Origin of the sequence: Streptomyces sp. NPDC088915 (assembly GCF_044749825.1) — a bacterium.
GTDB lineage: Bacteria > Actinomycetota > Actinomycetes > Streptomycetales > Streptomycetaceae > Streptomyces.
Window position 1 is genome coordinate 55,114 of record NZ_JBIVIR010000011.1, and the last position, 112,269, is coordinate 167,382.

The 112,269-nt window shown below is 73.0% G+C and carries 96 protein-coding genes, 11 pseudogenes and 1 CRISPR repeat array (2 of these 108 cut by a window edge); of the genes and pseudogenes, 66 read left to right on the forward strand and 41 right to left on the reverse strand.

Features of this window, described 5'->3' with window-relative positions; translation table 11 throughout:
* A protein-coding gene (locus ACIP5O_RS20880) for an NAD(P)H-dependent oxidoreductase (protein ID WP_401295356.1) crosses the window boundary here: on the reverse strand, window positions 1-517 show its 5' portion. 182 nt of this gene lie to the left of the window's left edge; the window shows 517 of its 699 coding nt (coding positions 1-517); it begins with the start codon at window positions 515-517; its stop codon lies beyond the left edge, outside the window.
* Between the two features lie 89 nt (window positions 518-606).
* Between ACIP5O_RS20880 and ACIP5O_RS20885 the strand changes: the two genes are divergently transcribed.
* The 5 genes from ACIP5O_RS20885 to ACIP5O_RS20905 all read left to right on the forward strand — a co-directional run bounded on the left by ACIP5O_RS20885 (window position 607) and on the right by ACIP5O_RS20905 (window position 5,373).
* On the forward strand, window positions 607-1,062 hold the full coding sequence (locus tag ACIP5O_RS20885) for a MarR family winged helix-turn-helix transcriptional regulator (RefSeq protein ID WP_401295358.1): 456 nt from the start codon (window positions 607-609) through the stop codon (window positions 1,060-1,062).
* Between the two features lie 49 nt (window positions 1,063-1,111).
* Window positions 1,112-1,453 (forward strand): GNAT family N-acetyltransferase, encoded by a 342-nt coding sequence (locus ACIP5O_RS20890; protein WP_401295360.1) that lies wholly within the window; start codon window positions 1,112-1,114, stop codon window positions 1,451-1,453.
* Window positions 1,454-1,700: 247 nt separating this feature from the next.
* Window positions 1,701-3,110 (forward strand): family 2B encapsulin nanocompartment shell protein, encoded by a 1,410-nt coding sequence (locus tag ACIP5O_RS20895; protein ID WP_401295362.1) that lies wholly within the window; start codon window positions 1,701-1,703, stop codon window positions 3,108-3,110.
* Window positions 3,111-3,216: 106 nt separating this feature from the next.
* Window positions 3,217-4,482 (forward strand): family 2 encapsulin nanocompartment cargo protein terpene cyclase, encoded by a 1,266-nt coding sequence (locus tag ACIP5O_RS20900; RefSeq protein ID WP_401295364.1) that lies wholly within the window; start codon window positions 3,217-3,219, stop codon window positions 4,480-4,482.
* A gap of 15 nt (window positions 4,483-4,497) precedes the next feature.
* Window positions 4,498-5,373 (forward strand): geranyl diphosphate 2-C-methyltransferase, encoded by an 876-nt coding sequence (locus ACIP5O_RS20905; RefSeq protein WP_401295366.1) that lies wholly within the window; start codon window positions 4,498-4,500, stop codon window positions 5,371-5,373.
* A 58-nt stretch (window positions 5,374-5,431) separates the two neighbouring features.
* Here the strand turns inward: ACIP5O_RS20905 and meaB are convergent, their stop codons facing one another.
* From meaB to ACIP5O_RS20920, 3 genes are read right to left on the reverse strand one after another with little or no spacing between them, the layout of a single operon-like run.
* Window positions 5,432-6,448 carry a methylmalonyl Co-A mutase-associated GTPase MeaB gene (gene meaB, locus ACIP5O_RS20910; protein WP_401295368.1) on the reverse strand — a complete coding sequence of 339 codons (1,017 nt, stop codon included), beginning with the start codon at window positions 6,446-6,448 and terminating at the stop codon, window positions 5,432-5,434.
* Entirely contained in the window at window positions 6,445-8,619 is a 2,175-nt protein-coding gene (gene scpA, locus ACIP5O_RS20915) for a methylmalonyl-CoA mutase (protein WP_401295370.1), read from the reverse strand. Before scpA ends, meaB begins: the two co-directional genes overlap by 4 nt.
* On the reverse strand, window positions 8,616-10,430 hold the full coding sequence (locus ACIP5O_RS20920; RefSeq protein ID WP_401295372.1) for a methylmalonyl-CoA mutase family protein: 1,815 nt from the start codon (window positions 10,428-10,430) through the stop codon (window positions 8,616-8,618). The genes scpA and ACIP5O_RS20920 overlap by 4 nt, the downstream gene beginning before the upstream one ends.
* Window positions 10,431-10,571: 141 nt before the next feature.
* Between ACIP5O_RS20920 and ACIP5O_RS20925 the strand changes: the two genes are divergently transcribed.
* From ACIP5O_RS20925 to ACIP5O_RS20935, 3 genes and pseudogenes are all read left to right on the forward strand, one after another.
* Window positions 10,572-11,276, forward strand: coding sequence for a DUF2470 domain-containing protein (locus ACIP5O_RS20925; RefSeq protein WP_401295374.1), 705 nt, complete (start codon window positions 10,572-10,574; stop codon window positions 11,274-11,276).
* Between the two features lie 246 nt (window positions 11,277-11,522).
* Window positions 11,523-11,912, forward strand: a pseudogene (locus ACIP5O_RS20930) (MMPL family transporter); the annotation flags it as partial.
* A 140-nt stretch (window positions 11,913-12,052) separates the two neighbouring features.
* On the forward strand, window positions 12,053-12,301 hold the full coding sequence (locus ACIP5O_RS20935) for an MMPL family transporter (RefSeq protein ID WP_401295375.1): 249 nt from the start codon (window positions 12,053-12,055) through the stop codon (window positions 12,299-12,301).
* A 79-nt stretch (window positions 12,302-12,380) separates the two neighbouring features.
* Here the strand turns inward: ACIP5O_RS20935 and ACIP5O_RS20940 are convergent, their stop codons facing one another.
* Window positions 12,381-13,307: a TIGR03564 family F420-dependent LLM class oxidoreductase gene (locus tag ACIP5O_RS20940; protein ID WP_401295377.1), complete on the reverse strand. Its 927-nt coding sequence runs from the start codon at window positions 13,305-13,307 to the stop codon at window positions 12,381-12,383.
* Window positions 13,308-13,422: 115 nt separating this feature from the next.
* Here ACIP5O_RS20940 and ACIP5O_RS20945 point away from each other — a divergent pair, with 115 nt between their 5' ends.
* From ACIP5O_RS20945 to ACIP5O_RS20955, 3 genes are all read left to right on the forward strand, one after another.
* Complete coding sequence (locus ACIP5O_RS20945) at window positions 13,423-13,950, forward strand: HD domain-containing protein (RefSeq protein WP_401295379.1); 528 nt, start codon at window positions 13,423-13,425, stop codon at window positions 13,948-13,950.
* Between the two features lie 65 nt (window positions 13,951-14,015).
* Complete coding sequence (locus tag ACIP5O_RS20950) at window positions 14,016-14,678, forward strand: RNA polymerase sigma factor (protein ID WP_401295381.1); 663 nt, start codon at window positions 14,016-14,018, stop codon at window positions 14,676-14,678.
* Window positions 14,675-15,766, forward strand: coding sequence for a CU044_5270 family protein (locus ACIP5O_RS20955; protein WP_401295383.1), 1,092 nt, complete (start codon window positions 14,675-14,677; stop codon window positions 15,764-15,766). Before ACIP5O_RS20950 ends, ACIP5O_RS20955 begins: the two co-directional genes overlap by 4 nt.
* Here ACIP5O_RS20955 and ACIP5O_RS20960 read toward each other — a convergent pair.
* A complete protein-coding gene (locus ACIP5O_RS20960; RefSeq protein WP_401295385.1) occupies window positions 15,763-16,728 on the reverse strand; it encodes a glycerophosphodiester phosphodiesterase in 966 nt (321 codons plus the stop codon). The genes ACIP5O_RS20955 and ACIP5O_RS20960 overlap by 4 nt on opposite strands.
* A 164-nt stretch (window positions 16,729-16,892) precedes the next feature.
* On the opposite strand from ACIP5O_RS20960, the gene ACIP5O_RS20965 reads away from it, so the two are divergent.
* Window positions 16,893-17,630, forward strand: coding sequence for an IclR family transcriptional regulator (locus ACIP5O_RS20965; protein ID WP_401295387.1), 738 nt, complete (start codon window positions 16,893-16,895; stop codon window positions 17,628-17,630).
* Between the two features lie 168 nt (window positions 17,631-17,798).
* Window positions 17,799-18,269: a hypothetical protein gene (locus ACIP5O_RS20970; RefSeq protein WP_356547973.1), complete on the forward strand. Its 471-nt coding sequence runs from the start codon at window positions 17,799-17,801 to the stop codon at window positions 18,267-18,269.
* Between the two features lie 64 nt (window positions 18,270-18,333).
* Here the strand turns inward: ACIP5O_RS20970 and ACIP5O_RS20975 are convergent, their stop codons facing one another.
* The 4 genes from ACIP5O_RS20975 to ACIP5O_RS20990 all read right to left on the reverse strand — a co-directional run bounded on the left by ACIP5O_RS20975 (window position 18,334) and on the right by ACIP5O_RS20990 (window position 23,187).
* Window positions 18,334-19,782, reverse strand: a complete 1,449-nt coding sequence (locus ACIP5O_RS20975; protein ID WP_401295390.1) for a GH1 family beta-glucosidase — start codon at window positions 19,780-19,782, stop codon at window positions 18,334-18,336.
* A gap of 58 nt (window positions 19,783-19,840) precedes the next feature.
* Window positions 19,841-20,752 (reverse strand): carbohydrate ABC transporter permease, encoded by a 912-nt coding sequence (locus tag ACIP5O_RS20980; RefSeq protein WP_401295392.1) that lies wholly within the window; start codon window positions 20,750-20,752, stop codon window positions 19,841-19,843.
* Between the two features lie 4 nt (window positions 20,753-20,756).
* Entirely contained in the window at window positions 20,757-21,761 is a 1,005-nt protein-coding gene (locus ACIP5O_RS20985) for a carbohydrate ABC transporter permease (RefSeq protein ID WP_401295394.1), read from the reverse strand.
* Between the two features lie 91 nt (window positions 21,762-21,852).
* Window positions 21,853-23,187: an ABC transporter substrate-binding protein gene (locus tag ACIP5O_RS20990; protein ID WP_401295396.1), complete on the reverse strand. Its 1,335-nt coding sequence runs from the start codon at window positions 23,185-23,187 to the stop codon at window positions 21,853-21,855.
* Between the two features lie 371 nt (window positions 23,188-23,558).
* Between ACIP5O_RS20990 and ACIP5O_RS20995 the strand changes: the two genes are divergently transcribed.
* Window positions 23,559-24,611 (forward strand): LacI family DNA-binding transcriptional regulator, encoded by a 1,053-nt coding sequence (locus tag ACIP5O_RS20995; protein WP_401295398.1) that lies wholly within the window; start codon window positions 23,559-23,561, stop codon window positions 24,609-24,611.
* 472 nt (window positions 24,612-25,083) lie between these two features.
* Window positions 25,084-25,518: a secondary thiamine-phosphate synthase enzyme YjbQ gene (locus ACIP5O_RS21000; RefSeq protein ID WP_401295400.1), complete on the forward strand. Its 435-nt coding sequence runs from the start codon at window positions 25,084-25,086 to the stop codon at window positions 25,516-25,518.
* Between the two features lie 510 nt (window positions 25,519-26,028).
* Here the strand turns inward: ACIP5O_RS21000 and ACIP5O_RS21005 are convergent.
* A pseudogene (locus ACIP5O_RS21005) lies at window positions 26,029-26,396 on the reverse strand (transposase); the annotation flags it as partial.
* Window positions 26,397-26,486: 90 nt separating this feature from the next.
* Here ACIP5O_RS21005 and ACIP5O_RS21010 point away from each other — a divergent pair.
* Genes ACIP5O_RS21010 through ACIP5O_RS21040 form a run of 7 tightly spaced genes read left to right on the forward strand, consistent with a single transcriptional unit; the run spans window position 26,487 to window position 32,807 of the window.
* Window positions 26,487-26,747: an acyl carrier protein gene (locus tag ACIP5O_RS21010; RefSeq protein ID WP_401295402.1), complete on the forward strand. Its 261-nt coding sequence runs from the start codon at window positions 26,487-26,489 to the stop codon at window positions 26,745-26,747.
* Entirely contained in the window at window positions 26,656-28,881 is a 2,226-nt protein-coding gene (locus tag ACIP5O_RS21015) for a beta-ketoacyl synthase N-terminal-like domain-containing protein (protein WP_401295404.1), read from the forward strand. Before ACIP5O_RS21010 ends, ACIP5O_RS21015 begins: the two co-directional genes overlap by 92 nt.
* Entirely contained in the window at window positions 28,874-30,307 is a 1,434-nt protein-coding gene (locus ACIP5O_RS21020) for a class I adenylate-forming enzyme family protein (RefSeq protein WP_401295406.1), read from the forward strand. Before ACIP5O_RS21015 ends, ACIP5O_RS21020 begins: the two co-directional genes overlap by 8 nt.
* Before the next feature lie 5 nt (window positions 30,308-30,312).
* On the forward strand, window positions 30,313-30,864 hold the full coding sequence (locus ACIP5O_RS21025; RefSeq protein ID WP_401295408.1) for a phosphoribosyltransferase family protein: 552 nt from the start codon (window positions 30,313-30,315) through the stop codon (window positions 30,862-30,864).
* Between the two features lie 3 nt (window positions 30,865-30,867).
* Window positions 30,868-31,563: a dTMP kinase gene (locus tag ACIP5O_RS21030; protein ID WP_401295410.1), complete on the forward strand. Its 696-nt coding sequence runs from the start codon at window positions 30,868-30,870 to the stop codon at window positions 31,561-31,563.
* The gene (locus tag ACIP5O_RS21035; protein WP_401295412.1) at window positions 31,560-32,120 is read left to right on the forward strand and encodes a hypothetical protein; all 561 of its coding nucleotides are present in this window, start codon (window positions 31,560-31,562) and stop codon (window positions 32,118-32,120) included. Before ACIP5O_RS21030 ends, ACIP5O_RS21035 begins: the two co-directional genes overlap by 4 nt.
* Before the next feature lie 3 nt (window positions 32,121-32,123).
* Window positions 32,124-32,807, forward strand: coding sequence for an IMP cyclohydrolase (locus ACIP5O_RS21040; RefSeq protein WP_401295414.1), 684 nt, complete (start codon window positions 32,124-32,126; stop codon window positions 32,805-32,807).
* A 244-nt stretch (window positions 32,808-33,051) separates the two neighbouring features.
* On the opposite strand, the gene ACIP5O_RS21045 is transcribed toward ACIP5O_RS21040, so the two are convergent.
* From ACIP5O_RS21045 to ACIP5O_RS21060, 4 genes and pseudogenes are all read right to left on the reverse strand, one after another.
* Complete coding sequence (locus tag ACIP5O_RS21045; RefSeq protein WP_401295416.1) at window positions 33,052-33,534, reverse strand: hypothetical protein; 483 nt, start codon at window positions 33,532-33,534, stop codon at window positions 33,052-33,054.
* A gap of 193 nt (window positions 33,535-33,727) precedes the next feature.
* Window positions 33,728-33,910: pseudogene (locus ACIP5O_RS21050) on the reverse strand (transposase family protein); the annotation flags it as partial.
* A pseudogene (locus tag ACIP5O_RS21055) lies at window positions 33,902-34,364 on the reverse strand (transposase); the annotation flags it as partial. The pseudogenes ACIP5O_RS21055 and ACIP5O_RS21050, both read right to left, overlap by 9 nt.
* Window positions 34,365-34,648: 284 nt before the next feature.
* Window positions 34,649-35,806: pseudogene (locus ACIP5O_RS21060) on the reverse strand (MMPL family transporter); the annotation flags it as partial.
* Between the two features lie 352 nt (window positions 35,807-36,158).
* Between ACIP5O_RS21060 and ACIP5O_RS21065 the strand changes: the two are divergent.
* Window positions 36,159-36,548, forward strand: a pseudogene (locus ACIP5O_RS21065) (response regulator transcription factor); the annotation flags it as partial.
* 440 nt (window positions 36,549-36,988) lie between these two features.
* Here the strand turns inward: ACIP5O_RS21065 and ACIP5O_RS21070 are convergent.
* Window positions 36,989-37,675, reverse strand: coding sequence for a 4'-phosphopantetheinyl transferase (locus tag ACIP5O_RS21070; RefSeq protein WP_401295418.1), 687 nt, complete (start codon window positions 37,673-37,675; stop codon window positions 36,989-36,991).
* 432 nt (window positions 37,676-38,107) lie between these two features.
* Here ACIP5O_RS21070 and ACIP5O_RS21075 point away from each other — a divergent pair.
* Together ACIP5O_RS21075 and ACIP5O_RS21080 are read left to right on the forward strand one after the other, a co-directional pair.
* A pseudogene (locus ACIP5O_RS21075) lies at window positions 38,108-38,353 on the forward strand (pyridoxamine 5'-phosphate oxidase family protein); the annotation flags it as partial.
* An 87-nt stretch (window positions 38,354-38,440) separates the two neighbouring features.
* Window positions 38,441-38,922 (forward strand): annotated as a pseudogene (locus ACIP5O_RS21080) (SARP family transcriptional regulator); the annotation flags it as partial.
* Between the two features lie 199 nt (window positions 38,923-39,121).
* Here the strand turns inward: ACIP5O_RS21080 and ACIP5O_RS21085 are convergent.
* The 4 genes and pseudogenes from ACIP5O_RS21085 to ACIP5O_RS21100 all read right to left on the reverse strand — a co-directional run.
* Window positions 39,122-39,481: an STAS domain-containing protein gene (locus tag ACIP5O_RS21085; RefSeq protein WP_401295420.1), complete on the reverse strand. Its 360-nt coding sequence runs from the start codon at window positions 39,479-39,481 to the stop codon at window positions 39,122-39,124.
* On the reverse strand, window positions 39,478-40,752 hold the full coding sequence (locus ACIP5O_RS21090; RefSeq protein WP_401295422.1) for a PP2C family protein-serine/threonine phosphatase: 1,275 nt from the start codon (window positions 40,750-40,752) through the stop codon (window positions 39,478-39,480). The genes ACIP5O_RS21085 and ACIP5O_RS21090 overlap by 4 nt, the downstream gene beginning before the upstream one ends.
* Window positions 40,749-41,558 carry an alpha/beta fold hydrolase gene (locus tag ACIP5O_RS21095; RefSeq protein ID WP_401295424.1) on the reverse strand — a complete coding sequence of 270 codons (810 nt, stop codon included), beginning with the start codon at window positions 41,556-41,558 and terminating at the stop codon, window positions 40,749-40,751. The genes ACIP5O_RS21090 and ACIP5O_RS21095 overlap by 4 nt, the downstream gene beginning before the upstream one ends.
* Before the next feature lie 445 nt (window positions 41,559-42,003).
* A pseudogene (locus ACIP5O_RS21100) lies at window positions 42,004-42,879 on the reverse strand (DUF3626 domain-containing protein); the annotation flags it as partial.
* Window positions 42,880-43,068: 189 nt separating this feature from the next.
* Here ACIP5O_RS21100 and ACIP5O_RS21105 point away from each other — a divergent pair.
* Complete coding sequence (locus tag ACIP5O_RS21105; protein ID WP_401295775.1) at window positions 43,069-43,728, forward strand: MSMEG_1061 family FMN-dependent PPOX-type flavoprotein; 660 nt, start codon at window positions 43,069-43,071, stop codon at window positions 43,726-43,728.
* An 81-nt stretch (window positions 43,729-43,809) separates the two neighbouring features.
* Here ACIP5O_RS21105 and ACIP5O_RS21110 read toward each other — a convergent pair whose 3' ends face one another.
* Window positions 43,810-45,069 (reverse strand): molybdopterin molybdotransferase MoeA, encoded by a 1,260-nt coding sequence (locus ACIP5O_RS21110; protein WP_401295426.1) that lies wholly within the window; start codon window positions 45,067-45,069, stop codon window positions 43,810-43,812.
* Window positions 45,070-45,499: 430 nt separating this feature from the next.
* Here ACIP5O_RS21110 and ACIP5O_RS21115 point away from each other — a divergent pair, with 430 nt between their 5' ends.
* Window positions 45,500-46,252 (forward strand): class I SAM-dependent methyltransferase, encoded by a 753-nt coding sequence (locus ACIP5O_RS21115; protein WP_401295428.1) that lies wholly within the window; start codon window positions 45,500-45,502, stop codon window positions 46,250-46,252.
* Between the two features lie 78 nt (window positions 46,253-46,330).
* Window positions 46,331-46,657: pseudogene (locus ACIP5O_RS21120) on the forward strand (GNAT family N-acetyltransferase); the annotation flags it as partial.
* 52 nt (window positions 46,658-46,709) lie between these two features.
* On the opposite strand, the gene ACIP5O_RS21125 reads toward ACIP5O_RS21120, so the two are convergent.
* Window positions 46,710-47,744, reverse strand: coding sequence for a phytase (locus ACIP5O_RS21125; RefSeq protein WP_401295430.1), 1,035 nt, complete (start codon window positions 47,742-47,744; stop codon window positions 46,710-46,712).
* A gap of 416 nt (window positions 47,745-48,160) precedes the next feature.
* Between ACIP5O_RS21125 and ACIP5O_RS21130 the strand changes: the two genes are divergently transcribed.
* A complete protein-coding gene (locus ACIP5O_RS21130; RefSeq protein WP_401295432.1) occupies window positions 48,161-49,105 on the forward strand; it encodes a hypothetical protein in 945 nt (314 codons plus the stop codon).
* A 37-nt stretch (window positions 49,106-49,142) separates the two neighbouring features.
* Here ACIP5O_RS21130 and ACIP5O_RS21135 read toward each other — a convergent pair whose 3' ends face one another.
* Window positions 49,143-50,300, reverse strand: a complete 1,158-nt coding sequence (locus ACIP5O_RS21135) for a metallophosphoesterase (RefSeq protein WP_401295778.1) — start codon at window positions 50,298-50,300, stop codon at window positions 49,143-49,145.
* Between the two features lie 399 nt (window positions 50,301-50,699).
* Here ACIP5O_RS21135 and ACIP5O_RS21140 point away from each other — a divergent pair, with 399 nt between their 5' ends.
* Window positions 50,700-51,233 (forward strand): DoxX family membrane protein, encoded by a 534-nt coding sequence (locus ACIP5O_RS21140; protein WP_401295434.1) that lies wholly within the window; start codon window positions 50,700-50,702, stop codon window positions 51,231-51,233.
* Window positions 51,234-51,295: 62 nt separating this feature from the next.
* Here ACIP5O_RS21140 and ACIP5O_RS21145 read toward each other — a convergent pair whose 3' ends face one another.
* Together ACIP5O_RS21145 and ACIP5O_RS21150 are read right to left on the reverse strand one after the other, a co-directional pair.
* Window positions 51,296-51,997 carry a sigma-70 family RNA polymerase sigma factor gene (locus ACIP5O_RS21145; protein WP_401295436.1) on the reverse strand — a complete coding sequence of 234 codons (702 nt, stop codon included), beginning with the start codon at window positions 51,995-51,997 and terminating at the stop codon, window positions 51,296-51,298.
* A gap of 143 nt (window positions 51,998-52,140) precedes the next feature.
* A complete protein-coding gene (locus ACIP5O_RS21150) occupies window positions 52,141-53,043 on the reverse strand; it encodes a hypothetical protein (protein WP_401295438.1) in 903 nt (300 codons plus the stop codon).
* A 275-nt stretch (window positions 53,044-53,318) separates the two neighbouring features.
* Here ACIP5O_RS21150 and ACIP5O_RS21155 point away from each other — a divergent pair, with 275 nt between their 5' ends.
* Entirely contained in the window at window positions 53,319-54,569 is a 1,251-nt protein-coding gene (locus tag ACIP5O_RS21155; RefSeq protein ID WP_401295440.1) for an MFS transporter, read from the forward strand.
* A gap of 28 nt (window positions 54,570-54,597) precedes the next feature.
* Window positions 54,598-55,281 (forward strand): hypothetical protein, encoded by a 684-nt coding sequence (locus ACIP5O_RS21160; RefSeq protein ID WP_401295442.1) that lies wholly within the window; start codon window positions 54,598-54,600, stop codon window positions 55,279-55,281.
* Here ACIP5O_RS21160 and ACIP5O_RS21165 read toward each other — a convergent pair.
* A pseudogene (locus ACIP5O_RS21165) lies at window positions 55,267-55,564 on the reverse strand (transposase); the annotation flags it as partial. The gene ACIP5O_RS21160 and the pseudogene ACIP5O_RS21165 sit on opposite strands and share 15 nt — an antisense overlap.
* Window positions 55,565-56,096: 532 nt before the next feature.
* On the opposite strand from ACIP5O_RS21165, the gene cas3 reads away from it, so the two are divergent.
* The 13 genes from cas3 to ACIP5O_RS21230 all read left to right on the forward strand — a co-directional run bounded on the left by cas3 (window position 56,097) and on the right by ACIP5O_RS21230 (window position 72,171).
* Window positions 56,097-59,042 (forward strand): CRISPR-associated helicase Cas3', encoded by a 2,946-nt coding sequence (gene cas3, locus ACIP5O_RS21170; protein WP_401295444.1) that lies wholly within the window; start codon window positions 56,097-56,099, stop codon window positions 59,040-59,042.
* Window positions 59,043-59,370: 328 nt separating this feature from the next.
* Window positions 59,371-61,065: a type I-E CRISPR-associated protein Cse1/CasA gene (gene casA / locus ACIP5O_RS21175; protein WP_401295446.1), complete on the forward strand. Its 1,695-nt coding sequence runs from the start codon at window positions 59,371-59,373 to the stop codon at window positions 61,063-61,065.
* Window positions 61,062-62,234 carry a type I-E CRISPR-associated protein Cse2/CasB gene (gene casB / locus ACIP5O_RS21180; RefSeq protein ID WP_401295448.1) on the forward strand — a complete coding sequence of 391 codons (1,173 nt, stop codon included), beginning with the start codon at window positions 61,062-61,064 and terminating at the stop codon, window positions 62,232-62,234. Before casA ends, casB begins: the two co-directional genes overlap by 4 nt.
* A gap of 170 nt (window positions 62,235-62,404) precedes the next feature.
* Complete coding sequence (gene cas7e, locus ACIP5O_RS21185) at window positions 62,405-63,580, forward strand: type I-E CRISPR-associated protein Cas7/Cse4/CasC (RefSeq protein WP_401295450.1); 1,176 nt, start codon at window positions 62,405-62,407, stop codon at window positions 63,578-63,580.
* Entirely contained in the window at window positions 63,577-64,365 is a 789-nt protein-coding gene (gene cas5e, locus ACIP5O_RS21190) for a type I-E CRISPR-associated protein Cas5/CasD (protein WP_401295452.1), read from the forward strand. The genes cas7e and cas5e overlap by 4 nt, the downstream gene beginning before the upstream one ends.
* A 5-nt stretch (window positions 64,366-64,370) precedes the next feature.
* Window positions 64,371-65,174: a type I-E CRISPR-associated protein Cas6/Cse3/CasE gene (gene cas6e, locus ACIP5O_RS21195; RefSeq protein WP_401295781.1), complete on the forward strand. Its 804-nt coding sequence runs from the start codon at window positions 64,371-64,373 to the stop codon at window positions 65,172-65,174.
* The gene (cas1e, locus tag ACIP5O_RS21200) at window positions 65,167-66,177 is read left to right on the forward strand and encodes a type I-E CRISPR-associated endonuclease Cas1e (RefSeq protein ID WP_401295454.1); all 1,011 of its coding nucleotides are present in this window, start codon (window positions 65,167-65,169) and stop codon (window positions 66,175-66,177) included. The genes cas6e and cas1e overlap by 8 nt, the downstream gene beginning before the upstream one ends.
* Window positions 66,174-66,494 carry a type I-E CRISPR-associated endoribonuclease Cas2e gene (gene cas2e / locus ACIP5O_RS21205; protein ID WP_401295456.1) on the forward strand — a complete coding sequence of 107 codons (321 nt, stop codon included), beginning with the start codon at window positions 66,174-66,176 and terminating at the stop codon, window positions 66,492-66,494. The genes cas1e and cas2e overlap by 4 nt, the downstream gene beginning before the upstream one ends.
* 44 nt (window positions 66,495-66,538) lie before the next feature.
* A CRISPR array of direct repeats spans window positions 66,539-66,807; the repeat unit is 24 nt; unit sequence GTCGTCCCCGCGCCCGCGGGGGTT.
* Between the two features lie 1,134 nt (window positions 66,808-67,941).
* The gene (locus ACIP5O_RS21210; RefSeq protein ID WP_401295458.1) at window positions 67,942-68,529 is read left to right on the forward strand and encodes a hypothetical protein; all 588 of its coding nucleotides are present in this window, start codon (window positions 67,942-67,944) and stop codon (window positions 68,527-68,529) included.
* A 448-nt stretch (window positions 68,530-68,977) separates the two neighbouring features.
* Window positions 68,978-70,021, forward strand: coding sequence for an acyl-CoA dehydrogenase (locus ACIP5O_RS21215; protein ID WP_401295460.1), 1,044 nt, complete (start codon window positions 68,978-68,980; stop codon window positions 70,019-70,021).
* The gene (locus ACIP5O_RS21220; protein ID WP_401295462.1) at window positions 70,014-70,823 is read left to right on the forward strand and encodes a PIG-L deacetylase family protein; all 810 of its coding nucleotides are present in this window, start codon (window positions 70,014-70,016) and stop codon (window positions 70,821-70,823) included. Before ACIP5O_RS21215 ends, ACIP5O_RS21220 begins: the two co-directional genes overlap by 8 nt.
* Complete coding sequence (locus ACIP5O_RS21225) at window positions 70,820-71,473, forward strand: class I SAM-dependent DNA methyltransferase (RefSeq protein WP_401295464.1); 654 nt, start codon at window positions 70,820-70,822, stop codon at window positions 71,471-71,473. The genes ACIP5O_RS21220 and ACIP5O_RS21225 overlap by 4 nt, the downstream gene beginning before the upstream one ends.
* Window positions 71,470-72,171, forward strand: coding sequence for a glycosyltransferase (locus ACIP5O_RS21230; protein WP_401295466.1), 702 nt, complete (start codon window positions 71,470-71,472; stop codon window positions 72,169-72,171). Before ACIP5O_RS21225 ends, ACIP5O_RS21230 begins: the two co-directional genes overlap by 4 nt.
* A 152-nt stretch (window positions 72,172-72,323) precedes the next feature.
* On the opposite strand, the gene ACIP5O_RS21235 is transcribed toward ACIP5O_RS21230, so the two are convergent.
* Window positions 72,324-73,001, reverse strand: coding sequence for a TetR/AcrR family transcriptional regulator (locus tag ACIP5O_RS21235; protein WP_401295468.1), 678 nt, complete (start codon window positions 72,999-73,001; stop codon window positions 72,324-72,326).
* Window positions 73,002-73,086: 85 nt separating this feature from the next.
* Here ACIP5O_RS21235 and ACIP5O_RS21240 point away from each other — a divergent pair, with 85 nt between their 5' ends.
* The 4 genes from ACIP5O_RS21240 to ACIP5O_RS21255 all read left to right on the forward strand — a co-directional run bounded on the left by ACIP5O_RS21240 (window position 73,087) and on the right by ACIP5O_RS21255 (window position 78,436).
* Window positions 73,087-74,241 carry an FAD-dependent oxidoreductase gene (locus tag ACIP5O_RS21240; protein ID WP_401295470.1) on the forward strand — a complete coding sequence of 385 codons (1,155 nt, stop codon included), beginning with the start codon at window positions 73,087-73,089 and terminating at the stop codon, window positions 74,239-74,241.
* 312 nt (window positions 74,242-74,553) lie between these two features.
* The gene (locus ACIP5O_RS21245) at window positions 74,554-75,036 is read left to right on the forward strand and encodes a DedA family protein (RefSeq protein WP_401295472.1); all 483 of its coding nucleotides are present in this window, start codon (window positions 74,554-74,556) and stop codon (window positions 75,034-75,036) included.
* Window positions 75,037-75,255: 219 nt separating this feature from the next.
* A complete protein-coding gene (locus tag ACIP5O_RS21250; RefSeq protein WP_401295474.1) occupies window positions 75,256-76,395 on the forward strand; it encodes a ferritin-like protein in 1,140 nt (379 codons plus the stop codon).
* 79 nt (window positions 76,396-76,474) lie between these two features.
* A complete protein-coding gene (locus tag ACIP5O_RS21255) occupies window positions 76,475-78,436 on the forward strand; it encodes an acyl-CoA dehydrogenase (RefSeq protein WP_401295476.1) in 1,962 nt (653 codons plus the stop codon).
* A 137-nt stretch (window positions 78,437-78,573) separates the two neighbouring features.
* Here ACIP5O_RS21255 and ACIP5O_RS21260 read toward each other — a convergent pair whose 3' ends face one another.
* From ACIP5O_RS21260 to xylA, 5 genes are all read right to left on the reverse strand, one after another.
* The gene (locus tag ACIP5O_RS21260) at window positions 78,574-78,831 is read right to left on the reverse strand and encodes a hypothetical protein (RefSeq protein WP_401295478.1); all 258 of its coding nucleotides are present in this window, start codon (window positions 78,829-78,831) and stop codon (window positions 78,574-78,576) included.
* Between the two features lie 134 nt (window positions 78,832-78,965).
* Complete coding sequence (locus ACIP5O_RS21265) at window positions 78,966-79,601, reverse strand: lactate utilization protein C (protein WP_401295480.1); 636 nt, start codon at window positions 79,599-79,601, stop codon at window positions 78,966-78,968.
* Window positions 79,598-81,049, reverse strand: a complete 1,452-nt coding sequence (locus ACIP5O_RS21270; protein WP_401295482.1) for a lactate utilization protein B — start codon at window positions 81,047-81,049, stop codon at window positions 79,598-79,600. Before ACIP5O_RS21270 ends, ACIP5O_RS21265 begins: the two co-directional genes overlap by 4 nt.
* Window positions 81,046-81,771 carry a (Fe-S)-binding protein gene (locus ACIP5O_RS21275; RefSeq protein WP_401295484.1) on the reverse strand — a complete coding sequence of 242 codons (726 nt, stop codon included), beginning with the start codon at window positions 81,769-81,771 and terminating at the stop codon, window positions 81,046-81,048. The genes ACIP5O_RS21270 and ACIP5O_RS21275 overlap by 4 nt, the downstream gene beginning before the upstream one ends.
* A 162-nt stretch (window positions 81,772-81,933) precedes the next feature.
* Window positions 81,934-83,106: a xylose isomerase gene (gene xylA / locus ACIP5O_RS21280; protein WP_401295486.1), complete on the reverse strand. Its 1,173-nt coding sequence runs from the start codon at window positions 83,104-83,106 to the stop codon at window positions 81,934-81,936.
* A 157-nt stretch (window positions 83,107-83,263) separates the two neighbouring features.
* Here xylA and xylB point away from each other — a divergent pair, with 157 nt between their 5' ends.
* Window positions 83,264-84,748 (forward strand): xylulokinase, encoded by a 1,485-nt coding sequence (gene xylB, locus ACIP5O_RS21285; protein ID WP_401295488.1) that lies wholly within the window; start codon window positions 83,264-83,266, stop codon window positions 84,746-84,748.
* Window positions 84,749-84,864: 116 nt separating this feature from the next.
* Window positions 84,865-85,098: a hypothetical protein gene (locus ACIP5O_RS21290; protein WP_401295490.1), complete on the forward strand. Its 234-nt coding sequence runs from the start codon at window positions 84,865-84,867 to the stop codon at window positions 85,096-85,098.
* Window positions 85,099-85,299: 201 nt separating this feature from the next.
* Here the strand turns inward: ACIP5O_RS21290 and ACIP5O_RS21295 are convergent, their stop codons facing one another.
* Both ACIP5O_RS21295 and ACIP5O_RS21300 read right to left on the reverse strand, forming a co-directional pair.
* Entirely contained in the window at window positions 85,300-86,238 is a 939-nt protein-coding gene (locus ACIP5O_RS21295; RefSeq protein WP_401295492.1) for a ketopantoate reductase family protein, read from the reverse strand.
* On the reverse strand, window positions 86,235-86,804 hold the full coding sequence (locus ACIP5O_RS21300) for a winged helix-turn-helix transcriptional regulator (RefSeq protein ID WP_401295494.1): 570 nt from the start codon (window positions 86,802-86,804) through the stop codon (window positions 86,235-86,237). The genes ACIP5O_RS21295 and ACIP5O_RS21300 overlap by 4 nt, the downstream gene beginning before the upstream one ends.
* A gap of 185 nt (window positions 86,805-86,989) precedes the next feature.
* Between ACIP5O_RS21300 and ACIP5O_RS21305 the strand changes: the two genes are divergently transcribed.
* From ACIP5O_RS21305 to ACIP5O_RS21315, 3 genes are read left to right on the forward strand one after another with little or no spacing between them, the layout of a single operon-like run.
* Window positions 86,990-88,210, forward strand: coding sequence for an ROK family protein (locus ACIP5O_RS21305; RefSeq protein ID WP_401295496.1), 1,221 nt, complete (start codon window positions 86,990-86,992; stop codon window positions 88,208-88,210).
* 57 nt (window positions 88,211-88,267) lie between these two features.
* Entirely contained in the window at window positions 88,268-89,701 is a 1,434-nt protein-coding gene (locus ACIP5O_RS21310) for a WGR domain-containing protein (protein WP_401295498.1), read from the forward strand.
* On the forward strand, window positions 89,698-90,207 hold the full coding sequence (locus ACIP5O_RS21315) for a hypothetical protein (RefSeq protein ID WP_401295500.1): 510 nt from the start codon (window positions 89,698-89,700) through the stop codon (window positions 90,205-90,207). Before ACIP5O_RS21310 ends, ACIP5O_RS21315 begins: the two co-directional genes overlap by 4 nt.
* 22 nt (window positions 90,208-90,229) lie before the next feature.
* Here the strand turns inward: ACIP5O_RS21315 and ACIP5O_RS21320 are convergent, their stop codons facing one another.
* Together ACIP5O_RS21320 and ACIP5O_RS21325 are read right to left on the reverse strand one after the other, a co-directional pair.
* Window positions 90,230-90,652 carry a DUF350 domain-containing protein gene (locus ACIP5O_RS21320; RefSeq protein WP_383435150.1) on the reverse strand — a complete coding sequence of 141 codons (423 nt, stop codon included), beginning with the start codon at window positions 90,650-90,652 and terminating at the stop codon, window positions 90,230-90,232.
* Window positions 90,653-90,797: 145 nt separating this feature from the next.
* The gene (locus tag ACIP5O_RS21325) at window positions 90,798-91,412 is read right to left on the reverse strand and encodes an HdeD family acid-resistance protein (RefSeq protein ID WP_401295502.1); all 615 of its coding nucleotides are present in this window, start codon (window positions 91,410-91,412) and stop codon (window positions 90,798-90,800) included.
* A 273-nt stretch (window positions 91,413-91,685) separates the two neighbouring features.
* Between ACIP5O_RS21325 and ACIP5O_RS21330 the strand changes: the two genes are divergently transcribed.
* Together ACIP5O_RS21330 and opcA are read left to right on the forward strand one after the other, a co-directional pair.
* Complete coding sequence (locus tag ACIP5O_RS21330; protein ID WP_401295504.1) at window positions 91,686-92,231, forward strand: DoxX family protein; 546 nt, start codon at window positions 91,686-91,688, stop codon at window positions 92,229-92,231.
* Window positions 92,232-92,311: 80 nt separating this feature from the next.
* Complete coding sequence (opcA, locus tag ACIP5O_RS21335) at window positions 92,312-93,223, forward strand: glucose-6-phosphate dehydrogenase assembly protein OpcA (protein ID WP_401295505.1); 912 nt, start codon at window positions 92,312-92,314, stop codon at window positions 93,221-93,223.
* A gap of 33 nt (window positions 93,224-93,256) precedes the next feature.
* Here the strand turns inward: opcA and ACIP5O_RS21340 are convergent, their stop codons facing one another.
* Window positions 93,257-93,688 carry a hypothetical protein gene (locus ACIP5O_RS21340; protein ID WP_401295507.1) on the reverse strand — a complete coding sequence of 144 codons (432 nt, stop codon included), beginning with the start codon at window positions 93,686-93,688 and terminating at the stop codon, window positions 93,257-93,259.
* A gap of 190 nt (window positions 93,689-93,878) precedes the next feature.
* Between ACIP5O_RS21340 and ACIP5O_RS21345 the strand changes: the two genes are divergently transcribed.
* The 5 genes from ACIP5O_RS21345 to ACIP5O_RS21365 all read left to right on the forward strand — a co-directional run bounded on the left by ACIP5O_RS21345 (window position 93,879) and on the right by ACIP5O_RS21365 (window position 101,814).
* Window positions 93,879-94,265, forward strand: coding sequence for a hypothetical protein (locus ACIP5O_RS21345; protein WP_401295509.1), 387 nt, complete (start codon window positions 93,879-93,881; stop codon window positions 94,263-94,265).
* Between the two features lie 190 nt (window positions 94,266-94,455).
* The gene (locus tag ACIP5O_RS21350) at window positions 94,456-98,694 is read left to right on the forward strand and encodes a SpoIIE family protein phosphatase (RefSeq protein ID WP_401295511.1); all 4,239 of its coding nucleotides are present in this window, start codon (window positions 94,456-94,458) and stop codon (window positions 98,692-98,694) included.
* The gene (locus ACIP5O_RS21355; protein WP_401295513.1) at window positions 98,694-98,975 is read left to right on the forward strand and encodes an STAS domain-containing protein; all 282 of its coding nucleotides are present in this window, start codon (window positions 98,694-98,696) and stop codon (window positions 98,973-98,975) included. Before ACIP5O_RS21350 ends, ACIP5O_RS21355 begins: the two co-directional genes overlap by 1 nt.
* 191 nt (window positions 98,976-99,166) lie before the next feature.
* Entirely contained in the window at window positions 99,167-99,595 is a 429-nt protein-coding gene (locus ACIP5O_RS21360; protein ID WP_401295515.1) for an STAS domain-containing protein, read from the forward strand.
* Between the two features lie 38 nt (window positions 99,596-99,633).
* Entirely contained in the window at window positions 99,634-101,814 is a 2,181-nt protein-coding gene (locus tag ACIP5O_RS21365; protein ID WP_401295517.1) for a SpoIIE family protein phosphatase, read from the forward strand.
* A 256-nt stretch (window positions 101,815-102,070) separates the two neighbouring features.
* Here ACIP5O_RS21365 and ACIP5O_RS21370 read toward each other — a convergent pair whose 3' ends face one another.
* From ACIP5O_RS21370 to ACIP5O_RS21385, 4 genes are all read right to left on the reverse strand, one after another.
* Window positions 102,071-103,381, reverse strand: coding sequence for a GTP-binding protein (locus ACIP5O_RS21370; protein ID WP_401295519.1), 1,311 nt, complete (start codon window positions 103,379-103,381; stop codon window positions 102,071-102,073).
* A gap of 131 nt (window positions 103,382-103,512) precedes the next feature.
* Window positions 103,513-104,277, reverse strand: a complete 765-nt coding sequence (locus ACIP5O_RS21375) for a TIGR03943 family putative permease subunit (RefSeq protein ID WP_401295521.1) — start codon at window positions 104,275-104,277, stop codon at window positions 103,513-103,515.
* Window positions 104,274-105,323, reverse strand: coding sequence for a permease (locus tag ACIP5O_RS21380; RefSeq protein ID WP_401295522.1), 1,050 nt, complete (start codon window positions 105,321-105,323; stop codon window positions 104,274-104,276). Before ACIP5O_RS21380 ends, ACIP5O_RS21375 begins: the two co-directional genes overlap by 4 nt.
* Before the next feature lie 962 nt (window positions 105,324-106,285).
* A complete protein-coding gene (locus tag ACIP5O_RS21385) occupies window positions 106,286-107,143 on the reverse strand; it encodes a FadR/GntR family transcriptional regulator (RefSeq protein WP_401295524.1) in 858 nt (285 codons plus the stop codon).
* Between the two features lie 226 nt (window positions 107,144-107,369).
* Here ACIP5O_RS21385 and ACIP5O_RS21390 point away from each other — a divergent pair, with 226 nt between their 5' ends.
* The 5 genes from ACIP5O_RS21390 to ACIP5O_RS21410 form a co-directional block, all read left to right on the forward strand.
* Window positions 107,370-108,212: a fumarylacetoacetate hydrolase family protein gene (locus ACIP5O_RS21390; protein ID WP_401295526.1), complete on the forward strand. Its 843-nt coding sequence runs from the start codon at window positions 107,370-107,372 to the stop codon at window positions 108,210-108,212.
* Window positions 108,213-108,250: 38 nt separating this feature from the next.
* Complete coding sequence (locus ACIP5O_RS21395; RefSeq protein ID WP_401295528.1) at window positions 108,251-109,192, forward strand: VOC family protein; 942 nt, start codon at window positions 108,251-108,253, stop codon at window positions 109,190-109,192.
* Window positions 109,182-110,834: a bifunctional 3-(3-hydroxy-phenyl)propionate/3-hydroxycinnamic acid hydroxylase gene (locus ACIP5O_RS21400; RefSeq protein ID WP_401295530.1), complete on the forward strand. Its 1,653-nt coding sequence runs from the start codon at window positions 109,182-109,184 to the stop codon at window positions 110,832-110,834. The genes ACIP5O_RS21395 and ACIP5O_RS21400 overlap by 11 nt, the downstream gene beginning before the upstream one ends.
* Window positions 110,835-110,908: 74 nt before the next feature.
* A complete protein-coding gene (locus ACIP5O_RS21405) occupies window positions 110,909-111,691 on the forward strand; it encodes a CoA transferase subunit A (protein WP_401295532.1) in 783 nt (260 codons plus the stop codon).
* Window positions 111,691-112,269: the 5' portion of a CoA transferase subunit B gene (locus ACIP5O_RS21410; protein ID WP_401295534.1), read on the forward strand. Its footprint extends 72 nt past the window's final position; the window shows 579 of its 651 coding nt (coding positions 1-579); its start codon is at window positions 111,691-111,693; the stop codon falls past the right edge of the window. The genes ACIP5O_RS21405 and ACIP5O_RS21410 overlap by 1 nt, the downstream gene beginning before the upstream one ends.

A 112,269-nucleotide genomic window follows, 5' to 3' on the forward strand; every position in this document is an offset into this window, starting at 1 on the left:
CGATCTTGCCGAAGGTGCCCCTGAAGAGGATCTTGGTCAGCGGGTCGCGGTACCACCAGCGGTAGGCCTTGTCCGGGGTGGTCATGACGGACAGGACGGTGACCCCGCCGAGGCGCGGCATCAGGTTGCGGAACGGATTGCCCTTGGCGCCGGGCCGTTCGGCGAACACCACGCCCTTGGTGAGCACCCGGTCGAGGAAGCCCTTGGTGCCCGCCGGCATCGCCTCCCACCACACCGGGAAGGCGAACACCAGGTGGTCGGCGGCCAGCAGCCGCCGCTGGTAGTCGCCCACCAGCGGATCGACCACGGCGCCCCGGCGCCAGGCGACGAGGTCCTCCCGGGTCATGACGGGCGAGAACCCGTCGGCGGCCAGGTCGATGACGTCCACCTCGTGTCCGGCCGCGGTGGCTCCGCGCACGGCGGCGGCCGCGACGGCGGCGGTGAAGCTGCGCCGGTGCGGCACGTTCTCGGCCGAGGCGAGGGTGTAGGGGTGGTCGAGGACCAGCAGGACGCGCACGGGGACTCCCGGAGGACGAAGGACCGTTTCGACGGCAACGGTTGCAGTTGAAACGGTTGTCTGTCAAACACCTGGGATACCCTGCCCGCATGGACAACCAGCCGCCGCTGCCCGACGACCTGGCCACGCTCTGGTACCTCACCCGCCGGGTCGCGGGTCTGATGGACCGCAACGGAGAGGCGCTGTTCCAGCGGGAGTTGGGCATCTCCCTGGCGCAGTTCCTGGTCCTCTCCGTCATCGACGCCCACCCCGGGACGCTCAACCAGCAGCAGGTCGCCGACCGGCTCGGCCTGACCAAGGGCACCGTCAGCCGCCAGATCGACCAGGCGGTCTCCGCCGGCCTCGTGGAGGTCCGGCCGGCCCCGCACAGCCGCCGCGAGAACGCCGTCCGCCTCACTCCGGCCGGCACCGGCCTGGTGCGGCGCGGTGACGCGGCGTTCGACCGGGAGCGCGAGGAGGTGCTGCCGCTCCTCGACCCCGACGACCTGCGCGCCGCCCTCCGCGTCCTCACCCACATGAACGACGCCCTCGGCGCGTACCGCTGACGCCCGACCGCCCCCGCTCTTCCCTCCCCGCCATCCGAAAGGCACCCCCATGACCCAGCAGGCCTCCGCCCCCGACGTACGCCGCGTGGACGCCCGGCACCGCTACGAGATCCTCGTCGACGGCGAGCGCGCCGGTCTGACGGCCTACCGCGACCGCGACGACCGGCGGGTCTTCTTCCACACCGAGGTCGACGACGCCCACGCGGGCCGGGGCCTGGCCGGAATCCTCGTCGAGCGTGCCCTCGCCGACGTGCGCGCCTCCGGACTGCGCATCGTCCCCGTCTGCCCGTACGTGGCGAAGTTCCTGAAGAAGCACGAGGAGTTCGCCGACATCACCGACCCGGTGACCCCCGAGGTCCTCCAGTGGCTGGACGCCCGGCTGGGGCGCTGACCCCGGCCGCTGGCCGACACGCGAGCGGATGGCTCGAAAACCTACGTTCGGGCAGGTAAACCCTGTTCGGACCAAGATCACTGCATGGAGGTAAAGGCCCCGTTCCCATGGGGTGGGCCGGGTGCGTCGGCCGTTACTGTTCCCCGGGATCAGGGCGAACCGCCGGATCCCCGCACCCCGTTTCTCCTTGCGGCGGTGTGACGCGCCCGGGCGCCGATCACCGCCTTCGTGGAAGAGAGCCCGCCCGATGACCGTTGACGACCGCCCGGAAGCGCGGCTCGCGCCGCCCAGGCAGTCCAGTCTGAGCACCGCGGCCGCCCGCAGGCTCGCCCACACCGCCAAGTCCGCCCCGCAGACACAGGAGATCACCTCCCGCTGGCTGCTGCGGATGCTTCCCTGGGTGGAGACCAGGGGCGGCGCCTACCGGGTGAACCGCCGGCTCAGCCACACCGTCGGCGACGGGCGCGTCGAGTTCGTCCAGGACGGCGCCCGGGTCCGGGTCATCCCGCGCGAACTCGGCGAACTGGCCCTCCTGCGCGGCTTCGACGACGAGCAGGTGCTGACCGCGCTCGCCGCCCGGTGCGTCCAGCGCGACTTCCGCGCCGGCGAGGTGCTGGCCCGGCACGGCGACCCCGCCGAGGGACTCCACCTGATCGCCCACGGCCGGATCGGCCAGACCTGCCCGGGCAAGTACGGCGGCGAGGACACCGTCGCCGTCCTCGCCGACGGCGACCACTTCGGCGAGAGCGCCCTCCTCGACGCCGACGCCGGCTGGGGCCGCACCGCCACCGCCGAGACCGCCGGCACCCTGCTCACCCTCTCCCGCACCGACTTCGCCGCCGTCCTGGCCTCGGCACCCGGCCTCCGGGCCCATGTCCGGGAGCTCGGCTCCCGGGCCCACCTGCCGAAGAACAAGTACGGCGAGGCCGCGATCCCGATGTCGTCCGGCCACACCGGCGAGGTCGCGCTGCCGGGCGCCTTCGTCGACTACGAACTCGCGCCGCGCGAGTACGAACTCTCCGTCGCCCAGACCGTCCTCAAGGTCCACACCCGCGTCGCCGACCTCTACAACGGTCCGATGAACCAGACCGAGGAACAGCTCAGGCTCACCGTCGAGGCGCTGCGCGAGCGCCAGGAGCACGAGCTGATCAACAACCGGGAGTTCGGCCTCCTCCACAACGCCGACTTCAAGCAGCGGATCCAGCCGCACTCCGGCCCGCCCACCCCGGACGACCTCGACGAACTGCTCACCCGCCGCCGGGGCACCAGGTTCTTCCTCGCCCACCCCCGCACGATCGCGGCGATCGGGCGCGAGCTCAACGCCCGCGGCATCTATCCCGACCACGTCGACCTCGACGGCCGGCGCGTCCGGTCCTGGCGCGGGGTCCCGATCCTGCCCTGCGACAAGATCCCCATCAGCGCGGAGAACACCAGCTCGATCCTCGCCCTGCGCACCGGCGAGGACGCCCAGGGCGTCATCGGCCTGTGGCAGACCGGCCTGGCGGAGGAGTACGAACCGGGCCTCTCGGTCCGCTTCATGGGCATCGACGAGAAGTCGATCATCTCCTACCTGGTCACCGCCTACTACTCCGCCGCCGTCCTGGCGCCCAACGCGCTCGGTGTCCTGGAGAACGTGGAGATCGCCCGCAGGCGCTGAGGCCCCGGCGCCCCGCGCACCCGCCCGTCCAGCACGGCCCGGAGCCCCGGGCCGGGCGAGCACGCCCGGAACCGGGCGGCCCGCCCACCCCTCCAAGGAGTCACGGATGCCCGAGCCCGGGCCCTCCCCCCTGCGGTCGAGCCTGCCCACGGCCGCGTCCCACGCGCTCACCCTGCCCACCGCCCCCACCGTCCCCGCCGCCCCCGCAGTCCCCACGGCATCCGCAGTTCCCACCGCACCCGCCGCTTCCGCTGCCTCCGCCGTCCCCGAACCCCCGCCCCGGCCCGTCCTCGAACGGATCCTGCGCGGTCCCAGTGGTCTGGGCACGGCGGGTCTCTCCCTGGTCCCGCGCGCGGAACCCCCCGCACCGCGGAAGCCGGCGGATCCGGCGGAGGGGCGGCCGATCCCCGGCCTCTACTTCCACCCGGTGCCGGAGCCCGATCCCGCGCGCGTGGCGGAGGTCAGCCGCCGCATCAAGGAGTGGGCGGTCGACGAGGTCGACCTGTTCCCCGAGGACTGGGAGGGGGAGTTCGACGGCTTCCTGGTCGGCCGCTACATGGTCGCCTGCCACCCCGACGCACCGACCGTCGACCACCTGATGGTCGCCACCCGCCTCATGGTCGCCGAGAACGCGGTCGACGACTGCTACTGCGAGGACCACGGCGGTTCCCCCGTCGGACTCGGCGGCCGCCTCCTCCTCGCCCACACCGCCCTCGACCCGCTGCACACCACGTCGGCCTACCAGGCGCAGTGGGCGGACTCGCTCCACGCGGACGCCCCCCGGCGCGCGTACCGCTCCGCCATGGAGTACTTCGTCCGGCAGGCCACCCCCTCCCAGGCCGACCGGTACCGGCACGACATGGCCCGGCTGCACCTGGGCTACCTCGCCGAGGCCGCCTGGGCCGAGACCGACCACCTGCCGGAGGTGTGGGAGTACCTCGCGATGCGGCAGTTCAACAACTTCCGCCCCTGCCCCACCATCACCGACACCGTCGGCGGCTACGAACTCCCCGCCGACCTGCACGCCCAGCCGGCCATGCAGCGGGTCCTCGCCCTCGCCGGCAACGCCAGCACCATCGTCAACGACCTGTACTCGTACACCAAGGAACTCGACAGTCCGGGCCGCCACCTGAACCTGCCCGTGGTGCTCGCCGAGCGCGAGTCGCTCTCCGAGAAGGACGCCTACCTGAAGGCGATCGAGGTCCACAACGACCTCATGCGCGACTTCGAGGCCGAGGCCGCCGCCCTGGCCGCCGCCTGCCCCGTCCCGAGCGTGCTGCGCTTCCTGCGGGGCGTGGCCGTGTGGGTCGACGGCAACCACCACTGGCACCGGACCAACACCTACCGCTACAGCCTGCCCGACTTCTGGTAAGAAACGGAAACCTCAGTGACCAGCACCGACACGACCACCGCCGCCGCGTTCGTCCCCGGCCCCGCGACCCCCTACCAGGGCGACATCGCGCGCTACTGGAACGCCGAGGCCCGGCCCGTGAACCTGCGCCTCGGCGACGTCGACGGGCTCTACCACCACCACTACGGCGTCGGCGACGTCGACCGTGACGCCCTCGGGGACCCGGAGGACGCCGCGTACGAGAAGAGGCTCGTCGCCGAACTGCACCGCCTGGAGTCGGCGCAGACCGACGTCCTCCTCGACCACCTCGGGGACATCGGGCACGAGGACACCCTCGTCGACGCCGGCTGCGGCCGGGGCGGTTCGAGCGTCATGGCCCACCAGCGCTTCGGCTGCAGGGTCGAGGGCGTCACCCTCTCCTCCGCGCAGGCCGAGTTCGGCAACCGGCGCGCGAAGGAGCTGGGCATCGAGGACCACGTCCGCGCCCGCGTCTGCAACATGCTCGACACCCCGTTCGAGAAGGGCAGCGTCGCCGCCTCCTGGAACAACGAGTCGAGCATGTACGTCGACCTGGACGACCTCTTCGCCGAGCACGCCCGGTTCCTGAAGGTCGGCGGCCGGTACGTCACCGTCACCGGCTGCTGGAACCCGAAGTACGGCCAGCCGTCGAAGTGGGTCTCGCAGATCAACGCGCACTTCGAGTGCAACATCCACTCCCGCCGGGAGTACCTGCGGGCGATGGCCGACAACCGGCTCGTCCCGCAGGCCGTCGTCGACCTGACCCCGGCGACCCTGCCCTACTGGGAGCTGCGGGCCACGTCGTCCCTGGTCACCGGCATCGAGGAGGCGTTCATCGAGTCGTACAAGGACGGCTCCTTCCAGTACGTCCTGATCGCGGCCGACCGGGTCTGACCGGGGCCGCGCCACCGGAACGCGCCGGGGGCGACCGGACCGACCTCCTACGGTCCCGTCACCCCCGGCGTCGGTCGTTCCCGCCGGGCAGGCCCTGGGCGGAGTCCCCGAACGCCTTCAGGACGCGCTCGGCGGCCAGCGTCGCCGTCAGTTCGCCGTCCCTGACCTGTCGCTCCAGGAGCGGTGCGAGCTCCTGGACCGCCGGGTTCGTGCGCAGCCGGTCGAGGAGCTCCTCGCGGACCATGGTCCAGGTCCAGTCGACCTGCTGGTCCTGGCGCTTGGCGGTGAGGCGGCCGGTCGAGTCGAGCAGGGCGCGGTGCTGCTCCAGGCGCCCCCACACCTCGTCGAGGCCCGAGGACTCCCGGGCGCTGCAACTGAGCACCGGCGGCGTCCAGAACGCGTCGGCGCCGTGCATCAGCCGCAGCGCGCCCGCCAGTTCGCGCGCGGCGGCCCGCGCGTCGCGCTCGTGCGGGCCGTCCGCCTTGTTGACGGCGACCACGTCGGCCAGCTCCAGGACGCCCTTCTTGATGCCCTGGAGCTGGTCGCCGGTGCGGGCCAGGGTGAGCAGCAGGAAGGAGTCGACCATGTTGGCGACGGCCGTCTCCGACTGCCCGACGCCCACCGTCTCCACCAGGACCACGTCGTACCCCGCCGCCTCCATGACGACGATCGACTCCCGGGTCGCCTTCGCGACCCCGCCGAGCGTGCCGGCGGTGGGGGAGGGGCGGACGAAGGCCGCCGGGTCGACGGCGAGCCGCTCCATCCGCGTCTTGTCGCCGAGGATGGAGCCGCCCGTACGGCTCGACGACGGGTCGACGGCGAGGACCGCCACCCGGTGGCCGAGCCCGGTCAGCATCGTGCCGAACGCGTCGATGAAGGTCGACTTGCCGACCCCGGGCACCCCGCTGATCCCGATCCGCACCGCCCGGCCGCTGTGCGGCAGCAGCTCGGTGAGCAGCTCCTGGGCGAGGGCCCGGTGCTGGGGCCGGGTGGACTCGACGAGGGTGATCGCCCGGGCGATCAGCGCGCGCTTCCCGTCGAGCACCCCCTTCACGTACGTGTCGAGTCCGATCACAGGTCGTGCCCGAGTCCGGCGGCGAGGCGCGTCACCAGGTCGTGGGCCGCGTCCGGGATGACGGTGCCGGGCGGGAAGACCGCCGCCGCGCCCATCTCCAGGAGCGTCGCCACGTCCTGCGGGGGAATCACCCCGCCGACCACGATCATGATGTCCTCGCGGCCCTCCGCCGCCAGCTCCTCCCGGAGCGCCGGCACGAGGGTCAGGTGACCCGCGGCCAGCGAGGAGACCCCGACGATGTGCACGTCCGCCTCGACGGCCTGGCGGGCGACCTCGGCCGGGGTCTGGAACAGCGGGCCGACGTCCACGTCGAAGCCCAGGTCGGCGAAGGCCGTGGCGATCACCTTCTGGCCGCGGTCGTGGCCGTCCTGGCCCATCTTGGCGACCAGGATGCGCGGACGCCGTCCCTCGGCCTCGCCGAAGGCGTCGACCAGGGTCCGGGTGCGCTCCACGGAGGGGGACTCGCCGGCTTCGTTGCGGTACACACCGGAAATGGTACGGATCTGACCCGCGTGGCGCCCGTACACCTTCTCCAGGGCGTCCGAGATCTCGCCGACGGTGGCCTTCGCGCGGGCCGCGTCCACGGCCAGTTCGAGGAGGTTGCCGTCGCCGCCCGCCGCGCGGGTGAGCGCGTCGAGCGCGTCCCGGCAGGCGGTCTCGTCCCGCTCCTCGCGCAGCCGCCGCAGCTTGGCGATCTGCTGGGCGCGCACGGAGGAGTTGTCGACCTTGAGCACGTCGATCTGCTCGTCGGTCTCCACCCGGTACTTGTTGACGCCGATCACCGGCTGCCGGCCGGAGTCGATCCGGGCCTGGGTGCGGGCCGCGGCCTCCTCCACGCGCAGCTTGGGGATGCCCGCGTCGATGGCCTTCGCCATGCCGCCGGCGCCCTCGACCTCCTGGATGTGCTGCCAGGCGCGGCGCGCGAGGTCGTAGGTCAGCCGCTCGACGTACGCGCTGCCGCCCCACGGGTCGATGGTCCGGCAGGTGCCCGACTCCTGCTGGAGGAGGAGCTGGGTGTTGCGGGCGATGCGCGCCGAGAAGTCGGTCGGCAGGGCGAGGGCCTCGTCGAGCGCGTTGGTGTGCAGCGACTGGGTGTGGCCCTGGGTCGCCGCCATCGCCTCCACGCAGGTGCGGGTGACGTTGTTGAACACGTCCTGCGCGGTCAGCGACCAGCCGGAGGTCTGCGAATGGGTCCGCAGGGAGAGCGACTTGGTGTTCTTCGGGTCGAACTGCTTCACCAGCTTGGCCCACAGGAGGCGGGCCGCGCGCAGCTTGGCGACCTCCATGAAGAAGTTCATGCCGATCGCCCAGAAGAACGACAGGCGCGGGGCGAACGCGTCCACGTCGAGCCCGGCCTCGCGGCCCGCGCGGATGTACTCGACGCCGTCCGCGAGCGTGTACGCCAGCTCCAGGTCGGCCGTCGCGCCCGCCTCCTGGATGTGGTAGCCCGAGATGGAGATCGAGTTGTAGCGCGGCATCCGCTGCGAGGTGTACGCGAAGATGTCGGAGATGATCCGCATCGAAGGGCCGGGCGGATAGATGTACGTGTTGCGGACCATGAACTCCTTGAGGATGTCGTTCTGGATGGTCCCGGCCAGCTTCTCGGGCGGTACGCCCTGCTCCTCGGCGGCCACGATGTAGAGCGCGAGGACCGGCAGGACGGCGCCGTTCATCGTCATCGACACCGTCATCCTGTCCAGCGGGATGCCGTCGAACAGCTGGCGCATGTCGTAGATCGAGTCGATGGCGACGCCCGCCATGCCGACGTCGCCGGTGACGCGCGGGTGGTCGCTGTCGTAGCCGCGGTGGGTCGGCAGGTCGAAGGCGACCGACAGGCCCTTCTGCCCGGCCGCCAGATTGCGCCGGTAGAAGGCGTTGGACTCCTCGGCGGTGGAGAAGCCCGCGTACTGGCGGATCGTCCAGGGCTGGTTGACGTACATCGTCGGGTACGGGCCGCGCAGGTACGGCGCCATGCCCGGGCGGGTGTCCAGGAAGTCGAGGCCCTCCAGGTCCTGCCCGGTGTAGAGCGGCTTGACGCCGATGCCCTCCGGGGTCTCCCAGAGCAGGTCGTCGCCGCCGGCCGCCTTCTTGACGGCCGTGCGCCACTCGTCGGGGCCGCCGGCGGCGCTGGGGGCTCCGAGTTCGATCCCGGAGAAGTCGGGGACGGTCATCGGGACACTCCCATGCGGTCGAGGGCGGTGGAGAGGAGGGCGACGGCGTCGCAGCCCGCGAAGAGGTACGTGTCGACACCGGCGTACCGCGCGGGGCGGCCGGCGAGGAGGACGTGCTCCGCCCCCGCCGCGCGCAGCCCGGCCGCGGTCTCCTCCGCCCGCTCCTCGTACAGCGCGTCGCTGGAGCAGAGGCAGGCCTCGCGGGCGCCGCTCTCCTCGAACGTGCCCCCGGTGACCGGCTCGATGCCGCCCGCCTGGAAGAGGTTGGCGGCGAACGTCAGCCGGGCCGAGTGCGCGGCCGCCGGGCCGAGCGCGGCCAGGTAGACCCGGGGCCGGGCGCCGGTCGCGGCGAGGTGGGCGTCGGAGCGGGCGCGCAGCGCCTCGTACGCCTCGTCGCGCCGGACGCGGGGCAGTCCGCCGGAGGGCGGCTCGGGCGCGGGGGCGCGCTCGACGGGCTTCTCGGCGAGGTGCGGGAACTCGCTGACGCCGGTGATCGGTTCGCGGCGGGTGGCGAGCTTCTTGCTCCGGGCGGCCCAGGTCGCGGCCAGGCGCTCACCGGTGAAGCCGGAGCGCAGGGCGGCCTCCTGGCCGCCCTCCCGCTCGATCGTGCGGAAGAACTCCCAGGCGGCGTGGGCCAGTTCGTCGGTGAGCCGCTCCACGTACCAGGAGCCGCCGGCCGGGTCGACGACCCGGGCGAGGTGGGACTCCTCGATGAGGACGGTGGAGGTGTTGCGGGCGATGCGGCGGGCGAAGGCGTCCGGCAGGCCGAGCGCGTCGTCGAAGGGCAGCACGGTGACGCTCTCCGCGCCGCCGACCCCGGCGGCGAGCGTGGCGATCGTGGTGCGCAGCATGTTCACCCACGGGTCGCGGCGGGTCATCATCACCGGCGAGGTCACCGCGTGCTGGCGCTGCGCGCCCGCCTCCGGGGCGCCGGAGGCCTCGGCCACCCGGGCCCAGAGCCGGCGCGCCGCGCGGAGCTTGGCGATCGTCAGGAACTGGTCGGCGGTGGCCGCGTAACGGAACTCGACCTGCCCGAGGGCCTCCGCGACGCTCAGCCCGGCCTCGGTGAGCCCGCGCAGGTAGGCCACGCCCGTCGCGAGGGAGCAGCCCAGCTCCTGCGCGGCCGAGCCGCCCGCCTCGTGGTACGGCAGGGCGTCCACGGTCAGGGCCCGCAGACCCGGGTACCCGTCGGCGCAGCGGCGCGCGAGGCCGGCGACGGACGCGAGGTCGTACGCCTGCCGGCCCGTGCGGGCCTCGTGGCCCAGCGGGTCCGCGCCCAGGTTGCCCCGGGCCGCGTCCGGGGCGACGCCCCGCTCCTCGTACAGGCGCAGGAGGCGCTCGGCGGCGGCCGCGGTCTCGTCGCCCGCGTCGAGGACGACGGGCGCGAGGTCGAGGTAGACGCCGTCGAGGGTCCGGTCCAGGGCGTCGACCGGGATGCCCGTGCCGCCGACGCCCAGCCAGAGGGAGGTGACGCCGTTCTCCAGGTCGGAGAGGACCGCGTCGTTGTCGGCGGTCAGGTGGCGCTGGCGCACGTCCCAGCCGCCGGTGGTGTTGCCCTCGGCCCGGCCGCCGCGCACGAAGGGCGCGAAGCCGGGGAGGCCGGGGTCGGGCGCGGCGTCGCGCGCGGTGTACAGCGGGCGCGTGTCGAGGCCGTCCTCCAGCAGGGTGGACAGGGCGTCCTCGGCTTCGGCGCCGGAGACCTCCTTGCCCGATTTGCGCAGGACGCCCGCCACGAGGTTTTGCCACTGCTCATGTGGCGCGTCTGGGAATTCGGACGCCAGGGAGAGCCCGTCGTCAGGCAGGACCGTCATGTTTCGGATGCTAGGGGAGATCGACAAGCGAGCAGGAGAGCGCACGACTGTGACCTTCTTCTCTTCACCCCTTGCGAGTTAGGTTAGGCTTGCCTAAGTTTGGACTCCGGTCTTTCCGTCCCCTGCTCCGGGAGAACTCGCATGCGCCCCTCCAGCACCCGCGCCGCCCGCCCCACCCCCGCCGAACGCGTGCGCTCGATCCTGACCGCGGCCCACTCCATGACCGTCGTCACCGACGGCGGCGAGCAGGAGGTGCACCGCCTCGACGGCACGGGACCGATGGGCCACATCCACCTGCACGACCCCTCCGAGGACTGCCCCACCGGAAGGGCCGCCCGCCTCCCCGTACGCCTCGAACTCACCGACATCGCCCCCACCCCGGTCCGCGACCGCCTCCGCGCCCGCGTCACCCTCACCGGACTCCTCGACGCCCCCTACGAGTCCGAGGCCACCCGGAGCACCTGCATGGAGTTCGGCCAGGCCCTCCTGGAGGACGCCGACGGACGCACCTTCGTCGCGCTCGACGAACTCCAGGCGACCGCACCCGACCCGATGGCCACCTGCGAGGCGGCCATGCTCACCCACCTGGTCGACGACCACGCCGAACTCGTCCCCCTGCTGCTCCGCCTCGTCCGGCCGCGCCCCGACCGGGACATGGTCCGCGCCCTCCCCGTCGCCCTGGACCGCTACGGCATCACCCTGCGCCTCGAACACCCCACCGGCCACCAGGACGCCCGGCTGCCCTTCCCCACCCCCGTCACCGACATCGACGAGGCGGGCCCCCGCATCCACGCCCTCCTCGCCGCCGCCCGCCGCTCCTCCCACACCAACCGCCTGCTGACCTGACCGGACCGTCCCCGCCTCCGCCCCGCCGAGATGCCGAAGCGCGGTCGCGGACCAGGAATGGACGAGTCGGCCCGCACGCCGTCGGCGCCGGAACCGCTCGGGGACCCCCTACCGGGACACGGCCACGCCATGAACGCAGGAAGCCCGGCCGAGGGCCGGCCGTCACCGCGGAGAGGCGCCCTGTACCGCACGGGTCACTGGTGCGCCCGCCACTTCGTCGTCGTCATCGCCCTGTGGCTGGCCGCCATGGTCGGCCTCCAGCTCCTCGACCGGGCCGTCGGCGGCCAGTGCTCCGACGACTTCGACCTCCCCGGAGTCCAGTCCGCCCAAGGCCTCGACGTCCTCAAGGCCCACGATCCCGCGGCCGGCGGCTACGGCGCCCAGATCGTCCTGAACCGGCCCTCCGGCCCCCTCACCGACGAGGCGTCCGCCGTCGACTCCACCGTCACCGCCCTGGAGAAGCTGCCCGACGTCCTCGGCGCCCAGAACCCGCTGCCACCACCGGGCACCACCCCGCCCGCCACCCCCGCCGGGACCCCCGGCACCGGGCCGCTCTCCAAGGACGGCAAGACCGCCTACATCACCGTCCGCTTCGACGTGCAGCCCTCCACCCTCGGCGCCGGCCACCTGAACGGCGTCGACACGGCCGTCCAGCCGCTCCGCGACGCCGGCGTCACCGTCGAGTACGGCGGCACCCTCGGCGAACCGGCCCGCCCCGAGGCCGACGACCGCACCAGGAGATCACCGCCCGGGTCATCACCTGCGCCGCGCTCATCATGGTCAGCGTCTTCGCGGCCTTCGTCGTCTCCGACGACATCGTCGTCAAGATGCTCGGCCTCGGCCTCGCCGCCAGCGTCCTCATCGACGCCACCGCGGTCCGCCTGCTGCTCGTCCCCGCCGTGATGACCCTCCTCGGCCGGCACGCCTGGTGGACACCGCACCGGCCGGCCCGGATCCTGCCGCACCTGGACACCGAGGGAGAGGGCGGGGCCGCACCGGAACGGGCCCCGGCGGACAGGCGCTAGGGGTCGTTCGTCCGGACGGGCGCCAGACCCTGCTCGTTTCGTCCGGACGGGCGCCAGACCCTGCTCGTCCGGACGGGCGTCAGGCCCGGTTCAGCTCCCCGAGCAGCCTCCAGGTGCGGCGCCGGTCCTCCTCGCCGTTCAGCTCCGTCGCGGTGAGCACCACCTCCGTCGCCCCCGCCTCGCGGTAGCTCCGTATCCCCGCGGCGACGGTCTCCTCGTCGCCGATCAGGGCCAGGTCGGCGGCCCGTTCGGCCCCCGACAGCTCGATCACCCGCTGGTAGGAGGGGATCCGCTCGTAGAGCGCGAGGGCCTCGGCCGCGGTCTCCCGCACGGCGTCCGCGTCGGACGTGACCACGCCCGGCACGAGGGCCACGACCCGGGGCGCGGGACGGCCCGCCGCCTCGGCGGCGGCACGGAGCGCCGGGACGACGTGCTCGGCGAGCGCCCGGGGTCCGGCCAGGAACGGCAGGATGCCGTCGGCGAGTTCACCGCTGACCCGCAGCGCCTGCGGCCCCATCGCGGCGACCAGGACCGGCACCGGCGGCTCGGCGCCCGGCACCGACGCCGAGTAGGGGGTCGTGGCGGTCAGGAACTCCCCGTGGAAGTCGGCGCTGCCCGTTTCGAGCAGCGGCCGCAGAGCGGTCAGGAACTCCCTGAGCAGCCCGATCGGCCGCTCGTACGGGAGGCCGAAGCCGGTCTCGGTCAGATGGCGGGTGCCGAGGGCGAGCCCGAGCTGGTAGCGGCCGCCGGTGGCGGCCTGCGCCGTCTGCGCCTGGGACGAGACGAGCAGCGGGTGCCGGCCGAAGACCGGGATCGCCGCCGTCCCGACCTGGAGGCCCGGCACCTCGCGCCCGACGATCGCGGCGAGCGAGGGCGAGTCGTACGCGAAGGACTGGCCGAACCACGCGGAGTGCAGGCCGGCGTCGCGCGCCTCCCGCGCGAGCCGCACCGTGTCGTCGATCGGAAGCTGTCGTGAGGTCGAGCCGAGCGTTGCTCCGAGAGTCATGCACCCGGCAACGGGCCCTTCCCGGACCGGCATTCCCGTTCCCGTGTGACGAACATGTGTCGAGGGGCCGGGGCCCGCCGCGCCGCCGTCCGCCGCGCCCCGCGATGATGGGGGCATGAAGACTCTCGCCGAGGTGGACGCACTGGCCGACCGCGCGCACGCCGGACAGGTCGACAAGACCGGCGTCCCGTACGTCGAACACGTCCGCGCGGTCGCGGCCGGCCTGGCGCCCCTCGGCCCGGACCTGGCCATGGCCGGTCTGCTGCACGACGTCGTCGAGGACACCGACTGGACGGCGGAGCGGCTCCTTGCCGCCGGGATCCCGGACCGGGTCGTCGCCCTGGTCGAAGCCGTCACCAACCGGCCCGACCTCACGTACGAGGAGAAGATCCGGCGGATCACCGCCGACCCCGACGCCACCCTCGTGAAGATCGCCGACAACGCGCACAACAGTCGCACCGACCGGTCCGCCGGACTCCCGCCCGAGCAGCGGGAACGGCTCGCCGCCAAGTACCGCGCGGCCCGCGCCGTCCTCTGGCCCGCCGCCGACCCCGACCGGATCGCGACGATCCTGCGCGTGGTCAACCCGGACCTCCTGGCCGAGCTCGACGACCCCTCCTTGGGCGCCCGCACGTCCTCCTGACGTGATGTGACCCGGTGTGACCCGGCTCACGGGAACCCGCCCCGGGGGCCGGACAGACCACAGACGTGAACACCGACACGCGCGCACGCATCCGGGACGGGGACCCGTCGGCCTTCGCCGAACTCTTCGACACCCACGCCCGGAGCGTCTACAACCACGCCTTCCGGCTGACCGGCGACTGGTCGGTCGCCGAGGACGTCATGGCGGCGACCTTCCTGGAGGCGTGGCGGCTCCGGAACAAGGTCGACCCCGACGGCGGATCGCTCCGCCCCTGGCTGCTCGGCGTCGCCACCAACGTGGCCCGCAACCACTGCCGGGGCAACCGCCGCTACCGGGCGGCCGCCGCCGCGTACGCCGCGGCCGTCCCCGAGGCCTCCGTGCCCGACCACGCCCCCGAGGTCGCCGGGCGGCTCGACGACCGCCGCCGCATCGCCGCCACCCTGCGGGCGCTCGGCACGCTGCGCCGCACCGAACGCGAGGTCCTCGTCCTCTGCCTCTGGGAGGGCCTCGCCTACACCGAGGTGGCCCGCGCCCTGCGCGTCCCCGTCGGCACCGTCCGCTCCCGGCTCTCGCGCGCCCGCGCCAGGCTCCGCGACGGCGCCGAGACCGAACTCGCCCGGGAGGGAAAACAACTCGACCCGCGAGAACGGGAACCCGCCCCCCGCTCCCGACAGACAACAGGTGATCGCGTGAACGCGGTCCGGCCCGCGCAGGAAGGAACCCGGTGAACCCCGAACCGACCGAACCCCGTACGGCGAACCGGCACGAGACCGGGGACCCCTCGGCCGTCCTCCCGGCGATCGGGGAACGAGACCTTCCCCCGGGCCGCCACCAGTTCCACAAGGAGCGCCTGATGAACCGGATCCACGAAGACCGCCGCGCCGCCGCCCCCCGCGCACCCCGCAACCCCCTCCTGCGGAAGGCCGTCCTCCTGCCGGCCGCGACCGCGCTGGCCGGGGCGCTCGTCGTCGGCGTCCTCGTCCTCGCACCGGGCGGAACCCCGGCCACCGGCGACGACCGTGCCACCGGACCCGCCCTCACCACCCGCGTCGGCGCCGTCGACGCCCACGGCGCGCCCCGCCTCCTCGACCGCATCTCGCTCGCCGCCGCCGGTGCCGAGGCCCCGCGCCCCCGCGCGGGGCAGTACGTCTACATCGAGACGCGGAGCGCCTCCACGTACGTGAAGACCGTCGACGACGTCAGCACCCTCGTCGGCGAGCCCCTGCACACCCGGCAGTCCTGGCGGTCCCCCGACGGCCGCAAGGGCTGGCTGATCGAGCCCGGCAACACCGGCCCCGAGGGCATCACCCTGGAGGGCACCGACGAGCAGGGGAACGTGCCGGAGCCGCACCTCGGCGGGCCCTCGCACGACTACCTCGCCACCCTGCCCACCGACCCGGACGAGCTGCTGCGGAAGATCTACGAGGAGACCGAGGGCCAGGGCAACGGCAAGGACCAGCAGGCCTTCACCACCATCGGCGACCTGCTCACCGAGAGCTGGCCGACCCCCGAACTCACGGCGGCGCTCTACCGGGCCGCCGCGAGGATCCCCGGCGTGGTCACGGTCGACAGCGCCACCGACGCCGCCGGCCGCAAGGGCGTCGCGGTCGCGCGGCTCGACGAGTTCAGCGGACAGCGCACCGAGTGGATCTTCGACAGCAGGACCCTGACCTTCCTCGGCGAGCGCACGGTCCAGGTCGTGGGCGACGGCGGCGAGGGCGGCCTGATCAAGCCCGGGACCGTCGTCTTCACCCACGCGATCATGGTCCGGGCCTTCGTCGACGACATCAGGGTCACGCCCTCCGCCTCCTCCTAGGCCTGGCCCGCGCTCCGTCCTGCCGTCCAACCCCCCAGCTCCGTCGGGCGGTTGGTGATGATCCCGTCCACCCCGAGGTCGTCCATGGCCTTCCAGCGGGCGGGGGCGTCGACCGTCCAGACGTTCACCGCCACGCCCGCCGCGTGCAGCGCGCCGACCACCTCCGGCCGCTGGGCCAGGGCGACGTGGGAGACGTTGTACGCGGCGAGGTCCAGCTCCTGCGCGAGCGCGACCGGATCGGCGTCCAGGGTGTCGCGCAGGAGGCCGAGCGGGAGTTCGGGCGCCAGCTCGTGCGCGTACCGCAGGGAGGGGACGTCGAAGCTCTGGACGAAGACCCGGCGCGTCATGGCCTGCTCCCGGACCTCCCGCACGATCCGGTCCACCTCGGCGCGGCTGTGCCCGCCCTTGATCTCCAGGAGCAGGTTGCCGCCGCGCTCCCGGAGGTCCGCCAGCTGGGCGGCCAGGGTCGGGACGCGGGCGCCGGCGTAGGCCGGGGCGAACCAGGAGCCCGCGTCCAGGGCGTCCAGTTGGGCGGAGGTCAGGGACCGGACCGGGCCCGTGCCGTCGGTCGTCCGGTCGACGGTCGCGTCGTGCAGGACGTACGGCACGCCGTCCTTGCTCGGCTGGACGTCGTTCTCGATCCACCCCGCCCCGCCCCGGCGGGCGACCTCGTCGGAGACCAGCGTGTTCTCGGGCGCGGCGGAGGAGGCCCCCCGGTGGGCGAACACGGTCAACGGAGCCCCGGCGGGGCGGATCCAGGGATTCCCCGGCGCCTTGGCGTCCCGCTCCGGGGGGCGGGACGCGGACGGCGAGGACGCGGGAGAGGGCGGGGACGGGGGAGAGGGCCGGGACGGAGCGGTCGCGAACACGGTCGCGACCGCCGCCACGGCGAAGGCCCCGGCGGTGAAGCCGGTGGTCCGCCGACGGCGCGACCGGGAAACGGGCGGAAGAGCGTCGTTCATGAGCGCACACCCTAGAGGGGATGTGTCGGACAACCGCCCGTTCGCGCCACGACGCGCGGTCCGAGCCCCTTCGCCGGAACGTCCGGTCTACGGCATGGTGGAAGGCGTGCCCGGAGCCGTGCCGTCGGGGGACCGCGGCCGGGCGTACGAAGTGAGGGGGACTCATGGACACGGGCAAGGGAACGGGGACGACCGGCACCGGGACGGCCGCGACACGGGACGCGCAGGAGGGGGCTCCGCGCGGCCGGGGCGTGCTCGAAGGGGCGTTCGCCCTGCTCGACGCCCTCCGCCGCAGCGGCGACGAGGCCGGGGTGACCGAACTGGCGCTCGCCTGCGGAGTGCCCAAGGGCACCGTCCACCGGCTGCTCGACCAGCTGATCGGCGTCGGCGCCGTCGAACGGGCCGGAAACCGCTACCGGGTCGGCCCGCAGCTCTACCGCCTCGGCCAGGCCTGGGAACCGCACCCCGGCCTCCGCCCCGCCGCCCGACTGCCGCTCCAGCGCCTGCGGGCCGCCACCGGCGCGAGCGTCGTCCTGGTCGTCCTGCGCGAGGAGACGGCGCTCACGGTCGGCTCGGTCCCGGGCGACCTGGAACCCCTCCTCCCCGTACGGAACGGACTCGCGTTCCGGCTCGACACCGCCGCCGGCCGGGCCCTGCGGGGACCCCTGAGGGGCGGCGCCTTCCTCGACCGGGAGGACGTGATGGAAGGGGTGTGCTGCGCCTCGCTGCCGGTCCGCGCCCCGGACGGGCGCACGGTCGCCGCGCTCGCCGCCATGGTCCCGGCGGGCCGCCGGCTCGACGCGCTGGCCCACGCCGCCGCCGGGGCCGGGGCCGCGATCACCCGCGCGCTCGCCGGCGGCGGCCGGCGGAGACCGGCCCCGTCGGCCGCCCTCGTCCCCTGAGAAGGCCTTGAGGCGGCTCCGTTCCGGCCAGCGGAACGCGCGTAGAACCCGGCCGGGGGAGCCGGGCACAGTGGAGTCGTGCCGGGGGGAACGGCACACCGGGACCGCCACCACGGCGGACCGGACTCCACGTCACACCAGTGACCCGATGTGTGGGGGGACAACCACATGCGCAAGAACCGAGCCGTCCGACTGGCCGCCACCGCCCTGCTCGGACTCGGCAGCCTCGGCGCCTTCGCCGGCACCGCGCACGCCGAGCCGATCGACTACGTGAAGATCGAGCTCGTCGAGCTGCACTGCCAGAAGAACAGCGAGGGCGACCACGACGAGGCCTACCTCAAGATCACCGACGCCAACGGCAACGCCGTCAAGGTCTGGCCCGGCGGCAGCCTCAAGTACCAGACCATGGGCACCGGTTACGTCCGCTCCATGGCCGACGGCAACAGCAGCGCGGCTCTCGTGCTGGGCAAGCAGCAGGCCCGCACCCTGACCCTGTGGGACTACGACTCGACCAGCGGCGACGACAAGCTCGGCGCCACCCTGGTCACCGGCTCCGAGGCCGGCGCCGAGACCCAGTGGCGCACCGTCGAGGGCTCCGGCGGCGTCTACGTCATCGGCTACCGGGTGATCGACATCTGACGTCACGTCAGGAAAGCCCGAGGGTCGTGCCGGTCATCGGCACGGCCCTCGGGGCGTCTCCGCGTCAGTCCGCGTCCGGAGCCGTCAGCTCGCCCGACCGCGCCACCCGCGCGTACCAGCGGGCGCTCGACTTCGGCGTCCGCTCCAGGGTGTCGTAGTCGACCCGGACCGCCCCGAACCGCTTTGCGTAGCCGTACGCCCACTCGAAGTTGTCCAGCAGCGACCAGAGGAAGTACCCGCGCACGTCCACGCCGTCCGTGAGCGCCCGGTGCACCGCCTCCAGGTGCGCGTGCACGTACGCGGCGCGCTCCGGGTCGTGCACCGAGCCGTCCGGGCCGACCACGTCCTCGTACGCCGCCCCGTTCTCGCTGATCACCAGCGGAAGACCGGGGTACGCGGCGGACACCCGCTTCAGCAGGTCGTACAGCGCGCCCGCGTCGACCGGCCAGCCCATCGCCGTCCGCTCGCCCGGCGCCCGGTGGAAGGCGACCCGGTCCGCCCCCGGCCACGGGGAGTGCTCGCTGTCGCCGTGGCCGTCGTCCTGCGGCTTCTCGGCGCCCTCCGCGACCTCCGACACCAGGGTCGGCGCGTAGTAGTTGATCGCGAGCAGGTCCAGCGGCTGCTTCGCCGTGGCCGTGTCCCCGTCCCGCACGAAGGACCAGTCGGTGAGGTGCGCGGTGTCGGCGAGCAGGTCCGCCGGGTAGGCGCCCTCCAGCATCGGCCCCAGCCAGACCCGGTTGCCGACGGCGTCGATGCGGCGGGCCGCGTCCAGGTCCCCGGCGGAGCCGGTCAGCGGCCGCACCTCGTGCAGGTTCAGCGAGACGGAGAGCTGCTGCGGACGGCCCGCCGGCAGCGCGGCCCGCAGCGCCTGGACCGCGAGCCCGTGCCCCAGGTTGAGGTGGTGGGCCGCGCGCAGGGCGGCCACCGGGTCGGTGCGGCCCGGCGCGTGCACCCCGGAGCCGTATCCCAGAAAGGCGCTGCACCAGGGCTCGTTGAGCGTGGTCCACCGGGAGACCCGGTCGCCGACGGCGTCCGCGACGATCCCCGCGTACTCGGCGAACCGCTCGGCGGTCGCCCGCTCCGGCCAGCCCCCCGCGTCCTCCAGCTCCTGCGGCAGGTCCCAGTGGTAGAGCGTCAGGGCCGGCTCGATCCCGGCGGCCAGCAGCTCGTCCACGAGCGCCCGGTAGAAGTCCAGGCCCTTCTGGACGGCGGGACCGCGCCCGGTGGGCTGCACCCGGGACCAGGAGACGGAGAACCGGTAGGCTTTCAGGCCGAGTTCGGACATCAGGGCGACGTCCTCGCGGAACCGGTGGTAGTGGTCCACGGCCACGTCACCGGTGTGGCCCTCGAAGACCCTGCCGGGGGTGTGCGAGAAGGTGTCCCAGATGGACGGGGTGCGGCCGTCCTCCGCCGCCGCCCCCTCGATCTGGTACGCGGCGGTGGCCGCGCCCCACAGGAAGCCGGGCGGGAACGAGCGGACGGCGGTGAGCGGCCGGGTGTCGGACGCGGTCATAGGAGGGAGCTCCCAACGCTGGTGCGAAATCGATACGTGGTGGTGGGGGAGGGGCCGGTCAGCTCTTGACGGCGCCGGCCGTGATGCCGCCCACGATGTGCTTGCCGAGGAAGGCGAAGACGAGCAGCAGCGGCACGGTGGAGATCAGGGCGCCGGTCAGCACGATGGCGTGGTCCACGCTGTGGTTGCCCGCGCCGAGCCCGGCGAGCGCCACCTGGAGGGTGGGGTTGCCGTCCGGGGTGAGCGCGATGAAGGGCCAGAAGAAGTCGTTCCACGACTGGACGAAGACCAGCATGCCGAGCACCGCCATCGCGGGCCGGGCCACCGGGAAGACCACGTGCCAGATCACCCGGAGGCTGTGCGCGCCGTCCATCCGGGCCGCCTCCACCAGCTCCACGGGCAGCGCCTCGACGAGGAACTGGCGCATGAAGAACACGCCGAAGGCGGCGACGAGCGAGGGCAGCACGACGGACTGGAGCTGGTCGACCCAGCCGAGGTCCGTGACGATCTGGTAGAGCGGGATGACGCTGAGCTGCGGCGGGATCGTCATCGTGGCGACCACGAGCGAGAGCAGCATCGTCCGTCCCCGGAAGGGGAGTTTGGCGAAGGCGAAGCCGGCGAGCGTGGAGAAGAGGACGGTGGACACGGCCACCAGGCTCGCCACGATCGTGGTGTTGACCAGGGCCTCGCCCATGTCGACCTGGTTCCAGGCGAAGGTGAGGTTGTCGAACAGGCGGGAGCCGGGCAGCAGCGGCGCCGGGGCCGCCACGACCCGCTCGCCGGTGTGCGAGGCGGCGACCACGTTCCAGTACAGCGGGAAGAGCGAGACCGCCGCGGCGAGGACGAGCAGGACGTACGTCAGCGGTCCGGCGTGGTGCTGCCGGCCGGCCGTCTGCCGGAAGCGCCGGCCGGACACGGGGCGTTCGGCCGCCGGGCTCGCCGGGCGGGGCGTGTCGAGTGTGCGGGCCATGAGGTCAGCCCCCCAGCTTCTTGCGGTTGTGGCGGGAGACGAGCGCCTGGACGCCGCCGACGATCAGCAGGAGCAGCAGCATCACCCAGGCGATGGCCGAGGCCTGGCCGAGGGCGCCGGTGACCCACCCCTTCTCGTACATCAGCAGGCTCAGCGTCTGGAACTGGTTGCCGCTGCCGCCGCTGATGCCGACGCTGCCGCCGTAGAGCATCGGCTCGCCGAAGAGCTGGGTGGCGCCGATGGTGGAGACCACGATCGTGAAGAGGATGGTGGGCCGGATGGAGGGGATCGTGACGCTGAGGAACTGGCGCCAGCGCGAGGCCCCGTCCAGGGACGCCGCCTCGTAGAGGTCCTGCGGCACGGCCTGCATGGCGGCCAGGTAGATCAGCGCGTTGTAGCCGGTCCAGCGCCAGGTCACGATCGTCGAGATGGCGATCTGCGCGGGCCACTTGGACGACTCCCAGTCGACCGGGCCGACGCCGGCCCATTCCAGGAGGCTGTTGATCATCCCGTAGTCGGTGTTGAAGAGCTGGGCGAAGACCAGGGTCGCCGCCGCGATCGAGGTGGCGTACGGGGCGAGGATCGCGACCCGGAAGAAGCCGCGGCCCCGCAGCTTGTAGTTCAGCAGGTGCGCCAGGCCCAGGGCCATGAGGAGCTGCGGGACGGTCGAGAGGACCCCGATGGTGAAGGTGTTGAAGAGCGCGTTCCAGAAGAACTCGCTGGTCGCGAGGTCGGTGTAGTTCTCCAGGCCCTTCCACTCGGCCCCGCCGCCGAGCTCCACCCGGTGGAGGGAGAGCCAGCCGGTGTAGATCAGCGGGAAGAGGCCGAAGGCGGCGAAGGTGAGGAAGAAGGGGGCGACGAAGACGTACGGAACCGCCTTCAGGTCCCAGCGGTAGAGGGTGCTGCGCCAGCCGCCGGGGGCGGGGCGCCGGCCGCGCGGGCCGGGGGAGGAGGGCGGGGCGGCGGGCGGCGGGGAGCCGTCGGACCGCGCCCGGACGGAGGTGGCCACGGGGGCGTCCTTCCAGGTCGATGCGTGCGCTGGTGCGGACGGTGCCGGTCCGCCGCCCGGCAGGCGGCGGCGGACCGGCACGCGGCCCCCGCTACTGGTCGATCTTGTCGTCGACCAGCTTCTTGACGTTCTCCCAGGCCTTGGCCGGGTCGGTGCCGCGCTGCTCGATGTCGAGGATGCCGTTGTCGGTGAGGAAGGTCTTCACCTGGCCGTCGTAGCGGCTGATGCTGGCGGGCGTGATCCCGGCCGCGGCGCTGGAGAAGATCTTGCCGACCGGGGTGTCGCCGAAGTACGGCAGCTTCGCCTCCTGGACGGCGACCGAGGTGAGCGTGTCCTTGGAGGAGGGGATGTTGCCGTTGACCGCGAACACCTTGGCGTGCTGCGCCGGGGCGGTCAGCCAGGCGGCGAGCTCGGCCGCCTCCTTGACGTGCTTCCCGGACTTCGGCACGGCGAGGAAGGCCCCGCCCCAGTTGCCGGCCACCGGCGGCGCGGCGATGTCCCACTTGCCCTGGTTGGCCGGTCCGGCCTGGTCCTTGATGATGCCGGTCATCCAGCTCGGGCAGGCGACGGTGGCGAACTTCGAGTTCTTGAAGGCCGCGTTCCAGGTGCCCTTCTCGTCGAACTGGCGCAGCTTGGCGGTGAGTTTGCCCTGCGCCGCCGCGACGGCGGTGTCCCAGGCCTTCTTCACGCCGGGGCTGTTCTCCCAGTCGAGCTTGCCGCTCGCGTCGGCGTACTGCACCGGGTCGCTGGAGACGACCGCGTTGAAGAGGCCGCTCGCCGAGTCGTGGAACGCGGTGCCCGCGGGCGCGTTCTTCTGGTAGGTCTTCCCGACCTCCAGGAACCTGGACCAGTCGCCGGCCCACAGCTTCCCGACGGCGTCGCGGTCGGTGGGCAGCTTGGCCTTGGCGAAGAGGTCCTTGTTGTAGCAGACGGCCATGGGGCCGATGTCGGTGCCGAGGCCGATCACCCTGCCGTCGGCGGTGGTCGCCTGCTTGACCTTCCAGTCGAGGAAGGCGTCGAGCTTCGCGCCGCCCTCCTTGCCCAGGTCCACCCACTTGTTCGCCATGGTGGAGCCGGTCGCCTCGGCGATGTAGCCGACCTCGATCGCCTGGACGTCCGCGAGACCGCTGTTGCGGGAGAGGCGCAGCTTCAGCGTGTCCCAGTACTTCTGCCCGTCGGCGACGTTCGATTCCTCGATCTTGATGCCGGGGTGGGTCTTCTCGTACTCGGCGTAGAGCTTGGCGCCGGTCTTGTCGTCGTAGCCGAAGGAACCGAAGGTCCCGACCCGCAGCGTGATCGTGCCGCCGCTCTTGGCGCCGTCGTCACCGTCGCTGCCGCAGCCGGTGAGCAGGGTCGTGCCGGCCACGGCGACGGCGACCGCCGCGATCGCCGTGCGGCGCCCGCGTCTGCTGCTGGAAGTGCGCATTCCACTCTCCTCGTCCAAGGTGGTGCTCGTTGTGCGCCAAGGGGTCCGGCCGGCTGATCGCGGCTCGGCGGCGGCCGGCCCGGACCCGTCGCGGGGTGTGCGCCTCGTCTATGGGAGCGCTCCCACGTCGTTGCCGGAAGGTTGCTGCCTGCCGGGTGCGGGTGTCAAGAGATGAACGCGGATTCGTTACGGGAAGGTTTTCCGGGGGTTTCGCGCCCTCTTCACGCCCCGGCGTGACCGCCCGTCACGTCATCTCCTGAACGCACCTCCATGGTGCGGAGGGCTCCGGATGATCTAATGTGGGAGCGCTCCCACCCGGCTGGGGGCCGAACGAACAGCCCGTACGTCCTCCGAGGGGAGCCACCGAAGTCGTGAACGGACGGCAGAACGGCAGACCCACCCTGGAACAGGTCGCGGCCAGGGCCGGGGTCGGCCGGGGCACGGTCTCCCGGGTGATCAACGGCTCCCCCCGGGTCAGCGAGCGGACCAGGACGGCCGTCGCCAGAGCCGTCGCGGAACTCGGCTACGTGCCCAACCAGGCCGCCCGCGCCCTGGCCGGCAGCCGCACCGACGCGATCGCGCTCGTCATCCCCGAGGCCGAGGCCCGGCTCTTCGCGGAGCCGTACTTCCTCGACCTCATCCGGGGCGTCAGCGCCGAACTCGCCGAATCCGACAAGCAGTTGCTCCTCACCCTGGTCCGCACCGAGCAGGAGCGGCAGCGCTTCGAGCAGTACCTCGCGGCCCAGCGCGTCGACGGCGTGCTGCTCGCCTCCGTCCACGGCGACGACCCCCTGCCCGACCGGATCGGGGAACTGGGCCTGCCGGTCGTCATGAACGGACGCCGCACGGAGGCCGAACCCGTGCCGTACGTCGACTCCGACAACATCGGGGCGGGGCGGGTGGCCGTCGCCCACCTGGTGGCGCGCGGCCGGAGCCGGATCGCGACCGTCACCGGGCCGCTCGACATGTACGTGGCGCGCGCCCGGCTCGGCGGCTACCGGGCCGGCCTCACGGAGGCCGGACTCGCGCCCGACGAGGAGCTGGTCTCGGCGGGCGACTTCACCGAGGAGGGCGGCCGACGGGCCATGCGGCTGCTGCTCGACCGCAGACCGGACCTGGACGCGGTCTTCGCCGCCTCCGACGTGATGGCGGCCGGCGCGCGCGGGGCCCTGCGGGAGGCGGGCCGCCGGGTGCCCGAGGACGTCGCCCTCGTCGGGGTCGACGACTCGCCGGTGGCACGGCTCATGGACCCGCCGCTGACCAGCGTGCGCCAGCCGATCGAGGAGATGGGCCGGACGATGGCGCGGATGCTGATACGGGAGATCGCGGAAGGCCCGGAGGACCCGGAGGGTCCGGAGGGGGGCCGCGCGGGGAACCGCCGCCGTGTGCTGCCGACGGAACTGGTCGTGCGCGAGTCTTCTTGAGGGGCGGGGCCCCGTGGCTCGACCGGATCGGGCCGGGGCGCGGGGCGGTGTCGCGGTCATGGCCGACCGGCACCGGCTCGGCGCGCACGGCCCGGACGTACGGCACCTCGCCGGCGCACCGGTTCCGGCCGACCCGCCTCGATCGCGAGGCGGGAAGCGCCATCCGCACGCCGAGCCCTCCTGGGCCACGGGGCGGATGCGCCCCGACCCGCCTGGACGGCCCGTCGTACGGCTGCCCGGGGCCGGGAGCCGATCGCCGGGCGGCCGTCCGTACCGCCGGGACCGCACGTCTTCGCGGCCCGGTACGACCACGCCGAAGAGGTACGGGACGCCTCCTCCGACACGTACCGCATCGCCCTGACCGCGCTCCGGGGCGGCTTCGGCCCGGCGCCGTCGACGTGACGGAGGGGCGGGCCCCGGGCGCCCCGCGTGGAGAGTTTGAGAGGACCGTCGGGTCGGCCACCATGGAGCCATGAGCCACGGATTCGAAACCCGCACCCTGGACGTCACCACCGGATCGTCGGAGACGGTCCACGACCTGACCCGGGAGTGCGCGTCCTTCCTGGCGGAGGTGGCACAGGGCCGCAGCGGCCTCCTCAACGTCTTCGCGCCCCACGCGACCACGGGGATCGCCCTGATCGAAACGGGGGCGGGCAGCGACGACGACCTCCTCTCGGCCTTCCACCGCCTCCTCCCCGCCGACGAACGCTGGCAGCACCGCCACGGAAGCCCGGGCCACGGCCGCGACCACGTCCTGCCGGCCCTCGTCCCCCCGCACGCGACCCTCCCGGTCATCGACGGCGAACTGGCCCTGGGGACTTGGCAGTCGGTCTGCCTGGTGGACACGAACGTCGATAATTCGGAGCGTCAGGTCCGGCTGTCGTTTCTCGGTGCTGCGGCACTGTAGGCCGGATCTGCGGCCGCCCAACCGACCGTGCGGGCGTGCTCGGGTGCGTCACGGCGCGGTGAACCGCGCCGCAGTCCGGCGTCGCGGGGTCGTCCGTCATGGCGAAGAGGAACGGCAGGCTGGCCTTCGTGCTCGGGTGCACGCTCCCCTGAGGAGCACCGCACCGTAGAAGTTGCCGAACGCCCCCTTCCGTACCTCGGGGTCGGGCGAGACGATGGCGCGCAGCCATCCCGGCACGCGTCGGTCGGCCCGTACGCGTGTGCCAGAGACGCCCAGTTGATGCTGTCCAAGTCGTCGATCATGTCCGGAACTGTGCGGGGCGGCACTGAGACTCCCGCCTTGGCCGACCACGACGCCCGTCCCCCGGCAGGGCCTGGGCGCCCGGGATGGGGCCGCGTGACCCGTGAAAGCGATAGCACAAGAAGCTTGTTGGACCGACCGAAGCGTCATAGACCAGTCATTGAGCATTGGTTCGTGTGTAACCGAGCCGAAACCCCCTTACTGATCGTTTCAGAATGGGATTCGTAGGCGCCGCGAGCAGATGATGCTGCAGGCGAGTTGGAGCAGGCCGAGGTGGAGGTCGGCGCGTATCTCGTAGCGAATGCGCAGGCGTTTGAACTGGTGGAGCCAGGCGAAGGTCCGCTCGACGACCCAGCGCGTCTTGCCCAGCCCCGAGCCGTGCGGGACGCCTCGGCGGGCGATCTTGGGTGTGATGCCGCGGGCGCGGAGGAGGCGCCGGTACTTGTCGTAGTCGTAGCCGCGGTCGGCAAAGAGCCGGCCCGGCCGGGCCTCGGCCGCCCGCGAAGTCCGCGGATACGGGGGATCAAGTCCAGCAGCGGCGCCAGCTGGGTGACGTCGTGCCTGTTCCCACCGGTCAGGGTGACTCGGCCCACGCCGCACGGGGGGTCGACTGTGCCGCCTACCGACCGCCGACAGCATTTCCCGTCTTTCACTTTGGAGTCAGTGTCATGAACCCTTCAGTCTTTGCTTCGCTCTGCGATGTGCTGCGCAAGCGCAGTGAAGAGCTTGCGGGACGTGACATTCAGGCGTGCGACAGCCTGATCGACCTCGGCATCGACTCCCTGGAGCGGTTGTCACTCGCCGTGGACGTCGAGAACCTCTTCGAGCTGCAGATCGATGACGCGGACCTCAACGGCGTCAAGACCGTCGAGGACCTCACGCTCCTGGTCGAGCGACTGCAGGCGGAAATCGGACGTGAGCGTGCCTGAGATCGTCGTCACTGGCCTCGGCTGCGTATCGCCTTTCGGGGAGGGCGTCGCCGCCTTCACCGCAGGGCTTCGCACCGGCCGGCCCAGTGAGTCGCCCCGGACCTTCGATCCCGCCGGTTACCGGAACTCGGGGGTGTACCACGCCGCAGCTGCCGGGCTCTCGCCTCAGAGCCGCAACCGGCCCGCCGAGCTGGCCGAGAAAGCCCTCGCCGAAGCCTTCGCCCAGGCCGGACTGGCTTCGGGCACCGTGCGTGCCGCCGGCCTGGCCATGGCCTCGACCAGTGCCGGCTGGCACCTGCCCGACGAGACACTGGACCCCGCCGGCCCGGCGCTCGATGCGGGCGCCGACACCCTCGCCCTGCGCAAGGAAGGGCCGGCGTATTGGCTGGCCGAGCGGTGGCGGCTCGACGGGCCGCACGTCACGATCTCCTCGGCCTGCGCTTCCGCGACAGGTGCGCTCGCCTGGGCCGCCGAGCGGATTCGCAATGGCGAAGCCCCGGTCATGGCGGCGGGCGCTGTTGACGTACTGACCGAGGTCGTCTTCGCCGGCTTCCATTCCATGCGGCTGCTCAGCACCACCACACGCCCGTTCGCCCGGGACCGGTCCGGCTTCGTGCTGGCCGAAGGTGCCGCGTTCCTGGTTCTGGAGGACGCGGACCACGCGCGGGCCCGGGGCGCCGAAGTCCTCGCGGTGCTCGCCGGGTGGGGCGCGAGCAGCGATGCCGCTCACATCACCACCCCCAGCGCGGAAGGCATCGCCCGCTCGTTGCGCGGTGCCCTCGCCGACGCCGGCCGGGGCCCGGAAGAGATCGCGGTCTACCACGCCCATGGAACGGCGTCCGTAGCCAGCGACGCAGCCGAGGCTTCAGCCGTCGCCGAGGTGCTCCGTCCGTCCGGCGGCCGGATGGCGGTGACGGCCACCAAGAGCGGCTGTGGCCACACCGAGGGCGCGGCCGGTCTGTTCTCCGCGATCGCGGCGGTCGACGCCATCCGGACCTCCCAGCTGCCGCCGGTCCTGGGAGTCGACGAGCCGGACCCGGCCTTCGAGGTGCTCGACCTCGCCCGGGGCACCGCACCGGCCGATTCTGTGGCCCCGGCAGTTGTCCACGCCTCCGGATTCGGGGGCGTCAACTGCACCGTAGTGCTCGACCGTCCGGGCCGGCAGCGTGTCGACGCCCTTCCGCCCCGGCGGAAGGTCCTGGTGCACCTGGCGGCACAGTCGTCCGCCGAACAGCCCGTGAGGCTCGCCGCGTTCGGCGACCCCATCGCTGACGAGACGCGGAACCTCGGGGAACCCCAGGACCCGGCCTTCGCTCGGTCGCCCGCGCCGGACCGGGTCACGGAACTGCTCGGTGCCACCGTAGGCGCGCTGCTGGGTGCCGTAGGGCCCGACACCGCGCAACGTGTCCGGAGCGGTGGTCTGTTGACCGGCACCGCCTTCGGGGGCCAGGCGAACCACGGCCGGATGCAGTCCGCGATCCGGGGCCGCGGGGGCCGGACCGTGGACCCGCTGGACTTCGCCAGGTCGACCTTCAACGTACCCGCCTCCCAGTGCTCGTCCGCCTTCGGCATCACCGGCCGGCTGGAGGCGTTCCTCGGGGCGACCGGGGGAGTGGAGGCGCTGCTCTCGGCGGCCGAGGCGGTGGCCACCGGCCGCGAACAGGCCGTGCTCGCCGCGGGCTACGACGCACCGGAGAACCGCCTGTGGCGGTACGAGAAGGACCCGGACGTTCCCGCCGCGGCCACGGCCCTCCTCCTTGGCACGCCGCAGGCCGCGTCGGCCGGCAGCATCGTCGAACTCGCGGCCTTCCGCCGCGTCGCGCCGACGTCGCGGGCGAGGTCCGCCGCCGCGTTGCTCGCCGCGATCGCCGAGGTGGACCGGCAAGGCGCCGCCGACGAGGTATGGCTGGACCCGGCCGGCCTGGAGGAGGACACCGTGTCGCAGCTCCTGGCGGGACTGGCGTCGCCCCACGTCGTGGCGACGTCGGAGCCCGGGGCGGCCTCTCCCCTCGACGGGCATCTGCGGGCGCTGACACGCCTTGTGTCCGGCGACCTCACGTCACTGACCGTCGTCACGACTGCCGAGTGCGCTCCCTCGGCCGTTGTGCGCTACCAGCGGACTGATCGTGTCTGACGCCTTCATCTCCCTGCTGACGGAGCACGCACTGCGGCGCCCCGACCGGCTCGCGATCGCCGACCCGAACGTCGAACTGACCTGGAGTCAGCTCGCGGCGGCCGTGCGGAAGCGGGCACTGGAACTCCCGGAAGCGAACGGTTCCGAGCCCGCCGTTGCGGCCCTGCACCGTCCCAGCGACACGGCCTGGCTCATCGACGCCCTGGCGCTCCGCTCCCGGGGACTGACCGTCGTCTGCTTCCCGCCCGCGATGCCCCGGCTCGCGGTCGCCCGGCAGGCCGACGCCTTTTCGGCCACGGCGCTGATCGGCGAGGTGAGCGAACCGCTCGCGGGTGAGATTCGTTCGCCGCATGCCTGGTGGCGCGGGGCCTCGCTGGTGCATCTGACCTCCGGCACGACCGGCACCGCCATGGGAGTACCGCGAAGCGAGGAGAACCTCCTCGACGAAGCGGAGTCCGTCGCTGCCGGCCTGGAACTCAGCGCCGACAGACCGTTGTTGTGCGGCACTCCGGTCGCCCACAGCTTCGCTTCCGGGCTCTTCCTGGCCGCGCTCACGGTGGGCGCACCCACCGTGGTGGTGCCGTCGTTCGATCCCGCGACGACGACGGATCTCGCCGAGCGGTATGCCCCGGCCCTGCTGTGCGGGACGCCGTACGTCTTCAGGTCGCTGCTGCGCTCGCCCCGGGTGCGGGCGGGTGCGTTGAACGGCGTGCGGATGCCTATGACCGGCGGTGCCCCGCTGCACGCGGACCTCGCCGCCGACTGGCTGGAGACGACCGGAACGCCGCTGGTCCAGGAGTACGGCCTCTCCGAGGGCGGGATCACGACCGTCAACCACACCCACGCCCGTGAGACACCGGCCGCGGTCGGCCGTCCCCTGCCCGGCGTACGGATCACCGTCGTGGACGAGCACGGGCAGGAACAGGGTCCGGGGCAGATGGGGCGGATCCTCGTCACCCGGAAGGGCAACCCGTCCTTCTACGTGGGCTCGGCCGGGCAGCTCGTGCCGGTCCCTGGAGGGACCGACGCCCGGCCCGGGGCGGTGGACACGGGAGACCTCGGCCACCTCGACGGCGCGGGGCTCCTCCACCTCACCGGTCGAGCCAAGACGCTGATCAACGTCGCGGGCTCCAAGGTCGCCCCGCAGACCGTGGAAGCCGCCCTGCTGGAGCACCCGGACGTCCAGGACGCCGCCGTCATCGGTCTCGCCGACGCGACGCGTGGCGAGATCGTCGCCGCCCTGGTCGAGGGAGATCCTGGCGAGCTGCGACCCGGGGACCTTGCCGACCATCTGCGGCGCCGACTGAGCTCCTTCATGGTCCCGCGGCGCTGGCACATCGTGCCCGCCGCACCACGCACGGCCTCGGGCAAGCCCGATCTTCATGCCATCCGACAGTACTTCGAGAAGGGCGGCCCCACATGCTGAGAGATGTGTATCTCGGGGCAGATGTTCTGGACACCGGCTCCTACCTGACCACGGTCAACGAACTGTGCGACCAGCTCCCGGCCCTGCGGCCCGAGCTGCTCTGGTACGTGACCTCGCATCTGAGGACCCGGGTCGACCTGGACGGTGTCACCAAGGTCCTGGTGGAAGAAGAAAAGGGAGCCCCGATCGGTACCGCGTTCTCCCTCATGACCGGGCTTCCTCTGGCCATGGCCAGGCACTACCCGTACGAGTTCCCGAGCCGGCAGGTCGCCTTCTCCAGCGAGTACGACCGCAGCACGCTGAACGTCAACGGGATCGACCCCGGAGACCGGGTCTGCATCATCGACGACACCCTCTCCACCGGTGGCACGGTCGCGGCGCTGATCGAGGCCGTACGGGACCTCGGCGCGGAGATCACGTCCGTGGCAGTGGTCGTCGAGAAGGCCGACAACGGCGGCCGTGAACTGCTCGAACGCGACCTCGGCGTGCCCGTCCACTCCCTCATGACGATCAAGGTGTCGCCCGACGAGGTGCATGTCGTCGAGGGGATCGCCTGAGCCATGACGACCTCCACCGCGGCGGCCGTTCAGGCCGCCGACCGCCCGGTCCTCCCGACCCTGACACCGCTGACCGCACCCGGTCTCCTCCTCGTCGTGGAGGGCACGGACGGTGCCGGCAAGACCACCCTGATCGGGCAGATCGGGGAGCGGCTGCGGGCCGCCGGTCACGATGTGCTCGACACCTTCCAGCCCACCCGGAGCGCCCGCGCGCACGAGGTCTTCCGAGGCTTCTCGGAGATCGGCGGCGCACAACTGGAGCTCTATCGTGCGCTCTACCTGCTGACGCTCGGCGACCGCCTCTACCACGCGCACGCCGTGATGCTCCCCCACCTGATGAACGGCGGCGTAGTGATCTGCGACCGCTACCTCTACACCACGATGGCCAATATGCTGGCCCGTGGGCAGGAGTTCGAGCCCTGGTTCGTCGAGGCTGCCGGCCATCTTCCCCAGCCCGATCTGTCGGTCCTCGTCCACTGCCCGGTGGAGACGGCCGTCGAACGGATCCGTTCCCGCCCCGAGGAGGCGGAACGCCCCATCGACCTGGACCACATGGGCCGGGTGTACGAGAGCTTCCGACGGCTCGAGGCGGCTGGCTACCTGAGGGGCATCGACACTTCGGTGACCGGGATCGAGGCGACGAGCGACAGGGTCCGGCAGTGGGCGGACGAAGCGTTCGCCGCGAAGGCCCAGCGGTGAGCCGACCGGCCGGCACCCTCGCCCAGACGCTGCGCGACGTCAACCCCTTCATCCAGGCCCGCCGCGGTGACGGAACCCTGCTCCTCGACTACCTCGACGGTCATCGGATCCTGGGAGACCCGACCGCCCTCGCCATGGCCGCCGACGCGATGGCCTTCCAGATCCCAACCGAGGCCGACCACGTCGGTGGTGAGGCCGTGGCCGGCAGCGGTCTGGCGTTGGCCGTCTCGCTCGCGGCCCTCAACCGAGGACGTCTGCTGCCTGCACGAACGCTGCGGCAGCACCCGAAGGAGCACGGTGTGGTCGGGTTCCTGAGCACCGCCGTCCCCCCGGCCAGCACTTTCGCCCTGGTGGACGACGTGGCCGGCACCGGCGCCGCTCTGGAACGGAGCACCCTTCGCCTGCGGGCCCTGGGCCACCATGTGGTAGGAGCGTGGGTGGTGGTGGACCGCCGGAATGGTGCCGCCGAGAGGCTGGCCCGACTGGGCGTCCCGCTCACCGCACTACTGACGATCGACGAGCTCAGAACCGTGGGCTCTCACCTCGAGAAGGCATGACGCATGACAGACCTGAAGACTCTGCTGGCCTCGAACCCCTACCCCGGCCGAGGGGTGCTGTGCGCCCGGACTCTCTCGGGGGCGGTGTTCGGCGGCTACTTCCTCACCGGACGCAGCGCCGCCTCGAAGGACCGGGCGCTGCGCCTCGTCGGTGACGAGCTGCTGGTCGGGCCGACCGCGGAGACCGAGCACGATCCGCTGCGCCACTACGCGGCCGCACTGGCCACCCCCGAGTGGCTGGTGTTCGGCAACGGCGAGCAGGTCTCCGAGGTGACCGAGCGACTGCGCAAGGGCGCCTCGGCCGCCGACTCGCTCGGCGAGCTCGAGTACGAGCCCGACCCGCCGATTCGCACGTCCCGGATCACCGCACTCCTCAGTTGTGACGGCGGTCGTACTGCGGTGCTCGGTGCGGCTCGCCCGAGTACCGGATCCCGGCTGACCACCAACGTCATGACCCTCACTGTCCGCGACCTGGAGCCCGGAGAAGCGGTTCTGATGACCACGTACCGGTCGGACGGACAGACCGTCTCCGTGGCCTCGCCCTTCGACGAGACCACGACCGGCGCGAACGACGCCGCGGGCCTGCTGGACGAGATCTGGTCTGCCTTGAATCCCGAGTACCGGGTTGCCGCGGTCGTCCTCGACCCGTCCCGGGGGCCGGCCTCCGCGATGCAGCGGTCGATCTGACCGATCCACGTGTTCTCCGGCCCTGTTCGCGGGGCCGGAGAATATCTTCACCCTTTCTGGATAAGGAATCGCCGTGGTGTTTCCTCTATCGGACTGACGTCGAAGCCGCAGATTTTCGGCGGGGACGTCATTGACGAAGAAGGTGTGTTTTGGCACGCCTGAAAACGTCAGGAATCCGCAGTTCCGAAGCTTATGATCCCAAGGGCTTGCGCATTTCCGTCGAAACCTGAAAGATGAATGCGGTTCATGCGGGGAGAGGTCGCATATAACACTTCTGACTGCGATCGGGGCTTTCTCGTAGGTTCCGTGATTCCGTCGAATTCCTGATTCGTCGGTAAGTGAAAACCTCGACCTCGACCACCCGAAGTCCCGCGTGCGTGCCCACATACACGTCGACAACCGCTTCGAGGGCATCACCCGCTTCATCGAGCTGCACCGACCACCGGTCTTTCTCAAGCCGGTCGGTTGTCATCTCCCAGAGCCGCCGGAATTCCTCGGCAGGGATCGGGAACTCCACTTCCGAGCGCACGTTCACACCCTCTCCGTGCGCCGATGACGGCGACTTCACCGTCATCAGGTACGTCTCGTCCATCGAGCGGACGCGAATCTCTATTGCCGCCTCCGGCGCGGACAGGTATGCCTGACGTATGTGAACTCGCCGGCTGCACTGCGGTATTTCCCAATCCTGCACCACCTGGAATTTGCGTTCAATTTCCAAAACCGCCACGGGGCACTCCGTTCACTTGACGACGAAGCAAGAATCCATCTTCTGATCTTGAGTGTCGAATGGGAGTTATTGCGAGGCTTTGTACAAGCCAGGTCGGCTCTCTTGACAGGAGATCCGAGTCGTCACGGCGTGTCAAGGGTACTGGCGAAGAGCCAGGCCAGGACGTGTACTTGATAGTGATCCTTTTCCATCTTCACTCTGAGCTGGCCAGATGTAGCGTGAGGACAGCTTGGACGATGTTTGTAATGCGGGTGGTCGAGCAGTGGAGCTTCCTGAGGAGCCGCCAGGACTTGAGAGTGGCGACGGCCTGTTCGACCAGAGCCTGGATCGTCGCGTGGGACCGGTTGACGGCCTGCTGACCGGTGGAAAGGCGGTCCCGGGCGCGTGCGGTGGCGGTGCCGTAGAGGCGAGTCTCGGCCACGGTCGCTGCGTCGGGGGTGTTCCAGGTGATGGGATCGCCGAAGACGAACTCGCCACCGTGGCGGGGCGGGCGGCCCCGGGTGCCGGGCTCACGGCGCAGGACACGGTTCCGAGCGCATCCGCCCAGCACCTGCACCGGAAGGTCTTTGAGTAGGAAGGCCAGGCGGGGCACGTCGTATCCGGCGTCGACCACGATCAAGATGTACGGGTCGCTGTCCTTCCACTGCCCGGCTGCGATCAGCCACTCGGCCAGTTCACGCATCCGCCGGGCGGTGACCGTGGCGACGTCGTCGCCGGATGCCAGACGCAGCGCGTCCAGCGGCGCGGTCCACGAACTGCGGCCTGTCTCCAGCGCGCAGATCACCGAGTACGGTCGGCCGGGGAACAGGAATGTGCTGGTCCTTGCTCTTCGACACCCGAGGTTAAAGATCAAGTTAGGCGAAGACCGGCCCGCAGCATGCGTCGAGCCTCCCACATCGACAAGCCTCACAGCTACGCTGAGGGTCGTCCTAACAGAGGTTGGCGGACACGAATGTCGACAATACGAACCGTCGGGTGCGGTTGAGCTTCCTCGGATAGCCCGGAAGCGGTCGTACACCCGAGAGTTCCTCCTCGTCGTACGGAGTGAGGAGCCCGGCGTCCCGCTCGCCCGCGGGCCGGATCTCGTTCTTCCGGCTTCGCGCCCCGGCCACCACATCCCCCGGCCCGGCAGCGCCGCGGCCGCCGGGACGAGCAGGAGCGACAGGACGAAGGAGGACAGGAGGATGTCCAGGGCCGTGGCGAAGCCCAGCTGGCGGGTGGAGGCGTCCGCGTTCACCGCGAGGCCGCTGAAGGAGGCCGCGAGAACCACGCCGGCCGTGGCGACGGCCGGCGCCGTGTGCCGTACCGCACGGGCCACGGCGGCACGGGCCGGGCCTCCGCGGGCCATCTCCTCACGCAGGCGGTCACTGATGAGGATGTTGTAGTCGGTGCCCAGTGCCACGACGAACAGGAACAGCACCAACGGCAGGACGAAGTTCACCCCCGGCTCACCGCCGATGTGCTGGAAGACCAGTGCGGAGGCGCCGAACGTCGCCGCGAAGCACAGCCCGACCGAGAGCATCAGCACCACCGGGGCCGCCGGGCTGCGCAGCAGCGCCACCAGGATCAACGCGATCAGTGCCGCGGCCACCGGGAACACCGTCCGAAGGTCCCGGCCGACCGCGGTCGCCACGTCGGCGAACACGGCCGCGGTGCCTCCCACGTGTGCGGTGGTACCGACCGGCGTCGCTTCCCGTACGGCCTGGCGCACCGGTCCCGCCACGAGGGCCCGGGCGCGCTCGGTCCGGGCGTCCACCGTCAGATAGGCGTCCAGCCGAGCGGCGGTGCGATCCGTGTCGAACACCGGGGCGGCCACCTCACCCACTCCGGCCACCCCGGACAGAGCCCGACGCAGGGCGTCCAGCCCGGTGGGGTTCAGGATCCGACCGTCGTCGGCGGTGACGTACACCGTCGTCGGGTCGGACACCCCCGATGGCAGGGCACCGGCGATCTCCCGCGCCGTCGCGGCGGCCGCCGTGTCGCGCGGGGTGCCGCCGGTGCCGAAGTCCATACGGACGCCCGCCGTGCCGGCCGCGAGCGCGCCGAGGAGGGCGACCGACGCCACGAGCACCAGCAGCGGACGGCGCGCCACCAGCTCGCCGGTACGGGCGGCCGGGCCGGTCCGCTCGGCCTTCGAGAGGATCCGTGAGGGCCAGAACATCTTCCGGCCGGTCACCGCCAGCAGTGCCGCCATCAGGGTCAGGCTCGCCACCGGCATCACCGGCATCACCGGCATCACCGGCATCACCGGCATCACCGGCATCACCAGCATCACCAGTACCGACACCGCCACCGAGGGGCCGAGCACCCGGAACTGCCCGAACGTCGCCACGCCGAGCGTCGCGAAGGCCGTCACGATCGTCAGCGCCGCCGAGGTCACCGCCGTGCCCACCCGTCCGGCCACGTCCGCGGCCACCGGGCGGTGGTGTTCCTCCGGGCGTCGCCGTCACCGACGACGGTCCGCGTCCCGGCCGTCCCGTCGCACGCGGCTCGGGCCACGGGCTCATGGGGATGCGTGAACGCGTCGCCTTCCACGGCGGCACCCTGCGGGCGGGGCCGGAGGGCGGGGGATTCGCCGTCCGGGCCCGGCTGCCCCTGCCCACCGACCGTCGGGAGGTGTACGCGTGAGCGCGACCGTGAAGGTCCTCATCGCCGACGACCAGCCGCTCGTCCGCCGCGGCCTCGCTCTGATGCTCGCTCCCGAACCCGGTTTCCAGGTCGTGGCCGGGGCCGCGGACGGCGCCGAGGCGGTCCGCCTCGCCCACGAGCACCGACCCGACGTGGTCGTCATGGACATCCGCATGCCGGTACTGGACGGCATCGCGGCCACCGAGCGGCTCGCCTCCGAACTGCCCGGCTGCCGGGTTCTGGCCCTGAGCACCTTCGACATGGACGAACACGTCGTGGGCGTCCTGAGGGCCGGGGCGTGCGGCTTCCTGCCCAAGGACATCTCGCCCGAGGACCTCGTTGCCGCCCTGCGCGTGGTCCGCGACCGGGCCCAGGCCGTCATCGCCGCCTACGAGACGGGCCTGGTGACGGCACGACGGGAGACGTGAGCCACCGGATCGGAACGAGGACCGGTACGCACGCGGTCCGCTCCACTCCGCTGACCACGACCGAGCGGCAGAGCGGGCCCAAGGGCCGGGTCATCGGCCGAACGGCTGCCGTACGGGTTGTCCTTGCGGAGGTCGGCGGACACGAATCGGGACGATCCGGAGCGTCGTGTGCGGTTGTCGTTCCTCGGGTGGCGGTGATCGCCGGTACGGGGCCATGGGCGGGATGTCCGGCCGTACCGAGCGCCCTGCGTGAACACCCCTCCGGGCAGTTACGTGGAGACGGCACCACGGCACCGCGAACCAGCAGCCGGGGCACGGTCGCACCTCCGCTGCGATCCGTGCGGGCGCTCCGGCCTTCGGCAGGCGCCACGGCAGGAAGGGTTCTTCACTCGACTCCGTCAGCTCGCCGGCTCGGAGTCCGGCGTCGTACAGGGCGCCGGCACGACGACCGAGGTGAGGATCAGCCCGTCCCGGACCAGCCACCGGCCGTTCATCACCGAGACCCGCACTCCGCCCACCACGGGCCCCGGACGGTGCAGTGCGGCGGTGAAGGTGCCGTCCCACGGATCGATGTGGAGGGTCGCGTCCTCGAAGTCCAGCCAGCGTCGGGTGAGCGGGAACCACGCCTTGTAGACGGACTCCTTGGCGCTGAACACCACGCGGTCCCAGGCGATGCCGGGGCGCTCCTCCGCCCACCGCGCGAGGTGCCCGTGTTCCTCGGGGCGCATCACCAACGCGAGCACGCCCGGGGAAAGCACCTCGTGGGGTTCGGCGTCGATGCCCAGCGAGGCGACGGTGCCCTCGCGCGCGAGCGCGGCGGCCCGGTAGCCGTCGCAGTGCGTGATGCTGCCGAGGACCCCTTCGGGCCACAGCGGTTCGCGCCGCGCGCCGTTGAGGATCGCCACCGGCGCGAACCCGAGTTCGGCCAGGGCCCGGCGGGCGCAGTGACGAACGGTCGCGTACTCCCGGCGCCTTTTCTCGACGGCGCGGGCGACCGCCTCTTCCTCCTCGGGGAAGGGGGACGGGTCGAGGACGTCCTCGTACGTTTCGACGACCGTGACGCCCGGCGGGAGCAACGACCTCATCGCGGCCGTCCCGTCGGAACGACGCGCGGCTCGTACGCGGCGGACCGGCTGCGCCCTTGCCTCGGACGTCCGTGGACGGCGGCGGCGGTGCGGGACCGCGTGTGCCAGACCCGTATCGGGCTTCCGCACCACCAGGTCGCGTCCGAGCGCTGCCGACGGTCGGGACCGTCGGCCTCCTCGATTCCCATCAGCATGGCCAGGTCGCCTTCCCCGTGAGCGCTGTACCGGGCAGCAAGTGTGCACCACGGGACGGACGACGAGGCCGTACCGTCGATGCCCATCCCGCAGGAGGCCCGCCTTCCACTCTCTTTGTGCCACGCACGTCGCAGGACAAGGCAGTTGCCCTGCGTGACCGGTTCGCCCGGCCGAGTGCCGCCGTTCGAGGGGGAGTTCACTTGTCTTCCGCACCTCCGCACAGGTGGTGATCAGGGCATGACCGCCTCATCCCTCGACCCCAGGGCGTTACTCGCCAAGAGTCGGCTCGGCGTCCTCGCGACCATCAAGGCGGACGGGTGTCCGCAGCTTTCTCCCGTACAGCCCTTCTACGACGAGGCCGCGGGTGTCGTCCACGTGTCGACCGGCGCCGGAGCGGCCAAGGCGGCGAACCTGCGGAGGGGCCCCCGGGTCACCCTGGAGGCCACCGGCTCCGACGCCATGTCCCCCCGGTCGTGGCCGACAGGGGCGAAGCGCTCGTGGCCCAGCGACGCCGCCAGGGCCACGACGCCGGCGGCCATGGTGCGCTTGGAGTACACCTCGGGGCCGGTGGCCGCCGCCTCGCACGCCGAGGCCGCCGAACGGCTCGCCGCCACCACCGAGGCACCCCTCGTCCCCGTCCTCACCGCGTGGTTCCGGGCCCGTGGCACGGCCGCCCGCAGCGTCCTGCCGGGTGGACCGACCGCCACCACGGCCGCGGCGCGGTACCGCGCCGCCGAGGAGGGCCTCCGGGCGGCGGGCATGCCGGGCCTGCTCCACGGCCTGCTCCCACTCGCCCTGTTGGGACTGCGCCTGCTGCACGACCGGCCCGCGCCCACCGACCCGAACCTCGACCGGGGCCCGTACCGTCCCTGGGCCCGGCCCCCGGTCCTGCTCGCCGAGGACCGGCGGGAGGAGGCCCGCGCCGCCCTGGCCGCGGCCCCCGACCCGCCGCGGGACCACCCGCAGGAGCCCTTGTGGTGCCTGATCGCCCGGGCCGCGCCGTACGCCGCGACGAGCCGACGGCCGCCGCACGCGCCGGGGCCGGGAGCCGATCTCGACCGGGCACGTCGAGTGATCGGCGTGCCGCTTCGACCGAGCTGCTCGGCGACGTGATCCCGCATCCCGCACGGACCGGTGCTGATCGGCCCGGGACGCGAACCACCGAGGAGTACCGGTCCTCACCCGTGACGAGCGGGACGCCCCCGAGAACGACCACGGCGGCCTCCGGTCTCGCGTACCCCCCCCGTCGGATCAGGTGTCCGTGGCCTGCCAGGCGGTTTCGGCGTCCCGGGCGGTGGGGTGGGCGGGGAGGACCTGGTCCAGGCCGACGATGCGGAGGATCCGGCCGAGGTGGTCGGGGACCGCGGCCAGGACGACGGTCGCGTCCGCGGCCAGGGCGTGGTTGCGGGCGAGGATCAGGAAGGTGATGCCGGTGGAGTCGCAGAAGGCGAGGCCGCCGAGGTCGAGGACGAGCTGCAGGCCCGGGCGCAGGACGAGGTCGCGCAGGGCGGCGTGGGCCTCGGGCGCGGTGTGGTGGTCCAGCTCTCCAGTCAGTTCGACCACCGGTCCCGCGGGGGTGGTGCGGGTGTGGAGGGTCAGGTGCTTGGTCACTGCTGCTCTTCACTGGGGGTTCGGGGCACGTGGATGGCCAGGACGGCGGTGTCGTCGTCCACGCCGGTGCCGAGGGCGTCGAGCAGGTCGCGGATCGCGCCGACGGTGTCCGAGGCGGTGGTCGGAGCCAGGGCGCGCGCGAAGTCGAGGAGGGCGTCGTCGCCGTAGCGCTCCGTGCCGCCGGTGGTGGCGTGGGTGTGGGCCTCGGTGAGGCCGTCGGTGTGCAGGAGCAGGGTGTCGCCGGGGGCGAGGTGGACCGTGGTGGTGACGATGTCCGGGGCGGGCAGGACGCCGATGAGCTGTCCGCCGGGAGTGGGCAGGAAGTCGGCGGTGCCGTCGGCGCGCATCAGCAGGGCCGGGGGGTGACCGCCGCTGGCCAGGGTGATGCGGAAACCGCCCCGGGGCCGGTCGGGAGTGAGCAGGCCGAAGACGACGGTGCAGAAGCGGGGGTCGGACCCCTGGTACTCGTGGTTGAGGACCGTGTTGAGGTTGGCGAGGACGGCGGCCGGGGCCGGGTCGTAGACGGCGGCGGCGCGCAGGGTGTAGCGGGCCAGGGAGGTGACGGCCGCGGCGGCGGCGCCCTTCCCGCACACGTCGCCCAGGAACAGCCCCCAGGTGCCGGAGGCCAGCGGGAACAGGTCGTAGAAGTCGCCGCCGACCTCGTCGACGGAGGCGATGTGGTAGTGGGCGGAGACGTCCAGGCCGGGGACGTTCGCCAGCGCCGGTGGCAGCAGGGTCTTCTGCAGGGTGGTGGCCAGGTTCCGGAGGCGCTCGCGCTCCCGGTCGGCTTCCCGGCGGGCGCGCAGCAGTTCGGTCTCGTAGGCGCGGCGGTCGCGGGCGTCGAAGACGGTGGTGCGGATCAGCAGGGGCTGCCCGTCGCTCCCCGTTTTCACGGTGGAGGTGACCAGGACCGGCAGCCGGGTGCCGTCGGCGGCCTTGAGTTCCAGGGCGATGCCGCTGATCTCACCCCGCATGCGCAGCAGCGGGGCGAAGTGGGTCTCGTGGTAGAGCCGTCCGCCGACGGTCAGCAGGTCGGAGAAGTGCAGGCGGCCCACCAGGTCCTCGCGCCGGTGGCCGAGCCAGTCCAGCAGGGTGGTGTTGACCTTCGCGATCCTGCCGTCCAGCAAGGTGGACAGGTAGCCGCAGGGCGCATGCTCGTACAGGTCCTCGGCGCTGTCCTCGAGCAGCGCGGAGAACCGCACCTGCTCGCGGACCGGATCCTCGTTCCGCTCCGGGCCGCCTTCCCCTCCGCCGCCGGTCCCGCACGTCACCGGGCGGCTCCCGCGAAGGCGGCGATGGCCGCCGCGGTCTCCTCGGGGGCGGCGAGCTGGGGGCAGTGTCCGGTGGCGTTCAGCGTGATCAGCTGGCTTCCCGCGATCCGCGCGTGGACGAAGGCGCCCACCTCCGGCGGGGCGATCGCGTCACGGGAGCACTGGGCGACCAGTGTGGGCACCCCCACCCCGGCGAGATCGGCGCGGTTGTCGGAGAGGAACGTCACCCGGGCGAAGACCCGCGCGATCTTCGGATCGGTACGGCAGAAACTGTCGGCCAGTTCCTCGCCCAGCTCCGGCCGGTCCGGGTTGCCCATGATCACCGGGGCCATCGCGCCCGACCAGCCCAGGTAGTTCGCGTCCAGCGCCTCCAGCAGCTCCTCGATGTCCCCGGCGCTGAACCCGCCCCGGTAACCGGCCGCCGGGTCGTCGACGAAACACGGCGAAGGAGCCAGCAGCACCAGCCCGGTGAACGCCTCCGGCTCCCGCGCGGCGGCCAGCACCCCCATCATCGCGCTCACCGAGTGCCCCACGAACGTCACCGGCCCGAGCGCCAGCTCCCGGCACAGCTCCCGTACGTCGTCGGCGTACCCGTCCAGCGATCCGTAGCGCTTCTCGCTCCATGCCGACAGATCGGAGCGTCCCGCCCCCACGTGATCGAAGCGGACCACGGTGAAGTCGCGTTCCAGCATCGGCACCACCAGGCGCCACATGTTCTGGTCGCACCCGAACCCGTGCGCCAGCATCACCACCGGCCCGTCGGCCCGTCCGGTCACCCTCACGTGATTCCTGCGGCGCACGTCCATGACGCCATCCTCGCAGAGAGCCCCGGCCGTCCCGACCACTCCCACCCCCGCAGGACGTCGTCGACACCGGTGGTCGCGGCGGGGCCCGGCGCGTTCTGCGTCACCCGTACGTACCGGTTCGCGCGTTATGTGGACACCACGTGGAAAGGGTGTTGAACGGTGTTCCGACAAGCGAGGTCCCCCCACCGCCCGGGACCGGGGGAGCGCCTTCGGTGCCGTCGCCGACGGCCGGCTCTTCTCCGGTGTGGAGGGCTCCCTGCCCCGGGCGCTACCCCACCGTGGCGGACCACGCCCCGGTGAGCCTCCTCGAGGAGGTGGCGGGCGGCCGGGTGCATGACGGACCGGTCCACTCCCTCGACACCGTCTTCACCCAGGACTCCGTGGAACCGGATCCCGCAGTCCCTCCGGCACCGCCCCCTCGACGAAGGCCGTCGAGTGCAGCCCCTTCTCTCGGTGCCGGAGTCGCCGATCCGTCCGCGGTCTTCCAGGGGGATCCGAATCGTGCCAGGTAGTGCCACACCTTTTTGACCGCCTGGGGGTCATGGAGGCCGGCGCGCGCGGCGTCTCCGACGATTCGTGGGTCGAGCATGCCGTCGACCGCGATCCGCGTGCCCAGGTCGACGTATTCCCGACCGCGGTAGTCGGGGTGCCGTCGGAGCTCTTCGACTCCGAGCCGGAAGCCGTGATGCCACTCCACCGGGCAGCCGAGCCGAAGGGCCGCGCCCTCGACGTCCGTACCCCGGTAGCAGGGATCCAGGACCAGCGCCTCCACGTCGCGTCGCAGCCCGACCGGACCGTGCACCTGCGCCTCGATGTAGTCGTCCAGTTCGTCCTGCCGATCGGCGAGGGCGAGTTCGACGAGCCCCATGCGGGCCGCGACACCGAAGTCCGACGGTTCCAGGAAACTGTCCGGGTAGCAGAAGGTGCTTCGCGTCAACGTCCCGGCCGTCAGACGGAAGTGGGCCGAGCCGAACCGCGGCGCCCCGCCGACCGGCTTGCGGCGGAAGTTCAACGACCCGTAGACGGGCCGCTCGTGAGCGGCGGCCTCGTCGTACGCCCCGCCGAAGATCCGGCTCTCCCAGCGCCACCGGTCGCCGCCCGGATGTGCGGTCAGACCGCCGTTGCTGGTCCCCGTGACGAACTGTGAGCGGTAGAAACCGCCCTCGGCCATGGCGTCCAGGAGGGGCTCGCCGCGCAGCGGGCGGTCCGGATGGAAGTTGAGGGTCACCCGCAGCGCCGGGTCCAGCGGAGGGCCCGACGCCACTTCCGCCACATGCCGAAGGGCCCGTTCCTGCGCTGTCCGGGAGGGTGCCGAGTCCATCGGCACAGTGTTCCCCACTCTGATCGGCCGGTGCACGCGGATTGTCCGCCGGCAGCCCGTTCCGGTGGACAGGCCGAGAGCAGCAAGGTCATGTGGGTTTCGCGTCGCTGGGTGCTGGGTGCCGGGTGCCGGGTGCCGGGTCGGCCGGTCAAGGTCGGTTGCAGATGGGCCCGTTAGGGTCGGGGCATGATGACGTCATCCCTTGCCGACAGTGCCTTCGACTCGCTCCGTCTCGACGCCGTGGGCGACCAGGAGGCGCTGCGCCGGGTCTACGAACTCCCCAAGGACGCGGCCGTACGGAAGCAGATGACCGAACTCACCGAGCAGGCACGGCGGTTGATCGGCTGCTCGTCGTTGGTCCTGGTCGCCAGCGCGGACGCCGAGGGGAACTGTGACGTCTCCCCGCGTGGCGGTCCCGCCGGGTTCGTCGCCGTCCTGGACGCGCGGACGGTGGCGATACCGGACGCGACCGGCAACAAGCGTCTGGACACCCTGCAGAACGTCATCGCCACCGGACGGGCCGGGCTGCTGTTCGTCGTCCCGGGGCGCACCACGACGCTCAGGGTGAACGGCCGGGCCTGCGTCTCCACCCGCCCGGAACTGCTGTCGCGGCTGACCGCCGTGGGCAAGCCGCCGGCCAGTGCGCTGGTGGTGGGGATCGAGGAGGTCTACCCGCACTGCCCCAAGTCGCTGCTGCGCAGCGGGGCCTGGAAGCCGGAGCAGTGGCTGCCGGCGGACGCCCAGCCGACCTCGGCCGAGGTGACGCTGGCCCAGCTGCGGATGCCGGAGCTGACGATCGCCGACATCGAGCAGGCGGAGGCGGATTCGCTGAAGTACCGGTACGAGTGACGGGCCGGTCCCGTGATCGCCTGGCCACCGGTTCGCCGAGCCCCGGACCAGTACGCCCCCTTCGGGCAGGGGGGAAGTCGCTCACGTGCCGGGGAGCATGACGGGCGCCGGGGCGCCGTCGGTCCAGCCGGGACCGAGCGCGGCCAGGGCGTCACCGCATGCGGCTCCGCGCAGGAACGCCGCACCGTGTCCGCCGACGATCCGGCAGCCGTCCCCGTCCCATGCGACGGGAACGAGGCGGGTGTGACCGGGAGTCGGCTTCACTTGCCCGCGCACGGGCATCGGGACGAGCGGGCCGAGTCGGCGTCCGGACAGGCCCGCGACGAGCGGACCGAGGAGGGTGCGGGCGGCCACCAGGGCCGCGTACGGATTGCCCGGCAGCCCCACCACCCACCGCTCCGGGGAGAGTTCGGCCAGCAGCATGGGGTGGCCCGGGCGGCAGGCGACGGTGTCGACCACCATGCGGGCGCCGCCGTCGGCGAGCAGTCGGCGTAGCCGGTCGGTGGGTCCCACGGAGGTGGAGCCGGTGACGACGGTGATGTCGGCGGCCCCGGTGACCCCGACGACCCCGGTGGTGTCGGTCGTGTCGGGGCGGGAGGAGTTCCGGATCTTCCGTGCCAGTTCTCCGGGGCGGTCCCTCACGTACACCGGCGGGGCCGTCTCCGCGCCGAGTTCGGTGACCAGGGCGGGCAGGAGGGGGCCGAGCGCGTCGCGGACCCGGCCGACGGCGGGAACGCCGGTGCGGTCCAGCTCGTCGCCGGTCACCAGGACGGTGACGCGGGGCCTGGGCCGTACGAGCAGGGTGTCGTGCCCGCCGGTGGCGGCCAGCCCGAGCAGGGCCGGTCCGACCCGTGCGCCGGCGGGGGCCAGGTGGTCACCGGCTGCCGCGTCCTCTCCCGTACGCCGGATGTGACGGCCGTCGACGAGGCCGGGCCCCGACACGCGGCCGGCCGCGACCGAGGCCGCCTCCAGCGGCAGCACGGCGGACGCGCCGGGCGGGACGGGGGCGCCGGTGGAGATCTCGACGCAGTGGCCCGGTTCGAGCACGCCCGGCCACGGAGCGCCCGCCCGAGCGCTTCCCCGCAGGGCCCAAGGGCCTCGGCCGGCCACGGCGAAGCCGTCCATGGCCGCCGTGTCGAAGGCGGGCAACGGGCCGCGGGCGCGCAGGTCCTCCGCGAGCGCGTGCCCGAGGGCGGCGTGGAGCGGAACGCGGCGGCCCGGGGCGGGACCGGCGGCGGCGTGGGCCCGTCGGCGGGCCTCGTCCCAGGACACCGCCCCGCCGGACGGCCGCGTGTCGGCGAGCGGTGGTGCGGGTTCGGCCAGGGGGGTCGCGTGAGGCATGCGCGCCATGGTCGGGCGGCGGTGTTTCCGGGACCGGCCGACGAGGTTTCCCGGGCGCGCCGGTCGGCTCACCTGCGAGCCGGCCCTCCTGTGAGTCCCTTGCGCGCGGCCGTCCACGGGCCGTGCGGGGGCGCTTCTCCCTCTGGGGCGATCCACTGTGTCCAGGGCTCCCGGGGGTCCGTCGCTTTCTCCAGCCGCGTCGCCGGGGTGGTGCGCGAGGCCGTCATCGCCCGCCACCGAACCTCCAAAACGCAGATGCGTGGCCGTTCGGCACATTCGCCGAGCATCCGTTGGTCCTATTGAGCTGTTCAAGTGGCATACGCAAGATGAAGGAGAACGGGCGTCGAAGCGGAGACGGCTGGACAGGCCGCCCACAAGCGCGTCCTTCGTCCGTTCGCGCTGTTCCTGCTCACGAGGCGAGGCAAGGCAGATGACGACACTGACGCACGACGCCGACACCGGCGCCGATGCCGACGCAGGTGCAAGCGTCGGAGACATCGACCACGGCGTGATCGGCTCCGGTGCGATCGGGTCCGGTGCGATCGGGTCCGGCCACCGTTCCTACGGCCGGCCCGACGAGCGCATCGCCCGTTTCATCGCCGGGGCCCTGGGGGAGGCCCGGTCCGTGCTCAACATCGGTGCGGGGACCGGACCGTACGAGGGCGTCGCCGAGGGCCTGCCCTTCGCCGACGACGCGTTCGACGCCGCCCTGACCCTTTTCGGCGCACACCGGTGCAGTGACGAGGCCGCCGGCCTCCGGGAGATGCGCCGGGTGGCCCGCGGCCCGGTCGCGGTCCTCACCTGCGACCCGGCCAGGGTGAGGGACTTCTGGCTGTACGACTACTCCCCGGAGGTCCTCGACACGGAGGCCCGCCGGTACCCTCCGGTCGACGAGATCGTGGCGGCCCTCGGCGGAACCGGTACCGTCGACGCCGTCCCGATCCCGCTCGACTGCACCGACGGCTTCAACGAGGCGTACTACGGACGCCCCGAGCTGCTCCTCGACCCCGCCGCCCGCCAGGCCTGCCCGGCCTGGAGCTTCGTCGACGACGGCGCCCGCGAACGCTTCGACCGCACCCTGCGCCACGACCTGGCCTCCGGGGCCTGGGACGCGCGCTTCGGCCACCTGCGTACGCAACCGACCTACCGGGGCTCGCTCGTCCTCGTGCGTGCCGTGCCTTGACCTGGTTCGACCTGACCTGACCTGACCTGATCGGATCTGATCTGACCGGGAAGAGGGGGACTCCAGCGGACGACCGGCGCACGCGCCCTGGGGATGGCGCCCGGCTCGCGGGTCTTCGTCGTCGCCTCGGCCTACGGCGGGCCCGCGCGGACCGTGGCCCACGCCGGCTTCATGGTGGCACCGGACCGCGCCGACCGGGGCACCGGCCGTCTCCTGGCCGAGCACGTCCTCGAAGAGGCACGCCGCGACGGCTGCACGGCGACGGTCTTCAACGCGCTCGTGGAGACGAACCCGGCCCTCCCTCCGTGGCGGTCGCTCGGCTCCACGGTCCTGGGCACCGCCCCCCGGGCCTACGACCACCCGCGCCACGGGCCGGTGGGCCCGCACATCCTGCACCGCTTCCTGTGGGGAAGCCCCCGGCACGGCGGAGACCGTCCGCGCCAGGGGCCTCGCCGGATCAGCCGTTGCCGACGGTGACGCGCTCCAGCGGGACGAACTTGAAGTTCTGGTTGCCGCTGGTGCCGGGGGTGCCGTTGGAGCCGTCCTGGCAGACGAACATGCCTTGGGGGAAGGCCGGGCCGAGGGCGGCCGAGGTGGCGTCGATGCCGTCGGTGTCCTCGCAGTCGTCGGCCCTGTCGCCGTTGGTGACGGCGAAGCGGCCGAGGTAGGCCTGGCTGGTCCGGTCGTACACGGTGTAGTCGTTGCTGCCCTGCGAGGAGACGAAGAGACGGTTTCCGGCGGCGGCGATGCCTTCGACGTCGGCCGTGATGCGGCCGCCGGATCCGGTCGTCGAGTCGAGGCTGCCGCGGCCGGTCCCGGCGGTGGGCTCGGCCCCGTACACCCAGACGCCGACGTCCTCCTCGCCGAGGTAGAGCTTGCCGGTGCTGTCGTCGGCGTAGCAGCCCTCGACGGCGGAGCCCGCGTCCCACAGGCGCACCGAGGTCGCCGTCACCGAACTCCCGCTGACGGCGAGCTCCCACTGCTCGACCCTGCCGGAGGTGGAGTTGGGGAAGGCGTACAGCTTCCCGGAGGTGCGGGAGGTGTAGAGGCAGATGCCGTGCGCGGTGACCTCGGTGGGCACGTCCTTGAGGTGGGTGAGCTTCCGGGTCGCCGGGTCGATGCGGTAGACGTGCATGGCGCCGTCGCCGCCGGCGGCCTCGTCGTCGGCGCTCACGACGATGTTCCCGCGCACGTCCACGTTGTTGCCGTAGTCGCCGCTGATGCGCTGGATCCGGGCGCCGGACAGGTCGTAGACCTCCAGGGCACCCTTCTTGTCCGTGCCCACGACGACGGACTTGGCCGGGTCGCCGGGGTGCACCCAGATCGCCGGGTCGTCGGCGGCGTCACCGCTGTGGGAGACCGGGGCGGTCTCGACGCTCGCGGTGACGGCGACGGGCGCCGCGTGGGCGGGCGCCGCCAGGGCGAGCGCGGCCAGGGCGGCCACCGGCAGGGCGGCGGTGCGGGCGGAACGGACGGAGCGGGGGAAGGACAACGGACTTCCTTTCTCGGGGAGAGGAGCACGCGAAGGCTAGAGCGGTACGGGAACACCCGGATGAACGGGAACCGAACCCCGCGCCACCGGGGCCGCGAACCCGTGGGCACGGCAGGGTGGGCCGGCCCGTCCGTACGCGACGGACCCCCTCGGGCGGGACGTCGCTCCGAGCCGTGAACGAAGGTAGCGGGGGAGGCGTGCGCCGTGGGGCACGGACGGAGGGTGCGCGCGTACTCGCTCACGCGGGGGCGCGCCGAAGGGCGCCGGACACGGTGTCGCCGCCCGGCCGCCCGCCACTTCCTGATCGTTCAGTCGGTTCTCTTGACGCCCGGCGAGCGGGGTCAGCAGCATCCGTCCGGTACGGGAAGGGGGCGACCTCCCTCCGCACTCCGGGTCCCAGGAGGAGCAGGACGGCCATGACGAAGACGAACCGGAACGATCGCCGCGAGGCCAGGTCCGCGGCCGAATACGCCCTGTACACCGGCCAGTTCGCCGAGGCGCTGCGCACGTCGATCGCGCGCAGCGGATTCAGCCTGCAGCGCCTCAGCGCCAAGCTCCTCGAAAGAGGGGTCAAGGTCAGCCCCGCGGCCCTCAGTTACTGGCAGAGCGGCAGCAACCGGCCCGAACGCGACCAGTCCCTCCGCGCGGTCGGACACCTGGAGGAGATCCTGGGCCTGCCGCACCGCACCCTGCTCACCCTGCTCGGTCCTCCCCGGCCGAGAGGACGCTGGAGCGCGGCGCTCTCGGGCCCCGCCGACCGCCACCACCTGTGGAGCGAACCGGCGGCGCTCGACGACGCGCTGCGGCTCCTCGGCGAGGAGACCGCGCGGGCGCTGACGGACGTCTCCCACCTCTCCGTGCACGTACGCAGTGTCCTGGGCCCCGACCACCGCTGCACCGGCTCCCGCTTCCGCCGGGTGCTGCGCGCGGAACGGGACCGCGTCGACCGCCTGCTCCTGGTCGTCCACACGTCCGGCGCCGACCTGCTGGTGGAAGGGCTCGACGGGTGCCGGGCGGGGCGGATCCGCACGCCGGCCACGGCCGAGTACACGGTCGTGGAGCTGATCCTCGACCGGGTCCTGGCCCGCGGGGAGACGGCGGCCGTCGACTACACCCTGCGCTACCCGGGCGGCGGCCCCTGGAGCCACACCCGCCACGTGCTGTACCGCCCGGCCGACGTCCTCGTCCTGGAGACCGACTTCCACCGGGACGGCCTCCCGTCCCGCTGCACCGCCTTCTACTCCCCGCGCCGCACCACCCCCGAGCAGCGACTGGCCACGCTGTTCCTCGGCACCACCCATCGCGCGCACTTCACCGTCGCGGGGGCGGGGGCCGGGATGTACGGCATGCGGTGGGAATGAGGCACCGGCCGGCCCGTTCGCGGGGCGGTGGCACGTTTCAGGACGAGGCGGGCCGCCGCGGGGAGCGGAGGACGAGCAGGGTGATCTCGCTGGGGGCGAAGACGCGGAAGGGCGGCCCCCAGAAGCCGGTGCCGCGGCTGGTGTAGAGGAGGGTGCGGGCGCCGTGGCGGCTGAGGCCGGCGACGACGGGCTGGTCGAGGCGGACCAGGTGGTGGAAGGGCCAGATCTGGCCGCCGTGGGTGTGGCCGGAGAGCTGGAGGTCGATGCCGTGGGCCGCCGCGCGGTCGACGAACTTGGGCTGGTGGGCGAGGAGGAGCACGGGGAGGTCGGGGTCAGTGCCCCGGAGGGCTCCGGCGAGGTGGGCGCGGTGGCCCGCCAGACCGGAGGACTCGGCGGTGACGTCGTCGACGCCGGCGACCACGAGGGTGTCACCGCCGCTTTCGAGCAGCAGGTGGCGGTTGCGCAGCGGCTCCCAGCCCAGCTCGTCCATCAGGTCGACCCAGCCCTGGGCCTCGCTGTAGTACTCGTGGTTTCCGGTGACGTAGACCCGGGCCCGGGTCGCCCGCACGGTGCCCAGCGGGACGGCCTGGGCGCGGCGGCGTTCCGCCGTGCCGTCCGCGATGTCGCCGGTGTGGCAGACCAGGTCGGCCTCCAGGGTGTTCACGGTCTCGCAGACCCGCGCCGACCAGCGGGCGCGGTCGAGCGGACCGTAGTGGGTGTCGGTGATCAGGACGACGCGCGTGCCGTCCAGCCCGGCTCCCAGACGGGGGAGCTCCACGTCGAGCCGGCGCACGCGCGGCACGCGCCGGGCCTCGGCGTACCCCCGGACGAGCAGGACGGCGGTCGTGCCGAGGACGGCCCAGGTGACGGCACGCGCCCGGTCCTGGCCGTCGCCGACGCCCGCCACGGTCAGGACGAGCCGCAGCAGGACGCCGAGCAGGACGGACCAGGTGAACAGGATCCAGACGCCGCCCAGCAGCGTGTCGCCGACGATCGCCGCCCGGTCCCGCTGGCGCCGGCCGTGGCCGCGCACCATCGCGAGCGGCATGCCGATCAGGCCGAGGGCGAACAGCGCGGTGCCGACCGGGGCGACGGGGAGCGGCCAGTGCTGACCGGTGTGCAGGAGGATCCAGCACGGCACGGCCCACAGCAGGACGGGGGCGACCAGGGGGACATAGCGCATCAGGCGCTGCAGGCCGCTCTGTGACGCCTCGCGTCCCTCACTGGCGTCGGATCGGGTACTACTCCCACTACTACTACTCCTACTGGTCTCGGTCACGCTTTCCCCTCCTGAGGTGCTGTCCGGCGGATCGTGCTCGCGGCGGATCCGGGCGGCGGCCACGGCGCGGTCGTCGCACCGGTCGTCGCACCGGTCGTCCGTCCGCGGCCCGGACACGGTCCGCCACCCATGACCCGATTCTGCTCCGCCCCGGCCGCCGGAGTCTCTCCGGTGCCTCCGCGACGACGAACGCCCGGATCCGGTGTGTGCCGAATGGCGCCGGTCCGGCGGGGCATCCGATGATTCCCGTAGGCATCACATCTTTGATCGTTCCTGGACCATCGTTCCTGGACGATCGTTTCTGGAGGCAGCCCCATGAGTCTTCTCCGTATCGCCGGCCGCCCGCTTCTGGCCTCGATGTTCATCGCCGGTGGCATGAATTCCGTGCGCAATCCCGGGGCCGTGGCCCCGGTGGCCGAATCCGTCGTCCGACCCCTGGCCGATCGCATCGCCGCGCTGCCGGACGACACCGAGCGACTCGTCCGGCTCAACGGCGCCGTGCAGGTGGTGGGCGGCGTCCTGCTGGGACTCGGCCGCTGCCCCCGGCTGTCCGCGCTGGCCCTCGCCGCGACCCTGGTGCCCACCACTCTGGCGGCGCATCGCTTCTGGGAGGCGGAGGACCCCTCCGACCGGGCCCAGCAGCGCATCCACTTCTTCAAGAACATGTCCATGCTGGGCGGCCTGCTGATCGCCGCCGACGACACCGGCAGCGCCCCCTCGCTGCTGTGGCGCGGCCGCCACGCGGCCCAGGACCTGCGGCACGACGCCCACCTGGTGCACCGCTCGGTCCGGGCCACGGCAGGCCCCGCGGCGGCGGCCGGTGGCGTCCGGGCGAAGCTGGGCGTCTGAGCGAAGGACCGCGGCGGCGGGGATGGTGACGGCCGTCCCCCTCGGCCGTCACCGTTCCGTGGTCAGGCCGTTGTCGCCACCCGTACGCGTCTCCTCACGGGTGTACGGACCGGGCCGGCGGGACCCGGCGGCCCGGAGGGCGGGGACGCGGGGGCCGGGTCGGTCTCGGTGAGCAGGGCCGTCAGGTCGCCCCGGGCGCGGGCCACCCGGGAGCGGACGGTGCCGATGGGGCACCCGATCGCCTCGGCCGCCTCCGCGTAGCCCAGGCCGAGGAGCTGGGTGAGGAGGAACGCCTCGCGCCGGTCGGGAGTGAGCAGCGCGAGCAGCTCCGTCAGCGCGACCCCCTCCTCGAAGCCGGGCACGCCGGTCGGCTGGCTCTGCTCGGCGGCCGTATGCCAGTCGTGGCGGTCCGACAGGCGGGGGCGGGCGGCGGTCCGCCGGAGGTCGTCCACCACCGTCCGGCGGGCTATCGACAGCAGCCAGGTCCGTGCGGAGGAGCGCCCCTCGAACCGGGGCAGCGCCGTCAGCGCGCGGACGAAGACGTCCTGCGTCAGGTCGTCGGCGGCCTGCGGATCGGCGCTGAGGTGGGCCACGTAACGCCGTACGTCGTGGTGGAGGGCGCGCACGAAGTGGTCGGTCTTGTCCGGGTCGCCGCCCCGGGCGGCCAGGGCGAGCCCGGTCGTGACCGCGTCGGATTCGGGGCTGTGCCAGGGCTTCTTGCGCGCGCCGGGCCGCCACGGGGTGGTGGGCGGGGCAGGGTTCATCGCCACAGGTCCTCACGGGTGAAGGAACGGTCCCGCACACGGCGGGGCCGGTGAAAGGGGTACGGCCGCCCGCGGAAGGGGACGGTCCGGTGCCCGGGACGCGACGGTCGTCCGATCCGTCGGCGGCCCCGGGAAGCCGGCTGTCAGACGACAGCGGTTCCGGCCGGAGGACCCCGTGAGGTGAGGGAGTGGGCGAGGAGACGGCCCTGGAGGAGATGCGCGCCGAAGTCCCGCGGCGGACGCGGGCGGGGGCACCGGGGTGCCGGCGCGAACAGGGCGGACAGGAGGCGCAGGGGCACCCGCAGCCAGTGCGCGAGGACGCGCAGCAGACGGAAGGCGCCCCGCTCCGCGTGGGCGAGCCAGAGGCCGCAGAGGAGCGCGGCCAGCAGATGGGCGGCCAGCATGCCCGTTCCGGCTCCGCCCGCCATGTCGTGCCCGGCCGCGCCGTCCATGCCGGTCGTCCAGGCCGTGGCCACGTTCGTCAGGTCGTGGCCGGAGCCGCCGTGCACGGCCGTCGTCCCGGTCGCGGCCGTGTTCGTCAGGTCGTGCCCGGCCGTGCCCGCCCCGGTGTGCGCGCTCGGCGCTCCGTGGGCCAGGTGCGCGGCGTGCCCGTCGGCGAAGGAGGATCCGGGAGGCGGCTGCGAGACCTTCCCGCCGAGCCCGGCGGCCTCGACGATCCGGAGCGCGTCCTGGACGGACAGGGGGTCGTCCGGGCCGAGACCGCAGGTCAGGAACCCGGCCCACTGCCGGGCGAAGGACGCCCCGCTCGGCGGCGCGGGCGACGGGCGGGCGACCGACTGCGCCAGGGTGAAGGCCGTGTGCAGCAGGGCCTGGACGGCCACGGACGCCCCGGTGACGACCGGCAGGGACCGCTCGCGCGCGGTCAGCGGCCAGGCCGCCGCCACCGTGCCCGCCGACGCCGCCAGTACGCCCCACCAGGGCAGGGGCGTCCCCGACATCAGGACGTGGCCGAGAGCCGCGAGCAGCACACACGCGGCCGCGAACAGCGCGGCCCGTACGGCTCGGGAGCATCGGCCTGGAGTCATGGCGGCTCATCCTCGTACCCGGGCGCGCGCCCCGGAACACCGCCGGAGCGCCTGAGGCGTCGCGACCGCCGCCATGCGTTCAAGTGACGTACGCCACAAGGGAGTCGGGGAACCGGGGCGCCCGTCCGTACGACTTCCTGCCCGTCGCTCTCCGGGGCGGAACCGGTGAATATCCGCCGTACGTTCGCCGGATGACCCCGGCGACCGGTCGCCGGTGACCGGCGACGACCGCCCGGGAGTCGGGACGCACTTCGGCATCGGGAACGGAGACGCTTGTGGCACCGCACGGGACGGCACGGTCCTCCTCGCCCGGAGAAGGCCCGGCGCACTCCTCGCCGCCCACGAAGGAACCGGCGGCGCCCGTCGAGGGACCGACGCGCCGACTGACCGCCCTGCTCACCGGAGCGATGGCGTTCTCCATGCTCCAGCTCTTCCTCCTGGGCGCGCTCGGACCGCGCCTGCTCGCCGACCTCGACGTGTCGCCGACCGTGCTCGGGCTGACCACGACGGTCGGGTTCGGCACCGCGGCTCTGCTGTCCCCGGTCGGCGGACGGATCGTGGACCGGATCGGCCCCCGGCGCTCGCTGGTGGCACTCCTGCTGGTCGCGTCCCTCGCCCTCGCCCTGATCGGCACGGCTCCCGGGCCCGCCCTGCTGCTCGGCGCGGTCGCCCTCGGCGGCGTCCCGCAGGCGCTCGCCAACCCGGCCACCAACAAGGCGATCCTGGCGGCCGTCGTCCCCGAGCGGCGCGGCACGGTCACCGGGGCGAAGCAGTCGGGGGTGCAACTGGGCGCGTTCGCGGCCGGGTTGCCGCTGGCCGCCCTCGCGGCCGGTCCCGGCTGGCGCGCCGCCGTCTGGACCGCCGCGGGCGCGGCGCTCGTCACCGCCGTCCTGGCCCACCGCGCACTGCCCGCCGACCCTTTGCGCACCGGCCGGCCGGTGCCGCCGCTCGGGCCCCCACGGGGCATGACCGCCTGGCTCTGCGTCTACTCCCTGTTCCTGGGGGCGGGCATCGCCTCGGTCAACACCTACCTCGCGCTGTACGGGGCCAGGGCACTGGGCCTCGGTGCGACGGTCGCGGCGGCCCTGGTCGCCGTGCTCGGGATCACCGGGATCGCGGGCCGGGTCGGCTGGTCCCGGGCCGCGCGTCCCGGACGCGCCGAACGCCTGCCCGCGCTGCTCGCCTGCGGCGCCCTCGTGGCCGCCTGCCTGCTCGCCGCCGCCCGTTGGGCCGGACCGCTGGTGTGGGTCGGCGCGGCGGCGGTGGGGGTCTTCGCCGTCTCCGCGAACGCCGTGTCGATGGTCCTGGTCATGCAGCGGACCGCCCCGGACCGGGCCGGGCAGGACTCGGCGCTGGTCGCCGCGGGGTTCTTCGCGGGCTTCGCGCTGGGGCCGCCGGGCTTCGCCCCGCTCGCGGAGGCGGACCGCTACGGCACCGGCTGGCTGCTGGTCGCCGCCGAGTTCGCGGTGGCCGGGGCCGTCGCGTACGCCTGGTCCCGGCGGGACGTGCGGGGGAGCGGGCTGTGATCCCCGGGGCCGGGCGGGAGACGGCCGTATGACCTCCGAGAGCTGGGCCGGGCCCGCCCTGGCGGCGGTGACGGAACGGGTCGGCGTGATCGAGCGGGCCGTCGGAGACCGTTTCCCCCTGTACGCCGACCCCACCGACGGCACGTGGACGACGACCGGCCGCGGTGCGTGGACCGGCGGGTTCTGGGCCGGGCTGCTGTGGCTCCGGGCCCTGCGCACCCGCACCACGGCCGACCGCCGCGCCGCCGCCGCGTGCACGGCCCGGCTGGAGCCCTGGGTCGGGGCCGACACCGTCACCCGGGGACTGATCCTCTGGTACGGCACCGCGCTCGCGGACGGCGCACCGGCGGCTTGTGGCCTCGGAGCCACGGGTCGGGCCGGTACCGGGATCGAAACCGGCACGGGCACCGGCTCTGGCACCGGAGCCGCCCTGCTCCGCGACCGGGCCGCGCGTGCCCTGCTCGCCGACCGCGATCCCGCCCTGGGGATCGTCCCCTGGGGCGGGGCCTTCGGCGGGCCCCGGCTCCTGGCCCGTGCCGACGGCGTCCCGGGAATGGTGCCGCTGCTCGCCACCGTCGCCCCGGACGCCGCCGCCGACCACCTCCGCCGCCACCTCGACCTCTGCCTCGACGCCGATGTCCCCCCTCGTGCTGGTGCCGACCCCGAGCCCGATCCCGAGCCTGAGCTCGCCCCCGGCCTAGGGCCTGTCTGACAAATGATCACAATCTGGTTTCGCGGAGCCAAAGGACCAGCGAGGCCAGAACGACTCCGGCACGGTAGCGGTCGGCGAGCTTGTCGAATCCGGTCGCGATCGCGCGGAACTGCTTGGGGCGTGCGAAGCGTCGTTCGACCACGTTGCGCTCGCGGTAGACCTCCTCGTCGAAGGCGGGCGGCCGGCCGCTTGATCGCGGCGCTCGGGGCATCGTGACGGCGATGCCGCGGCGCCGCAGCAGGTGCCGGATCGCCCGGCTGGAGTAAGCCTTGTCGCCCAGCACTCGCGGCCCGGTCCAGGAGCAACCCCCGCGGACGCGGGAACGACGGGCCACAGGGTGTCGATGGTGTCCGGACCGCCGAGCAACCCCTGCGGACGCAGGGACGACTCATAGTGCCCGAAGGGGTGTCCCCCTGTCAGCGAGAAACCCCCGCGCACGCGGGGACAACGGTAGGGACCTTCCCCGCGCTTCGTTCTCACCCGGACAACCCCGCAGGCGCGGGGACGACGTGGTGTCCATCGCGATCAGGGTGACGGTGCCGGAGTAACCCCTGCGGACGGTGACATCCGCGCGAGCCGCCCGACCGCCATGTGCGGACGACCCCCGCGGACGCAGGGACGACATTGTGACACCCAGCTCTCAGGACTGGCCCGTTGAGCAACCCCTGCGGACGCGGGGACGACCCTTCGTGACCTGCGGTGATGCCAGCAAGGGCCACGGTTTTCCTTTACATGCATTTCGCTCCGGCTGCTGTCCCGAGGGCGTTGTCAGTGCCAGGACCTATGGTGTCAGGACTTCGGCACTGGGGGTAACAATGGCGGACCATGGGGGTTCGGTCGTCGCGTTGATGAAGGCGATGGGGCTGTCGCCGGAGGCCGTGGAGCGGGTGTCGCGGTTGTGGGGGAAGTCGGCGGCCAGGAATGGTGGCCGGACGCATCTGTTGCTGGGGCACCTGCTGGATACAGCGGCTGTGGCCGGCGTGATGTGGGACCGGTACCTGTCGGTGGCGTTTCGGCGGCGGCTGGACGAGGTCAGTGGTGGCCGGGGGCGGCTGTGGTTTATGTGGGTGTGCGGTATTCACGACTGTGGGAAGGCTTGTCCGGCATTTCAGGCGATGGACGTGGCGGAGGCCGCGCCGGTGCTGGCGGCAGGTCTGGGGTGGGGGCGGCTGCCGACGAACCGGCGGAAGATGTGGCGTCATGATGTGGCCGGGGCCGCGCTGTTGAAGCCGAGGTTGGTCGCCGAATGGGAGAGTGAGGAGGCTGCTGGGTGGGTGTGGCCGCTGGTGGCCGGGCATCACGGGACGTTTCCGTCGGTCTGTGACCTTGATCCACCGCACCGGGAGGTCCAGGGTCGGGGCGCTGCCTGGGAGGAGGCGCAGCGTGCGGTGGTGGACGTGTTCACTCGCGCGGTCGGCTTCGATGATTTGGCGGACGTGCGGCCGGTGGGTGCCTTGCGGAAGGCGGAGCAGCTTGTGCTGTCGGGGCTGATCGTGATGGCGGACTGGATTGCGAGTGACAGCCGCCAGTTCGTGGGCCTGGCGGACGCGGAGCTGATTTCGTTCGACGGAGCCCAGGGCCGTGCGGAGGCAGCGTGGGAGCGGCTGGGGCTGCGGGGCGGTTGGCGGAGTCTGCCTCTGCCGCGGAGGTGGCTGGATCCGCTGACCGGGCGGCTGGGTGTGACGCCGCGGGCGTCGCAGCGGGAGTTGCTGGAGCGGGCGTGGTCAATGCCGGTGCCGGGGCTCATGCTCGTCGAGGCTCCGATGGGGGAGGGCAAGACGAAGGGGGCGCTCGCAGCCGCCGAGGTCTTGGCGGCGCGGTTCGGTCTCGACGGTGTGTTCGTGGCGATGCCGTCTCAGGCGACGAGCGACCCGATGTACGAGCAGGTGCTGCAGTGGGTGCGCACCTTCGATCCGGAACTCGAGTCGCAGGTGGCGCTCTTGCACGGGCGTCGGCGTTTCAACGCTTGGTGGCGGGCTATCTGGGAGGGGAAGCCGCGGCCCGACGACGAGGGTTGCGGTTGTGACAGCGTCGGGGCGGAGGGTGTGTCCGCGGACGACGACTTCGGCGCCATTGGTGAGGACGCCGAGTACGGCATGCCGCCGGCCGAACCGGCGTTCGCGGGCAGTACGGGTTCGGAGACGGACAGCCCGGCGCATTGGTTTCTCGGTAATAAGCGGGGACTGCTCACCGCGTTCGCGGTGGGTACGGTGGATCATCTGCTGTATGCGGCGACCCGTACGCGGCACGTCATGCTCCGGTTCGCCGGGCTGGCGGGAAAGGTCGTGGTCGTCGACGAGGTGCACGCCGCGGATGTGTACATGCGACAGTTCCTCGTTGAGTCCCTTCGGTGGCTTGGTCAGGCCGGAGTTCCGGTGGTGCTGCTGTCGGCGACGCTGCCGCCCGCGCAGCGGCAGCTGTTCGTGGACGCCTACCTGTCGGGCGTCCTGGGGAAGGCGGATGTGCATCAGCCGGTTCCGGAGCCGGCCGGGTATCCGTGTGTGACGGTCGCCTACGGTGTGGAAGGCCGGGCGGTTGCCGAGTCCTCGCGTGAGGTGGTGCCGTCGTGGCGTGAGTCGGTGCCTGTGGAGCTCGCCTGGCTGCCCGACACCGAGACTGCCGGTGTGCGAGTGTCCGAAGCGGTGCGGGTGTCCGTAGTCGACGGTGGAGTCGCCCTGGTGGTGGTCAATGAGGTCGCCCGGGCGCAGGCGGTCTACGACGAGTTGCAGAACGGCGGGTTTGACGGCGAGCTGCATCTGCTGCATGCCCGGCTGTGCGCCGCGCACCGCGGGGACCGGACCGAGGAGTGCCTGCGTCTGATGGGGCCGAAAGCTGGAGAGCAACGGCCCCGGCGCATGGTGGTGATCGCCACGCAGCTTGCGGAGCAGTCCTTCGACGTGGACGCCGATGTGCTGATCACCGATCTGGCTCCCACTGACCTGCTTCTGCAGCGGATCGGCAGGTTGCATCGCCACAGTGGCACCCGTCGGCCGGATGCCCACCGGGTGCCACGGGTGCTGGTCACCGGGGTGACGGGTGCGCGGGACGGGATTCCGCGGTTTCTGAGGGCCTCGGAGGCGATCTACGGCCGGTGGTCCTTGCTGCGGGCGGCGGCCCTCGTCATGGAAGCCGCCGGTCCTCTGCCGACCCCGGATGGTGGAGAACCGCTGCAGGGGGAGTGGGAGAGCGCGAAGTGGAGTATTCCGGCCGATGTGCCGGGCCTGGTGGCGCGGGCCTATGGGAGTGAGGCGGTCTGCCCGGGAGACTGGCCCGAGGCCGAGGCCCGGGAGGAGTGGCAGGCCAAAGAGCTGAAGCGGGCGGGGAGAGCCGAGGGGTTTCTCCTGTGTCGTCAGCGGGAGTGGGCTTTCCCCACGCTTGAAGGTCTCCACTATGCGGGCAGCCGGGCTGCAACAGAGGAGCAGCTCGACGCCGTTGTCCGGGACGGTGATCCCACCGTCGAAGCGGTGATCGTCCGCCAGGTGCCCGGCGGTTACCGGACCTATGACGGCACCTGGCTCGGAGTGCACGGCGAGGTGGACGACGACGAGGTGACGGACCGGCTGATGGGCGGCATCGTTCGCCTGCCGTCCAGGCTCGCGGCCGTTGCCCGGGCCGAGCTGCGGCCGCTTCCGGGGTGGGTGGGCCGGCCGTGGCTGCAGTACCAGTTGGCGCTGGTGCTGGAGGAGGACGGTATGCGGCTGCTGGGGAAGGACCGGGTGGCGTATGACGACGTTCTCGGTCTGGTCGTCGAGCGTCAGTGAGTGGTGGAGCGTGTGGAGCCTCCCCGTGGTTCCGTCACCCCCGCTTGTGCGGGGACCACGTGAAGCACCGAACGGGAACACCCCCGGCTTTGCGGGGAAACGGGAAGCGCTCCACACGCCACGCCAGGTAGAGCCTATCGAGCCTTTGGCCATGGCTCGGGGATGGCTGAATGTTGCTGTGGGAGATCGGCCAACCAGCTTGTAAGCAGCGAACGTTGTGTGCAAGCGTGAGAAGTGGCGAGGCGATGCGGGCCTGGGGAGAACCGCATCGGGCCGCCGTCCCCATGTCCATAAGGACGTGGGTTGCATCATGGAGGGGGAAGCCGCCATGGACGTCAATGGAGACCTGGTCCACGGCGCGGCGCTGACCGCGGTCGGCTTGGATGGTGTCACAAAGCCCGCCGGTCTGCTGAACATCTTGACCCAAGCGCACAGCGTCCGGCGCCTTGAGCTCCCGGTGCACACGATGCTGCCGGTGGTAATCCGCCAGCTGTTGCTGCCCGTCATGTTCGACGCCCTGGGTGTGCCGCGGAATCGGAAGGAATGGGGTGAGTGGTTCAGGCGCGGGAAGTTCTCCGGGCAGGAGCTGGAACGCCTCACGCACTACCTGGGGCCCGAGCGCTACGGAGACCGTTTCCGGCTGTTCGCTGCCGAGCGCCCGTTCGCGCAAGTCGCCTGCCTGAAGGCGTTGAACGGGGAGACGAAGTCGGCCGCGCAGCTGGTGCCGTCGGTGGCGTCGGGCAACAACGTGCCGCTGTTCAGCGCGCTGAGTGAGGCCGACGAGCTGTTGCTGACGCCCGGTGACGCCCTGCTCTGGTTGCTGCACGTGCACTGCTGGGACACGGCGTCGATCAAAACCGGCGCCGAAGGGGACCCGCAGGCGAAGAACGGGAAGACGACTGGCAACCCCACCGGGCCGCTCGGTCAGCTCGGCACCGTCGTCCCTGTCGGTGAGACTCTGTACGAGACGCTGCTGCTGAACACACCGGTGCTGCCCGACGGTCTGGCGGCCGGCGACCGGCCGCAGTGGGCGTGGGACGAGCGTCCGGCGGGCCTCGGCTGCAAGTCGCCGGCCTCCCCGGCATGGTCGGAGCGCCCGGCGAGTGGCCTACTGGACCTGCTGACCTTCCAGGCCCGCCGGGTCCGTCTGTTCACCTGTGAGATGGAGCAAGGCCTGCGGGTGAACAAGGTGATCGTGTCCGCCGGCGACCGGCTGGCCCGAACGCCCGATGACGACCCGCACACCGCCTGGCACCACACGGCCAAGCCGAAGAAGGACCAGCCCCACCGGCGGCCCCGCCGGCATGCCTCCGGCCGGGCAGCCTGGCAGGGACTGAGCACCCTGCTGGCGATGGCTCTGCCGAAGGACGGCGACGGCCCGTACACGTCACAGTTGCTGCGCCAGATCGGCGACCTGCAGTCCGATCAGGTACTTGCCGGACAGTACCCGCTCGGCGTGGAGATCTCGGGCCTGGAGTACGGCAACCAGTCCGCCGTGGTGGAAAATGCCATCGGCGACGACCTGCCCCTTCCCGTGAACGCTCTGCTCGCTCAGGACAAATGGCTGCGCGAGGCACTGCTGGAGTGCGTGGACCAGGCCGACCTGGTCGCCCGGGCTCTCGACGGCCTGAACAACGACCTGCGGCGCGCCTCAGGCGGCGATCCGCTACCCCGGGACAAGGGCAGCCGGCCCTCCGCGCAGTTCCTCCACTCCCTCGACCGGACGATGCGCCGCCTGCTCGTCGGGCTGCGGACCGTCGGTGCGGATGACGATGAGCTTCTGGAACGCGCCCAGCTCGCGTGGGAGCAGACCGTGTGGATCGCTGCGGGCAGGGAGGCCGACCTTCTGCTCGCCGCCGTCCCGCCGCGCGCCATCGTGGGACGCACGGTCAAGAACGGCGACAAGGAGTTCGTGTACCGCAGCGGCAAGGCCATCGGCGTCTTCCGGAAGAAACTGGCAGAGATCCTGGAGCGTGCCGCCGAGGAACGTGGCACGGCTGCCGAGGAGGTGGCCGCGGCATGACGTCTTTCGACAGTTCACAGGCAGCGCGCGGCACGGCGGGCCGTGCACGCCCGTTCTTCTGGGAAGAAGCCGCCGAGGACTGGCATGCGGCACGGAGTGAGGGGCGGCGTGCAGAGTTTCCGGAGTATGTGACGCGGAAGCTCAGGGCTATAACGAAGGGCGCCGGCCGTGAGGCCGGCACCGTCGCGTCGATGCGGACGGTCCACCGGATCTTCCTTCCGGACGGTGAGCCGGACCGTCTTCCCGCTTCCTACCTTGCCGAGCACTACACGCTGACCCTGTTCGGTCTGCACCAGCATGCCGCGTCCAGCCCGGTCCACCAGGCGGGCGTTGGGCTGGGGACCGCGTGCCTGCGGCTGCAGCAAAGCCAGGCGCTGACCGAGTCCTCGGTGGAACGGCGGCTGATCGCGGCGGCCACCGCGCAGGATCTGCACGAACTGGCGCAGCACCTGCAGCGGCTTGTGCCGCTTCTGCGGCAGGCGGACATCGGTGTGGATTACACGCGTCTGTTCCGTGAGATGGCCCAGTGGGACGGGCCGGGGCGCAACCGGACGCTGCGGGCCTGGGGCCTGCAGTACACCGACCCGGGTGAAGAGGAAGGTGACCGTGCCGGAGAGGAGCCGGCGCCGTACTGGGCGACGTTCGTCCCCGGCAGCCGGGATGCCGGCGCTGAGCTGGCTGCGCTGCGCTCCGGCACCGGGCGGGAGGCGGGGACGGTTGCCGCGATGTGGCCGTTCCATCGCACCCGCATGGCGTCCGAGCGGCGTGACCGAGGTTCTCTGACCCGGGACCTGGCGGCCGAGCACACGGCCCTCACTCTGTTCGCACGGCACCAGCAGACGCACGCACAGCGGATGCACCTTCCGGGAGCAAGCCCTGGCACGGCCGCCGGCCTGCTCGCGCGAAAGGCTGCCGCCGGCGGCGAGGGAAAGAGCGCGACCGCGTCGCTGGAGAAGCGCTTCGGGGCCCTGCTGACCTCTAACGACTCCGACGAACTCGCCGCGCATCTGCGATCCCTCGTCCCGCTGCTGAACCGAGCGAGCGTCGAGCTCGACTACGACCAACTCCGCTCCGCTCTGCGGGCCTGGGACGATCCCCGTCGGCCGCACGCCGCCAGCAGACTTCGGCAGCGCTGGGACCTCGACTTCCACCGCGCCACGACTTCCTGACACCACCGATCGAGGGCAGTTCCGCCTGCCTCGCCGGCACGGGGTCGAGTCGCCGGCGTTCGGGTTCTCCGGACGCCGGCTACGCGGCCTCATGTCGTCAACCCGTTTCCGCATCCGCATTGTTCGCGCGCCCGTCTCCGTGGCGCCCCCTGCCTTCAAGGAGTCATGCCATGAGCCAGAAGCGTCTGTTCGTCGAGGTCCACATCCTGCAGAGCCTTCCCCCGTCCAACGTCAACCGGGACGACTCCGGGACCCCGAAGCAGGCCGTCTACGGCGGGGCCCGCCGAGCCCGCGTCTCCTCGCAGGCGTGGAAGCGGGCGACCCGGACCGAGTACGCCCGGCAGGTACCCGAGGCCGACCGGGCCACCCGCACCAAGCGGATCGCTACCCTGCTCGCCCAGCGGCTCATCCAGCCCGCCGATCAGGGCGGCGCCGGCCTCACCCAGGAGCAGGCCGACCGCCTGGCCGCCGCTCTGCTCGAGCCCCTGGGCATCACCAAGTCCGCCAAGAAGGACGACCAGTCCGCCTACCTGCTGTTCTTCGGCAAGAAGCAACTCGACGTCTTGGTGAAGCTGCTCGACGGGCGCGCCGCCGAGCTGGCTGCCCTGGCCGGTGAAGAGCTGAAGAGCGAGGTCAAGAAGCTGGCCGTCGTGCAGACGCTGTCCACCGGCCACCCGGCAGAGGTCGCCCTCTTCGGCCGCATGGTTGCCGACCTCCCCACGCTGAACGTGGACGCCTCCGTCCAGGTCGCGCACGCCCTGTCCACCCACGCCGTGCGCACCGAGTTCGACTACTACACCGCGGTCGACGACGAGAACACCGAGGACCACGGCGCTGGGATGATCGGCACCGTCGAGTTCAACTCCTCCACGCTGTACCGGTACGCCGTCCTTGGAGTGCACCAGCTCCGTGACAATCTCTCCGACGCCGACGAGACCCGCGAAACAGCGGTCCGCTTCGTCGACGCGTTCGCCCGTTCCATGCCGACCGGGCACCAGAACTCCTTCGCCCACCGCACCCTGCCCCACCTGGTGCTGCTGACGGTTCGCACCGACCAGCCGGTGAACCTCGTTTCCGCCTACGAGGAGCCCGTCACCGGTGTCACCGGCCTGGCCGCCGAGTCCGTGGTGCGGCTCGCCGACGAGCTTCGGGCGGTCGGTGATACCTGGGGCAACAAGCCGCTGCGGACCCTGGCCACCTATACCGCCGAGGGCGACAAGGTCACTGAGGTCTTCGGCTCCTCCCTGCCCTTCCCCTCCCTCCTCGACTCGGTCAACGCCCTGGTCGGCGAGTGGCTCAACGGCGGCGGAATCACCCCCTCCGAAGCTTCGGAGGCCAGCGCGTGACGACCGTCAGCGACCACTGCGTCCTAGTGCTGCGGCTGGCCGCCCCCCTGCAGTCCTGGGGCGGCCCCTCCCGCTACAACCGGCGCGAAACACGCCCCCAGCCCACCAAGTCCGGTGTCCTCGGCCTTCTGGCTGCCGCCGAAGGCCGCGACCGTGAGGCGTCCCTCACCGACCTGGTCGGCCTGCGACTCGGCGTCCGGGTCGATCAACCCGGCACTTTGCTGCGCGACTACCACACCTACAGCGACTACCGAGGAATCCCGCTGCTCTCGGCCAAGACCAATGCCAAGGGACAGCAGACCCGCACCACCCCGGCCAAGTACACCGGCGTCACCCAGCGCTTCTACCTCCAGGACGCCGTCTTCGTCGCCGCCCTGCAAGGACCGAAGCCATTGCTCGAGAGTCTGGAGGAGGCCGTACGCAACCCCGTCTACCCCCTCTCCCTCGGCCGTCGCTCCTGCCCGCCGGCCGGCCCCGTCAGCCTCGGTCTGCGTTCCGACACGGATCTGGAGGGCACGCTGAAGAACGTGCCGTGGCAGGCGGGCAACCACCGACGCGCCCAGGCCCAGGGCGCCACCGTGTCCTTGGAGGCCACCGTCGAGGACCCGGCCGGCGACCAGCTCGCCGTCGACGTCCCCGACACCTTCGACCTCAAGTCCGGAACCCGCTTCGGCCGTCGCGCCGTGCGCCACCTCTGGGTCACCCTGCCCACCGGCCTCGCCCAACCGGACACCGGCACCATCGGACAGTCCGACCACGACCCGTTCACTCTCCTGGGCTGGTGACCTACATGCCCTACCTGTCAAAGATCGCACTGAACCCGCGCCGTCGCACGGCCGTATCTCTGCTGTCCAGCCCCCACCGCCTGCACGCCGCCGTTCTCGCCGGACTGGCTGTACAGCCCGTCACCGAGCGGGTGCTGTGGCGGCTGGAGAACAACACCCCCCACCGGGCCGAAGTCCTCGTCCTCACCGAGAGCCGCCCTTCCTGGGCACACCTCATCGATGACGCCGGCTGGCCCGGAGCCGACGGAGGCGCCCCACTCATCGCCGACTACACACCACTCCTCGAACGCATCACCCGCGGCCGGGAGTTCGGCTTCCGCCTCACCGCCAACCCCGTCCAGAACGTCCCCCGACCTACCCGACCGAGTGAGGAACAAGCGGCCCGTCTCAAGGAGGAAGCCAACCACGGCAACCGACACCGCGGATTCCGCGTAGCCCACCGCACCGTGGAACAGCAGCTCACATGGCTGCTCAAGCGGAGCGAACGCCACGGCTTCACCATCCCCGACGCGACGGCTACGCCTCCCGGACCCGGCCTACAGGCAGGCGGTGGCCAACCAGAAGCGCCGGCACCGTCGGCGGGGCCAGCGGTCGCCATCGTCAGCCGTGACACCCTGCGCTTCACCAAGCACAAGGCCGGCCCCCGTGTCACCCTGTCCACCGCCACCTTCGAAGGGCGCCTGCGCGTCACCGATCCTGATGCGCTGCGCTCCGCCCTCCTTGGCGGCATCGGCCCCGCCAAGGGTTACGGACAGGGCCTCCTCACGCTGGCACCACTGCGCCCCACGGAAAGGGCCGACCATGGCTGACCCCTGGTGGCGGACCGGGCCTCAGGATGTCCACCGGCTCGAGGACCGCATCAGCAGCCTCTACGCCGAACGCTGCCACATCGACCGCGATGACAACGCCATCGTCCTGGTCAACAAGGCACGAACCATCCACGTCCCGGCCGCCTGGCTCGCCGTCCTCCTCGTCGGTCCTGGCAGCCGCATCACCCACCCTGCCGTCACCCTGCTCGCCGACTCCGGCACCGCCGTGTGCTGGGTCGGCGAGCAAGGCGTGCGCCTCTACGCCACCGGCACCAGCACAGCGAGAGGGTCACAGCTTCAGCTACGGCAGGCATGGCTGGTCACCCGTCCCAAGGAACGCGTCGCTGTGGCCCGCCGCATGTATGACGTGCGATTCCCCGGCGAGGACACCACCGGCCTGACCCTCCAGCAACTGAGAGGCAGAGAAGGCACCCGCATCCGCCGCCTCTACTCCCAACACGCGCAGCGCACCGGCGTCCCCTGGACGAAACGCGACTACAAGCCCGGCGACGCCTTCGCCGCCGGTGACGACGTCAACCGCCTCCTGTCCGCCGCCAACTCTGCCCTCTACGGCATCTGTCACGCGGCAATTACCGGGCTTGGCGCCAGTCCCGCCCTCGGCTTCGTCCACACCGGAAACGCGCTCTCTTTCGTACTGGACATCGCCGACCTCTACAAGGCCGAGTTCACCATCCCGCTCGCCTTCGACCTCACAGCCCAAGGCCTAACCTCGGAACGCGACGCACGCACTGCCCTGCGGGACGCCATCGTCCGCGGCAAACTCCTGCCCCGCATCGTCGCCGACATCAAACGGCTCCTCGTCCCCGAGGAAACCGACCTCGTTGACGAGGACCTCGGCGCACTCTGGGACGACGGCGACACCGTCGTCAGCAGCGGCCGTAACTGGAGTGCCACGGACCACCTTGACATCATCCCGGAGACCCCTGAGCCCTCGGAGCGGCCCGAGTCGGACGACACCACCTCCGGGGGCCCAGCCTCATGAGCGTCGGCACCACTGTGATCGTCCTCATCGCAGCCCCGCCCGGGCTCCGCGGCCACCTCACCCGATGGTTCGTCGAAGTCGCCGCTGGCATCTTCGTCGGCAATCCCAACCCGCGCATCCGTGACCGGCTCTGGGCCATCCTCACCGACCGCATCCACGACGGCCAAGCTGTCATGATCGAACCCGCGACAACCGAACAGGGCTGGACCACCCGCACCGCTGGCCGCGACCGCTGGACCCCCGTCGACTTCGACGGCCTCACCCTCATCGCCCGTCCGCGCCAAGGCGGACAGGCGTGGCGTCCCCAAACTACGTGAAGTAGAACAGCATGATCGCGTGACAACACCGCAGGTCGGCAAGTGTCGTCCCCGCGCCCGCGGGGGTTGCTCGCCGCTTCTGCGCGTCATCGTCCGGGTCGTGTCGTCGTCCCCGCGCCCGCGGGGGTTGCTCCACGTCACCTTCGTCGGGCCGACCGGCTCCGGCGTCGTCCCCGCGCCCGCGGGGGTTACTCCTTGGGCACGGAGGTCCTCCGGATCAGGTGAGGCTCGTCCTCGCGCCCGCAGGGGTTGCTCCTTGATCTACGGCCTCCCCGGCGAGACCCATGCCGTCGTCCCCGCGCCAGCGGGGGGTTGCTCCAGTTCCGCCGCGATCTCGGCGCCCGCGTCTTCCCTGACGCCGAGGAAGACCAGGAGGATGAGACGCCGACACCTCTGGGAGAGATCCGTGTCCAGCGGCGCCAGGCCAACGAGACCATCCGCATCGCCGCGATCCGACGGGCCCGCGCCGAACGCGCCGGATGACCGGTGCCGACCGCCGCACCTGTCCTGCGCCAAGGCGGATGAGTGCCTCTTGGCAAGTGCGTGCTCAGCGGTCTCAGCGGACCGGGCTCTTGTTCTGGCCGCCCTCGTCGTCCTCGCTATCGTCGTCGTGCTCGTCGCCCTGGCCGTGGCCTTTGTTGAGGACGATGCGGATGGTGGTGCCCTGGCCGGTGACGTTGTTCAGGGCGGTATCGGCGCGCTGGTAGGTGGAGGCTAGGTCCCGGTCGGCGCCCAGGCTGCTGGCGGAGCGGGTCTCCTACAGCACGATCAGCGGGGCGATCAGGGAACGGTCCGAGACGGTGGTAGTGATGCGGCCGTCAGGCAAGTCGTCGACGGCCGGAGGAATGCGGAAGTGGTCGTGGTCGACGGTGTATGCGGCGGGCTATTCCCAGGTGTGGTGGTGGGTGACGACCTTGGCGGAGACCACCCCGGCGGCCCGCAGTGGCACTCCGTGTTCGACCTGCGGTTCCTCGGGCTTTCCACCGGGGCCTGTGTGGTTGGGGAGGGCTGGTCGGCCGGGGTCCCCAGGCACACGGCCTCGATAGCGCGCTTGAGGGCCTGGTCCCGGTCGGACTCTCCCTGCGAGGACTGCTCGCCGGAGGTGGGATTGCTGATCACGGAGGATCCCTGCGGGGTGGTGGCGGATGCGGTTGCCGGCTGGGCGGCGCCGGTTTAGGTAGGCGTGGTGCCGGGGGCGATGACCACCACGGCGCCGGGCCGGACGGAAGGTGCCGGCGGGGCCTGGGCCGTCCCGGCCGGAAAGGCCTGCTCCGAGGACGCCGGCTGTCCGCCGCCACCGGCGCTGCTCGCCGTCGTCTCCGGGGTGGGGAGAAAGGCGGTGATGTTCCCGAGCTCGGTGTGCAGGCTCCGTACCGGGGGTTTGGCGAATCAGCCGCGCGAAGGCGGTCTGCGCTGTCAGGATGGTCGGGATTGCGAGGAGGCCGCCGTGAACGAACCGCTGCCCATGGACGGCAACGGCCCGAAGCTGCCGCCGACCTACCCTCCCCGCACCCCGCCCCCGCAGCGGAAGCCCGTCGAGCCCCCGCGGCCGAAGCCGTCGACGAGGCCCGTCACCACCTCCTTGCCGCTCCCCGGCCCTGGACAGGCCCGCGTACAGACCCGCCGGCCCCGCATGACCGTCCGGAACCGGCGCGCCGCGAACTGGGCCTTCACCGCCTACCCGTGGACTGCCGCCCAGGTCGTCACCAAGGTCACCGCGACCGTCCGCGCCTGGGGCTACGTCCGCCCCGACGACGACCAGCTCCAGCAGGCCGTCCGTCTCCTCGTCGGCGCGGTCACCGTTGACCACGGCCGGCGCATCAGCGTCCACCTCGCCGACCAGGAGGGCATGTTCCTGATCGCCGTCCTCAGCCACGCCGACGCCGTGCCCGACGAGACGGTCCTCGCCAACCTTGCCGCCGTCCCCGGCACCGCGAGCTGCGGCACCGACGCCTCCGACGACGGCCGCCGCGTCTGGGCCGTGCTCTCCACCGACCGCCCCCGCACCCGGACCCGCGGCACCCCCGCGGCCTGACCCGGGGACCGGGAACGAGCGGGCGAAGACATGCGCTCGCGCCTTCGGTGACCGCCGCCGGGCAGGCGACCACCAAGGCCTCCACTGCTGAATAGACTCCCGCGATGCAGCCCGGACAGCAGGCCACCTGGGCCAGGCCCACACCCGGCATGCCGCTCAGCCCATCCCCGGCCGGCCCGACGGCGCGCTCGTCGCCACCACCAGTCCGGGGGCGCTGGGAAAGCGAAGCCGTCCGCGTCCTGGATCTCACCCCCTGACCGAATGCGACTGCGGTGAGGGACATGGGGCAGCCTGTTTGCATCCGAACGGCTGCAGACCAGCTCCGAATGCCACAGAAGCGCTGTCGGCCGTCCTGCACAGCCGGTGGTCTGCCGAGGGCTCGCGAGCAGACCATCAGGATGATGTGTTCGCGATGCATGAGAACGGACTTCGGGTGTACCCGTAGATCATGGCGACCTCTCTGACATCCCAGAACACGAGCCCGAATCCGGATTCGGCCGACATGGCGGGGCGCGTCGCCGCCGAGCGGTTCGCCCGGTGGGTGGAGGACGGGGCTGAGCGGTTGCCGCTGCCCGGCTCGGGCAGGACGCAGGAGCGATTCACAGCGCTGCAGTCACTCGGCCGGGCGGACCTCTCACTCGCCCGGCTGGCGGAAGGGCATGCGGACGCCACGGCCATCCTGCACGAGCTCGGCGCACCTGCACCGGCTGCGGGAGAACGCTGGGGGGTGTGGGCGGCGCGACCGCCCGGGACGACTTTGCGTGCCCGTCCGGACGGAAACGACGGCTGGCGGCTCGATGGGTTGAAGGGGTACTGCTCTGGTGCGCACACCTGTACGCACGCGCTGGTCACCGCCGAGACCGACGACGGGTACCGGCTGTTCGCCGTCGCGACCGACCACCCGGGGTACGCCCCGGTCGCCGGCACGTGGCGTGCGGTGGGCATGGCGGGGAGCGACACCCCGGACGTGCGCTTCACCGCGGTGCCGGCCCGGGCGATAGGCGGTGTGGACGCCTACCTGCGGCGCCCCGGCTTCGCCCACGGCGGGGTGGGGGTCGCCGCGTGCTGGCTGGGCGGCGCCCGGGGCATCGCCGACGCACTGTTCGCAGCGGCACGCCATCGCGCGCCGGACCCACTGCTGGCGGCCCACCTGGGCGCCGTGGACGTCCTGCTGCACAGCGCACAGTGGGCGCTCGACGCCGCCGCGGCCGCGATCGACGCCGAGCCGTTGGAGGACGGTCCGCCCGCTCAGTTGCGTGCGGGCCGGGTACGCGCCCTGGTGGCCGACGTCTGCGCGCGCGTACTGGACGAGGTCGGCCGGGCGCTCGGTGCGGGGCCGCTGTGCCACGACGCCGAGCACGCCCGACGGGTCGCCGACCTCACCGTCTACATCCGCCAGCACCATGCCGAACGCGATCTCGCCGCGCTGGGCCGTCTGGTGACTGACGAGACGGCGGACACGGCCGCCGTGAAGGAGGAGACCGATGGCTGAACGGCCCGCCACCGATCTTCCCCCTGTGATCTCCGCCGACCGGCGACGGGCCGCCGACGCCATCGACGCCGCGGGCACCGCCGAGGAGGTGTGGGCCGCATGGGCCGGGCGCGAGCATAGGCCCGAGGCGGTACTGCCCGACGGGCCGGTGCTCGTCGTGGCGGCCCATCCCGACGACGAGGTCCTCGGGTTCGGAGGGACCGCGAGCCGGCTGGCGGCGGCGGGACGGCAGGTGCACGTGCTGACGGTGACGGACGGGGAGGGCTCCCACCCCGGAAGCCGGGTACTGCCCCCTCCCGAACTGGCTCGGGTACGACGGAGGGAGCTGGCCGAGGCGCTGGACGTGCTCGGCCTCGACCCTGCTTTCCGGTACCGGATGGGCATCGCGGACACGCGCGTCGACGAGGCGGAGGATCTGGTCGCCGCACGGATAGAGCATCTGGTGCGGGAAACGGGCGCAGGGTTGTGTGTGGCTCCGTGGAGCGGCGATCTGCACGCCGACCACGAGGCGGCGGGCCGGGCCGCGAGGACGGCCGCGGCCGCTGCGGCCGTTCCCTTGTGGCAGTACCCCGTGTGGATGTGGCACTGGGCCACTCCCGGTGACGTCCGCGTGCCCTGGGACCGTCTGCGCCGCCTGTCGCTGACCACAGAGCTGCTGAACCGCAAGAAGGCCGCCGTGCGGTGCTTCCGGACGCAGATCGCGCCGCTCGCCGACCACCCGGGCGTGGTGCTGCCACCGGACGAGCTCGACCACCACCAACGCCTCTTCGAAACCGTCTTCGTCGAAGGAGACACCGCATGAAGGACGCGGACTCACTGGTGGGCGACACCGGATCCTCCACGCCGGAAAGCTACTTCGCCCGCATGTACGCGGACACCTCCGATCCCTGGGACCTGGCGAACCGCTGGTACGAGCAGCGCAAGTACGCGCTGACGCTGGCCGCCCTGCCCCGGCGCCGCTACCGCCGCGCGTTCGAGCCGGGCTGTTCCGCCGGAGTGCTCACCCGGATGCTGGCCGGACGGTGCGACGAAGTGGTGGCGGCGGACCGGGTAGAGCGAGCTGTGGAGACGGCGGCGGCACGCAACCGCGACCAGCCGCACGTCAGCGTCGAGCACCTCGTCGTACCGGACCAGTGGCCCACCGGCCGTTTCGACCTCGTGGTGTTGTCCGAGCTGCTGTACTACTTCGACGACGCTAGGCTGCGGGAGATCCTGCGCCGGACCGTCGCCTCCCTGGAGCCGGGAGGCTCGCTGGTGACCGTGCACTGGAACCACCCCGTGCCCGAGCACCGGCTGACCGGCGAGCAGCTGCGCCCGTACCTGGAGGCCGTGCCCGGACTCGTCACCGGGCCCGGCTTCGCCGATCCCGACTTCACCCTCGGTACGTACACCCGTCCCCTGCCCGACGGCACCCTGCCGCCTTCGCCGGCCGCCGCCGAGGGCCTGGTGTGACCGCCACGATCGGCGCACTGGTCGTGGCGGTGCCGGCGCACGACGAGGCCGTAGACCTTCCCGCGGCGCTTCGCTCGGTCCACCGCGCCCGGCGCCTCGCCGCGTTCCCGCCGTGCACGGTCGTGGTCGCGGCGGACGCCTGCACGGACGCCACCGCGGCCACGGCGGTCCGGCACGGGGCGGACGTGGTGGAGGTCGCGCACCGGATGGCCGGTGCCGCCCGGGCCGCCGCCGTGGCGCGGGCCCTGGAGCTCTGCGGGACGCGCCCCGAGGAGACCTGGATCGCCACCACCGACGCCGACTGCCGGGTCCCGCCCGACTGGCTCGTCCACCACCTGCACCACGCCCGCCGGGGCCGGCAGTGCCTGGTCGGCACCGTCCGCGTCGCCCCCCATCCGTCCCTCGCCCCGCCGGTACGGGCGCTGCACGACGCGCACTACTTCGCCGGCCGCGACGGGCCCGACTGGGCGCACCCCCACGTGCACGGGGCCAACCTCGGCATCCGCGCGGACACCTATCTGCGGGCGGGCGGCTTCCCCGCCGTGCCGTACGGAGAGGACCACGCCCTCGTCGCCGCCCTGCCCCCCGACACCCGCGTACTGCGCACAGACGCCTGCCCCGTCACCACCTCCGGACGGACCACTCCACGCGCGCCGCACGGATTCGGCGCGTTCCTGAGAGCACTAGGACCTGTCTGACAAATGATCACCGAACGTGTGCGTGTTCGGTCCAATTGCCTTGATGTCCTTCCAGGCCCCGGTCCGCTTCGCCCCCCGTCCCCTCCGGACGGAGGAGGCGCCCCCGGAGCAGCGGGCCGACTGAGCGGTCCGGAGCGCGGGCTCCTGTTCGCTCACCCGCGCAGGGAGGCCTCGACGCCGGCCAGGATGAGGTCGATCCCGGCGAGGAACTGCTCCCGGTCGTCGTGCCGGGGCAACTGCTCCGCGAGGCGGCGCACGAACGGGTACCGCGCGGGATCGAGCCGCTCCCACTGCTCGGCGACCGCGCCCAGGAAGGCCTCCCGGTCGGTCCCGTGGGCGTGCAGACGGGCGTTCGCGGCGTTCTGCCCGGCGACGCCGAGGACGTAGTTCACGAGCGCGGACGCGGAGTCGAACCACGCCTCCTCGGGGACGCCGAGCGCGGCGAGCCGGCCGCCGATGCCCTCGAAGATCTGCGGCAGCGCGGCCAGCCACGGCGCGCGGGAGAGGTGGGCGCCCGCCCACGGGTGCGCGTCGATCGCGTCGAAGACCCCCAGGGCGACGGCCCGGATCGCCTCCCGCGGGTCCCCGTCGTCCGGCACGTCCGTCAGGGCGCGGGCGACGACGCCGTTGGTGGCCGCCGCGAGCAGCTCCTCCTTGTTGGCGACGTGCCAGTAGATCGCCCCGCTCCCCGTGGCCAGGCGCGCCGCGAGCGCGCGGAAGGTCAGGGCGCTCTCGCCGTCGGTGTCGAGGATCTCGATCGCGGCCTCGACGATCCGCTCCTTGGAGAGCGCGTCGGTACGTCGTTCGGTCCGCTGGGGTCTGGTCGCCATGGCACCAAGTTTGACACGACTGGAACATCGTTCCACCATGGAGAATGGAACGACGTTCCATGGTCACGACGAAGGGAATGACACCATGACGACACCGGTCACGATCATCGGAGCGGGCCTCGGCGGCCTCGTCCTCGCCCGCGTCCTCCACGTCCACGGCGTCCCCGCGACCGTCTACGAGGCCGACCCCTCGGCCGAGTCCCGCACCCAGGGCGGACAGCTCGACATCCACGAGGGCGACGGACAGCGCGCGCTCGCGGACGCCGGCCTCACCGAGGAGTTCCGCGCGATCATCCACGAGGGCGCCGAGGCGGCACGCGTGCTCGACCGGGACGGCACGCTGCTGCTCGACCTGCCCGACGACGGCACGGCCCGGCGCCCGGAGGTGCTGCGCGGAGACCTGCGCCGGATCCTGCTCGACTCCCTGCCCGACGGAACCGTCCGCTGGGGCCACAAGGTCACCGCCGTCCGCCCCCTCGGCGGCGGACGCCACGAGGTGGCCTTCGCCGACGGCTCGACCGTGACCAGCGGCATCCTCGTCGGCGCCGACGGCGCCTGGTCGAAGGTCAGGCCGCTGGTCTCCGACGCCGGGCCCGCGTACACCGGCACGACGTTCGTCGAGACCTACCTGCACGACGTCGACCGGCGGCACCTCGCGACGGCGGAGGCGGTCGGCGCGGGCGCCATGTACGCGCTCGCCCCGGGCAAGGGCATCACGGCCCACCGCGAGGCGGGCGACGTCCTGCACACGTACGTCCAGCTCCGCCGCCCCGCCGAGTGGATCGCCGCGGTCGACTTCACCGACCCGGACGCCGCGCGCACCCGGATCGCGGCCGAGTTCGACGGATGGGCGCCGCACCTGACCGCCCTGATCACCGACGGCGGGACCGCTCCGGTCGCCCGCATGATCCACACGCTCCCGGACGGACACCGGTGGGACCGCGTACCCGGGGTCACGCTCATCGGCGATGCCGCGCACCTGATGCCGCCCTCCGGCGACGGCGCGAACCTGGCGATGTTCGACGGCGCCGAACTCGGAAAGGCGATCGCCGCACACCTCGACGACGTCGAAGCGGCGCTCACCGCCTACGAGGAGGCCCTGTTCCCGCGCAGCGAGGCCTTCTACGCCGACGCGCACGAGATCCTGGACCTCTGCCTCGGCGACCGCGCTCCCCAGAGCTTCATCGACTTCTTCGACGGCGCCTCCCCGGAGCGGCAGGACGTGGGGGAGCCCGTCTGACCCCCGTCGCCGTCACCCCCGCCCACCGAGGGGCGCCGGGAGCACGGGTCCCCTGTCCGGGGTCCGGACCGTTTACCCCGTGCACGCCCGTTAGGTTAGGTTAACCTTGCCACGCCGGACGGACCCGGCTCGGCGCCGGGCCCGGGTTCCGGAGCCGCCACGGCACAGACGCAGGAGACGGAACGGGCGGGGGCGGATCCCAGGTGAAAGACGGAGACCGGGCACGCGCCCGTCGCGGGCCCGCCGGGCCGGGCCCCTCGGAACGGGTGACGGAAGACGTCCGTCCCGGTCCGGGACGCGGGGCGGAGCACCGTGGATAAGATCGCGCTCACGGCCGCCGCGCTGTACGCCATCGTCCTCCTGCGCGCCGGAGGGACGTTCGCCGTCGGATGGCTCACCGGCGCCGGAGCCAGGCGCAGCAGGCTCGCCGGGCGGATCTCCTCGGCCAAGTTCCTGCGTGCGGAACGGGCGATCCAGCGGTGGGGCGCACCGGTAGTGGCCGTCTCCTTCCTGACCGTCGGCTTCCAGACCGCCGCCAACTTCCTCGCGGGCACCCTGCGCATGCCCCTGCCCCGCTACCTCCCCGCCCTGTTCGTGGGAGGAGCGGCCTGGGCGCTGATCTACGCGACCGCCGGGATCGGGGCCCTCGAAGTACTGGGAAGGCTGTTCGCCGAGCAGACGGCGCTCGGGATCGCCGCCGTCGCCGTCCTCCTCCTCGCCCTCTGCGGCACGGTCGTGTACCGCAGGCGCAGGGCCGCACGGTCCCCCGGCGAGGCCGCGGCCGAAGAGGCCTGAGTCCGGAGTCCCGTGCCTCCGAGCGCGACCGCCTCGCCGGAACCGCCGGAACCGCCGAAGCCGCCGAAGCCGCCGAAGCCGATGGAGGTGACGGAGAGCAGGACGCGCCACGCGGTTCGCGCACCCGGGCACGAGGGGCCTCTCCTGTTAGCTTCATGATCGTCCACGGCTGCCCGGTCCACGGGCACGCCCCGTGACGGAGCGAGTACGGAGGCTGCGGTGACGGAGACGAGCAGACCCCCCGGGGGACCGGAGGCCGCCCCGCTCGGGCGCCGCGGCTTCCTGGCGTCCGCCGCCCTGGCGGCCACCGCGCCGACGGCGGCCGCCGCCCCCGCCCACGCGTCGGGCCGGCCGGCACCGGGAGCGCCCCTCGCCCCCGGGCGCGGGACGGTGAGGCGCCTGCTCGCCGTCCCGCCGAGGAACCGCCGCGACGACTGGCTCCGGTCGGCCCTCCAGGTGGCCGTCGGGATCGAGCTCTCCACGATCCCGCCCTACCTGTGCGGCTGGTGGTCGATCAAGGACCGAGGGAGCGAGGCCGCCCAGCTCGTCCGGCGCGTCCTCCTCGACGAGATGTACCACCTCGGAGTGGTCTGCAACCTGCTCGCGGCGGTGGGCGGCCGGCCCGCCCTGAAGTCGTCGGCGCCCGTCTACCCGGGCCCGCTGCCCGGCGGGGTGCACCCCGGCCTCACCGTCTACCTGTCGGGCCTGACCAAGCCGTTCGTGCACGACGTGATGATGGCCGTCGAGGCCCCCGCCGCGCCCCTCGCCGACCGGGGCGACGACTTCCTCAGCATCGGCCTCTTCTACGAGGAACTCCTGAGGACGTTCCGGTCGGCCGCCCCCGAACTGTCCACGGCCCGGCAGCTGCGGGAGCGGATCGGCGAGGACGAGCTCGTGCCCGTCGGGACGCTCGACGAGGTCGAGCACGTCATCGACGTCATCCGCGAACAGGGCGAAGGCACCTCCGCCTCGCCCGCGGACGCGCCGGGGGACGACCACGTGGCCCACTACTACGCGTTCGCCGAGATCTACCACGGCCGTCGACTGCGCGAGGAGGACGGCGGCTGGCAGTACACCGGCGCCGCCGTGCCCTTTCCCGACACCCGGCCCATGGCCAGGGTCCCGGCCGGCGGCTGGGACGGCCCGCCCGACGAGGCCCGGCGGCTCCTCGACTCCTTCGACGCCGCGTACGCCCGCATGCTGGAGTCGCTCGACACCGCGTGGGCCGACACGGACGCGAACAGCCTGACCGCGGCGGTGCGCGCCATGCGCAGGCTGGAGTCGCCCGCCGTCGAACTCATGGAGATGCCGATCCCCGGCACCCGGGAGACCTACGGCCCGCAGTTCCGCGTGCCGTAGGGGGTGCCCGGCGGACCGCGGCCGGCGCCGCCACCCGGTCGCCCCGCTTGACCCTCCCGGGCCGGGGTAGCGAAGGTGCATGGCCACCAGCAACGCAACCACCCCCGCAAGCGGCTACGTACAGCCCGAGATCGACGTCCCGGCCCTGACCGAGGTGCTCGACGGCGAGTACGCCGGGATCCGCGACCTCGTCCGGACCAACCTGGTGACGCACTCCTCCGTCCTGGAGGAGGCCGACGAGCTCGGCGTCGACGCGTTCCGCGAACGGGTGCGCGAGATCGTGGTCGCGATGGCCGCGACGGGACAGACCGGCATGGGCTTCCCGCGCGAGTACGGCGGGGGCGGCGACGTCGGGGCCTCGATCGCCGCGTTCGAGACGCTGGCCTTCGGCGACCTGTCGGTCCTGGTGAAGACCGGCGTGCAGTTCGGGCTCTTCGGCGGCGCGATCCTGCACCTGGGCACCGAGCGCCACCACGCGGCCCACCTGCCGGACCTGATCACCGGCCGCCTGATGGGCTGCTTCGCGATGACCGAGACCGGCCACGGCTCCAACGTCCAGGCGCTCGGCACCGTCGCCCGGTACGACGCCGGCACCCGGGAGTTCGTCCTCACCACCCCCGACGACGGGGCGCGCAAGGACTACATCGGAAACGCCGCCCGCCACGCCGAACTGGGCGTCGTATTCGCCCAGTTGGAGGTGAACGGCACGTCCGAGGGCGTGCACGCGTTCCTCGTGCCGCTCCGGTCCGGCGGCCGGGTCCTGCCCGGCGTCCACATCGAGGACGACGGACGCAAGATGGGTCTCAACGGCGTCGACAACGGACGCATCCGGTTCGACGGCGTACGGGTGCCGCGCGAGGCGCTGCTCAACCGGTTCGCCGACGTCACCCCCGAAGGCGCCTACACGAGCCCGATCGAGAACCCGAACCGGCGCTTCTTCACCATGCTCGGCACGCTGGTCCAGGGCCGGGTCAGCGTCGGCGGCGCCGGGGTCGGCGTCGCCAAGGTCGCCCTGACGCTCGCCGTGAAGTACGCCGTGCGGCGCAGGCAGTTCGAGGCGAACCCGGGAGCGGAGGAGCAGCTCCTCCTCGACTACGGACTCCACCAGCGCCGCCTGCTGCCCCTCGTCGCCCGCACGTACGCGCTGCACTTCGCGCAGGACGTCGTCCGCGCCCAGCTCCACGAGGTCTTCTCCGGCACCGAGGACGACCCGCAGGCCCGGCGCCGGCTCGAATCACGGGCCGCCGGCACCAAGGCGCTCGGCACCTGGCACGCCACCCGGACCGTCCAGGAGTGCCGCGAGGCGTGCGGCGGCGCCGGCTACCTCGCCGTCAACCGGTTCGCCGCCCTCAAGGGCGACAGCGACGTCTTCACCACCTTCGAGGGCGACAACCACGTCCTGCTCCAGCTCGTGGCCAAGGGCCTGCTCACCGATCACGCCAGCGAGTTCGAGGACCTCGACCAGCTCGGCACGGTCCGCTACGTCACCGGCCTGGCCGTCGAGACGGTCATGGAGCGCACCTCGGCCCACAAGCTGCTCGAACGGGTCCGCGACCTGCTGCCGGGCGGCGACGAGTGGGACCGGGAGGCCGGGCTGCTCGACCCGGAGTACCAGCTCGCCATGGTCCGCTACCGCGAGGAGCACATGCTCGCCGGCGTCGCCCGGCGGCTCAAGCGCGGGATCGACCAGAAGCGCGACCCCGGCACCGTCTTCTCGCAGGTGCAGGACCACGTCATCGCGCTCGCCCGCGCGCACGTCGAACGCCTCGTCCTCGAAGCGTTCGTCGACGGGGTGCGGGCGCTGCCCGAGGGCGGCAACAAGGCGGCGCTCGGCCTGCTGTGCGACCTGTTCGCCCTCTCGACGATCGAGGCGGACCGGGCCTGGTTCATGGAACACGGCAGGCTGACCGTCCAGCGCTCCAAGGCGATCACCCGCGAGGTCAACGACCTCTGCCGCAAGGTCCGCCCCCTCGCCGCCGACCTCGTCGACGCCTGGGGCGTCCCGCCCGAGATGCTGCGCGCGCCGGACCTGCTCGGCTGACCCGGCGTGGCCGGCTGCGCCGGGGCGCACACACGGAACCGTCCCGGCCGGCGGCCGTGCCCCCTGTACGAGTGGGGGTACGACCGCCGGCCGGGACGGTTCCGTGTGCGAAATCCTCAGGCCCTCAGGTCACCGGGTCACGCGCTCGCGACCACGGCGCCGAGGATCATGCCCAGGACCAGGCCCGCGGCGCTGACCACGAGGGCGACGGTGGAGAGCCGCTCGTGCCGGACGAACTTGGCGATGACGGCGAGGACCAGGCCGATCACGCCGAACACGATCGGGAAGAAGATGATCGCGACCACGCCCAGCACGATCGCGATGATGCTCAGCACGTTGCCGTTCGCCCCGGCGGTCTGCTGACCGGTGGGACGGTTTCCGTACTGCGTCGTCATGTTCCACTCCTTCGGGACGATCACCTTGAGAGCTGATCCGGAGGTGGACCGGCCCACCACCCGGATACCCCGAAGTCCCGTGCCGACACGGTGACTTGAAGAAGGGAGAGAAAGTGCGGGTCGGTCGGGTCCCGTCATCTGTCCGTCACCAGGATCACCTCCAGCGTCCGGGGCCCGTGGACGCCCTCGACGCGGTCGAGTTCGATGTCGCTCGTCGCGGACGGGCCCGAGATCCAGGTCAGCGGGCGCGCCGGATCGAGCCGGGGGAGCGCCCGGGGGACCGAGGCGACGACCTGTTCCGGGGCCCGGACCACGCACAGGTGCAGGTCGGGGACGAGGGTGAGGGCGCGACGGCCCTGCCCCGGGCCGCCGTCGAGGACGATCGTGCCGGTCTCGGCGACCGCCACCGCGCACCCCGTCACCACGGCGTCGACGCCGTCCAGCGCGTACGGGGTCAGCGGGGGCTCGTCGGTCCGCCGGACGGCCTCCGTGGCGGCGAGCCAGCCGTCGGGCAGTCCGGGCGGGACGACGACGCCGCGGGCGCCGCGCTCCGCCAGGATCCGGGCGATCAGCGCGGCCAGGCCGTCCGGGCCGCTGCGGTGGACGTGGGCCCGGTAGTCGACGAGGTTCTCGTGGAGCAGGTCGAGGAGGCCCGCCGGGTCCTCGGCGGTGTGGCTCGTCCGGTAGTCGCGGGCGACGGCGGGCGGCTCGGGCGCGTCCGCGACGGCGGCGCGGATCCGGGCGAGGACGCGCGCGCGTGAGTCGGTCATGGGCGGTTCTTCCTCCACCAGTCGCGGAACGGTTCGGCCGGCATCTCCGGCAGGTCGCGGCTCTCGCCCCACTGGCGGGCCCCCGGTCCCGGCGCCCGCCGGGGGTGCAGCGCGCGCGTGCGGGAAGCGAGGCGTTCCCCGGCGGCCAGCACGCCCGGATGGTCGAGGACCCAGGCGGAGGCCCTGACCGCGGCCCTCTCCAGGCGATGGCCGCCCTGTTCCGCGACCTTTCCCCGCAGGTGCACGAGGACCTCGGGGATGTCGATGGCGACCGGGCACACCTCGTAACAGGCGCCGCAGAGCGAGGAGGCGTACGGCAGGGAGGCGTCGACCTCGCTCGCCGTGCCCCGGAGCTGCGGGGTGAGGATCGCGCCGATGGGTCCGGGATAGACCGAGCCGTACGCGTGGCCGCCGGCCCGCTCGTACACCGGGCAGACGTTCAGGCAGGCCGAGCAGCGGATGCAGCGCAGGGCCTGGCGCCCCACCTCGTCGGCGAGGGCGGTGGTGCGCCCGTTGTCGAGCAGGACGAGGTGGAAGGCCGAGGGGCCGTCGCCGTCGGTGGTGCCGGTCCACATCGAGGTGTACGGGTTCATCCGCTCGGCCGTGGAGGAGCGGGGCAGGGTCTGGAGGAAGACCTCCAGGTCCCGCCAGGTCGGCACCACCTTCTCGATGCCGACGACCGAGATCAGGGTCTCGGGCAGGGTCAGGCACATGCGGCCGTTGCCCTCGGACTCCACCACGACCAGGGTGCCGGTCTCGGCGACCATGAAGTTCGCCCCCGAGATCCCGACCCTGGCGCGCAGGAACTTCTCCCGCAGGTGCAGCCGGGCCGCCTCCGCCAGCTCGGCCGGGGTGTCGCCCAGCCCCTCCGGCGCCGGGCGGCCCCAACTCCGCATCCTCTCCCGGAAGATGTCGCGGATCTCGCCCCGGTTGCGGTGGATGGCCGGGACCAGGATGTGCGAGGGCCGGTCCTCGCCGAGCTGCACGATCAGCTCCGCGAGGTCCGTCTCGTACGCGGCGATCCCCTCCGCCTCCAGGTGCTCGTTGAGCCCGATCTCCTGCGTGGCCATCGACTTGACCTTGACGACCTCGCTCTCGCCGGTGGCCCGTACGAGGTCGGTGACGATCCGGTTCGCCTCGGCCGCGTCCTGCGCCCAGTGCACGGTCCCGCCCGCCGCCGTCACCGCCTCCTCCAACCGGAGGAGATGCGTGTCCAGGTGACGGAGCGTCTCGTCCTTGATCCGCTTCCCCGCCTCGCGCAGGGCCGCCCAGTCGTCCAGCTCGGCCACCGCCCGCGCCCGCTTGTCCCGGATCGTGTGGGTGGCGTGCCGGAGGTTGGCCCGCAGGGTCGTGTCGCCGACCGCCTTCCGCGCCGCCTCCGGGAAGGCCGGCATCCCGACGAAGGCCGGACCGGGCCCCGTCGGGGTGCTCCTCTCGTCGCCGCTCATCGCCAGGGCTCCTCCTCCGTGCTCGCCAGGATCTCCGCCAGGTGCAGCGAGCGCAGCGGCGCCCCCCGTCTGCTCAGCATGCCGCCCAGGTGCAGCAGACAGGAGTTGTCCGCGCCGCACAGCACCTCCGCGCCCGTGGACAGGGCGTTCCCGATCTTGTCGGCGCCCATGGCCGCCGACACGTCCGGGTTCTTCACCGCGAAGGTGCCGCCGAAGCCGCAGCACTCCTCCGCGCCCGGCAGCTCCACCAGGTCCAGGCCCTTCACCGCCTCCAGGAGCCGCCGGGGCCGCTCCCCGAGCCCGAGCAGGCGCAGACCGTGGCAGGAGGGGTGGTACGTCACCCGGTGCGGGAAGTACGCGCCCACGTCCGTCACGCCCAGCACGTCCACCAGGAACTCCGTCAGCTCGTACACGCGCGGCGCCAGGTCCGCCGCCCCCGGCACCCGCGCCCCGAACGGGCCGTAGTGGTGCCGGGCCATGGCCGCGCACGAACCGGACGGGACGACGACGTGGTCGTACCCCTCGAAGGCCCGCACCGTGCGCCGTACGAGGGGAACGGTCTCCTCGCGGTAGCCGGTGTTGAACTGCGGCTGCCCGCAGCAGGTCTGCGCGGCCGGGAAGTCGACCTCCACGCCGAGGCGTTCGAGCAGCCGGACCGTGGCCACGCCCGTCGACGGGAAGACGGCGTCGTTGACGCAGGTGACGAAGAGGGCGACACGCATCACGGTTCCTCGGGGGCGGCTCGGCGCGGGGTCTGACGCGGTCCGTAGTCTGGCATCCGCGGTCCGGCGTCCGCGGTCCGGCGTCCGCGGTCCGGCATCCGCGGTCCGGCGTCCGCGGTCCGGCGAAGGACGCGGCCGGGCGGCCCGGCCGACACCGCGTGCCTACCGGCGCACCCCGAGGAGGTGCTCCAGGGCCAGCTGGTCGAGGTGCTCGAAGGCCATCGAGCGCGCCGCCGCCGCGTCCGCGTCGAACGTCTCGTACGCCGTCGGGTCGGCGAGCAGCCCGGCCAGGCCGTCGGCGGCCGTGGGGACGGCGAGCTCGGGCAGCCGGGAGGCGTCGAGCGCCGCCACGACGTCCGGATCGGCGCGGAAGGCCGCCGAACGCTCCTTCAGGATCAGGTAGTTGCGCATGCAGTTCTTCGCGGACTCCCACACCCCGTCGGCGCCGTCCGTGCGCACCGGCTTGAAGTCGAAGTGGCGCGGCCCGTCGTATCCGGCCGTCTCCAGGAGGTCCACCAGCCAGAACGCCTGGCGCAGGTCGCCCGCCCCGAAGCGGAGGTCCTGGTCGTACTTGATGCCCGACTGGCCGTTGAGGTCGATGTGGAACAGCTTGCCCGCCCACAGCGCCTGCGCGATGCCGTGCGGGAAGTTGAGGCCGGCCATCTGCTCGTGCCCGGTCTCCGGGTTCACGCCGACGAGCTCCGGGCGCTCCAGGCGCTCGATGAAGGCGAGCGCGTGCCCGATCGTGGGGAGCAGGATGTCGCCGCGCGGCTCGTTCGGCTTGGGCTCGATCGCGAAGCGCAGGTCGTAGCCCTGCTCGGTGACGTACTGGCCGAGCAGGTCGAAGGCCTCCTTCATCCGGTCGAGCGCGACCCGCACGTCCTTCGCCGCGCCGGACTCGGCGCCCTCCCGGCCGCCCCACGCCACGTAGACGCCGGCGCCGAGCTCGACGGCGAGGTCGATGTTCCGGAGGGTCTTGCGCAGGGCGAAGCGGCGCACGTCCCGGTCGTTGGCGGTGAACGCGCCGTCCTTGAAGACGGGGTGGGCGAAGAGGTTCGTGGTGGCCATCGGCACCGCGAGCCCCGTGCGGTCCAGGGCGGCCCGGAAGCGCTTCACGATCGCGTCGCGCCCGGCCTCCGGCGTACCGAAGGGGATCAGGTCGTCGTCGTGGAAGGTGACGCCGTACGCGCCGAGCCCGGCGAGCCGCTCGACGGCCTCCACCGGGTCGAGGGCGGGCCGCGTGGCCTCGCCGAAGGGGTCGCGGCCCTGCCAGCCGACGGTCCAGAGACCGAAGGCGAAGCGGTCCGCGGGGGTGGGGGAGAAGCGCTCCGGCATGGTGTGTCCTTCTCTCGTGCGCGGTCCGGGGACTGGCCACCGGATTTGTTTTCTGAGATAACTAATACGGGACGGGGCGCCGCCGCGCCAGACCCCGCCCCTGGAGACGGTCTCCGGGGGCGACCGCCGGGAGACGAGACCGAGACGAGGTGAGGACGTGCCCGCGAACCGCTCCGTCGTGATCGGCGTGGACAGCTCCACGCAGTCCACCAAGGCCGCCGCCGTCGACGCCGACACCGGCGAACTCCTCGCCGTCGGCCGCGCCCCGCACACCGTCACCGGGACCGCCGGGGCGCGCGAGAGCGACCCGGGGGAGTGGTGGACGGCGCTCGTCACCGCCGTCCGCTCGGCCGTACGGGACGCGGGCGTCCCCGCCGCGTCCGTCACCGGCATCGCGGTCGCGGGCCAGCAGCACGGCCTCGTCACCCTCGGCCCCGGCGGGCGCCCCCTGCGGCCCGCGCTGCTCTGGAACGACACCCGCTCCGCGCCCCAGGCCGCCGCCCTCGCCGCCCGCCTCGGCGGACCGGAGGCCTGGACGGCCCGGACGGGATCCGTCCCCGTGGCCTCCATGACCGCCGCCAAGTGGCAGTGGCTGCGCGAGCGCGAACCCGAGCGGGCCGCCGCGGTCACCGGCGTCCGCCTCCCGCACGACCACCTCACCGAACGCCTCTCGGGGACCGCCGCGACCGACCCCGGCGACGCCTCCGGAACCTGCTGGTACGGGACCGCCACCGGCGCCTACGACCCGGAGGTCCTCGACCTCGTCGGCCTCGACCCGGCCCTGCTGCCCGCCGTCGCCCCCACCGGCGCCACCCGCGTGGGCACCCTCGTCCCGGCCGCCGCCGAGGCCCTCGGGCTGCCCCGCACGGTCGCCGTCGCCGCCGGGACCGGCGACAACATGGCCGCCGCCGTCGGCCTCGGCCTCGGCGGCGCGGGCCTGCTCGACCACCCCGTCGTCAGCCTCGGCACCTCCGGCACGGTCTTCGCCGCGACCCGCGCCCGCCCCGCCGCCCCGGGACTCGCGGGCTTCGCCGCCACTGACGGCGGCGGCACCTACCTCCCGCTCGGCTGCACGCTCAACTGCGCCCTCGCCGTCGACCGGTTCGCCGCGCTCCTCGGCCTGGACCGGGAGGACGCCGTACCCGGCGGCGGGGTCGTCGTCCTGCCGTACCTCGACGGCGAACGCACCCCCGACCTCCCGCACGCCTCCGGACTCGTCACCGGCCTCCGGCACGGCACGGACCCCCGGGCGGTCCTCGGCGCCGCCTACGAGGGCGCCGCCTTCACCGTCCTGCGCGCCCTGGACGACCTCCTCGCCGCCTGCGGCCTCGACCCGGCCGCGCCGGACGTACGGGACCGGCCGCTGCGCCTGATCGGGGGCGGCGCGCGCGGCCGGGCCTGGACCGACACCGTCCGCAGGCTCTCCGGCCGCCCCCTGGTCGTCCCCGCCGCCGGCGAACTCGTCGCCCTCGGCGCGGCAGCCCTCGCGGCGGGCGCCGCCACCGGCTCCGACCCCGTCGCCCTGGCCACCACGTGGGGCACGGGCACCGGCCGGACCCTGCCCGCACTGCCCCGCGACGGGGAGACCTGGGACAGGATCGCCGGAGTCCTGACGGCCGCGGCACCGACCCTGCTCAGCTGACGGGGCGCGGGAGCACGGGGACGGGAACGGAACGGACCTGATCCACTTCACCCCCGCACCCTGGCCCGGTCATGACTCCCGTGGTTACCCTGCCGGTAACCACGGGGGAGGGACACATGACCGCTCTGCTCATCCTGTTCGGCGTCATCGTCGGCGCCGGAGTACTGGCCTTCGTCGTCGTGCACCGCCGGGGCGCCGGCCGCACGGACACGGTCGAGGGCCTGCTCCAGGAGCAAGAGGCCCGCCGCCGGGCCCGGACCGACCGGATCTCCTTCAACGCCCGGTCCGTCCACAACTCCATGCCGACCGCCGGCGACGCCTACCACCGCCGGGGCGACAACCGGTACTAGGCGGTCCCGTCGGCGGAACCGGCCGTCCACCAGGACACCGGCCGGGCGGCCATCGCCTCCGGGTCCGACGGCTGAGGGCGGAGACCGAAATGGTGCTCCAACTCGTGCCGCAGGAACGCGCCGATCTCCGTCCGGCTCACCGCCCAGGAGCCGCCGCCGTCTCGGGCCCGCCCCGGACACCCGGCCCCGCTCCGGGCCGCCTCAGGCTCCCGCCACCGCCGGAGCCGTGACCCGGCGCTGATGGACGCGCAGGTGCAGGGTCGCCAGGTCGAGCAGGGGCGTCGCCACGCCGAGGGCGCGGGCCCGGGCGGTCAGGTCGCCGAAGAGGTGCTCGACCTCCGTGGGCCGGCCCGCCGTCAGGTCGCGGTAGAGGGACGGCACCATCGGCGAGCCGGAAGCGGACACCACGGCCAGCGTCGCCGCCCGCTCCCGCTCCGGTACGGGGTGCCCGGCCGCCCCGGCGACCGCCGCCGCCTCGTCGAGCACCGCCGGGCCCAGGGCGGGGCCGCCCGGTGCGTCGTACACCTCCCCGACCGTGCCGCGCATCAGGCTCGTCACGGCGCCGAAGGTGGTGATGAACACCCACTTGTGCCACATCGCCGTCAGGACGTTCCCCGGCACCGGCGCGTCGATCCCCGCCCCTTCGAGGACCGCCCGGATCCCCTCCACGCGCGCGGAGACCGTGCCGTCCTGCTCGCCGAGGGAGAGATGGGCCAGTGGGGCGAGCCGCCGGATGTCCCCCGCGTCGTCGAGGACGGTGACCACCTTCGCCACGCCGCCGAGGACGGCCGACGGGCCGAAGCGGGTGTTGAGCGCGTCCAGGTGGGCGAGGCCGTTGAGGAGCGGAACGATCGCGGTGTCCGGCCCGACGGCCGGCGCCATGTCCTCCGCCGCCCGGTCGAGCCCGGTGGACTTCACCGAGAGGAGGACGAGGTCGTACGGCCCGGCCGGCTCGTCGGCCGTGACCAGGCGGGGCTGCAGGGCCCACGTCTCGTCCCGCCCGACGACCCGCAGCCCGCGCTCGCGCAGCGCGGCGGCCCGGGCGGGGCGGACCAGGAAGGTGACGTCCTCGCCGGCGCGGGCCAGCAGGGCGCCGAAGTAGCCACCGGTGGCACCGGCGCCGACGACCAGGATCCTCATCGTTGTGAACCTCTCGTGGGGCGCCCTGCGGGCGCGTGGGCGATCAGGGGGGTGAGCAACCGGTGGGGCCGGGCGAGCGCCGCCGTCACCGGGTCGTCGTCGGGGCCCGCAGGGGCGAGCCCCGGGCCGGGGGCGACCAGGACGTCCGCGGCCGGCACGGCCGCGCCGCACCCCGTGCAGCGCCCGTCCGGATCGAGTACGGCCCCGTCTCCCGCGTGCCGGAAGACGCGGCGCGGGCCGCCCTCCGCCGGGTGGAACTCCTCGCCCCAGGCGGTGAGCGCGCGCACGGCCGGCCAGAGGGCGACGCCCTTGGGCGTCAGGCCGTAGACCTCGCGGCGGCCCGTCTCCGGCTCGGGGCGGCGTTCCAGCACCCCCGCCCCGGTGAGGGCGGCGAGCCGGTCGGTGAGGACGGCCCGGGGCACGCCCAGATGCGCGGCGAACTCGCCGAACCTGCGGACCCCGTAGAAGGCGTCGCGCAGGATCAGCAGCGTCCAGCGCTCGCCGACGGTCTCCAACGAGCGGGCGAGGGCACAGGTCTGGCCGCGGTAGTCGCGCGGAAGCGTCATGGCCGGAGCCTAGTGGAGAACAGTTCGGTGACCGAACTGTTTTTGGTGCGTGTGCGTGTGCGTGTGCGTGTGTGCGCACGCATGTGGGTGCAGCGGGTGCAGCGGATGCGGCCGATGCCCAAGGCACGCGGGCCCCGGACGCCGTTGCCGTACGAACGAAACGGACGACTAGGCTCTCGCTCACCATGAACCAGCCCACGGAACCCAAGGCCGACAAGTCGGGAGTGCGCCGGCACAACCTGAGCCTCGTCCTGCGGACCGTCCACGAGGCGGGCGAGACCACGCGGGCCGCCGTCGCGGCCCGCGTCGGACTCACCCGGCCCGCCGTCTCCTCCCTCGTCGAGCAGCTCCTCGACCTCGGCCTCCTCGTCGAGTCGGGCAAGACCTTCAGCGGGCAGGCGGGACGGCCGGGCACCGTCCTGAAACCGGCCGACACCGGCCCCGCCGGACTCGGCGTCGAGATCAACGTCGACTACGTCACCGCCTGCGTCGCCGACCTGACCGGCACCGACCGCGTCCGGCACACCGAACGCCTCGACAACCGCGGGGCCGGGGCCGGCGAAGTCCTCGCCCGGGCCGCCCGTACCGCCGCCGGGGCCCTGGACGAGGCGGCCGGGCTCGGCCTCGTCCCGGCGGGGGCCGGGCTCGCCCTGCCCGGCCTCGTCTCCGGCGGAACCGTCCGGCAGGCCCCCAACCTCGGCTGGCACGACGTCCCCGCCGAACGCCTCTTCGCCGACGCCCTCACCGCCCTGCGCCCCGCCACCGCCGGCCTCCCCGTCGCCTCCGACAACGAGGCCAACTCGGCGGCCCTCGCCGAGCTGTGGTTCGGCGCCCTCGGCGAGGTGCGCACCTTCCTGCACCTGACGGGGGAGATCGGCGTCGGCGGCGCGATCGTCGTCCACGGCGAACTCCTGCGCGGCGCCCACGGATTCGCCGGCGAGATCGGGCACACGGTCGTCGACGCCGAAGGCCCCCGCTGCCGCTGCGGCTCGCGCGGCTGCCTGGAGCAGTACGCGGGGCAGGCGGCCCTCCTCGCCTCGGCCGGGGCGACCGGCGTCCCCGACCTGGCGCGCCGCGCCGGAGCCGGGGAACCGCGCGCCCTCGCCGCCCTCGCGGAGGCGGGCCGCATGCTCGGCCGCGCCCTGTCGGGGGCCGTGAACCTCCTGGACCCCGAGGCCGTCGTCCTGGGCGGCATCTACCCGCGCCTGATGCCCTGGCTGGCGCCCGCCCTGACGGAGGAGCTCGCCGACCGCGTCGTCTCCGGCCTCTGGACCCCGGACGCGGGCCGTCTGCGCCCGGCCTCCGCCGCCACCGACGCGGCCCGGGGCGCGGCGGCCCTCGTCCTCCGCGACGTCCTGGCCGACCCGCTGGCCCACGCCACGGCGGCGGCCGGCCGGGGGAACTGACCACGGCCCCGCCTTCGCCGAGGAGCGCTGTCAGTGGTCGCCCCTAACGTTCTTCCCATGACGACGACTTACCTGGAGCTGTCGCAGGACGGCGGCGGTGCCCACAAGTTCTACGAAGTGACCGTCGAGGACCTCGCGGTGACGGTCCGCTACGGCCGGATCGGCACCGACGGACAGACGCAGCGCTCCGCGTTCCCGACCGCGCAGAAGGCCCGGGCAGCCGCCGCGAAGAAGATAGGGGAGAAGGTCCGCAAGGGCTACGCGCCCGCGGTCCGCGGAGCGCGCGCCGCCCGCCCGGTGACGCGCCGCGCGGTGACCTCGGCGCCCTCCACCGCGCGGGCCGTCGCCCCGGTCCTCTGGCGCTTCCGGACGGGCTCGGCCGCCTTCGGCATCCACGTCGACGAGGAGCGCTGCTGGGTCGGCAATCAGGCGGGGGACGTCTTCACGCTCGACCGCACCGGCGAGGTCCAGGCCCGCTTCAGCCTGCCGGACGGCGTCAAGTGCCTGGTCGCCGACGACTTCTGGATCTACGCGGGCTGCGACGACGGCAAGGTGTACGACCTGTCGTCCAAGCTCCCCTTCGCCGCGTACGACATCGCCACCGACGTCGACATCTTCTGGCTCGACATCCACGAGGGCGTCCTGCACGTCGCCGACCGCTCCGGCCGGCTCACCGTCATCGACCACGAGGACGAGCACCAGTGGGCGCGCGGCGGTCAGGGCGAGCACGCCTGGATGGTCCGCGCCGACGGCGACGCCGTCTACTACGGGGACACGCGCGGCGTCGCGGCCCACGCGCCCGACGGCGGCGGCGAGCTGTGGCACACGGCCACCGACGGCGCGGTCCTCTTCGGCTGGCAGGAGGACACCGCGGTCTACGCGGGCACGGGCCGCAGGAAGGTGCAGCGGCTCGCGAAGAAGGACGGGCGCGTGGAGGCGGTGTACTCCTGCGACAGCCCGGTGTACTCCTGCGCCACCTCGCCGGGCGGCCGGTTCGTCTTCGCGGGCGACTCGTCCTCCTCCGTCTACTGCTTCGCGGAGGACGGCACCCGGCTGTGGAAGCTCGGCACGGGAGGCGGCTCGGCGCTCTCCATGCAGTACCGGGACGAGCGGCTCTACCTGGTGACCACCGACGGCTCGCTGGTCTGCGTGGACGCGAGCGAGGCGGCGATCACGGCCGCCCAGGGGGGCACGGTCCCGGTCGCCCGGGACGTCAAGCTCGCCGCCGCGCTGCCGGTGTACGAGCCGGCCACGACCGCCGGCGCCGTGACCGTCGTCAGCGACGCCCCGGCCGGCGCGGTGGTCGTGGAGTGCTTCGGCGAGTCGGGCCGGACCCGGGTGCGGGTCGTCTCGGGGGGCTACGACTCCTCGTGGAACGTGCAGTTCCCGCGCGCGATCCGCGAGCCCGGCGCGCGGTACGTGGTCGACGCCCTGCACCCCGCCGCGGGCGGCTTCTACCGGGTCCGCGGCGACATCCGGCGGCTGCGGTGACGGTACGGGGAGACGGGAGCGGTGGCGGGGGCGGCGGTGGCGTCTTCGAGGCGGCCACGGGCGACGGACCGCTCCTGCCCCCGGCCGACGCCGAACAGCGCTCCCGGGAGGTCCGGGCCGCCCTCGACGGGCTGCTCCAGATCAGACGGCTGACCCGGAGCCGGGGCGGCGACCCGAAGGCCGTGCCCGCCGACTGGGAACGCCGGCAGCCGGTCCGGGCGGTGGCCCTGGCCCTGGAGTCCGGCGGGATCACGCCCTCGTCCGTGGACGCCGACGGGGCGCGGACCTCCACCGGCTACCGGGTCCGGGCGGGGGAGCGGCCCGGCACGGCCGTGGTGGAGTGGCCGGGGCCGCCGGGCTCGGGCGCCGCGCGGGAGGAGGCGGAGGCGCTCGGCGCGTGCGTCCCCGTCCTGGCCCGGCTCGGCTGGGACGCCCTGCTCTACAAGGGGCCGCGCGGTCGCCGCTTCCTGGAGGTGGAGCCCACGGAGCCCACGGACCCCGCGTAACCCGTCTCCCGCTCCCCGGGGTTCAGGCGATCGAGGCCGAGACGATCGCCGAGACCGCGATGTTGCAGGAGGCGGTCACCCAGACCGCCGGGTGCGGCTCGGGGTCGACCAGGGTGGCGCCCAGCTTCCCCGGCGTGACCAGGTCGACGACGAGGAAGGCCACCGCCATCAGCACCAGGCCGAGCAGACCGAACGCGGCGGTCGAGACGAGGCCCTTGCCGAAGTCGTCGTACGTCGTCCAGATGGAGGTGAAGACGATGCCGCCGATGCCGAGGAGCGCGGAGCTCAGCAGGATCGCGGCGTTGCGGTTGCGGTCCTCCCAGATCTGCCGCCCGAGCTTGCCGGGGGTCAGCAGGTCCACGAGCACGATGCCGAGGATCAGCAGGACCACGCCGAGGGCGCCGTAGGCGCTGGTCCGGCCGAGACCGTTGACGATGTCGCTCATGGGATGCCGGCTCCGAAGGGTGCGCGATCGCGGGGGATCGGTGGTCAAGGACCGGCAAAATGTAGCGCACGCGTCAACGGAGTCCGCCGCCCGCCCGGAGACCGGACGGACGGCGGAAGGCGGCGTTCGAGCACGTGAGAGCACGTCAGGCCCCCGGCGGCAGCTTCCTGGCGCGCGAGCGCACCTGGAGGGCCGTGACGACCTCGACGGCGCCGACGGCGACGAGCCAGATGCCGCCGAGGAGCGTGAGCACCGCCGCCGACTCCAGCGGGGACACGATGAGGACCACCCCGGCCAGCGCGCTGACGACGCCGAGGAAGACCTGCCACCCCCGGGCCGGCATCGCCGGGTCGGAGGCCGCCGCCACGGTCTGCGTGATGCCCCGGAAGAGCCAGCCGATGCCGATCCAGAGCGCGAGCAGCAGGATCGACTGCATCGCGCCCCGGAAGCAGAGCAGACCGAGCAGGATCGAGAGGGCGCCGCTGATGAAGGCCATGACCCGCAGCGCGGTGCTCACATGGGTGCCGAAGGCGGCGACCAGCTGCATCACACCGCTGAACAGCAGGTACAGGCCGAAGAGCACACCGGCCACGACCAGCGAGGCACCCGGCCAGACCAGGACGAGGACGCCGAGGACCAGCGCCACGAAGCCGGCGACGAGGAGGGCCTGCCAGGCGGCGCCCGCCAGCATGCCGAGGGGCCCGGCCAGGGCCTCCCGGTCCTGGGGGCGCTCATGGGAACGGTCGTGAGTCTGTGTCATGGGACGGGCCCGTCCTTTCGTGGGGGGTGCGGTCCCGGCGGACCCGGAGGGCATGCGCGTCCCTTTCCCTCGGGCCGCTCTCCGGGGCGCGGCTCGCGACGGTCTTCGGGGCGGTCTCCGGGACGGCGACAGCCCTCCCACTAAAACAACAGCGGACAAAAGCCGCAAAAGGTGACTCGTATGGAGGAGGGATCCGGACCCCGGGCGGCGCGCGTCCCGGCGGACGGCGACAGTGGACGGCGTACGCGTCCCCTCCCGCACCTGGAGAACCCCATGGCCCACCCCAACCGACGCGACCTCGGGCTGCTCGTGCTGAGGGCCGGCACCGGCGCCGTGCTCGCCGCGCACGGCACGCAGAAGCTCTTCGGCTGGTTCGGCGGCGGAGGCGTCGAGGGCACGAGCAGGGCGATGGAGGCGATGGGCTTCTCGCCGGGCCGGCAGAGCGCGATCGCCGCCGGTCTCGGCGAGGCCGGCGGCGGCGCCCTCCTCGCCCTCGGCCTCGCCACCCCGGCCGCCGGAGCCGCCGCGGCCGGCGCCATGGCGGGCGCCGTCTCGGTGCACGCCCCGGCCGGCTTCTTCGCCCAGGGCGGCGGTTACGAGTACCCCGCCTTCCTCGGCTTCACCGCCGCCGCGATCGGCGTCACCGGCGCCGGGCGCTACTCCCTGGACCACCTCACCGGACACGTCCTCGACCGGCCCTGGGTGGTGGCCGTCGCCTTCCTCGGCACCGCGTTCGCCGCCGCCGCGGTCGTCGGCCGCCGCGCCCAGGGCCGGGCGGCCCCCGAGCCGGACCCCGAAGAGGCCCCCGAGCCGTCCTAGCGGGGGCCGCGGGGGACCCGGACGCGTTCGCCGCGCGGGAGGGTTAGGCTCGCCGGAGAGGAAGGGACGGGCGCCGCGCCATGAAGATCGATCTGACGGACACCAATTCCAGCGAGATCAACAAGACGATCCTGAAGGGCCGCAGGGACGTCGGCACCCCCGCCGTCGGCGCCGTGCTCACCCTCGTCGTCGTGACCGACGAGGAGAACGCCTACGACGCCGTCAAGGCGGCCAACGAGGCCTCCCGGGAACACCCCTCCCGCATCCTCGTGGTCATCAAGCGCCACGCGCGCGCCCCGCGCGAGCGGTACGAGACCCGGCTCGACGCCGAGGTCCGGCTCGGCAGCGACGCCGGTTCGGGCGAGACGGTCGTGCTCCGGCTCCACGGCGAACTCTGCGCCCGCGCCGAGTCCGTGGTCCTGCCCCTGCTCCTGCCGGACGCGCCCGTCGTGGTCTGGTGGCCCGTCGACGCCCCCGAGGTCCCCTCCAAGGACCCGCTCGGCTCGCTCGCCCAGCGCCGCATCACCGACGCGTACGCGGTGGAGGACCCGCTCTCCGTCCTGGAGACCCGCGCCGCCTCGTACGCCCCCGGCGACACGGACCTCGCCTGGACGCGGCTCACCCCCTGGCGCTCGATGCTGGCCGCCGCGCTCGACCAGGCGCCGCTCACCGTGACCTCCGCCGCCGTCGAGAGCGAGGCGGAGAACCCCAGCGCCGAACTCCTCGCCCGCTGGTTCGAGGTCCGGCTCGGCGTCCCCGTCGACCGGATCGTCACCGACGGCCCCGTGGTCACCGCCGTCCGCATGGGCACCCCGGACGGCGAGATCCTCATCGACCGGCCCGAAGGGCCGGTGGCCCGCCTCTCCATCCCCGACCAGCCCCACCGGGTCCTCGCCCTCAAGGTCCGCTCCACCGCCGAGCTGATCGCCGAGGAACTGCGCCGGCTCGACCCCGACGAGGCATACGAGGCCGCCCTGCGCGGCCGCGCCTGACCCGGACCGTCGCGGCCCGCCCCGGCGGGCCCGTCAGTACTGGCGGGTGGTGACGGCCGCGCTCCCCGGTACGGGAGTGCGCGCGTCGACCGTGCGCCGGGCGCCGGCCAGCTCGGCGGGGAAGCGGCGGCCGCTGCGGGTGAGGACCACGCCCGGCGCCAGTTCGACCTCGTCGCCCGGACGGAACGGGCGCCGCGCGCCGGACGGCACCCGTACGGCAGGGCGGGAGCCCTCACCCTCGCGGCGCGGATCGCCAACACGGAGGTGCGGCCACCGGACCTGACGGGGCACCCGCAACCGCTGCGGGCCCTGCCCGAACGCTGCCTCGCCGCCGACCCGGCGGCCCGCCCCGCGCCCGCCGAGCTCTCCGCGCTCCGCGAGGAGGCGGCCGGGCGCGCGCCGCGCGACTTCACCGGATGGCTCCCGGCCGCCGTGGCGGCGGACGTCGCCGAGCGCGAACGGCACCCGTCGGACGTGCTGCGCCCCACGACGGGGCACACCGGAACGGGCGTTCCGCCCGGCGCCGCAGGACAAGGAGGCCGGCGGGGCGCAGCGGACCCCCGCCTCCTCCGGAGACGGCCGGAAGGACGGCGCCGGGAGCACCGGCCCGAACGGAACGGCGTACACCCCCGTCTTCGAGGGGAAGCCGTTCGCCATGCGCTACCCGTCCACGGGCTGCACCGACCTCGACCTCGACGTCCCCCGGGCCGCCCCCGCCGAGACCGACTCCTTGCGGGCCGAATGGACCTTCAAGCAGCCGGGCCTCCTGGCGACCAGGTACGGCATGTACCTCCGTACCCCCACCGGCCTCAGTACGGACGGCACGGCGTTCGAGGCGTGCAGGAGCGCGGTCGACGTCGACGCGCTGCCCGGAGAGCCGGACGAGAAGGCGGTGGACGAGGACTTCGCCGTGGGATCGGTCCTGTGCACCGTCACCCAGGAGGGCCACCTGGCGATGATGGAGATCACCGACGTACGGAAGAACGACGGAGCCCCCGACCTCTTCGGGAGACCGACCCTCTGGAAGGTCCCCGGCGCCTGAGCGCGCCGCGGGGCCCGGCCGGCGGGACGGGAGCTCCCGCCGCGGGCGCGGTCGCCGCCGCACTGCCCTCCGCCCGTCGTCGACCACCACGACGACAACCACCCACGCGGTTGTCTTATCCTACGGAACGCGCCGGTGAATTCTCGGCCGGTGCCCCGCACGAGGGCCGAGACGAACGAAAGGGTGGTCTGTGACGCGCTCGGAGGACGGCGGGCCCGCCACGCCGTCGACGGCTGTGACCGGGGTGTTCGGCGCCGACAAGGCGATCGGTGAGGACCTCGCCCGGGTGGACTGGGCGGCGACGCCGCTGGGGCCGCCGCAGGACTGGCCGCAGAGCCTGCAGACCGCCGTGAGCATTCTGCTGTCGTCGAAGTTCGCCATGTGGATGGCCTGGGGGCCGGAGCTGACGTTCTTCTGCAACGACGCCTACCGGCGCGACACCCTGGGGCAGAAGTACCCCTGGGCCCTGGGCCGGCCGTCCAGCGAGGTGTGGTCCGAGATCTGGGATGACATCGGTCCCCGCATCGACACCGTCCTGACCAGCGGCGAGGCGACCTGGGACGAGGCGCTGCTGCTGTTCGTCGAGCGCTCCGGCTACCCCGAGGAGAGCTACCACACCTTCTCCTACAGCCCGCTGCGCGACGACGACGGCGCCGTGGTCGGCATGCTGTGCGTGGTCAGCGAGGACACGGAGCGGGTCATCGGCGAGCGCCGCATGGCGACCCTGCGCGACCTGGGGTCCGACCCCAGCGTCATCCGCACCGAGCCGGAGATGCTCGACTTCGCCGGCGAGCAGCTCGGTCGCAACCCGCACGACCTGCCCTTCGCCCTGACCTACCTCTTCCACGACGACGGCACCGCCCGCCTCGCCTCGGCCGCCGGGATCCCGGCCGGCCACCCGGCGGCCGCGGAGGTCCTTCCCGCGGATCCCACGTCCACGTGGCCGACGGACGCCTCAGCCCGCGGCGAGTCCGCGCTCGTCCCCCTGGACGGCGAGCCGTTCACGGACCTGCCCTCCGGGGCGTGGGAGGAGGCGCCCACCCAGGCCCTCGTCGTCCCCCTGCTCCAGCAGGGCGGGACGCCGTACGGGTTCATGGTGGCCGCCCTGAACCGCTACCGCGCCCTGGACGAGGACTACCGGGGCTTCGTGGAGCTGGTCGCCGGGCACGTGGCCACCGGGGTCGCCAGCGCCCGCAGCTACCAGGCGCAGCAGCGCCGCGCCGAGGAGCTCGCGGAACTCGACCGGGCCAAGACGACGTTCTTCTCCAACATCAGCCACGAGTTCCGGACCCCGCTGACCCTGATCATGGGGCCGGTTCAGGAGCTGCAGCAGCAGCTCGCCGATGCGGAGCCGCGCGTGCGGGAGGAACTGGAGGCCGTCCACCGCAACGGACTGCGGCTGGGCAAGCTGGTCAACACGCTCCTCGACTTCTCCCGCATCGAGGCGGGCCGGATGCAGGCGAGCTACGAACCGGTCGACCTGGCCACGATCACCGGCGAGCTGGCCAGCGTGTTCCGTTCCGCCGTCGACAAGGCCGGTCTGGACTTCCGCGTCGACTGCGCGCCCCTGCCCGAGCCGGTGTACGTCGACCGCGGCATGTGGGAGAAGGTGATCCTCAACCTGCTCAGCAACGCGCTGAAGTTCACCTTCGACGGCGCGATCCGCGTGGGCGTGCGCGCCGAGGACGGCGAGGCCGTGGTGACGGTCGCGGACACCGGGATCGGCGTGGCGGCCGAGGAGATGCCCCGGCTGTTCGAGCGGTTCCACCGCATCGAGAACGCCCGCTCCCGCTCCGGCGAGGGCAGCGGCATCGGCCTGGCCCTGGTGAAGGAACTGGTCGGCCTCCACGGCGGCACCATCACCGCCGCCTCCAACGAGGGGGAGGGCACCCGCTTCACCATCCGGCTGCCCTTCGGCTCCGCCCACCTGCCCGCCGACGCCGTCCGACCGGAGGCGGGCACCGACGCGGCCGGGGCGGAGACGGACGCCGGCGCCGTCCGGCCGGAAACGGGTGCCGACGCGGCCCCCGCCGCCGAACCCTTCCTCCAGGAAGCCCTGCGCTGGCTGCCGGGCGAAGGGACCACGGCGACGGCCCCCGCGTTCGACGCCGCCCCGGACACCGCGGGCACCGCGGACACCGGCGACGCCGCGCGGCCGCCCCGCCCGACGGCCCCGGCGCGGGTGCTGATCGCCGACGACAACGCCGACATGCGCGAGTACCTCACCCGGCTGCTGCGCGGCGCCGGCCACCTGGTCCACGCGGTCGACGACGGCCGACAGGCCCTCGACGCCATCCGCGCGGAAGCCCCCGACGTGGTGGTCAGCGACGTCATGATGCCCCGTCTGAACGGCCTGGACCTGGTCCGGGCGCTGCGCGTCGACCCGCGCACCGCATCGGTGCCGGTCCTGCTGCTGTCCGCCCGCGCCGGACAGGAGGCCTCCATCGAGGGCCTGCGGGCGGGCGCGGACGACTACCTCGTCAAGCCGTTCGCGGCGGCCGAACTCCTCGCCCGGGTCGAGGCCAACGTGAAGCTGGCCCGGCTGCGCAACCACCACGCCCGGTGGCGCACCGCCCTGATCGACTCGCTCCAGGAGGCCTTCTTCGTCTGCGACGAGGAGGGCGCGGTCGTCGAGATCAACGCCTCCTTCACCGGCATCCTCGGTTACGGCCCCGAGGACCTGCCCTATCGGCCGGTCCACCCCTGGTGGCCCGACGCCGCCGTCCACCCCGAGGCCCACCGCCAGGTCGCCGAGGCCTTCGCCACGCTGACCGGCCAGGAACGGGGCAGCTACACCATCCCCGTCACCCACCGCGACGGGCACCGCCTGTGGGTGACCGCCACGTTCAACCAGGTCCAGGACCCCGACACCGGTCGCACCGTGATCGTCGGAACCTTCCGCGACGTGACCGCGGAGCACTACGCCGTCCAGCGCGAGAGCGCCCTGGCCGCCCTGGGCGCCCGGCTGTCCCAGGCCTCCAGTCTGGCCGACGCCACGGTCGGCGCCCTGGAGGAGCTGAAGGAGGTGTGGCATGCCCGGCACGTCACCGCGGTCATCTTCGGCCAGGGCGACGATCCCGCCCTCATCACCACCGACCCCTCCCTCACCTGGAGGGGACTGTCCGCCGAGCGGCGTCACGCGCTCGCCGACCTGTGCAGGCAGCCGGAGCTCGCCCCCGTCACCGACGGGAACGGGGCCGCCGTGCTCCTGGAGCACCCCGACGGCCCGCTCGTCCTCCGGATCGAGCTGGACGAACAGCGCCCCTTCACTGGCGAGGACCAGCTCCTGCTGTCCCTCCTGGGCGGACGCCTGACCCAGGGCCTGGCCCGCGCGCACCAGATCGACCAGCAGCGCGAGACCGCCATCGCCCTGCAGCGCGCCATCCTCGGCCCGTCCCACCTGCCCGACGGCTTCGCCGTCCGCTACGAGCCGGCCACCCGGCCCCTGGAGGTCGGCGGCGACTGGTACGACACCGTCGCCCTGCCCGACGGCCGCATCGGGATCGTCGTCGGCGACTGCGTCGGCCGCGGCCTGGAGGCCGCCAGCGTCATGGGCCAGCTGCGCAGCGCCTGCCGCGCCCTGCTGCTGCAGGACGCCGGCCCGGCCCAGGCCCTCATGGCCCTGGACCGGTTCGCCGCCGGTGTTCCCGGCGCGATGTGCACCACCGTCTTCTGCGGGGTCCTCGACCCCGCGACCGGACGACTCACCTATTCCAGCGCCGGACACCCCCCGGGCATCCTGGTCCGTCCCGACGGCACCACCCAGCTCCTCGAAGACGGACGCTCCCTGCCCCTGGCCGTCCGTCCCGGCACTCCGCGCCCCGAGGGCAGCTGCACCATCTCGGCCCGCTCCACCCTGCTGCTGTACACCGACGGACTCGTCGAACGCCGCCGCCGGCCGCTCAGCGCGGGCATCGACCAGGCGGGCGAAGCCCTCCAGGACGGCCGGGACACCGCGATCGACGACCTCGCCACCGACGTCATGTCCCGGCTGGCCCCCGTCGACGGCTACGACGACGACGTCGCCCTGCTGCTCTACCGCCACCCGGCCCCGCTGGAGATGACCTTCCCCGCGGAATCGGGACAACTCGCCCCCGTCCGCAAGGCCCTGCGCGGCTGGCTCGACCAGTGCGACCTGCCGCCCGGCACCGCGCAGAACATCCTCGTGGCGGCGGGCGAGGCCTGTGCCAACGCCATCGAGCACGGGCACCGCGACGCCCCCGGCGACGCCGTCCACTTCCGTGCCGAGGCGTCCGTCGACAACCTGCGCCTGACCGTCACGGACACCGGACGGTGGAAGGTGCCCCAACCCGAGCGCAACGCCCACCGCGGCCGCGGCATGGCCCTGATGCGGGCCCTGATGCAGCAGGTCACCGTCACCCAGGGCCCCACCGGAACCACCGTCGACATGCACACGAGGATCGCCTGATGACCACACTCCTGACCCTCACGCCCGGTCGGCGGCCGGACGGCACGGCCGTGCTGACCGCGGTCGGCGAGATCGACATGAGCAACACGCACAGCCTGGCCGCCGCGCTCGACGGCACCCCGGGCCCCCTCGTCCTCGACCTGACCGACGTCGAGTACCTCGACAGCGCCGGCCTGAGCGTCCTCTTCTCCCACGCCGACCGCCTCGAACTCGTCGCCGGCCCGCTCCTGGCCCCGGTCCTGAGCATCTCCGGACTGACCGACCTGACCACGCGCCACTGACGCGCGGGCCGAAAGTCCCGGTGTGGCGCGCCGACGAGGGGGTAGGGGTCCGCATCGATCCCGACGGAAACCCGACGGCGACGAAGGCCGGGACCCACCGTCCGGGAAACGGAATTCCGGGCACATCGGGGTGAAAGTAATATTCTCCCGATCTTCATCACGCTTTATCACGGGTTCCCGCCGGGAACCACATGCGGAGGGAACTGAGGGTGTTCGCGGTAGACGTCAGACGGGACACGCGAGGAGTGGTATTCGTGCTGCGCGGGGACCTCGACTTCCACAGCGCGGTGCAGTTGTACGAAGCCGGCGACGAGGAACTGGGCACGGCGGGGGACACGGGCGCGGTGGTGATCGACTGCTCCCACCTCACGTACTGCGACTCCACCGGCATCACCGCCCTGCTGAAGCTGTACAACCAGCTCTCCGGGCAGGGCCGGGTCCTGCGCCTGGCGGCGGTGCCCGCCTTCCTGGACCGCCTGTTCACCCTGACGGGGCTCAACCAGATCTTCTCCCTGTACGCCGACGCCGACGAGGCCCTGGCCGCGCACGCGGCCGACCACGGCGCACTCGCCGCGGGCACCGACGATCCGGTACGACCGAGCGGGGAAAACGTCGGATGACGGGCGCCTCAGGACGACGGACGTCCCGGTCCGCCCGCGTGCCGGCGGCACGCGCCGCCGACGGCGGTGCGGAGGACGATCTGCGGGCCCTGTTCGGACAGTCGATGGCCGTGTTCGCCTCCCTGGCCGGGCCGGCGCACATGCTGGAGACGGCGAACCCCGCCTTCTTCGCGGCGATCGGCGGACCGGAGCGCACCCGCACCGGGGTGCCGCTGGGGCAGCTCATGCCGGAGCTGGTCGCCCAGGGCTTCATCGCCCTGCTCGACCGGGTCTACCGCACCGGGAAGGCCCACGTCGGCCGGAACGCCCGGGTGCTCCTCGGCGAGGGCGCGGACACCCGCGAGGCGTTCTTCGACTTCACCTACGAACCCCGCCTGGACGCCGGCGGCAACGTCATGGGCGTACGGGTGATCGGGGTGGAGACCACCCAGGTCCAGCACGCGCAGCGGCTGACGGCCGAACACCGGGCACTGCTCGAACAGATCGCCCGCCAGGCCCCCCTGCCCGAGGTCCTGGAGGGCATGGCCCGCGCCATCGAGGACCTCGCCCCCGAAGAGGTACTGGTGTCGGTCCTGCTCGCCGACGCCGACGGAGGCCGTCTGCGCCACGGCGCGGCCCCCAGCCTGCCCGACTTCTACAACCGGGCCATCGACGGCATCGCCACGGGCGAGGGCGTGGGCTCCTGCGGCACCGCCGCGCACCGCCGCCGGCCGGTGATCGTCACCGACATCGCCACCGACCCCTTCTGGGACGACTTCCGCGACCTGGCCGACAAGGCCGGCGTGGCCGCCTGCTGGTCCACCCCGATCCTGGCCCGCGACGGCTCGCTCCTGGGCACCTTCGCGATGTACCACCGCACCCCGCGGACCCCGCAGGAGGCCGACCTCGCGCTCGCCCGGGTCTTCGCCGGCACCGCCGCCCTGGCCATCGAGCGCCACCGGGCCGAACAGGCACGCCGGGCGGCGGAGGCCCGCGAACAGGCCGCCCGCGACGACCTGGCCTTCCTCCTGAACGCCAGTACCGCGCTCTCCTCCGACCTGGACGTCCCCCAGACGCTGAACCGCCTGGCCACGGCCTGCGTGCCGAGACTGGCACCGCTGGGCGCGGTCGACGTCGTCGAGGGCGGCCGGGTGCGCCGCGTCGCCACCGCCGCCCCCACCCGGCACCAGCAGGACCTGCTGGCCTCGCACATCCCCGTCTACGACGCCGCCGACGACGCCGTCGCCCGCGTCCTGGCCTCCGGCGTGACCGAGGTGGCCCGCCGCACCCCCTCCGGGCCCGGCCCCTGGCGCGAGCTGGGCGTCACCGGTTACGTGTGCCTCCCCCTCCTCGACCGGGGCAGGGCGTTCGGCGCCGTGACCCTGCTGTCCACCGGCGAGCACGCCTTCGACGGACACGCCGTCGCCCTGGCCGAGGAACTCACCCGGCGCGCCGCCCTGGCCGCGCGCAACGCCCGCCAGTACACCCACCGCGCCGCCCTCGCCCGCGACCTGCAGGCCGGACTCCTCCTGCCCGACCTGCCCCGGGTGCCCGGGGCCGAGGTGGCCACCTACTACCACCCCGCCGGCGAGGGACTCGACATCGGCGGCGACTTCTACGACGTCTTCCCCCTGGAGGGGGACCGGTGGGCGTTCCTGCTCGGCGACGTCTGCGGGCGCGGCGCCATCGCCGCCACCACCACCGCCCTGGTCCGTCACACCGCCCGCGCCGTGGCTCCCCTCCTGCCCGGCCCCGAGGCCGTCGTCGCGGCGGTCAACCAGGCCCTGATCAACCGGCCCGCCGGACACGGCACCGGCTTCGTCACCCTCGTCTACGGCCGGCTCACCCCCACCGACCACGGCCTGGACGTCGAACTCGTCCGCGCCGGCCACACCATGCCCCTCCACCTGGACGCCCGGGGAACCGTTCGCGCCGTCGACGTGCCCGGCGCCCTGCTGGGCATCGGGCCCGAGACCCACCTCACCGCACACCGCCTCCTGCTGCGGCCGGACGAGAGCCTGCTGCTGTACACCGACGGGATCACCGAGGCCCGCGACGCCGCCGGCGAACAGTTCGGCGAGGACCGCCTCGTCGCGGCCCTGGCCGACGCCCCGCCCCGGACCGGCCCCCGCCACGTCGTCGAGACCCTCACCCGGGCCGTACGGGCCTTCACCGGCGACCACGGCATCGACGACGACCAGGCCGCCCTCGTCCTGACCGCGACCCGCCCCGGGGAGTGACGCCGGTCCCGGCCGCCGTGATCGTCAACGACATGAGCGAGGTCGACATGCGCCGGTCGTGCCCGAGCCCGACCGTTCTCACCGACTGCCGGCCTCGGGGCGCAACGGCTTCCGCAGCTGGAGCAGTACGAGCTCTCGCTGCTCCGGCTTCCCCGACAGCGCGTACTCCACCTCTTCCGAAAGGCGCCGCGTGACGACGCGGCGCCTTTCTCCCTGTGGTGGCCTTTCCGCCGGCGCTACCGCCCGGCAGCATGTTTCAGTGGGTTTCGGTGGTGCCGAGCAGCGGATCGTTCAAGCGTCTCCAGCTCCCACGGCCCAGGGACAGCCCGGCGTGGTCGAGCAGGGCCTCGTGCAGGGCGCCGGTGATGCGGCCGACGTCCCGGTCCGTACCGGTGAGGACGATCTCGTTGCGGCGCTCGCCGTAGTGGTCGCCCCAGAACCAGCACGCCAGGGTGCGGCGTTGCGGCGAAGCGGCCGCCCACTCCGGTGAGGCGTGGGCCTCCAGCCAGCGGTCCGCCTCGCGGATCTCCGGACGGCCGCCGGCCGAGCGCCAGGTGACGACGGCGCCGGGGCGGCTGGCGAGCCAGAGGTGGCCGCGGCTGCGCAGTACGCCGGACATGACCTCGCCCAGGGCGCCGGCGAGCCGCTCCGGGTGCAGCGGGCGGCGGGAGCGCCACACGACGGTGGAGGCGCCCCGCCCCGGTGCGGGAGGCGCGTACGGCGAGGCCGTCGGCTCCCGCCACGCCTCCCATCGGCCGGGCATCCGCGCGGGAGCCTGCGCGCGGGTGAGGACCCGGCCGGACGCCGGCCGCTCGGCGACGACCCGGTCGAGGGTGACCGTCCCCGCGCGCGAGTTGAGGGGGCGGAGAAGTGCGGCGGCCCGCTCCTGCCTTCCGTCTTCGGGCGAGGTGCCCGCGAGGACGAGCGCGTCGGCCGCCTCCACCTGGCGGACGGCGATCTCGGCCGGGGTGAGCGGCTCGCTGTGCTCGCCTCCGCTCCAGACCCGGACCGCCCGGTGGACACAGGTGATGTCCGCCAGGAACGGGGCCGGTGCGATGCCGACGAGGACGAGCGCGGTGTCGTAGCCGGGCCGCCGGTCCTCCGTGCACGGCTGGACGACGAGGTGGGCGCCACGGCCGGCGGAGCAGTCGAGCAGGTGCCCCGGGCACCGCGTCGACACCATGACGCCGTGGGGGCCGGTTGCTCGTCCTCGCGGCGGCGCCCACCAGGGCTCCGGTGCCCGCCGCGATACCTCGGAGGCGGCGGCAGGCGGCACGGCCGCCGATGCGGTGGGTAGCGGTGGCGGCGGCAGCCGGAGGGAGCGGACCTCCTCGGGGCGGATCACCTCCTGCTCGTCCGGTACGGGCAGGAGGTTCCGCGTTCCGGCGCCTGGGGCGCCGTCGTCTCCGCCACCGCCCTGCACCACCTGGAGCCGGAGGTGCTCTCCTCGGCGCACGAACGCGTCCACGACCTGCCGCGTCCCTGAGGGGTGCTGGTCAACGCCGGCCACCTCTTCCAGGACGACCCTCCCGTAGGAGAACTCGCCGCCGCGGTCGCCCGCGGACACGAACGACGCTCCGAGGAGCCCGCCGCCGACGAGGACCGGAACGGCTGGTGGGCCGCCGCGCAGGCGTGCGGGGAATTCGGCGCGTCGCCGGCCGAGCGGCGGCCCTGCGGGGACGCGGGCCGGTGCCGCCGTCAACGGGGGAGGGGGAGCGGAAGGGCGTCCCTGTACCAGTTCGTCGGACGGTCGACCTCGCTGACGGCACGGGCGTCGAGCGCGACCGCGGCGGAACCCGTCCCCAGCGTTCCGTCCGCGTGCCAGGTGCCCACGACGGTCACCCACGCGTCGGCGGGCGGGGCCTCGCTCCCGTAGATCCGTACTTTGACCGCCTGGGCGTCCGCCGAGCAGCAATTGATCAAGAGCCGGGTCAGGTCCCAGCCTCCGCCCCGTTCGACGGGCGTGACGAATCCGGTCATCTGGATGCTGCGTCCCTTGACGGCCTGTCCGGGATCCTGCCGGACGCGGCTGGTGAAGTCGCCGAGCGTCAGCGGAAGGGGCGAGAGCGCGGGCAGCGGTTCGAAGTCGTCCCGCTGTACGGCGATCGGCTGGGAGGTCTGCCGTGAGGCGGTGTAGGAGCCGAGGGCCGGCGGGGCGTAGAAGAGCATGCTCAGCGCGGGCAGGAGGAGCAGCCAGGCGGCCCGGGGCACACCGGAGTGGTCGTGACGGTGACCGTCGTGGTCCTTGTGCGCGTCCTGTCCACCCTCGTCCCGAGGCGCCCCCGGCCTGCGGTGCGACCAGGCTTCGGCCGCGCCGAGCAGGAGCAGCAGGACCCCCGACGCGATCAGCACCGGACGCATCCACTCCTTGACGTACCTCAGGTAGAGGTCGGTGAGGAGCGAGATGTGCAGCAGGCCGGTGCCGCTGAGGACGAGCAGGACCGTCTGCGAGGAGCGCTTCACAGCAGTACTCCTCCGACGAGCGTGCCGCACAGGACGGCGACGACCGCCGTCGCGGCGGAGAAGCGGATCGCGAAGGCGCGGCCGAACGTGCCCGCCTGGAGCGCGATCAGCTTGAGGTCGACCATCGGTCCGACCACCATGAACACCAGCCGGGCGACGGGCGAGAAGCCGGTGAGCGAGGCCGCGAGGAACGCGTCGGCCTCCGAGCACACCGACAGGAGGACGGCGAGCGCGGCCAGGAACAGCACGGACAGCCAGGGCGAGCCGGAGAACGCGTCGAGTACGGAGTCGGGGACGGCGACGTTGAAGGTGGCCGCGGCCATGGCTCCGACGACGACGAAGCCGCCCGCGTGCAGGAAGTCGTGCTGGAAGCCGAGCCGGAACTCCGTCCAGCGGCTGTGCCCCGGCCGGTGTCCGGTGTGGCGCACGGTCGGCCGCAGCCACTTCTCCCGCCCCAGCGCGAGCCACAGCCAGCCCATCACGACGGCCGTGGCGAGCGAGGCGAGCAGCCGGGCCACGACCATGGACGGATTGCCGGGAAAGGCGATGGCCGTCGTGGTCAGGACGACCGGGTTGACGGCCGGAGCCGACAGCAGGAACGCGAAGGCGGCGGCCGGCGTGACACCGCGGCCGATCAGGCTGTTGGCGACGGGTATCGACGCGCATTCGCAGCCGGGCAGCACGACCCCGGCCGCTCCGGCCACCGGGACGGCGAGCGCGGGGCTGCGGGGCAGCGCCCGGTCGAACACCCTCGCCGGCACGAACGCGTTGATCGCGCCGGACAGGGCCGTTCCCAGCAGCAGGAACGGCAACGCCTGCACGGAGATGGAAAGGCAGACGTTCCGCCAGGCCCGCACGGCCGGTTCGTCGCCCCACAGGCCGACGACGACGACCAGCGTCCCCGGAAGCACCGCCGCCCCGAGGAAAAACAGGGGCAGGAACAGGGGCGAGCCGCGGAGGGGCGTCCCGTCGTCGGCGACCACGGGAGCCCCTTCGCCCACCGCGGCCCCGTACGGGTCCTCCGACCGTCGACCTGTCTTCTGCATGCCACCCCGATTGCCTGATGTTCGGATCGAAAGATACCTGCCACCGGCCTGGGCGGAACGGCCGGTCCGGATGCCCGACCGCTGGAGGATCGGCCTCCTGTGCGCGTCCCCGTCTCGGCCGCTTGCCTCCGGTACGGCACGTACTCCCGGGAGGATCGAACCCGCGCCGAAGCACCGGTCCAGGGAAAGGACCGGTCGGCACGACGGCCTCCGCGTCCGGTACGAGGAGGAACCGCCAGTGGCAGCGCCGACTACCGCACCCTCCAGTCCCTCGCGGAAGCGGGCGAGGTCGGCGTACTGCGCATCGGCGGCGGCGAAGCCCTCTACCGCCGCCGCTCGACGGGCGACCACCACCATCACCCGGCCTGCCGCGCCGATGTGGACCGCTCCGGCACGGGCCGAGGCGGAGGTCGGCTGCTCGGCGGAGGTGGCGGAGTCGCTGTGGTCGCCCTTGCGGGCGGAGGAAGGAGTCGCGACCGCCGGCCAGGGCCCGGGTGTACTTCGGCGCGCCCCCGTGCTCCGCCGGTCCCCGGCCCGCGCCGCGCCATGACGGGGTGGTGGCCCGGGCGAGGGTGGGGAGGACGTCCCGGAGGGTCGCTTCGAAGAAGCCGCCCGGATCCTGGACGTCGGCCTCCGGCAAGCGGCCCGACCGGTCCGGAGCATGTCGTGGAAGCCCATGGAGATGGCCATTCCTCCTGTATGCGCGGTGTGTCGAGACCTGAGCCGTCATGGGTGGAGACGTTCACGGGGCCGCGGGTGCGACGGTTCGAGCGGTTGCCGAAGGTGGTCCGTGAGGGGCGTACCGGGCAGTGCGGGACCGAGCGCGTCACGCGCGTAGGCCGGTCCGACGGGCGCACGCCTCGGTGTGACCCGGGCGCCCGTGCCGGTCGAGACGTCGCGGTCCACGTCCGCGGGCCGGCCGGCACGGGCCCGCGGACCGCTTCACCCGGCTCGCGAACCCGTCAGTGCTCCGCGTCGGGGTCTCCGGCTGCCCGGAGGCCGGTGTTGTGTTCGCGGATCAACCGGAGTGCCTCGTCACGGTCCCTCCGGTCCAGGGCGTCGACCAGGTCGCGGTGGAGTTCGTGCCGGTGCGCTACGTACTCGCCCAGCGGCTGCTCGCCGGTGGGCAGGACCGTCAGCGTGTGGCTCTCGATCAGGTCGAGCAGGTGGGTGTACAGCGAGCTGAGCAGCGCGTTCGGGCTGATCGCGGCGATGGCGGCGTGCAGGCGCCAGTTGGCGTGCACGAAGGCCACGGGATCCGCGGCCTCCACGGCGTGCTCCATGGCGGTGATGTGGCGGCGCAGTCCCGCGACGTCGGCGGGCGAGGCGTGCCAGAGGGCGTCCTCGATCAGGAGCGGGTCGAGGGCGTCGCGGATGCGCACGGCGTCGGCGACGTCGTTCGCCCGCGCGTCAAGGGCGAGGACGGAGTTGCCGAGGCGGACCATCGGAGACTGCTCGGCGCTGAACAGGCCGCCGCCCGGCCCGGGCTTCACGGTGACCAGGCCGCGCGCCTGCAGGAGGCGCAGCGCCTCGTTGAACGTGCCCACGGACACCCCGCACAAGGTCCGCAGGGTCTCCTTGGTGCCCAGACGCGATCCGGGCGGCACGCTCTCGATCAGCTCCGTGACCTTCTCCGCCGCGTGCTCGGCCCGCCCCGAGGGCGTCTGCCGGGGAGGGGCGTCGGGACCCCGGCCGCCGCGGGCCGACGGCGGGCCCTCGTCGGCGAGCCCGCTCGGGCGCGGATCGGTTCCGGCCCGGCCGGGGGCCGGAGCCGCTTCCGGCGCCTTGTGCCGCGGGGCTCTGTCGGGGGTGGCACTCACGTCGTCTCCTCGGTCGCCCTATTCATCATGCTCATTTTGCCCGACCCCCTTGACGCTGTGGACACCCCGGCGCAATATCAGGGTAATCATCATGCTGAATTGCTGGCGAAGGAGCGAGCCCGTCGAAGCCGACGGGCGGCCCTCACCGTCTCTTCAGCGGCTGAGCGGTCGTCCCCGCCGAAGAGGCGCCGGGGCTCCGCTCCCATCCCTGTCCGGGAGACACGACATGCGCATCGCCAACCTCTCCGGCCGCCTGGCCCTCGTCGTCGACGGCCGCGCCGTGGACGTCGAGAAGGCCAGCGGCGGCCGCTTCTCCGCCGACCCGCAGGCCGTCTACGAGCGGTGGGAGGAGTTCCGTTCCTGGGCCGCCGACGCCGACCTCCCCGCGGGGACGGCGCTCGACCCGGTCGAACTGGGCTCCCCGGCCCCGGCGCCGCGGCAGACGCTGGCGATCGGCCTGAACTACCGGGACCACGCCGCCGAATCCGGCTTCGCGGTGCCCGGGGGACTCCCTCCCGTCTTCACCAAGTTCGTCACCGGCATCACCGGACCCGTCACCGAGGTGAAGCTGCCCACGGGCGGCGACACCGACTGGGAGGTCGAACTGGTCGCCGTCGTCGGCCGCCGTGCCGAGGGCGTCCACGAGGCCGACGCCTGGAGTCATGTCGCCGGTCTCGCGGTCGGACAGGACATCTCCGAGCGCGTACTCCAACTGTCCGGACCGGCGCCCCAGTTCAGCCTGGGCAAGTCCCACCCCGGATTCGCCCCCATCGGGCCCTGGCTGGTCACGCCGGACGAGTTCGACGACCCCGACGACCTCGAACTGCGCTGCGCCGTCAACGGCGAGGAGGTCCAGAAGGGCCGCACCAGCGACCTGATCTTCTCCGTGCCCGCCCTGATCGCCCGGCTGTCCGCGGTGCTGCCGCTCCTGCCCGGAGACGTCGTCTTCACCGGCACCCCGGCCGGCGTCGGCATCGGACGCGAGCCGCGGCGCTTCCTCACCGCCGGTGACGTGCTCGTCAGTTCCGTCGAGGGCATCGGCGAACTGCGGCAGACCTTCGTCGCCTGAGCAGACTGGACCGACGGACGAAGGAGTCGAGAATTCCCATGGCACTGCACCGTCTGACCTCCCTCACCATGGGGGTCCCCAACGTCGCCGAGACCGCCGCCTACTACACCGACTTCGGCCTCACCCCGGACGGCGACGGCTGGTTCACCACCCGGGACGCCGGACGCCAGCTCCGCATCGTCCACGCGCCGACCCGCCGCCTGGTGGAGGTCCGCGTCGGCGTCGACACGCCCGACGACCTCGCGGCGGCGGCCTCCCGCCTGGAGCGGCTCGGCGTCGAGAGCACCCCCGGAGCGGGGACGCTCACCGCGTACGACAGGACCACCGCCGTCCGGGCCGTCCTGGAGGTCACCCCCCGCGTGCTCCAGGACCCGGTGGCGGCCCCCGTCCACAACGGCCCCGGCCGGATCGAGCGCGCCGGCTCACGGGCGCCCGGCGTCCTGCGCACCGAAGGGGTGCGACCGCGCAAGCTGGGCCACGCGGTCGTCGGCACCACCGACTTCGACGCCACGACCGCGTTCTTCCGCGACGGCCTCGGATTCAAGGCGTCGGACTACATCAAGGACCACGGGGCGTTCCTGCGCTGCTCCACCGACCACCACAACGTCCTGGTCCTCGCCGCGCCGGTCGCCTTCCTGCACCACTCCTCCTGGCAGGTGGACGACATCGACGAGGTCGGCCGCGGCGCCACCGCCATGCTGGAGGACCATCCCGAACGGCACGTCTGGGGCCTGGGGCGCCACCACGCGGGCTCCAACTTCTTCTGGTACCTCAAGGACCCGGCCGGCAACTTCAGCGAGTACTACTCCGACATGGACTGCGTCGTCGACGACCAGCTGTGGACGCCGGAGGTCCTGGAGGGCGCCAAGGGCCTCTTCAACTGGGGCCCGCCGCCCCCGCCCTCCTTCCTCGCCCCCGAGGACCTCGCCGCCCTGATGACGGGCACCCACAGCGAATCGAGGCGGAGCAGTGAGCGGTAATCCTCCGAAGACGCACCGCGATTCCCCGAAGGTGCACGACGTCGCGATCGTCGGCTTCGGCCCCGTCGGCCAGATGCTGGCCCTGCTCCTGGGCCGGGCCGGACGCGACGTCGTCGCCCTGGAGCGCTGGCCCGATCCCTACCCCCTGCCGCGCGCCGCGCACTTCGACCACGAGATCGGCCGCATCTTCCAGGCCGGGGGAGTGGGGGAGGAGGTGCGCGCGGTCACCGACCCGGTGCACGACCACTACGAGTGGCGCAACGCGGCCGGCGAACCCCTGGTACGCATCGACTGGTCCGGCAACGGCCCCTCCGGCTGGCCCACCGCCAACTTCTTCAGCCAGCCGCGGCTGGAAGCCGTCCTCGCCGGAGCCGCCGAGAGCCGGGCCACGGTCACCGTGCGCCGCGGCTGCGAGGTCGTCGGCCTGCGACCCGAGGGCGAATCCGTCCTGTTGACCACCGCAGGAGACGACGGCGAGGAGGTCCGGGCCCGTTACGTCGTCGGTGCCGACGGGGCCAACAGCTTCGTCCGCTCCACCATGACCACCTCCGTCACCGACCTCGGCTTCTTCTACGACTGGCTGGTCGTCGACACGATCCCGCACGACCGGACCGAATGGTCGCCCAAGAACTGGCAGCTGTGCGACCCGCGGCGGCCGACCACGATCGTCTCGGGCGGTCCGGGCAGGCGCCGCTGGGAGTTCATGCGTCTGCCGCACGAGAGCGTCGAGGAGCTCAGGACGCCGGACGCGGCCTGGCGCCTGCTCGAACCCTGGGGACGCACCCCGGACAACACCACCATCGAACGGCACGCGGTCTACACCTTCCAGGCCCGCTGGGTGGACCGCTGGCGCGAGGGCCGGCTGGTCCTCGCCGGTGACGCCGCCCACCAGATGCCGCCGTTCGCCGGGCAGGGCATGTGCTCCGGCCTGCGCGACGCCGTCAACCTGGCCTGGAAGCTGGACCTCGTGCTCGACGGCCGGGCCGACCCCGCGCTCCTCGACACCTACACCTCCGAGCGCAGCGAGCACGTCCAGCACGCCATCGGCATGTCCATGGCCCTCGGCCAGGTCATCTGCGTCCTCGACCCCGAAGCCGCCGCCTCACGCGACGCCCGGATGATCGCCGCCGGCGCCGATCCCCGGCACGCACTGCCGCCCACCCCGCCTCCCGTCCTGGGCGACGGAATCCTCCAGCGCGGCCCCGACGGCAGCCGGGCGCCGGACACCGGCCACCTCACCCCGCAGTACGAGGTCACCCACCGGGGCCGTACCGCACTCCTCGACGACCTCACCGGCGGCGGGTTCACGATCCTGGCGGACGGGCCGGGACCGCTCGACGCCCTGGAAACCGCCGACCACGACTTCCTCGCCGGCATCGGCGCGCGCCTCGTGCCGCTGTACTCGGAGGACGCCCCGCCCGAGGGCTATCTCGACGCGTCCGACGGCTACCTGTCCCACCTGCGCGAACGGGGGCACGTCGCCGCCCTCGTCCGGCCGGACTTCTACCTGTTCGGCGCCGCCGCCGACGCGCGGGGACTGCGCGAGCTGGTCGGGCAGCTGCGCGAACAGCTGCGGCACCCCGTCGTGACCGCCGAGCGGATCCCGGCCCCCGAGCCGCTCAGGGCCGCCGGCGAGCGGTGACCGCCTGAACCGGCGGAACCCCGCACAAGCCGCCCCGCGCGAAACGCACCTCGCGAAGACCCCCAAGGACGTTCATGGACAAGACATCGCCCTCCGCGGCCGCCGCCGTGGCCGACATAGGCGACGGCGCCTCCCTCGCCGTCGGCGGATTCGGCCTGTGCGGCATCCCGAGCACCCTCGTCTCGGCCCTGCACGCGCAGGGCGCCGGCGGGCTGCGCGTGGTCTCCAACAACTGCGGCACCGACGACCACGGCCTCGGCATCCTGCTGGGCGCCGGACGCATCGCCCGTGTCACCGGCTCGTACGTCGGCGAGAACAAGGAGTTCGCCCGCCAGTACCTCAGCGGCGAACTCGAAGTGGAACTCGTCCCCCAGGGCACCCTCGCCGAACGCCTGCGCGCCGGGGGCTGCGGCATCCCCGCGTTCTACACCCCCGCGGGCGTGGGCACCCCGCTCGCCGACGGCGGCATCCCCTGGCGCCACGACTCCGTCGGCGGCGTCGCCGTCGCCTCGCCGGCCAAGGAGACCCGCGCCTTCGGCGACCGCGACTTCGTCCTGGAGGAGGCCATCACCTGCGACTTCGCCCTGGTCCGGGCGGCACGCGGGGACCGGTACGGCAACCTCGTCTTCGACAAGTCCGCCCGCAACTTCAACCCGCTCGCCGCCATGGCCGGCCGCGTGACCGTCGCCGAGGTCGAAGAGCTGGTCGAACCCGGCGTCCTCGGCCCGGACGAGATCCACCTGCCCGGCGTGTTCGTGCAGCGCGTCGTGGGCCTCACGCCCCGGCAGGCGGCCGACAAGCGGATCGAACGGCGCACGGTCTCCGTGCCCGCGACACGAGAGGCGGTGTCCGGCTGATGCCCTGGACCAGGAACGAGATGGCCGCCCGGGCGGCGGCCGAACTGAGCGACGGCGACTACGTCAACCTCGGCATCGGACTGCCCACCCTCGTCCCCGGTTTCGTGCCCGAGGGCGTGCACGTGGTCCTCCAGTCGGAGAACGGCATCCTGGGCACCGGCCCCTACCCGTCCGAGGACGCCGTGGACCCGGACCTGATCAACGCCGGCAAGGAGACCGTGACGGTACTGGCGGGGGCGAGCTACTTCGACTCCGCGCTGTCCTTCGGCATGATCCGCGGCGGTCACGTCGACACCGCGGTCCTCGGCGCCATGCAGGTCTCCTCGGCGGGCGACCTCGCCAACTGGATGATTCCCGGAAAGATGGTGAAGGGCATGGGCGGGGCGATGGACCTCGTGCACGGGGCCCGCCGCGTCATCGTCCTCATGGAGCACACCGCGAGGGACGGCAGTCCGAAGATCGTCCCCGAGTGCACCCTTCCGCTGACCGGACGCTCCTGCGTCCACCGGATCATCACCGACCTCGCCGTCCTCGACGTCACCGACCGCGGACTCGTCCTGGTGGAGACGGCCCCCGGC

Excerpts from the sequence above, each read along its gene's own strand:
- ACIP5O_RS20885 (WP_401295358.1), top strand. The coding sequence starts at position 607 with ATGGACAACCAGCCGCCGCTGCCCGACGACCTGGCCACGCTCTGGTAC.
- ACIP5O_RS20890 (WP_401295360.1), top strand. The coding sequence starts at position 1,112 with ATGACCCAGCAGGCCTCCGCCCCCGACGTACGCCGCGTGGACGCCCGG.
- ACIP5O_RS20895 (WP_401295362.1), top strand. The coding sequence starts at position 1,701 with ATGACCGTTGACGACCGCCCGGAAGCGCGGCTCGCGCCGCCCAGGCAG.
- ACIP5O_RS20900 (WP_401295364.1), top strand. The coding sequence starts at position 3,217 with ATGCCCGAGCCCGGGCCCTCCCCCCTGCGGTCGAGCCTGCCCACGGCC.
- scpA (WP_401295370.1), bottom strand. The coding sequence starts at position 8,619 with ATGACCGTCCCCGACTTCTCCGGGATCGAACTCGGAGCCCCCAGCGCC.
- ACIP5O_RS20920 (WP_401295372.1), bottom strand. The coding sequence starts at position 10,430 with ATGACGGTCCTGCCTGACGACGGGCTCTCCCTGGCGTCCGAATTCCCA.
- ACIP5O_RS20925 (WP_401295374.1), top strand. The coding sequence starts at position 10,572 with ATGCGCCCCTCCAGCACCCGCGCCGCCCGCCCCACCCCCGCCGAACGC.
- ACIP5O_RS20935 (WP_401295375.1), top strand. The coding sequence starts at position 12,053 with ATGGTCAGCGTCTTCGCGGCCTTCGTCGTCTCCGACGACATCGTCGTC.
- ACIP5O_RS20940 (WP_401295377.1), bottom strand. The coding sequence starts at position 13,307 with ATGACTCTCGGAGCAACGCTCGGCTCGACCTCACGACAGCTTCCGATC.
- ACIP5O_RS20945 (WP_401295379.1), top strand. The coding sequence starts at position 13,423 with ATGAAGACTCTCGCCGAGGTGGACGCACTGGCCGACCGCGCGCACGCC.
- ACIP5O_RS20960 (WP_401295385.1), bottom strand. The coding sequence starts at position 16,728 with ATGAACGACGCTCTTCCGCCCGTTTCCCGGTCGCGCCGTCGGCGGACC.
- ACIP5O_RS20965 (WP_401295387.1), top strand. The coding sequence starts at position 16,893 with ATGGACACGGGCAAGGGAACGGGGACGACCGGCACCGGGACGGCCGCG.
- ACIP5O_RS20970 (WP_356547973.1), top strand. The coding sequence starts at position 17,799 with ATGCGCAAGAACCGAGCCGTCCGACTGGCCGCCACCGCCCTGCTCGGA.
- ACIP5O_RS20975 (WP_401295390.1), bottom strand. The coding sequence starts at position 19,782 with ATGACCGCGTCCGACACCCGGCCGCTCACCGCCGTCCGCTCGTTCCCG.
- ACIP5O_RS20980 (WP_401295392.1), bottom strand. The coding sequence starts at position 20,752 with ATGGCCCGCACACTCGACACGCCCCGCCCGGCGAGCCCGGCGGCCGAA.
- ACIP5O_RS20990 (WP_401295396.1), bottom strand. The coding sequence starts at position 23,187 with ATGCGCACTTCCAGCAGCAGACGCGGGCGCCGCACGGCGATCGCGGCG.
- ACIP5O_RS21000 (WP_401295400.1), top strand. The coding sequence starts at position 25,084 with ATGAGCCACGGATTCGAAACCCGCACCCTGGACGTCACCACCGGATCG.
- ACIP5O_RS21010 (WP_401295402.1), top strand. The coding sequence starts at position 26,487 with ATGAACCCTTCAGTCTTTGCTTCGCTCTGCGATGTGCTGCGCAAGCGC.
- ACIP5O_RS21015 (WP_401295404.1), top strand. The coding sequence starts at position 26,656 with ATGACGCGGACCTCAACGGCGTCAAGACCGTCGAGGACCTCACGCTCC.
- ACIP5O_RS21030 (WP_401295410.1), top strand. The coding sequence starts at position 30,868 with ATGACGACCTCCACCGCGGCGGCCGTTCAGGCCGCCGACCGCCCGGTC.
- ACIP5O_RS21040 (WP_401295414.1), top strand. The coding sequence starts at position 32,124 with ATGACAGACCTGAAGACTCTGCTGGCCTCGAACCCCTACCCCGGCCGA.
- ACIP5O_RS21070 (WP_401295418.1), bottom strand. The coding sequence starts at position 37,675 with ATGAGGTCGTTGCTCCCGCCGGGCGTCACGGTCGTCGAAACGTACGAG.
- ACIP5O_RS21095 (WP_401295424.1), bottom strand. The coding sequence starts at position 41,558 with ATGGACGTGCGCCGCAGGAATCACGTGAGGGTGACCGGACGGGCCGAC.
- ACIP5O_RS21105 (WP_401295775.1), top strand. The coding sequence starts at position 43,069 with ATGACGTCATCCCTTGCCGACAGTGCCTTCGACTCGCTCCGTCTCGAC.
- ACIP5O_RS21110 (WP_401295426.1), bottom strand. The coding sequence starts at position 45,069 with ATGCCTCACGCGACCCCCCTGGCCGAACCCGCACCACCGCTCGCCGAC.
- ACIP5O_RS21115 (WP_401295428.1), top strand. The coding sequence starts at position 45,500 with ATGACGACACTGACGCACGACGCCGACACCGGCGCCGATGCCGACGCA.
- ACIP5O_RS21130 (WP_401295432.1), top strand. The coding sequence starts at position 48,161 with ATGACGAAGACGAACCGGAACGATCGCCGCGAGGCCAGGTCCGCGGCC.
- ACIP5O_RS21140 (WP_401295434.1), top strand. The coding sequence starts at position 50,700 with ATGAGTCTTCTCCGTATCGCCGGCCGCCCGCTTCTGGCCTCGATGTTC.
- ACIP5O_RS21145 (WP_401295436.1), bottom strand. The coding sequence starts at position 51,997 with ATGAACCCTGCCCCGCCCACCACCCCGTGGCGGCCCGGCGCGCGCAAG.
- ACIP5O_RS21150 (WP_401295438.1), bottom strand. The coding sequence starts at position 53,043 with ATGACTCCAGGCCGATGCTCCCGAGCCGTACGGGCCGCGCTGTTCGCG.
- ACIP5O_RS21160 (WP_401295442.1), top strand. The coding sequence starts at position 54,598 with ATGACCTCCGAGAGCTGGGCCGGGCCCGCCCTGGCGGCGGTGACGGAA.
- cas3 (WP_401295444.1), top strand. The coding sequence starts at position 56,097 with ATGGCGGACCATGGGGGTTCGGTCGTCGCGTTGATGAAGGCGATGGGG.
- casA (WP_401295446.1), top strand. The coding sequence starts at position 59,371 with ATGGACGTCAATGGAGACCTGGTCCACGGCGCGGCGCTGACCGCGGTC.
- casB (WP_401295448.1), top strand. The coding sequence starts at position 61,062 with ATGACGTCTTTCGACAGTTCACAGGCAGCGCGCGGCACGGCGGGCCGT.
- cas7e (WP_401295450.1), top strand. The coding sequence starts at position 62,405 with ATGAGCCAGAAGCGTCTGTTCGTCGAGGTCCACATCCTGCAGAGCCTT.
- cas6e (WP_401295781.1), top strand. The coding sequence starts at position 64,371 with ATGCCCTACCTGTCAAAGATCGCACTGAACCCGCGCCGTCGCACGGCC.
- cas1e (WP_401295454.1), top strand. The coding sequence starts at position 65,167 with ATGGCTGACCCCTGGTGGCGGACCGGGCCTCAGGATGTCCACCGGCTC.
- cas2e (WP_401295456.1), top strand. The coding sequence starts at position 66,174 with ATGAGCGTCGGCACCACTGTGATCGTCCTCATCGCAGCCCCGCCCGGG.
- ACIP5O_RS21215 (WP_401295460.1), top strand. The coding sequence starts at position 68,978 with ATGGCGACCTCTCTGACATCCCAGAACACGAGCCCGAATCCGGATTCG.
- ACIP5O_RS21220 (WP_401295462.1), top strand. The coding sequence starts at position 70,014 with ATGGCTGAACGGCCCGCCACCGATCTTCCCCCTGTGATCTCCGCCGAC.
- ACIP5O_RS21225 (WP_401295464.1), top strand. The coding sequence starts at position 70,820 with ATGAAGGACGCGGACTCACTGGTGGGCGACACCGGATCCTCCACGCCG.
- ACIP5O_RS21235 (WP_401295468.1), bottom strand. The coding sequence starts at position 73,001 with ATGGCGACCAGACCCCAGCGGACCGAACGACGTACCGACGCGCTCTCC.
- ACIP5O_RS21240 (WP_401295470.1), top strand. The coding sequence starts at position 73,087 with ATGACGACACCGGTCACGATCATCGGAGCGGGCCTCGGCGGCCTCGTC.
- ACIP5O_RS21255 (WP_401295476.1), top strand. The coding sequence starts at position 76,475 with ATGGCCACCAGCAACGCAACCACCCCCGCAAGCGGCTACGTACAGCCC.
- ACIP5O_RS21260 (WP_401295478.1), bottom strand. The coding sequence starts at position 78,831 with ATGACGACGCAGTACGGAAACCGTCCCACCGGTCAGCAGACCGCCGGG.
- ACIP5O_RS21265 (WP_401295480.1), bottom strand. The coding sequence starts at position 79,601 with ATGACCGACTCACGCGCGCGCGTCCTCGCCCGGATCCGCGCCGCCGTC.
- ACIP5O_RS21270 (WP_401295482.1), bottom strand. The coding sequence starts at position 81,049 with ATGAGCGGCGACGAGAGGAGCACCCCGACGGGGCCCGGTCCGGCCTTC.
- ACIP5O_RS21275 (WP_401295484.1), bottom strand. The coding sequence starts at position 81,771 with ATGCGTGTCGCCCTCTTCGTCACCTGCGTCAACGACGCCGTCTTCCCG.
- xylA (WP_401295486.1), bottom strand. The coding sequence starts at position 83,106 with ATGCCGGAGCGCTTCTCCCCCACCCCCGCGGACCGCTTCGCCTTCGGT.
- ACIP5O_RS21290 (WP_401295490.1), top strand. The coding sequence starts at position 84,865 with ATGACCGCTCTGCTCATCCTGTTCGGCGTCATCGTCGGCGCCGGAGTA.
- ACIP5O_RS21295 (WP_401295492.1), bottom strand. The coding sequence starts at position 86,238 with ATGAGGATCCTGGTCGTCGGCGCCGGTGCCACCGGTGGCTACTTCGGC.
- ACIP5O_RS21300 (WP_401295494.1), bottom strand. The coding sequence starts at position 86,804 with ATGACGCTTCCGCGCGACTACCGCGGCCAGACCTGTGCCCTCGCCCGC.
- ACIP5O_RS21305 (WP_401295496.1), top strand. The coding sequence starts at position 86,990 with ATGAACCAGCCCACGGAACCCAAGGCCGACAAGTCGGGAGTGCGCCGG.
- ACIP5O_RS21310 (WP_401295498.1), top strand. The coding sequence starts at position 88,268 with ATGACGACGACTTACCTGGAGCTGTCGCAGGACGGCGGCGGTGCCCAC.
- ACIP5O_RS21320 (WP_383435150.1), bottom strand. The coding sequence starts at position 90,652 with ATGAGCGACATCGTCAACGGTCTCGGCCGGACCAGCGCCTACGGCGCC.
- ACIP5O_RS21325 (WP_401295502.1), bottom strand. The coding sequence starts at position 91,412 with ATGACACAGACTCACGACCGTTCCCATGAGCGCCCCCAGGACCGGGAG.
- ACIP5O_RS21330 (WP_401295504.1), top strand. The coding sequence starts at position 91,686 with ATGGCCCACCCCAACCGACGCGACCTCGGGCTGCTCGTGCTGAGGGCC.
- opcA (WP_401295505.1), top strand. The coding sequence starts at position 92,312 with ATGAAGATCGATCTGACGGACACCAATTCCAGCGAGATCAACAAGACG.
- ACIP5O_RS21345 (WP_401295509.1), top strand. The coding sequence starts at position 93,879 with ATGCGCTACCCGTCCACGGGCTGCACCGACCTCGACCTCGACGTCCCC.
- ACIP5O_RS21355 (WP_401295513.1), top strand. The coding sequence starts at position 98,694 with ATGACCACACTCCTGACCCTCACGCCCGGTCGGCGGCCGGACGGCACG.
- ACIP5O_RS21360 (WP_401295515.1), top strand. The coding sequence starts at position 99,167 with ATGCGGAGGGAACTGAGGGTGTTCGCGGTAGACGTCAGACGGGACACG.
- ACIP5O_RS21380 (WP_401295522.1), bottom strand. The coding sequence starts at position 105,323 with ATGCAGAAGACAGGTCGACGGTCGGAGGACCCGTACGGGGCCGCGGTG.
- ACIP5O_RS21390 (WP_401295526.1), top strand. The coding sequence starts at position 107,370 with ATGCGCATCGCCAACCTCTCCGGCCGCCTGGCCCTCGTCGTCGACGGC.
- ACIP5O_RS21395 (WP_401295528.1), top strand. The coding sequence starts at position 108,251 with ATGGCACTGCACCGTCTGACCTCCCTCACCATGGGGGTCCCCAACGTC.
- ACIP5O_RS21405 (WP_401295532.1), top strand. The coding sequence starts at position 110,909 with ATGGACAAGACATCGCCCTCCGCGGCCGCCGCCGTGGCCGACATAGGC.